The 115,343-nt window shown below is 66.7% G+C and carries 104 protein-coding genes, 3 pseudogenes and 1 other annotated feature (2 of these 108 cut by a window edge); of the genes and pseudogenes, 64 read left to right on the top strand and 43 right to left on the bottom strand.

Going from position 1 to position 115,343, the window contains the following annotated elements; all coding sequences use genetic code 11:
- The 4 genes from tig to clpX all read left to right on the top strand — a co-directional run.
- Positions 1-366, top strand: partial view of a trigger factor gene (gene tig, locus K0O64_RS19795; RefSeq protein WP_164520107.1) — the 3' end only. Its footprint begins 1,062 nt before the window's first position; the window shows 366 of its 1,428 coding nt (coding positions 1,063-1,428); its start codon lies beyond the left edge, outside the window; it ends in the stop codon at positions 364-366.
- 105 nt (positions 367-471) lie between these two features.
- Positions 472-1,059: an ATP-dependent Clp protease proteolytic subunit gene (locus K0O64_RS19790; protein ID WP_164520218.1), complete on the top strand. Its 588-nt coding sequence runs from the start codon at positions 472-474 to the stop codon at positions 1,057-1,059.
- Complete coding sequence (locus K0O64_RS19785) at positions 1,052-1,714, top strand: ATP-dependent Clp protease proteolytic subunit (protein ID WP_071943034.1); 663 nt, start codon at positions 1,052-1,054, stop codon at positions 1,712-1,714. Before K0O64_RS19790 ends, K0O64_RS19785 begins: the two co-directional genes overlap by 8 nt.
- 383 nt (positions 1,715-2,097) lie before the next feature.
- A complete protein-coding gene (clpX, locus tag K0O64_RS19780) occupies positions 2,098-3,378 on the top strand; it encodes an ATP-dependent Clp protease ATP-binding subunit ClpX (protein WP_071943036.1) in 1,281 nt (426 codons plus the stop codon).
- Between the two features lie 76 nt (positions 3,379-3,454).
- On the opposite strand, the gene fdhD is transcribed toward clpX, so the two are convergent.
- The 3 genes from fdhD to K0O64_RS19765 form a co-directional block, all read right to left on the bottom strand.
- The gene (gene fdhD / locus K0O64_RS19775; protein WP_220045687.1) at positions 3,455-4,282 is read right to left on the bottom strand and encodes a formate dehydrogenase accessory sulfurtransferase FdhD; all 828 of its coding nucleotides are present in this window, start codon (positions 4,280-4,282) and stop codon (positions 3,455-3,457) included.
- Positions 4,270-6,612 (bottom strand): FdhF/YdeP family oxidoreductase, encoded by a 2,343-nt coding sequence (locus K0O64_RS19770; RefSeq protein ID WP_220045686.1) that lies wholly within the window; start codon positions 6,610-6,612, stop codon positions 4,270-4,272. Before K0O64_RS19770 ends, fdhD begins: the two co-directional genes overlap by 13 nt.
- Before the next feature lie 437 nt (positions 6,613-7,049).
- Positions 7,050-8,474, bottom strand: a complete 1,425-nt coding sequence (locus K0O64_RS19765; RefSeq protein WP_096311839.1) for an HNH endonuclease signature motif containing protein — start codon at positions 8,472-8,474, stop codon at positions 7,050-7,052.
- 197 nt (positions 8,475-8,671) lie between these two features.
- On the opposite strand from K0O64_RS19765, the gene K0O64_RS19760 reads away from it, so the two are divergent.
- Positions 8,672-10,846, top strand: coding sequence for a glutamine synthetase III family protein (locus K0O64_RS19760; RefSeq protein ID WP_220045685.1), 2,175 nt, complete (start codon positions 8,672-8,674; stop codon positions 10,844-10,846).
- A 63-nt stretch (positions 10,847-10,909) separates the two neighbouring features.
- Here K0O64_RS19760 and K0O64_RS19755 read toward each other — a convergent pair whose 3' ends face one another.
- Positions 10,910-11,590 carry a S1 family peptidase gene (locus tag K0O64_RS19755; protein ID WP_096311837.1) on the bottom strand — a complete coding sequence of 227 codons (681 nt, stop codon included), beginning with the start codon at positions 11,588-11,590 and terminating at the stop codon, positions 10,910-10,912.
- 68 nt (positions 11,591-11,658) lie between these two features.
- Between K0O64_RS19755 and K0O64_RS19750 the strand changes: the two genes are divergently transcribed.
- Entirely contained in the window at positions 11,659-12,237 is a 579-nt protein-coding gene (locus K0O64_RS19750) for a dihydrofolate reductase family protein (protein WP_096311836.1), read from the top strand.
- Here the strand turns inward: K0O64_RS19750 and K0O64_RS19745 are convergent.
- The 9 genes from K0O64_RS19745 to iolC are packed head-to-tail and all read right to left on the bottom strand — an operon-like array spanning position 12,209 to position 21,994.
- Positions 12,209-12,928: a dienelactone hydrolase family protein gene (locus K0O64_RS19745; protein WP_220045684.1), complete on the bottom strand. Its 720-nt coding sequence runs from the start codon at positions 12,926-12,928 to the stop codon at positions 12,209-12,211. The two genes, K0O64_RS19750 and K0O64_RS19745, sit on opposite strands and share 29 nt — an antisense overlap.
- A 49-nt stretch (positions 12,929-12,977) precedes the next feature.
- The gene (locus tag K0O64_RS19740) at positions 12,978-14,468 is read right to left on the bottom strand and encodes a CoA-acylating methylmalonate-semialdehyde dehydrogenase (RefSeq protein ID WP_220045683.1); all 1,491 of its coding nucleotides are present in this window, start codon (positions 14,466-14,468) and stop codon (positions 12,978-12,980) included.
- An 8-nt stretch (positions 14,469-14,476) separates the two neighbouring features.
- Positions 14,477-15,352, bottom strand: coding sequence for a sugar phosphate isomerase/epimerase family protein (locus tag K0O64_RS19735; protein ID WP_220045682.1), 876 nt, complete (start codon positions 15,350-15,352; stop codon positions 14,477-14,479).
- A 1-nt stretch (position 15,353) separates the two neighbouring features.
- On the bottom strand, positions 15,354-16,373 hold the full coding sequence (locus tag K0O64_RS19730) for a Gfo/Idh/MocA family protein (RefSeq protein ID WP_220045681.1): 1,020 nt from the start codon (positions 16,371-16,373) through the stop codon (positions 15,354-15,356).
- A gap of 17 nt (positions 16,374-16,390) precedes the next feature.
- Positions 16,391-17,308: a sugar phosphate isomerase/epimerase family protein gene (locus tag K0O64_RS19725; RefSeq protein WP_220045680.1), complete on the bottom strand. Its 918-nt coding sequence runs from the start codon at positions 17,306-17,308 to the stop codon at positions 16,391-16,393.
- A gap of 12 nt (positions 17,309-17,320) precedes the next feature.
- Entirely contained in the window at positions 17,321-19,270 is a 1,950-nt protein-coding gene (iolD, locus tag K0O64_RS19720) for a 3D-(3,5/4)-trihydroxycyclohexane-1,2-dione acylhydrolase (decyclizing) (protein ID WP_220045679.1), read from the bottom strand.
- 2 nt (positions 19,271-19,272) lie between these two features.
- Positions 19,273-20,148, bottom strand: coding sequence for a 5-deoxy-glucuronate isomerase (gene iolB, locus K0O64_RS19715; protein WP_096311831.1), 876 nt, complete (start codon positions 20,146-20,148; stop codon positions 19,273-19,275).
- 3 nt (positions 20,149-20,151) lie between these two features.
- The gene (locus K0O64_RS19710) at positions 20,152-21,030 is read right to left on the bottom strand and encodes a Cgl0159 family (beta/alpha)8-fold protein (protein ID WP_071943058.1); all 879 of its coding nucleotides are present in this window, start codon (positions 21,028-21,030) and stop codon (positions 20,152-20,154) included.
- Entirely contained in the window at positions 21,023-21,994 is a 972-nt protein-coding gene (gene iolC / locus K0O64_RS19705; RefSeq protein ID WP_071943060.1) for a 5-dehydro-2-deoxygluconokinase, read from the bottom strand. Before iolC ends, K0O64_RS19710 begins: the two co-directional genes overlap by 8 nt.
- Positions 21,995-22,147: 153 nt before the next feature.
- On the opposite strand from iolC, the gene K0O64_RS19700 reads away from it, so the two are divergent.
- The 3 genes from K0O64_RS19700 to K0O64_RS19690 all read left to right on the top strand — a co-directional run bounded on the left by K0O64_RS19700 (position 22,148) and on the right by K0O64_RS19690 (position 25,245).
- On the top strand, positions 22,148-22,879 hold the full coding sequence (locus K0O64_RS19700; RefSeq protein WP_071949701.1) for a GntR family transcriptional regulator: 732 nt from the start codon (positions 22,148-22,150) through the stop codon (positions 22,877-22,879).
- Positions 22,880-23,086: 207 nt separating this feature from the next.
- Positions 23,087-24,493, top strand: a complete 1,407-nt coding sequence (locus K0O64_RS19695; RefSeq protein ID WP_225933489.1) for a DHA2 family efflux MFS transporter permease subunit — start codon at positions 23,087-23,089, stop codon at positions 24,491-24,493.
- Positions 24,490-25,245: a dihydrofolate reductase family protein gene (locus K0O64_RS19690; RefSeq protein WP_096311830.1), complete on the top strand. Its 756-nt coding sequence runs from the start codon at positions 24,490-24,492 to the stop codon at positions 25,243-25,245. Before K0O64_RS19695 ends, K0O64_RS19690 begins: the two co-directional genes overlap by 4 nt.
- 1 nt (position 25,246) lies before the next feature.
- On the opposite strand, the gene K0O64_RS19685 is transcribed toward K0O64_RS19690, so the two are convergent.
- A complete protein-coding gene (locus K0O64_RS19685) occupies positions 25,247-26,020 on the bottom strand; it encodes a TIM barrel protein (protein WP_096311829.1) in 774 nt (257 codons plus the stop codon).
- 119 nt (positions 26,021-26,139) lie between these two features.
- Between K0O64_RS19685 and K0O64_RS19680 the strand changes: the two genes are divergently transcribed.
- Genes K0O64_RS19680 through K0O64_RS19670 form a run of 3 tightly spaced genes read left to right on the top strand, consistent with a single transcriptional unit; the run spans position 26,140 to position 29,030 of the window.
- The gene (locus tag K0O64_RS19680) at positions 26,140-27,129 is read left to right on the top strand and encodes a substrate-binding domain-containing protein (protein ID WP_096311828.1); all 990 of its coding nucleotides are present in this window, start codon (positions 26,140-26,142) and stop codon (positions 27,127-27,129) included.
- Positions 27,130-27,148: 19 nt separating this feature from the next.
- A complete protein-coding gene (locus K0O64_RS19675) occupies positions 27,149-28,207 on the top strand; it encodes an ABC transporter permease (RefSeq protein ID WP_071943070.1) in 1,059 nt (352 codons plus the stop codon).
- A 19-nt stretch (positions 28,208-28,226) separates the two neighbouring features.
- Entirely contained in the window at positions 28,227-29,030 is an 804-nt protein-coding gene (locus K0O64_RS19670) for an ATP-binding cassette domain-containing protein (protein WP_396928466.1), read from the top strand.
- A 1-nt stretch (position 29,031) separates the two neighbouring features.
- Here the strand turns inward: K0O64_RS19670 and K0O64_RS30380 are convergent.
- The 5 genes and pseudogenes from K0O64_RS30380 to K0O64_RS19645 all read right to left on the bottom strand — a co-directional run bounded on the left by K0O64_RS30380 (position 29,032) and on the right by K0O64_RS19645 (position 33,581).
- Positions 29,032-29,537, bottom strand: a pseudogene (locus tag K0O64_RS30380) (nitroreductase family deazaflavin-dependent oxidoreductase).
- A 39-nt stretch (positions 29,538-29,576) separates the two neighbouring features.
- On the bottom strand, positions 29,577-30,554 hold the full coding sequence (locus K0O64_RS19660) for a Gfo/Idh/MocA family protein (RefSeq protein ID WP_096311827.1): 978 nt from the start codon (positions 30,552-30,554) through the stop codon (positions 29,577-29,579).
- Complete coding sequence (locus K0O64_RS19655) at positions 30,551-31,423, bottom strand: sugar phosphate isomerase/epimerase family protein (protein WP_096311826.1); 873 nt, start codon at positions 31,421-31,423, stop codon at positions 30,551-30,553. The genes K0O64_RS19660 and K0O64_RS19655 overlap by 4 nt, the downstream gene beginning before the upstream one ends.
- Positions 31,420-32,424, bottom strand: a complete 1,005-nt coding sequence (locus K0O64_RS19650) for a Gfo/Idh/MocA family protein (protein WP_096311825.1) — start codon at positions 32,422-32,424, stop codon at positions 31,420-31,422. Before K0O64_RS19650 ends, K0O64_RS19655 begins: the two co-directional genes overlap by 4 nt.
- Complete coding sequence (locus tag K0O64_RS19645; RefSeq protein ID WP_096311824.1) at positions 32,421-33,581, bottom strand: phytanoyl-CoA dioxygenase family protein; 1,161 nt, start codon at positions 33,579-33,581, stop codon at positions 32,421-32,423. The genes K0O64_RS19650 and K0O64_RS19645 overlap by 4 nt, the downstream gene beginning before the upstream one ends.
- 81 nt (positions 33,582-33,662) lie before the next feature.
- Between K0O64_RS19645 and K0O64_RS19640 the strand changes: the two genes are divergently transcribed.
- From K0O64_RS19640 to K0O64_RS19605, 8 genes are all read left to right on the top strand, one after another.
- Positions 33,663-34,667 carry a LacI family DNA-binding transcriptional regulator gene (locus K0O64_RS19640; protein ID WP_096311823.1) on the top strand — a complete coding sequence of 335 codons (1,005 nt, stop codon included), beginning with the start codon at positions 33,663-33,665 and terminating at the stop codon, positions 34,665-34,667.
- 101 nt (positions 34,668-34,768) lie between these two features.
- Entirely contained in the window at positions 34,769-35,617 is an 849-nt protein-coding gene (locus K0O64_RS19635; protein WP_096311822.1) for a PfkB family carbohydrate kinase, read from the top strand.
- 281 nt (positions 35,618-35,898) lie between these two features.
- Complete coding sequence (locus K0O64_RS19630) at positions 35,899-37,845, top strand: 2-oxoacid:acceptor oxidoreductase subunit alpha (RefSeq protein ID WP_071943085.1); 1,947 nt, start codon at positions 35,899-35,901, stop codon at positions 37,843-37,845.
- Positions 37,842-38,918 (top strand): 2-oxoacid:ferredoxin oxidoreductase subunit beta, encoded by a 1,077-nt coding sequence (locus K0O64_RS19625; protein WP_220045678.1) that lies wholly within the window; start codon positions 37,842-37,844, stop codon positions 38,916-38,918. Before K0O64_RS19630 ends, K0O64_RS19625 begins: the two co-directional genes overlap by 4 nt.
- Before the next feature lie 18 nt (positions 38,919-38,936).
- The gene (mobA, locus tag K0O64_RS19620) at positions 38,937-39,515 is read left to right on the top strand and encodes a molybdenum cofactor guanylyltransferase (protein ID WP_071943089.1); all 579 of its coding nucleotides are present in this window, start codon (positions 38,937-38,939) and stop codon (positions 39,513-39,515) included.
- Positions 39,516-39,838: 323 nt separating this feature from the next.
- Entirely contained in the window at positions 39,839-41,074 is a 1,236-nt protein-coding gene (locus tag K0O64_RS19615; protein WP_071942680.1) for an IS256 family transposase, read from the top strand.
- A 632-nt stretch (positions 41,075-41,706) separates the two neighbouring features.
- A complete protein-coding gene (locus tag K0O64_RS19610; protein WP_071949702.1) occupies positions 41,707-42,042 on the top strand; it encodes a transglycosylase family protein in 336 nt (111 codons plus the stop codon).
- Positions 42,043-42,222: 180 nt separating this feature from the next.
- Positions 42,223-42,714 carry a transglycosylase family protein gene (locus tag K0O64_RS19605; protein ID WP_071943091.1) on the top strand — a complete coding sequence of 164 codons (492 nt, stop codon included), beginning with the start codon at positions 42,223-42,225 and terminating at the stop codon, positions 42,712-42,714.
- A gap of 25 nt (positions 42,715-42,739) precedes the next feature.
- Here the strand turns inward: K0O64_RS19605 and K0O64_RS19600 are convergent, their stop codons facing one another.
- On the bottom strand, positions 42,740-43,906 hold the full coding sequence (locus K0O64_RS19600) for an FAD-dependent oxidoreductase (RefSeq protein WP_220045677.1): 1,167 nt from the start codon (positions 43,904-43,906) through the stop codon (positions 42,740-42,742).
- 36 nt (positions 43,907-43,942) lie between these two features.
- Here K0O64_RS19600 and K0O64_RS19595 point away from each other — a divergent pair, with 36 nt between their 5' ends.
- From K0O64_RS19595 to proB, 11 genes are all read left to right on the top strand, one after another.
- Positions 43,943-45,925 (top strand): S9 family peptidase, encoded by a 1,983-nt coding sequence (locus tag K0O64_RS19595; protein WP_220045676.1) that lies wholly within the window; start codon positions 43,943-43,945, stop codon positions 45,923-45,925.
- 23 nt (positions 45,926-45,948) lie between these two features.
- Positions 45,949-47,208, top strand: a complete 1,260-nt coding sequence (locus tag K0O64_RS19590) for a saccharopine dehydrogenase family protein (protein WP_220045675.1) — start codon at positions 45,949-45,951, stop codon at positions 47,206-47,208.
- A 26-nt stretch (positions 47,209-47,234) separates the two neighbouring features.
- Positions 47,235-49,886: a valine--tRNA ligase gene (locus K0O64_RS19585; RefSeq protein ID WP_220045674.1), complete on the top strand. Its 2,652-nt coding sequence runs from the start codon at positions 47,235-47,237 to the stop codon at positions 49,884-49,886.
- On the top strand, positions 49,883-51,289 hold the full coding sequence (gene folC, locus K0O64_RS19580) for a bifunctional tetrahydrofolate synthase/dihydrofolate synthase (protein WP_096311815.1): 1,407 nt from the start codon (positions 49,883-49,885) through the stop codon (positions 51,287-51,289). Before K0O64_RS19585 ends, folC begins: the two co-directional genes overlap by 4 nt.
- Positions 51,286-51,684 carry a DUF4233 domain-containing protein gene (locus K0O64_RS19575; RefSeq protein ID WP_096311814.1) on the top strand — a complete coding sequence of 133 codons (399 nt, stop codon included), beginning with the start codon at positions 51,286-51,288 and terminating at the stop codon, positions 51,682-51,684. Before folC ends, K0O64_RS19575 begins: the two co-directional genes overlap by 4 nt.
- Positions 51,685-51,701: 17 nt before the next feature.
- Positions 51,702-52,112, top strand: a complete 411-nt coding sequence (gene ndk, locus K0O64_RS19570; RefSeq protein WP_096311813.1) for a nucleoside-diphosphate kinase — start codon at positions 51,702-51,704, stop codon at positions 52,110-52,112.
- Between the two features lie 283 nt (positions 52,113-52,395).
- The gene (gene rne / locus K0O64_RS19565; protein ID WP_096311812.1) at positions 52,396-55,302 is read left to right on the top strand and encodes a ribonuclease E; all 2,907 of its coding nucleotides are present in this window, start codon (positions 52,396-52,398) and stop codon (positions 55,300-55,302) included.
- Between the two features lie 158 nt (positions 55,303-55,460).
- Positions 55,461-55,784, top strand: a complete 324-nt coding sequence (gene rplU / locus K0O64_RS19560) for a 50S ribosomal protein L21 (protein WP_071943105.1) — start codon at positions 55,461-55,463, stop codon at positions 55,782-55,784.
- 14 nt (positions 55,785-55,798) lie between these two features.
- The gene (gene rpmA / locus K0O64_RS19555) at positions 55,799-56,059 is read left to right on the top strand and encodes a 50S ribosomal protein L27 (protein ID WP_096311811.1); all 261 of its coding nucleotides are present in this window, start codon (positions 55,799-55,801) and stop codon (positions 56,057-56,059) included.
- Between the two features lie 81 nt (positions 56,060-56,140).
- A complete protein-coding gene (gene obgE, locus K0O64_RS19550) occupies positions 56,141-57,589 on the top strand; it encodes a GTPase ObgE (RefSeq protein WP_071943109.1) in 1,449 nt (482 codons plus the stop codon).
- Positions 57,586-58,686 carry a glutamate 5-kinase gene (gene proB / locus K0O64_RS19545; RefSeq protein ID WP_096311810.1) on the top strand — a complete coding sequence of 367 codons (1,101 nt, stop codon included), beginning with the start codon at positions 57,586-57,588 and terminating at the stop codon, positions 58,684-58,686. Before obgE ends, proB begins: the two co-directional genes overlap by 4 nt.
- A 78-nt stretch (positions 58,687-58,764) precedes the next feature.
- On the opposite strand, the gene K0O64_RS19540 is transcribed toward proB, so the two are convergent.
- Positions 58,765-59,370, bottom strand: coding sequence for a hypothetical protein (locus tag K0O64_RS19540; protein ID WP_125477458.1), 606 nt, complete (start codon positions 59,368-59,370; stop codon positions 58,765-58,767).
- Positions 59,371-59,523: 153 nt separating this feature from the next.
- On the opposite strand from K0O64_RS19540, the pseudogene K0O64_RS19535 reads away from it, so the two are divergent.
- Positions 59,524-60,782: pseudogene (locus K0O64_RS19535) on the top strand (IS3 family transposase); the annotation flags it as partial.
- Positions 59,826-59,957: a sequence feature (AL1L pseudoknot), on the top strand. (Overlaps the previous pseudogene by 132 nt.)
- A 41-nt stretch (positions 60,783-60,823) precedes the next feature.
- Here the strand turns inward: K0O64_RS19535 and K0O64_RS19530 are convergent.
- From K0O64_RS19530 to K0O64_RS19495, 8 genes are all read right to left on the bottom strand, one after another.
- Positions 60,824-61,756 (bottom strand): IS3 family transposase, encoded by a 933-nt coding sequence (locus K0O64_RS19530; RefSeq protein ID WP_096311457.1) that lies wholly within the window; start codon positions 61,754-61,756, stop codon positions 60,824-60,826.
- Positions 61,753-62,043, bottom strand: a complete 291-nt coding sequence (locus K0O64_RS19525) for a transposase (protein ID WP_096310540.1) — start codon at positions 62,041-62,043, stop codon at positions 61,753-61,755. Before K0O64_RS19525 ends, K0O64_RS19530 begins: the two co-directional genes overlap by 4 nt.
- Positions 62,044-62,151: 108 nt before the next feature.
- Complete coding sequence (locus K0O64_RS19520; protein ID WP_071950127.1) at positions 62,152-63,414, bottom strand: IS256 family transposase; 1,263 nt, start codon at positions 63,412-63,414, stop codon at positions 62,152-62,154.
- 87 nt (positions 63,415-63,501) lie between these two features.
- Positions 63,502-65,193 carry a cadherin-like domain-containing protein gene (locus tag K0O64_RS19515; protein ID WP_220045673.1) on the bottom strand — a complete coding sequence of 564 codons (1,692 nt, stop codon included), beginning with the start codon at positions 65,191-65,193 and terminating at the stop codon, positions 63,502-63,504.
- 843 nt (positions 65,194-66,036) lie between these two features.
- Positions 66,037-66,873 (bottom strand): NAD-dependent protein deacetylase, encoded by an 837-nt coding sequence (locus K0O64_RS19510; RefSeq protein ID WP_220045672.1) that lies wholly within the window; start codon positions 66,871-66,873, stop codon positions 66,037-66,039.
- 19 nt (positions 66,874-66,892) lie between these two features.
- The gene (locus K0O64_RS19505; RefSeq protein ID WP_071943116.1) at positions 66,893-67,468 is read right to left on the bottom strand and encodes a YdcF family protein; all 576 of its coding nucleotides are present in this window, start codon (positions 67,466-67,468) and stop codon (positions 66,893-66,895) included.
- Between the two features lie 76 nt (positions 67,469-67,544).
- On the bottom strand, positions 67,545-67,796 hold the full coding sequence (locus tag K0O64_RS19500) for a hypothetical protein (protein ID WP_071943118.1): 252 nt from the start codon (positions 67,794-67,796) through the stop codon (positions 67,545-67,547).
- A gap of 248 nt (positions 67,797-68,044) precedes the next feature.
- Positions 68,045-68,584, bottom strand: a complete 540-nt coding sequence (locus K0O64_RS19495) for a cysteine hydrolase family protein (RefSeq protein WP_220045671.1) — start codon at positions 68,582-68,584, stop codon at positions 68,045-68,047.
- A 97-nt stretch (positions 68,585-68,681) separates the two neighbouring features.
- Between K0O64_RS19495 and K0O64_RS19490 the strand changes: the two genes are divergently transcribed.
- Positions 68,682-70,724 (top strand): NAD(+) synthase, encoded by a 2,043-nt coding sequence (locus tag K0O64_RS19490; protein WP_220045670.1) that lies wholly within the window; start codon positions 68,682-68,684, stop codon positions 70,722-70,724.
- A gap of 7 nt (positions 70,725-70,731) precedes the next feature.
- On the opposite strand, the gene K0O64_RS19485 is transcribed toward K0O64_RS19490, so the two are convergent.
- Both K0O64_RS19485 and K0O64_RS19480 read right to left on the bottom strand, forming a co-directional pair.
- The gene (locus K0O64_RS19485; protein ID WP_096311803.1) at positions 70,732-71,553 is read right to left on the bottom strand and encodes an enoyl-CoA hydratase/isomerase family protein; all 822 of its coding nucleotides are present in this window, start codon (positions 71,551-71,553) and stop codon (positions 70,732-70,734) included.
- Positions 71,554-71,586: 33 nt separating this feature from the next.
- The gene (locus tag K0O64_RS19480) at positions 71,587-72,438 is read right to left on the bottom strand and encodes a ribokinase (protein ID WP_096311802.1); all 852 of its coding nucleotides are present in this window, start codon (positions 72,436-72,438) and stop codon (positions 71,587-71,589) included.
- Between the two features lie 56 nt (positions 72,439-72,494).
- Between K0O64_RS19480 and K0O64_RS19475 the strand changes: the two genes are divergently transcribed.
- The 3 genes from K0O64_RS19475 to K0O64_RS19465 are packed head-to-tail and all read left to right on the top strand — an operon-like array spanning position 72,495 to position 76,093.
- A complete protein-coding gene (locus tag K0O64_RS19475; RefSeq protein ID WP_096311801.1) occupies positions 72,495-73,745 on the top strand; it encodes a glutamate-5-semialdehyde dehydrogenase in 1,251 nt (416 codons plus the stop codon).
- A gap of 19 nt (positions 73,746-73,764) precedes the next feature.
- Positions 73,765-74,643 carry an AAA family ATPase gene (locus K0O64_RS19470; RefSeq protein WP_071943130.1) on the top strand — a complete coding sequence of 293 codons (879 nt, stop codon included), beginning with the start codon at positions 73,765-73,767 and terminating at the stop codon, positions 74,641-74,643.
- Positions 74,644-74,647: 4 nt separating this feature from the next.
- Positions 74,648-76,093 (top strand): vWA domain-containing protein, encoded by a 1,446-nt coding sequence (locus K0O64_RS19465; protein WP_071943132.1) that lies wholly within the window; start codon positions 74,648-74,650, stop codon positions 76,091-76,093.
- Between the two features lie 80 nt (positions 76,094-76,173).
- Here the strand turns inward: K0O64_RS19465 and K0O64_RS19460 are convergent, their stop codons facing one another.
- Positions 76,174-77,340 carry a PE-PPE domain-containing protein gene (locus K0O64_RS19460; protein WP_164520105.1) on the bottom strand — a complete coding sequence of 389 codons (1,167 nt, stop codon included), beginning with the start codon at positions 77,338-77,340 and terminating at the stop codon, positions 76,174-76,176.
- Between the two features lie 204 nt (positions 77,341-77,544).
- On the opposite strand from K0O64_RS19460, the gene nadD reads away from it, so the two are divergent.
- The 5 genes from nadD to K0O64_RS19435 are packed head-to-tail and all read left to right on the top strand — an operon-like array spanning position 77,545 to position 80,843.
- Positions 77,545-78,207 (top strand): nicotinate-nucleotide adenylyltransferase, encoded by a 663-nt coding sequence (gene nadD, locus K0O64_RS19455; RefSeq protein ID WP_225933488.1) that lies wholly within the window; start codon positions 77,545-77,547, stop codon positions 78,205-78,207.
- The gene (gene rsfS, locus K0O64_RS19450; protein ID WP_071943138.1) at positions 78,204-78,587 is read left to right on the top strand and encodes a ribosome silencing factor; all 384 of its coding nucleotides are present in this window, start codon (positions 78,204-78,206) and stop codon (positions 78,585-78,587) included. Before nadD ends, rsfS begins: the two co-directional genes overlap by 4 nt.
- Entirely contained in the window at positions 78,584-79,252 is a 669-nt protein-coding gene (gene gpgP, locus K0O64_RS19445) for a glucosyl-3-phosphoglycerate phosphatase (RefSeq protein ID WP_071943139.1), read from the top strand. Before rsfS ends, gpgP begins: the two co-directional genes overlap by 4 nt.
- Entirely contained in the window at positions 79,239-79,976 is a 738-nt protein-coding gene (octT, locus tag K0O64_RS19440) for a diglucosylglycerate octanoyltransferase (protein WP_071943141.1), read from the top strand. The genes gpgP and octT overlap by 14 nt, the downstream gene beginning before the upstream one ends.
- 3 nt (positions 79,977-79,979) lie before the next feature.
- Positions 79,980-80,843: a DegV family protein gene (locus K0O64_RS19435; protein WP_071943143.1), complete on the top strand. Its 864-nt coding sequence runs from the start codon at positions 79,980-79,982 to the stop codon at positions 80,841-80,843.
- Here K0O64_RS19435 and K0O64_RS19430 read toward each other — a convergent pair.
- Together K0O64_RS19430 and K0O64_RS19425 are read right to left on the bottom strand one after the other, a co-directional pair.
- Complete coding sequence (locus K0O64_RS19430; RefSeq protein ID WP_071943145.1) at positions 80,830-81,378, bottom strand: YceI family protein; 549 nt, start codon at positions 81,376-81,378, stop codon at positions 80,830-80,832. The two genes, K0O64_RS19435 and K0O64_RS19430, sit on opposite strands and share 14 nt — an antisense overlap.
- 92 nt (positions 81,379-81,470) lie before the next feature.
- Positions 81,471-82,529 (bottom strand): NAD(P)H-dependent amine dehydrogenase family protein, encoded by a 1,059-nt coding sequence (locus K0O64_RS19425; RefSeq protein ID WP_071943147.1) that lies wholly within the window; start codon positions 82,527-82,529, stop codon positions 81,471-81,473.
- A gap of 113 nt (positions 82,530-82,642) precedes the next feature.
- Between K0O64_RS19425 and K0O64_RS19420 the strand changes: the two genes are divergently transcribed.
- Genes K0O64_RS19420 through holA form a run of 3 tightly spaced genes read left to right on the top strand, consistent with a single transcriptional unit; the run spans position 82,643 to position 85,915 of the window.
- Positions 82,643-83,452: a ComEA family DNA-binding protein gene (locus tag K0O64_RS19420; RefSeq protein WP_071943149.1), complete on the top strand. Its 810-nt coding sequence runs from the start codon at positions 82,643-82,645 to the stop codon at positions 83,450-83,452.
- A gap of 23 nt (positions 83,453-83,475) precedes the next feature.
- Positions 83,476-84,981, top strand: a complete 1,506-nt coding sequence (locus K0O64_RS19415) for a ComEC/Rec2 family competence protein (protein ID WP_220046515.1) — start codon at positions 83,476-83,478, stop codon at positions 84,979-84,981.
- The gene (holA, locus tag K0O64_RS19410) at positions 84,938-85,915 is read left to right on the top strand and encodes a DNA polymerase III subunit delta (protein ID WP_220046514.1); all 978 of its coding nucleotides are present in this window, start codon (positions 84,938-84,940) and stop codon (positions 85,913-85,915) included. Before K0O64_RS19415 ends, holA begins: the two co-directional genes overlap by 44 nt.
- Before the next feature lies 1 nt (position 85,916).
- Here holA and rpsT read toward each other — a convergent pair whose 3' ends face one another.
- Positions 85,917-86,177 (bottom strand): 30S ribosomal protein S20, encoded by a 261-nt coding sequence (gene rpsT, locus K0O64_RS19405; protein WP_036344424.1) that lies wholly within the window; start codon positions 86,175-86,177, stop codon positions 85,917-85,919.
- A 157-nt stretch (positions 86,178-86,334) separates the two neighbouring features.
- Between rpsT and K0O64_RS19400 the strand changes: the two genes are divergently transcribed.
- From K0O64_RS19400 to K0O64_RS19390, 3 genes are read left to right on the top strand one after another with little or no spacing between them, the layout of a single operon-like run.
- On the top strand, positions 86,335-87,993 hold the full coding sequence (locus K0O64_RS19400; RefSeq protein WP_164520104.1) for a circularly permuted type 2 ATP-grasp protein: 1,659 nt from the start codon (positions 86,335-86,337) through the stop codon (positions 87,991-87,993).
- On the top strand, positions 87,993-88,970 hold the full coding sequence (locus K0O64_RS19395) for an alpha-E domain-containing protein (protein WP_071943153.1): 978 nt from the start codon (positions 87,993-87,995) through the stop codon (positions 88,968-88,970). The genes K0O64_RS19400 and K0O64_RS19395 overlap by 1 nt, the downstream gene beginning before the upstream one ends.
- Positions 88,970-89,809 (top strand): transglutaminase family protein, encoded by an 840-nt coding sequence (locus K0O64_RS19390; protein WP_071943155.1) that lies wholly within the window; start codon positions 88,970-88,972, stop codon positions 89,807-89,809. The genes K0O64_RS19395 and K0O64_RS19390 overlap by 1 nt, the downstream gene beginning before the upstream one ends.
- Here the strand turns inward: K0O64_RS19390 and K0O64_RS19385 are convergent.
- Together K0O64_RS19385 and K0O64_RS19380 are read right to left on the bottom strand one after the other, a co-directional pair.
- Entirely contained in the window at positions 89,749-91,302 is a 1,554-nt protein-coding gene (locus tag K0O64_RS19385) for a PepSY-associated TM helix domain-containing protein (protein WP_071943157.1), read from the bottom strand. The genes K0O64_RS19390 and K0O64_RS19385 overlap by 61 nt on opposite strands.
- A 27-nt stretch (positions 91,303-91,329) precedes the next feature.
- Positions 91,330-92,160, bottom strand: coding sequence for a ribonuclease Z (locus K0O64_RS19380; protein ID WP_220045669.1), 831 nt, complete (start codon positions 92,158-92,160; stop codon positions 91,330-91,332).
- A 207-nt stretch (positions 92,161-92,367) separates the two neighbouring features.
- On the opposite strand from K0O64_RS19380, the gene glnT reads away from it, so the two are divergent.
- Genes glnT through K0O64_RS19365 form a run of 3 tightly spaced genes read left to right on the top strand, consistent with a single transcriptional unit; the run spans position 92,368 to position 95,149 of the window.
- On the top strand, positions 92,368-93,738 hold the full coding sequence (gene glnT, locus K0O64_RS19375; RefSeq protein WP_071943161.1) for a type III glutamate--ammonia ligase: 1,371 nt from the start codon (positions 92,368-92,370) through the stop codon (positions 93,736-93,738).
- Positions 93,738-94,481, top strand: a complete 744-nt coding sequence (locus K0O64_RS19370) for a creatininase family protein (protein ID WP_220045668.1) — start codon at positions 93,738-93,740, stop codon at positions 94,479-94,481. The genes glnT and K0O64_RS19370 overlap by 1 nt, the downstream gene beginning before the upstream one ends.
- Entirely contained in the window at positions 94,478-95,149 is a 672-nt protein-coding gene (locus K0O64_RS19365) for a TetR/AcrR family transcriptional regulator (protein WP_225933487.1), read from the top strand. Before K0O64_RS19370 ends, K0O64_RS19365 begins: the two co-directional genes overlap by 4 nt.
- A gap of 3 nt (positions 95,150-95,152) precedes the next feature.
- Here the strand turns inward: K0O64_RS19365 and K0O64_RS19360 are convergent, their stop codons facing one another.
- Positions 95,153-96,157 (bottom strand): aldo/keto reductase, encoded by a 1,005-nt coding sequence (locus tag K0O64_RS19360; RefSeq protein WP_071943165.1) that lies wholly within the window; start codon positions 96,155-96,157, stop codon positions 95,153-95,155.
- 112 nt (positions 96,158-96,269) lie between these two features.
- On the opposite strand from K0O64_RS19360, the gene K0O64_RS19355 reads away from it, so the two are divergent.
- Positions 96,270-96,704, top strand: a complete 435-nt coding sequence (locus K0O64_RS19355) for a CBS domain-containing protein (protein WP_071949705.1) — start codon at positions 96,270-96,272, stop codon at positions 96,702-96,704.
- Between the two features lie 75 nt (positions 96,705-96,779).
- On the opposite strand, the gene K0O64_RS19350 is transcribed toward K0O64_RS19355, so the two are convergent.
- On the bottom strand, positions 96,780-97,376 hold the full coding sequence (locus tag K0O64_RS19350) for a type II toxin-antitoxin system PemK/MazF family toxin (RefSeq protein WP_071949706.1): 597 nt from the start codon (positions 97,374-97,376) through the stop codon (positions 96,780-96,782).
- A gap of 67 nt (positions 97,377-97,443) precedes the next feature.
- On the opposite strand from K0O64_RS19350, the gene lepA reads away from it, so the two are divergent.
- From lepA to K0O64_RS19310, 8 genes and pseudogenes are all read left to right on the top strand, one after another.
- Positions 97,444-99,354, top strand: coding sequence for a translation elongation factor 4 (gene lepA / locus K0O64_RS19345; protein WP_071943167.1), 1,911 nt, complete (start codon positions 97,444-97,446; stop codon positions 99,352-99,354).
- A gap of 59 nt (positions 99,355-99,413) precedes the next feature.
- Positions 99,414-100,121, top strand: a complete 708-nt coding sequence (locus K0O64_RS19340; protein ID WP_164520103.1) for a sensor domain-containing protein — start codon at positions 99,414-99,416, stop codon at positions 100,119-100,121.
- Positions 100,122-100,169: 48 nt separating this feature from the next.
- Complete coding sequence (locus K0O64_RS19335) at positions 100,170-100,871, top strand: sensor domain-containing protein (protein WP_225933486.1); 702 nt, start codon at positions 100,170-100,172, stop codon at positions 100,869-100,871.
- A gap of 87 nt (positions 100,872-100,958) precedes the next feature.
- A pseudogene (locus tag K0O64_RS19330) lies at positions 100,959-102,265 on the top strand (NtaA/DmoA family FMN-dependent monooxygenase).
- Between the two features lie 32 nt (positions 102,266-102,297).
- Positions 102,298-103,647, top strand: coding sequence for an LLM class flavin-dependent oxidoreductase (locus tag K0O64_RS19325; RefSeq protein ID WP_071949707.1), 1,350 nt, complete (start codon positions 102,298-102,300; stop codon positions 103,645-103,647).
- 117 nt (positions 103,648-103,764) lie between these two features.
- The gene (locus K0O64_RS19320) at positions 103,765-105,291 is read left to right on the top strand and encodes an APC family permease (RefSeq protein ID WP_071943173.1); all 1,527 of its coding nucleotides are present in this window, start codon (positions 103,765-103,767) and stop codon (positions 105,289-105,291) included.
- A 154-nt stretch (positions 105,292-105,445) separates the two neighbouring features.
- A complete protein-coding gene (locus tag K0O64_RS19315; RefSeq protein ID WP_071943175.1) occupies positions 105,446-106,435 on the top strand; it encodes a GNAT family N-acetyltransferase in 990 nt (329 codons plus the stop codon).
- A complete protein-coding gene (locus K0O64_RS19310; RefSeq protein WP_071943177.1) occupies positions 106,432-107,667 on the top strand; it encodes an acyl-CoA dehydrogenase family protein in 1,236 nt (411 codons plus the stop codon). The genes K0O64_RS19315 and K0O64_RS19310 overlap by 4 nt, the downstream gene beginning before the upstream one ends.
- On the opposite strand, the gene K0O64_RS19305 is transcribed toward K0O64_RS19310, so the two are convergent.
- The 3 genes from K0O64_RS19305 to K0O64_RS19295 form a co-directional block, all read right to left on the bottom strand.
- Positions 107,664-108,992, bottom strand: a complete 1,329-nt coding sequence (locus tag K0O64_RS19305; RefSeq protein WP_071943178.1) for an HNH endonuclease signature motif containing protein — start codon at positions 108,990-108,992, stop codon at positions 107,664-107,666. The two genes, K0O64_RS19310 and K0O64_RS19305, sit on opposite strands and share 4 nt — an antisense overlap.
- A gap of 97 nt (positions 108,993-109,089) precedes the next feature.
- Entirely contained in the window at positions 109,090-109,359 is a 270-nt protein-coding gene (locus K0O64_RS19300) for an ANTAR domain-containing protein (protein ID WP_071949708.1), read from the bottom strand.
- A gap of 107 nt (positions 109,360-109,466) precedes the next feature.
- Entirely contained in the window at positions 109,467-110,681 is a 1,215-nt protein-coding gene (locus K0O64_RS19295; protein ID WP_071949709.1) for a multidrug effflux MFS transporter, read from the bottom strand.
- Between the two features lie 69 nt (positions 110,682-110,750).
- Between K0O64_RS19295 and K0O64_RS19290 the strand changes: the two genes are divergently transcribed.
- On the top strand, positions 110,751-111,179 hold the full coding sequence (locus tag K0O64_RS19290) for a MarR family winged helix-turn-helix transcriptional regulator (RefSeq protein ID WP_071943180.1): 429 nt from the start codon (positions 110,751-110,753) through the stop codon (positions 111,177-111,179).
- On the opposite strand, the gene K0O64_RS19285 is transcribed toward K0O64_RS19290, so the two are convergent.
- A complete protein-coding gene (locus tag K0O64_RS19285) occupies positions 111,180-113,192 on the bottom strand; it encodes a glycoside hydrolase family 15 protein (protein WP_071943182.1) in 2,013 nt (670 codons plus the stop codon). It lies immediately after the preceding gene.
- Positions 113,193-113,302: 110 nt separating this feature from the next.
- Here K0O64_RS19285 and K0O64_RS19280 point away from each other — a divergent pair, with 110 nt between their 5' ends.
- The 4 genes from K0O64_RS19280 to cysT all read left to right on the top strand — a co-directional run.
- Positions 113,303-113,497 carry a hypothetical protein gene (locus K0O64_RS19280; protein WP_071943184.1) on the top strand — a complete coding sequence of 65 codons (195 nt, stop codon included), beginning with the start codon at positions 113,303-113,305 and terminating at the stop codon, positions 113,495-113,497.
- 127 nt (positions 113,498-113,624) lie between these two features.
- Positions 113,625-113,717: an Ms4533A family Cys-rich leader peptide gene (locus tag K0O64_RS30320; protein ID WP_350355559.1), complete on the top strand. Its 93-nt coding sequence runs from the start codon at positions 113,625-113,627 to the stop codon at positions 113,715-113,717.
- A 119-nt stretch (positions 113,718-113,836) separates the two neighbouring features.
- Positions 113,837-114,874, top strand: coding sequence for a sulfate ABC transporter substrate-binding protein (locus K0O64_RS19275; RefSeq protein ID WP_071943186.1), 1,038 nt, complete (start codon positions 113,837-113,839; stop codon positions 114,872-114,874).
- Positions 114,871-115,343, top strand: the 5' portion of a protein-coding gene (cysT, locus tag K0O64_RS19270) for a sulfate ABC transporter permease subunit CysT (protein WP_071943188.1). Its footprint extends 406 nt past the window's final position; only the first 473 of its 879 coding nucleotides appear in the window; it begins with the start codon at positions 114,871-114,873; its stop codon lies beyond the right edge, outside the window. The genes K0O64_RS19275 and cysT overlap by 4 nt, the downstream gene beginning before the upstream one ends.

The following is a 115,343-nucleotide window of genomic DNA, read 5'->3' as shown; positions in this document are numbered from 1 at the left end:
CTGCTGATGGACGCCATCGCCGACGACCTCGACATCCAGGTCGGCCAGAACGACCTGACCGAGCGGCTAGTGCTGATGTCGCGGCAGTACGGCATCGAGCCGGCCCAGCTGCTGCAGATCCTGCAGCAGAACAACCAGCTGCCGGCGATGTTCGCCGACGTCCGCCGCGGCCTGACCGTGGCCGCTGTCGTGGAGGCGGCCACCGTCACCGACAGCGAGGGCAACGTCGTCGACACCGCGGAGTTCTTCGGCCCGCCGGCCGGCTCCGAGGACGACGAAGTGATCGAAGACGTCGAGGACGTCAACGTCGAAGAGGTCGCCGAGGTGGCCGAGGCCGTTGAGCAGGAAGCCGAGAAGTCCGAATAACGCCGACAGCGAAAGCGCACTCTCCCGGGAGTGCGCTCCGCCGTGGGTTCGTTAGGGTCGGGTAGAACGAAGTCCGTAGAAAGCAGGTATCACGTCGTGACTCATATGCGTTCGAGCGCACCAGGGCTGAACCTCACTGACTCGGTGTATGAGCGGTTGCTCGCCGAGCGCATCATCTTCCTGGGCTCCCAGGTCGATGACGACATCGCCAATCGGCTGTGCGCGCAGATCCTTCTGCTGGCCGCCGAGGACCCCACCAAGGACATCAACCTCTATATCAACTCGCCCGGCGGCTCGATCAGCGCCGGCATGGCGATCTACGACACCATGGTGCTCGCGCCGTGCGACGTCGCCACCTACGCGATGGGCATGGCCGCCTCGATGGGTGAGTTCCTGCTGGCAGCCGGCACCAAGGGCAAGCGTTTCGCGTTGCCGCACGCCCGCATCCTGATGCACCAGCCGCTGGGCGGTATCACCGGCGGTGCGGCCGACATCGCCATCCAGGCCGAGCAGTTCGCGCTCATCAAGCGGGAGATGTTCCGGCTCAATGCCGAGTTCACCGGCCAGTCGATCGAGCGCATCGAGGCCGACTCCGACCGCGACCGCTGGTTCACCGCGCAGGAAGCGCTGGAGTACGGCTTCGTCGACCACATCATCACCCACGCGAACTTCAACGGAGCGACCAATGCCTGATACGACACCCTTTTCCCAGGCAGACCCGCGGCTCGCGCCGCAGGGCCGCTACATTCTGCCGTCGTTCGTCGAGCACTCCAGCTGGGGCGTCAAGGAGTCCAACCCCTACAACAAGCTGTTCGAGGAACGCATCATCTTCCTCGGTGTCCAGGTAGACGACGCCTCGGCCAACGACATCATGGCTCAGCTCCTGGTGCTGGAGTCGCTGGACCCTGACCGCGACATCACCATGTACATCAACTCGCCCGGTGGCTCGTTCACCTCGCTGATGGCGATCTACGACACCATGCAGTACGTCCGTGCCGACATCCAGACCGTGTGCCTGGGCCAGGCCGCGTCGGCCGCCGCGGTGCTGCTGGCCGCGGGCACCCCGGGCAAGCGTCTCGCGCTGCCCAACGCCCGCGTGCTCATCCACCAGCCGTCGCTGGGTGGCGTCATCCAGGGTCAGTTCTCCGACCTCGAGATCCAGGCGGCCGAGATCGAGCGCATGCGGACCCTGATGGAAGAGACGCTGGCCCGCCACACCGGCAAGGACCCGGCCGTGATCCGCAAGGACACCGACCGCGACAAGATCCTGACCGCGGCTGACGCCAAGGAGTACGGGATCATCGACACGGTCCTGGAGTACCGCAAGCTGTCGGCTCAGAACGCCTAACGGGGAGTGTCGCCCCGGCTTCGCGCCGGGCGAAACCGCCCTCGGCGAAACCGTCGGAGCGCCTCGTCGGGCTCGCTGCCGTCGGAAATGCGGACGGTATCGTGGGAAACGGCGAACACCACGACGCAAACTCCATAGTCGGCGCAGCTCAGCGCCTCTCGGTTCGGTAACGGCGGCGACACGCCAAAAACACAGCAGTGCGTTCCGAGGGGACGAGAACCGTGTCAGGGGATATGTTCACCACACGCACGAATACCACCGACGCGATTCGGCTTTATCTGTCGCACCACGGCAGAGCAAGCGGGTAGCGTCGGGACAGAGCCCAACGCGGACTTGATAGCAACGATCGAAGACCCGGCGAAGGAAAGTAGGACCCCACCACCATGGCGCGTATCGGAGACGGCGGTGACCTGCTGAAGTGCTCGTTCTGCGGTAAGAGCCAGAAGCAGGTGAAGAAGCTCATAGCGGGTCCGGGCGTCTACATCTGCGACGAGTGCATCGACCTCTGCAACGAGATCATCGAAGAGGAGTTGGCCGACGCCGACGACGTCAAACTCGACGAGCTGCCCAAGCCGGCCGAGATCCGCGAGTTCCTAGAGAGCTACGTCATCGGTCAGGACACCGCCAAGCGCACGCTGGCCGTTGCCGTCTACAACCACTACAAGCGCATCCAGGCCGGCGAGAAGCATCGTGACTCCCGCTCCGAGCCGGTGGAGCTGGCCAAGTCCAACATCCTGATGCTCGGTCCCACCGGCTGCGGCAAGACCTACCTGGCGCAGACGCTGGCCAAGATGCTCAACGTGCCGTTCGCGATCGCCGATGCCACCGCGCTGACCGAAGCCGGATATGTCGGTGAGGACGTCGAGAACATTCTGCTCAAGCTGATCCAGGCCGCCGACTATGACGTCAAGCGTGCCGAGACCGGCATCATCTACATCGACGAGGTCGACAAGATCGCCCGCAAGAGCGAGAACCCGTCGATCACCCGCGACGTCTCCGGTGAGGGTGTGCAGCAGGCGCTGCTGAAGATCCTCGAGGGCACGCAGGCGTCGGTTCCGCCGCAGGGCGGCCGCAAGCATCCGCATCAGGAATTCATCCAGATCGACACCACCAACGTGCTGTTCATCGTCGCGGGTGCGTTCGCCGGGCTGGAGAAGATCGTCTCCGACCGCGTCGGCAAGCGCGGCCTGGGCTTCGGCGCCGAGGTGAAGTCCAAGGCCGAGATCGACACCCAGGATCACTTCGCCGAGGTGATGCCCGAGGATCTGATCAAGTTCGGCTTGATCCCGGAGTTCATCGGTCGTCTGCCCGTGGTGGCGTCGGTGACCAACCTGGACAAGGAATCGCTGGTGCAGATCCTGTCCCAGCCGAAGAACGCTTTGGTGAAGCAGTACACCCGCTTGTTCGAGATGGACGGCGTGGAGCTGGAGTTCGCCGAGGACGCGCTCGAGGCGATCGCCGATCAGGCAATCCACCGCGGCACTGGTGCCCGTGGCCTGCGCGCGATCATGGAAGAAGTCCTGCTGCCGGTGATGTACGACATCCCCAGCCGCGACGACGTCGCGAAGGTCGTGGTGACCAAGGAGACCGTCCAGGACAACGTCCTGCCGACGATCGTGCCGCGCAAGCCGGCCCGCCCCGAGCGTCGCGACAAGTCCGCCTAGTTCTCACCAAGCCAACGCTGAAGCCCTCGACATCGTCGGGGGCTTTCGCGTGTGCCTGATCGCCGCGATGGTCGGCTCAGCGCGCGATGCGGTCAGCGCGGCTGTACACGTTCATCGAGTCGCCGCGCAGGAACGCCACCAGCGTGAGCCCTGACTGAGTGGCCAGGTCGACGGCCAGCGACGACGGCGCGGACACTGCGGCCAGCACCGGGATCCCGGCCATCACCGCCTTCTGGGTGAGTTCGAAAGACGCCCGGCCGCTGACCAACAGGACGGTGCCGGCCAGCGGGATGCGATTGGCTTCCAGCGCCCAGCCGATGACCTTGTCGACGGCGTTGTGCCGGCCCACGTCCTCCCGTACGACCAGCAGCGTGCCGTCGGTGCTGAATAGTGCTGCACCGTGCAGTCCACCGGTGCTGGCGAAAACCTTTTGCGCCGACCGCAATTGGTCCGGCATCGCGGTGAGTGCCGCGGTCTCGACGGTCGACGGGTCGTCGCCGGGGGAGTGCCGGCTGGTCAGCCGTACCGCATCGATCGAAGCTTTGCCGCACACACCGCATGACGAGGTGGTGTGGAAGTTTCGGGTGACGTCGACGTCCGGCAGCGGAACGCCGGGGCGCAACGTCACATCGAGGACGTTGTAGGTGTTGGTGCCGTCTTCTGTTTCCGAGCCACGGCAGTAGCGGACGGTGAGCACATCGTCGCGGTGGGCGATGACCCCCTCGGTCAGTAGAAACCCCTGTGCCAGTTCGACATCGGAGCCTGGTGTGCGCATGGTGACGGTCAGCGGTGTCCCGTTCACCCGGATCTCCAGTGGTTCCTCGACGACCAGCGTTTCGGGACGCTCGGTGGCGGTGCCGTCGAACAGGTGACTAGCCCGTCGCCGCGACGTCACCCGGCCCATGTCGCGCCGCCTTCCGGCTCTTGACTGCCGGGCTCGAGGCGAATCACGACAGCCTTCGACGCGGGGGTATTCGACCGGGCGGCAACGTGATCCAGTGGCACCAGGGGATTGGTCTCGGGGTAGTAGGCCGCCGCGTTGCCGACCGGCGTGGAGTAGGGGACGACCAGGAAGTCCTTGGCCCGGCGTTCCTGGAGCCGCCCCTGGCCATCGGTGAACTCCGAGACAAGATCGACGCGCGCACCGGCCGCCAGTCCGAGCGACTCGATATCGGCGGGGTTGACGAACACCACCCGACGCCCGCCCTTGACCCCGCGGTAGCGGTCGTCGAGGCCGTAGATCGTGGTGTTGTACTGGTCGTGGCTGCGCAAGGTTTGCAGCACCAGGCGACCCGGCGGCACTGGGACCCACTGCATCGGGTTCACCGCGAAGTTCGCCTTGCCCGTGACGGTGGGGAACTGTCGGGAATCTCTTGGCGGATGCGGCAATTGGAAGCCGTCGGGCTGGCGCACTCGGGTGTTGTAGTCGGCGCAGCCGGGCACCACGGCCGCGATTGCGTCGCGGATCGTGTCGTAGTCGGCCGAAAGGCTCTCCCACGGCACGGGATGGTCGGTGCCCAACACCGTGCGAGCCAGTTGACAGACGATCGCAACTTCGCTGCGGACCTGGTCGCTCGGCGGGGTCAGGCTGCCCCGGGAGAGGTGCACCATGGACATCGAATCCTCAACGGAGACAACCTGTTTGCGGCCGCCGACAAGGTCGCGGTCGGTGCGTCCCAGGGTGGGCAGGATCAATGCCGTGCGGCCGTGCACCACGTGGCTGCGGTTGAGCTTCGTCGAGACCTGCACCGTCAGGGCGCAGGTGCTGAGCGCGGCTTCGGTCACCGGAGTGTCCGGGGTAGCCGACGCGAAGTTGCCGCCCATCGCGAAGAACACCGAGGCCCGTCCGTCACGCATCGCCCGGATCGCGTCCACGGTGTCGAAACCATGCCGGCGTGGACTGACGATGCCGAATCGGGCGTCGAGAGCGGCCAGGAACGTCTCGGGAGCTTTCTCCCAGATCCCCATCGTGCGGTCGCCCTGAACATTGGAATGCCCACGCACCGGGCATACCCCCGCACCGGGCTTTCCGATCATGCCACGCAAGAACAGCAGGTTCGTCATCTCGGAGATGGTGGCCACCGCATGGGTGTGCTGGGTGATGCCCATGGCCCAGCACACGATCGTGCGTTGGGAAGCCGCCAGCATGCCGGCGACCCGGTCCAGTTGCGGGCGGGCGATCCCGGTGGCTTCGGTGACGGTGTCGAGATCGACGGTGCGGGCCTGCGCGAGGTACTCGTCGAAACCGTGGCAGTGCGCGGCGATGAAGTCGCGATCGATCACGCTGCCGGGGGACCGGTCGTCGGCTTCCACCAGCAGCCGGCCCAGGCCCTTGAACAGAGCCAGGTCGCCGCCGAGCCGGATCTGGACGAACTCGTCGGCGATCGGCACACCGTGCCCGACGACCCCGTGTACCTTCTGCGGATCCTTGAACCGGATCAGGCCGGCTTCCGGCAGTGGGTTGACCGCAATGATTTTGGCACCGTTGGCTTTTGCCTTCTCCAGCACGTACAGCATCCGTGGATGGTTGGTGCCCGGGTTCTGGCCAGCGATGACGATGACGTCGGCGTGTTCGATGTCGTCGACAGTCACCGAGCCCTTGCCGACGCCGATGGCATCGATCAGCGCGGTGCCCGACGACTCGTGGCACATGTTGGAGCAGTCCGGCAGGTTGTTGGTTCCGAAACTGCGTACCAGCAGTTGGTAGAGGAACGCGGCCTCGTTGCTGGTGCGCCCGGAAGTGTAGAACACCGCCTCGTCCGGGGATGCCAGGCCGTTCAGGTGCTCGGCGATCAACCGGTAGGCATCGTCCCACTCGATCGGTCGGTAGTGCTGATCACCGGGCCGAAGGATCATGGGGTGGGTGAGCCGGCCCTGCTGAGACAGCCAGTACTCGGGTTTGTCGGCCAATTCGGCCACCGAGTGCCGCGCGAAGAACTCCGGAGTCACCCGGCGCTTGGTGGCTTCCTCGGCGACGGCCTTGGCGCCGTTCTCGCAGAATTCGGCCAGCTTGCGGTTGTCGTGCTCCTCCGGCCAGGCGCACCCGGGGCAGTCGAAGCCGTGGCGCTGGTTGATCCGCGCCAGCGTCGCCACGGTGCGGACGGGGCCCATCTGTTCCAGCGCGCGCTGCATGGTGACGACGACAGCTTCAACCCCGGCGGCCTTGTTTTTAGGGGCGGTGACCTCGACGGCGCGCTCGTCGTAGTCCGTATCGACGTCCTTGGCACGGGTCATGGCTCCAATCTAAACCCCGTAATCGGCGCGTTTCCGACGGCGGTTCCGGCTAATCCGTACATCCCCGCCGAGTTCCTGCGCCGCAATACGGCGGCCTTCGGGGTGGGCACCGCGGTGGCGTGGCGGGAGATCTCCGGACTGATCTATCTAGACGCGAACATGGCGTCGGAGGCGTCCGTTATCGCCCTGTGGTGGAGAGGCAGATTCGGTCGACGCGTCGTATGCGGACCCGACGAAAAGGGCGCGCCACCAACGCGACCACCGCATGGTTGCCGCAACTGAGCGTCCCGTAAGGCTTTACCGCGCGGCCGATGGTCAAGCACGGGCCGAGTGCGGCGATCGGGCTGGTGATGTTGGACCGTTCTACATCGCTGATCACGCCGACCAGCTCTGGGCGCGGGCACAGGGGTTGGCCGTCCGTTAGCTTCCAGGTCGGCTCAAGCCACCTCGTGGCCCCCGACATCGTCGTCTCGCTGCGGGGCGGTGACCTTTCGGGCAACCTCGCCGTCCGCGTCGGATGTGGTCAGCATCCGCTCCGGGTGGTGGTACATGTTCGTCCGGGCCTGACCAACATCGTTCTCGGGAGCCGGGATCCATTCGACGGATCCATCCAGGCCGATCCGGACACGGTAGCCGTCGTCAGCGAGTCGGTTGTCGCCCGGGCAGGCCAACACCATCTTGTCGACGTCGGTCGGACCGCCGGCAGCCCAACTGGTGATGTGGTGTACCTGGCAGTCGTAGCCACAAACCGTGCATCCGGGACGTGTACAGCCACGGTCACGTGACAGCAGCACGATGCGCTGATCAGCGGTCGCGATCCGCTTGGATCGGCCCAGATAGAGCGGTCGTGCGGTGTGTTTGTCGAACACCACCAGGCTGTGATGCGCATGGGAAGCGAGGCGAATGACATCACTCATGGGCAGCAGCGAGCCGCCGGCGGTCACTCCAACACCGGCCGCATCGGTCAGGTTTTGCAGCGTCGTCGACACGATGATCATCGCGGGTAAGCCGTTGTGCTGGCCCAATTCGCCCGACGACAGCATGCTGCGCCCCATCGCGGTGAGCGCATCGTGGTTGCGCTGCGCTGCCGACCTATCGTCGCCGGCGATCTGATCATGGCTCGGAGTGCCTGAGATGCAAGGACTTTCGTCATTGGGATTGCACATCCCGGGAGCGGCCAGTTTGGCGGTCACTGCTTCGAGAGTCGCCAGTCCGAGAGGATCAAGCAACCCGTGTACCGGTGTCATGCCGTCCGACTGCTGCCTGCCGATATAGAGTCCCCGCTTGCGTGCCCGTGCGGTGTCGTCGGGCATCGGGCCGTCCTGGTCGATCAGGGCATTAAGGCGTTCGGCGATCTGCTTCAGCTCCTCTGGCGTGAGGCCCCGAGCGTTGACCACGAGATCCGCTTCGGCTTGGGAGCGAGTGTGCGGATCGACCCAGTCCGGCAACTCCTTGAAGAACCTACCGATGATGGCGACGTGTTCCGGCCCGATATCGCCGGCGGCCTGCGCGGTGGCCGTCAGTTCTAATACCGGCGCTAGCGGCTCGCCAGCGAGGGAGCGGCGCGGGCCCAAGTTCTTGGCATCGCGTACGCGGCCCTTGGCTTCGGCCAGCGAGACGCGCAGGCGAGTGGCGATCAGCTCGGGGAGAGTCTTCGCGCCGAGCCGCTGAGGGGAGGCCTCAGCGGCGAGCCTCGCGAGGATTCGGTGTGATTGCGCCGGCAGCTGCCGGGTCAGCACTTCCAGCTCGCCAAGGACGCCGAGAAGTTCGCGGTGCGACAACGACTCCACGGACAGAGCGGCAAGTTCGTCATGGGCGATGCGAAGCGCTTCGACCGCTCTGTGCACCGCATTTGAACTCACGCCTCGAACATTAGTTCGAGGCTCTGACAAGTTTCGCCGATCTGCGGCACCTTTGCGAAAATCGCACGACCGCGTACGAAACTAATGACTTGCCGCGGTGATCTTCACGTAACGAGCCTGGAACGTGGTGTTCCTAGTGTGGGCCGGTCACGTCCGCGAAGCAGACGCGGATGTCATGGGTGCAAAGGTGAAGACAGTTGAGCGGAAACGCGGCCCGTCTGCAGGCGATCGTCAATGTCGAGGCCTACGAGCCTCCGGCCGTCAGCTTCGTCCCCGGCGAGGCGCCGGGGGAGATCTTCGGATCGAACGTGTTCACCAAGGCCGAAATGCAGGCGCGTCTGCCCAAGTCGGTCTACAAGTCGGTGGTCGCCACGATCGAGAAGGGCGAGAAGCTGGACCCATCGGTCGCCGATTCGGTCGCCGCGGCGATGAAGGACTGGGCGCTGGAGAAGGGCGCCACGCACTACGCTCACGTCTTCTATCCGATGACCGGGCTGACCGCGGAGAAGCATGACAGCTTCCTCGAGCCGGTGTCCGATGGGCAGACGCTGGCGGAGTTCGCCGGAAAGACACTGATACAGGGCGAACCGGACGCGTCGAGCTTCCCGTCGGGCGGCTTGCGCAGCACCTTCGAGGCGCGTGGCTACACCGGCTGGGACGTCACCAGCCCGGCCTACATCTTGGAGAATCCGAACGGCAATACGTTGTGCATCCCAACGGTATTCGTGTCGATGACGGGCGAAGCCCTCGACTACAAGACGCCCCTGCTGCGCAGTCAGCAAGCAATGGGTACGCACGCCGAGCGGATCCTGAAGTTGTTCGGGCACAAGGACTTCGAGCACGTCGTCTCGTTCTGTGGTCCGGAACAGGAGTACTTCCTGGTGGACCGGCACTTCTTCCTGGCCCGTCCCGACCTCATCAATGCCGGGCGCACTCTGTTCGGCGCCAAGCCGCCCAAGGGTCAGGAGTTCGACGACCATTACTTCGGTGCGGTGCCGGAGCGGGTACTGGGCTTCATGATGGACACCGAACGTGAGCTGTTCAAGCTCGGTATCCCCGCCAAGACCCGGCACAACGAGGTGGCCCCGGCGCAGTTCGAGGTGGCGCCGATGTTCGAGCGCGCCAACATCGCCTCCGATCACCAGCAGCTGCTGATGACGGTGTTCAAGACGATCGCCCACAAGCACGGCATGGAGTGCCTGTTCCACGAGAAGCCGTTCGCCGGCGTCAACGGGTCGGGTAAGCACGTCAACTTCTCGGTGGGCAACGCCCAGTTCGGCAGCCTGCTGGTGCCCGGCGACACGCCCCATGAGAACGCGCAGTTCCTGGTGTTCTGCGCCGCGGTGATCCGCGCCGTGCACAAGTTCGGCGGACTGCTGCGGGTGTCGGTGGCCTCAGCCACCAACGATCATCGGCTCGGTGCCAACGAGGCGCCGCCGGCGATCATCTCGATCTTCCTGGGTGAGCAACTGGCCGACGTCTTCGAACAGATCGCCAAGGGGGCGGCGACATCGTCAAAGGGCAAGGGTGTCATGCATATCGGCGTCGACACGCTGCCGACGCTGCCCACCGACCCGGGCGACCGCAACCGCACCAGCCCGTTTGCGTTCACCGGCAACCGGTTCGAGTTCCGTGCACCGGGCTCGGGTCAGACCGTCGCGGTGCCGATGATCATCATCAACACGATCATGGCCGACTCGCTGGATTACATGGCCACCGTGCTGGAGAAGTCGGTCGGTGACGGGGAGGACTTCGACACCGCGGTGCAGAAGCTGCTGACCGACATCATCACCGAGCATGGCGCGGTGGTGTTCAACGGTGACGGCTACTCCGACAACTGGCAGATCGAGGCGGCCGAGCGTGGCCTGCCCAACCTCAAGACCACTCCCGACGCGATCCCGGAGCTGATCAAGCCGGACGCGATCGCGCTGTTCGAGAAGTACGGGGTGTTCAGCGAGCGCGAGTTGCACAGCCGCTACGAGGTCCGGCTGGAGCAGTACGTCCTGACGATCGCGGTCGAGGCCAAGCTGGCGCTGGAGATCGGGTCCACGGTGATCCTGCCCGCGGCGATCCGCTACCAGACCGAGCTCGCCCAGAACGTCGCCACCTTGAAGGCGGCCGGTGTCGAGCCCGATATGACGCTGCTGGAATTGGTATCGGCGCCGATCGCGTCGCTGACCAAGGCACTGGGTGAGTTGAAGTCGGCGCTTGCGACCCACGTCGAAGGTGCCGCCGAGGAGGCGCTGCACTACCGCGACGCGGTGCTGCCGGCGATGGCCGCGGTCCGGGAGGCCGCTGACGAGTTGGAGAACGTGGTCGCCGACGATCTCTGGCCGCTGCCGACCTACCAGGAAATGCTGTTCATCTTGTGAGTTGACGCTGACACTGCAGTTGTTTACGCCTCCACTCGCGATTCGCGTACAACAACTGCAGTGTCATCGCCGGCCGAGATTCCAAGGACGTCCCGGACGGCGGCTGAGTTCCCAGGCGCGCCCTCGATCGGGGCTCACTGCGTTCAGCCATTCCGCGACACCGTGAAGCATGACCGCGGTGCCGAATTGCGAGTCGATGCTGCCGGCGACCACCCCGAGAACCATCGTCGGAGACAGGAACAGCGGCGCCCCGCTGAGCCCGGACCACGCGGCGACGTTCATCTCGCCGGCGAGAAATTCATATCCGGCGGGGCTCGCATAGTTCATGAAGCGCTGCAGGTATCCGATGACCAGACGCGCAACCGGCGACTCGGTCGCGGCATCGTCGGGGCCGTCGATCGGGTAGCCGTAGGCAAAGAAATCGGCCCCGATGCGAGTTTCGACGACGCCATCCCAGAACGCGGTCGTCGGAAATCCGGATGAGGTTCGGGCGTCCTCGCCGTCGAAGAACAGTGCGGCGATATCGGCCTTGGGATGGCGCTCGACGCGCTGCGCCGTCATTGTTCGTCCGAGCCTGGGAAAGAACACTGAGATTGCCTCGGGCTCAATGGAATCAGGCAAACAGTGCGCTGCGGTCAGCGCCATGATGTCGCTGCGAAACAGAAAGCATGACCCGCGCGGTGTCAGCTCGTCCTGATCTCGCACCCGCAGTATCCCGACCGCGTCGAGCTTGTCGATCTCCACACGTGGAATGTTCTCAGGTCCAGACGCCGGGGCGATGAGTTTCGCGCCGGTCGGCAGTCCGTATATCCATGACCACGACCTACACCATTGATGTGTTCTCCAGCCTCGACGGCTTCGGCGGCGTCAACGGGGGCGACTGGGGCGGTTACTGGGGCAAGCAGGGTCCCGAGCTGCTCGACCGTCGCCTTGCCCTGTACGACGAGATGCAGCGCATGGTCTTCGGCGCCAACACCTATCGCGCATTCACTCGGCTGCTCGATCTGAGCGAGGAGGCGTCGGTGAACGACCTCTGGGTCACCCGGATGAGGCACCTGCCGGCGACGGTGGTGTCGACGACCTTGGCCGCGCCCCTCGACTGGCCGGATGCGACGGTGGTCAGCGGCGACGCGGTCGACGTTGTCGCCCGGCTCAAAGAGGAATCCGAGGTGCCATTGCGCTCACACGGCAGTCTGTCGATGAACCGGGCGCTCCTGGCCGCCGGCCTCGTCGACTACCTCCAGGTGACGATTTTCCCGGTCATCACCGGTCAGACCGGGGACGACCCGCTCTTCGCGGGTGCTGCCGATTTCGACCTGGAGCTGATCGACAGCCGCACGCTCGACGGCCGAATCCAGGAGCTCACCTATCGGCCGAGCCTGCACCACTGAGGTGTTCGCCGAAGAAGGTCAGGATGCGCTGCCAGGCGTCCTCGGCCTCGGGCTCTGAGTACGCCATCCCCGCCACGCCCACGATGGTCTGCATTGGCGCAGGGATGTCCCAGTCGTTCATGAAGGAATGCCCGACGTTCGGATATTCCTTGATGTCTCGTGGCACGTCGCGCTCGGCGAGCAAGCCGTCGAGTTTGGTGGCCGCCCCCTTGAGCATCCAGTCCTTGGCGCCGTAGCTGGCCACCGTCGGGCACGAATTCGGGATCGCGGAGATGTCGGAAGGCCATTCGCCGTAGTTGGGTGCCGAGGCGTCGAATAGTCCCGTTGGTGCGAGCACCAGGCAGAACCCGCCGCCCATGCAGAACCCGATGACGCCGATCTTCCCGGTGCACTGCGGATCGGCGACCAGGTGCTCGCGAGCGGCGATCAGGTCGTCGACGGCGGTGCCCTTGCCGTTCTTGAACGCTTGCAACGTCCGCACCACACACAGCAGCCGATTGCCACGGTGGTAGAGCGCCGGTGTGATCGCCAGGTAGCCGTTGTCGGCAAACCGGTCGGTGATGCGCTTGACGTCGCTCGTCATGCCCATCGCGTCATGCACGATGACGACACCGGGCCATGGTCCTTCACCGACCGGCCGTGCTTGATACGCCGGCAAGGGGCCTGCGGGCGCGGAAAAGGTCGTGTCCATGAAGGCATCTTGACACCCGCGGTCGAGTTTCGGCAGAGCGGGGATCCTCCTAGTTCGTCGGGAAGCCGAGGTTGATGCCGCCGTGGCTCGGGTCCAGCCAGCGACTGGTGATCGCCTTCTGTCGGGTGAAGAACTGCACACCGTCCATGCCGTGGGCGTGGCTGTCACCGAACAGCGAGGCCTTCCAGCCGCCGAAACTGAAGTAGGCCATCGGGACTGGGATCGGCACATTGATACCGACCATGCCGACCTGCACCTCGTTCTGGAAGCGCCGGGCGGCGCCGCCGTCGTTGGTGAAGATCGCGGTGCCGTTCCCGTACGGGTTGCTGTTGATCAGTGCAAGAGCGTCGTCGTAGGTTTCCACCCGCACCACCGCCAGGACCGGACCGAAGATCTCGTCGGTGTAGACGCTCATCTCCGGGGTGACGTTGTCCAGCAGGGTCGGACCGAGCCAGAAGCCGTCCCGGCCGCCATCGGCAGACACCTGCCGGCCGTCGACGACGACCTTGGCGCCCTCGGATTCGCCGGCGTCGATGTAGGACGCCACCTTGTCGCGGTGCGCCTTGGTGACCAGTGGACCCATATCTGAATCCTTGGTGCCGTCACCGGTTTTCAGGGTGGTGGCCCGCTCGCTGATCTTGGCCACCAGGTCGTCGGCGATCGGGCCGACGGCCACGGCCGCGCTGATCGCCATGCAGCGTTCACCCGCAGAGCCGAAGCCCGCGTTGATCATCGCGTCCGCGGCCAGGTCAAGGTCGGCGTCGGGCAGGATGACGGCATGGTTCTTCGCCCCGCCGAGAGCCTGTACCCGTTTGTCGTGTGCGGTCGCGGTGGCGTAGACGTACTTGGCGATCGGGGTCGATCCGACGAAGCTGACCGAGGCGATCTTCGGGTTGGTCAGGAGCTCGTCGACGGCGGTCTTGTCACCCTGCAGCACGTTGAAGACACCGTCGGGCAGGCCGGCTTCCTTCCACAGGTTCGCCAGCCACAGCGAGGCGGTCGGATCCTTCTCCGACGGCTTGAGCACCACGGTGTTGCCGCAGGCGATCGCGATGGGAAAGAACCACATGGGGACCATGGCCGGAAAGTTGAACGGGCTGATGATGCCGACCACGCCGAGCGGCTGGCGGATTGAGTAGACGTCGACCTTGGTCGACGCGTTCTCGGTGAAACCGCCCTTGAGTAGATGCGGTATACCACAAGCGAATTCGGCGACCTCCTGGCCGCGGCTGACCTCACCGAGGGCGTCGGACACGACCTTGCCGTGCTCGCTGGTGATGATCTCGGCCAGTTCGCTCTTGCGCTCGTTGAGCAACTCACGAAACTTGAACAGCACCGAGACGCGCTTGGCCAGCGAGGTGTCGCGCCACGCCGGGAAGGCTGCGGCGGCGGCGTCGATGACCTGCTGTGCGTCGGCAACATTGGCCAGCGCGACCTCACCGGTGACCACACCGGTGGCCGGGTTGGTGACGGGCGCGGTGTCACCGCTGGTGCCTGCGAAGGCTTGATTGTTGAGCCAGTGGGTGATGGTGTTGGTCATGCGTTCTCTCACTTTGTGTATTTCTTGACGTAGTCCGTCATCGTTGACAGCTGGTAGCGCGAAACCTCATGGGCGTTCTCGTCTTCGGCGAACACCGAGGACACCATCACGGTGTCGGGTCGGTCGTAGAAGCCGATCTCGGCCAGGCCGGAGAAGAACTCGTCCCAGTTGATGTCGCCGTCGCCGATCTTGAGGTGCTGGTGCACCCGGACCGGGTTGCCGGGTGGGTTGGTGATGTAACGCAGGCCGTGGCTGCGGTGGTGGTCCATGGTGTCGGCGACGTGCACCAGCCGCAGCTTGTCGCCGGCGGCGCGCATGATGTCAATCATGTTGCCGCCCATATGGTATGTGTGGCATGCGACGTAGACCATGCCGATGTTGGGGGAGTTGACCCCGCGGATGATGCGCAGCGCTTCCATCCCGTCCTCGACGAAATCGTCGGGGTGCGGGTCGATCCGGACGTCGAGGCCTTCGCGCTCGATGATCGGTAGCAGCTCCTCCATGGACCGGAAGAACGACCGCTCCGATTCTTCGGCTTTCTCCGGACGTCCGGAGAACTCGGTGTTGATGACATTGACGCCGAGGTCCACGGTGATCTCGATGACGCGTTTCCAATTGCGCACCGCAGCTTCCCGGGCGTCCTCGTCGGGAGCTGACCACCGCAGTACCGGCAGCACCGAGGCGATCCCGACGCCCGCGTCACCGCACGCCTTACGGAACTTGGCCACCAACTCGTCGTCGGCACGCGGGTGGTTGAAGAACGGGATGAAGTCCCGGTGCGGGGTCAGTTGCAGGTACTCGTAGCCGAGATCGGCTACCAGGCGGGGGAATTCGAGGAGCTCGTAATCATGGTGGAACGGAGTGGGGTCGAGGGCGATTTTCATCTCACGCGCCCGTGATCGAATCGCGCGACACCATCTGGACCTCGACCGGCTGGCCGCTGCCCAGCGACTGCACGCCGGCCTCGCACACCGCGGCGGCGGCATAGCCGTCCCATGCGCTCGGCCCATCGACGTTCACACCGCTACGCACGGCGTCGACCCATCGCTGGAACTCAGTGTCGTACGCGGCACCGAAGCGTTCCCGGAAACCGGGAGTGATCTGCCCGCCCCAGCTGCCCGGCGCGGTCTTGCGGACCAGGCCGACGTCCAAACCGATCATGGCGCTGCCCTTTTCGGCGACGACCTCGGTGCGCACCTCGTAGGCCACACCGGTGGTGACGAACAACTCGACGTCGACATGCTTGCCGGACGTCGTGCGCATCACGGCGATCTGCGGGTCGGCCAGACCATCTGGGGCGCCCGGGTTGGCCGACGGCGTGATGATCTGGATGGAGACGATCTCTTCGTCGAACAGGAAGCGTGTCACGTCGACCTCATGCACCAGCGAGTCGCGCACGATCATCGCGCTGTCGAACGACGGCGGTACCGCAGGGTTGCGGTGCGCGCAGTGCAGCACCAGCGCGCGGCCCAGCTCGCCGGAGTCCAGCATCGCCTTCAGCGCGGCGTATTCGTGGTCGAAGCGCCTCATGAAACCGACTTGGATGAGCCGTTTTCCGAGTTCGGCCTCGCGTTTCACCACCTCCAGCGACGTCTCCACGTCGGTGGTCAGCGGCTTCTCGCACAGCACCGGCTTGCCGTGTTCCAGGCACGCCAGCAGTTGCTTCTCGTGGGTGGGGCCCGGGGTGGCCAGCACGACGGCGTCGACATCGGGGTCGGCGATGGCGTCCAGCGGGTCGGCGATCACCCGGCACCCCGGGATGCCGGCGGCGATCTGCTCGGCCTTCTCGGTGAGGTAGTCGTTGACGACGGTCACCCGGGCACCGGAGATCTTCGACGTCAGGCGGGCGACGTGGTCGGCGCCCATGATGCCGACACCGAGGACGGCGACACGAAGGTCAGACATGGTGTGAATCTCCTGAACTAGAAACGGACGGACGGGACGCCACACGACCCGAGGTAATTGCGGGTGCGCTTGGCGATGGGCAGCGGGGCGTCGACCTCGCACGGGTACATGTCCTGCTCGACGATCGCGAACACGTCGATGCCGAGCTTCTCGATCTCGGCGAGAAGCGGTGGCATATCCGGGATTCCGCGCGGCGGTTCGGTCATCGCGCCGAGCTTGACGGCCTCACCAAACGGCAGGTCCTCGGCCTCGACCTTGGCCCGCACCTCGGGGTCGACCTGCTTGAGGTGCAGATACCCGATGCGCTCGGGCGCGCGTCGGATGATCGCGATGTTGTCGCCACCGCAGTAGGAGATGTGCCCGGTGTCCAGGCACAGGTTCACGAATTCGCCGTCGGTGCCGTCGAGGAATCGATAGACGTTCTCCTCGGTATCGACGTGGCTGTCGGCATGCGGGTGGTACTGCGCGCGCACCCCGTACTGTTCGAACATCGCTTTGCCCAGCTCGTTCATGCCCTGAGTCTTCTTGCGCCACTGCTCGGGGGTCAGGGTGCGGTCTTCCAGGACCGCACCTGAGGACGGGTCGCGCCACATCTCGGGGATGACCACGACATGCTTACCGCCAACGGCGGCAGTCAGTTTCGCGACATCCTCGATCTGCTTCCAGACTGATTTCCATGCGGCATCCCCAGGAGCGGTGGACTGGTGCAGGTGCTCGAACACGGTGCCTGCCGACAGTTTGAGGTTGCGGGCCGCCAGCTCGTAGGAGAGCTGCTTGGGGTCGGTCGGCAGGTAGCCGAACGGGCCCAACTCGATCCATTGATAGCCCGACGCGGCGACCTCGTCGAGAAAGCGGGTGTAGGGCGTCTGCTGCGGGTCGTTGGGGAACCAGACACCCCAGGAATCGGGGGCGGATCCGACGAGAATGGTGCTCACGGTGCTGTCCTCTTAGCGATCTGACGGGTTGATAAGGGGGCGTTGAACTTTCTTCCAGTCCGAATACCGTTGGTAGGCGGTCTGGGTGGACTCCAGGCTGGAGACCTCGCTGACGGGCACGTCCCACCAGGATTGGCTGTCGGGCGCGTAGATCATGGGGTCGGTTTCTACATGGATGACGGTGGTGCGCTCGCTGCCCTTGGCGACCTTGACCGCATCGGCGAACTCCGCGGCCGTGCCCACTTTGATGACGTCGGCGCCCAGGCTGGCAGCGTTGGCGGCCAGATCGACCGGCAGCTTGTCGCCGTCGAGTCGGCCGTCGTCGCTGCGGTACCGGTAGGCAGTACCGAACCGCTGTGAACCCAGCGACTCGGAAAGTCCACCGATGGAGGCGAATCCGTGGTTCTGCACCAGAACCGGGATGACCTTGACGCCTTCCTGGACGGCGGTCACGAGTTCGGTGGCCATCATCAGATACGAGCCATCGCCGACCATGATGAACACGTCGCGGTCGTCGTCGGCCATCCGCACGCCGATACCGCCGGCGATCTCGTAGCCCATGCACGAATACCCGTATTCGACGTGGTAGCCCTTGCGGTCGCGGGTGCGCCACAACTTGTGCAGATCCCCGGGCATCGACCCGGCCGCGCACACCACCACGTCACGCGGGTCGGACAGCGTGTTGACCAGTCCGATGACCTGATTCTGGTTGAGCTGCACACCGTCCTCGGTCGCGTACACCGATGACACGGTGTTGTCCCACTCGGCGGCGAGTTCGGCCACCCGGGAACGGTATTCGTCGTCGATGGTGTAGCCCTTCAGAGCGGGACTCAGTGCTTCGATGGCCTCGCGGGCGTCGGACACCACGCTGACGCCGCCCTGCTTGACCGAATCCAGCGACGCAACATTGATGTTGACGAACCGCACATCGGGGTTGTTGAACGCGGTGCGCGACGCCGAGGTGAAATCGCTGTAGCGGGTACCGATCCCGATGATCACATCAGCCTCGGCAGCCAGCGCGTTGGCGGCGGTCGTGCCGGTCGAGCCAACGGCACCGACGGACTGCGGATGGTCGAAGCGAAGCGAACCCTTGCCGGCCTGGCTTTCGGCGACTGGGATGCCGGTCTGCTCGCAGAACGCGGCCAGCGCCGCTTCGGCTTCGGAGTGGTGCACACCACCACCGGCGACGATCAGCGGCTTGCCCGCGGCGGCGATGATCTCGGCGGCCCGCGCGATCACCGAACGTTCCGGCAGTGGACGGGCGACGTGCCAAGTACGTTCGGCAAACAGCGATTCCGGCCAGTCGTGGGCCTGCGCCTGTACATCCTGCGGGATCGACACGGTGGCCGCGCCGGTTTCGACGGGATCGGTGAGCACCCGCATGGCGCCGAGCAGTGCGGCGGGCAGCTGCTCGGGTCGCCACACGCGGTCGAAGTAACGCGACAGCGGTTTGAACGCGTCGTTGACCGTGACGTCCCCGGAGGAGGGCAATTCCAACTCCTGCAGCACCGGGGAGCTGACCCGGGTGGCGAAGGTGTCGGCGGGCAGCAGCAGTACCGGCAGCCGGTTGATGGTCGCCAACGCGGCACCGGTCAACATGTTGGTGGAGCCCGGTCCGACGCTCGCGGTCACGGCCCACGCTTGCAACCGGTCCTTCTGCCGCGCATAGGCGACGGCGGTGTGCACCATGGCCTGTTCGTTGCGGCCCAACACGTATCGCAGACCCGGTTGGCGGCCTGCCTCGAAAGCTTCGACCTCGTCCTGGAGCAACGCCTGACCGAGCCCGGCCACGTTGCCGTGCCCGAAGATGCCGAAGCATCCGGCGAAGAACTTGGTGCGGAGGCCGTCACGTTCGACGTACTGATTGGCCAGGAAGCGAATCGTGGCCTGGGCCACGGTGAGTCGCACGGTGCCTTCGGTGTCGGCCAGCTTCCCGGTGGACTTCGGCGCGGTGGATACCACGATCAGACTCCTTGCCCGGACGGGCTGCCCATCGGCAGCCGGGGATCGATCTCCTGGTGTTCCCAGCTGCCGCGCAGCCAGGTGTGGTTGGGGTCGTCACAGATCAGCCAGGCCCGGTTCGGCCCGGAGCCGGCCATGACGTTGAGGTAGTACATGTGGTGGCCCGGCGCGGCGATCGACGGCCCGTGATAGCCGTGCGGCACCAGCACCACGTCGCCGGAGCGCACCTCTTCGAGCACCTCGATCGGGCGCTGGACAGTGCCGTAGACGCGGTGATAGCCGAAGCCGGGAGTGCCGGCCGGGCTGTCGGCGATCTCGAAGTAGTAGATCTCCTCGAGCTGCGTCTCGACGTCGGTGTTCTCCTCGTGCTTGTGCGCGGGGTAGCTCGACCAGTTGCCGCCGGGGGTGATGACCTCGCAGGCGATCAGCGAGTCCGCCTCGAATGTCGTTGCGGTGCCGAAGTTGTGCACCTGACGGCTGCAGTTGCCTGCGCCGCGCAGTTCGACGGGCACATCGGCCGCCGCGACCCGGCGGTTGGGGAACGAGCGGGCAGCGCGGGCACCGCAGATCGCGAAGCGGCCTTCACCGGACAGCGTGTAGGTCTGGTCGATACCGATGTAGACCATGTCGGCCGGTCCGTCGAAGACTGACTCGCGCCGTGACAGCTCGAATGTCTGCCCGTCACAGTCGATCCTGCCGCCCCCCGATAACGGCAGGATCATGACCTCGGTGCCGCCGGTGGTCAGCTCGATAGTCTGGCTGTCGTCGAGTTCGACCACCTGCAGGGAGGACTCGGCCCAGCCCGCGGACTCCGGAGTGACGTCGACAGTGAACGGCAATTCGGCGCTGCGCGCGGGAATGTAGTACTTGCTGTTCATCAGTCACCTCACCATCGACACCGCGGTCGCCACCGCGGAACTCACATCGTCATCGGCCGGATAGAGCAGGGTGCGGCCCACGATCAACCCCCGAACCGACGGCAGCGAGAGCGCCTTCTCCCAACTCGCGAACGCCTCGTCGGCATCGGTGGGGTCGCCGCCCAGCAGCAGTGTCGGGAGTGTGGTCGCCTCCATCACCCGGTCCATTTCAGGAACCACCGGCAGTTTCATCCAGGTGTAGGCCGAGGTGGATCCCAGCCCCTGGCTGATGTGGATGGATTTGATCACCGCATCCGGACTCAGGTCGTTGCGGACCTTACCGTCGATCCGGGTGGACAGGAACGGCTCGAGCATCGCGATCAGCCCGTGCGCGGCCAGCTCGTCGACGGCCCGCGCGCAGGCAGCCATCGTCGCTACCGTGCCCGGATCGCCGAGGTCGATGCGGCACAACATCTTTCCGCCGTTCATCCTCGCCGCGGCGGTCGACGCCGCGGTGGCGGCCGTCATCCGGTCATCGAGCTCGAAGCACGCTCCGGCCAGACCGCCGCGGTTCATCGAGGAGAACACCACCTTGTCCTCGAGTGCGCCGAGCAACAGCAGATCGTCGAGGATGTCGGAGGTGGCCAGCACTCCGTCGACCCCCGGATCGGCCAGCGCGGTGCGCAGCCGGTCGAGCAGGTCAGTGCGGCTGTTCATCGCGGTGGGCCGCGAGCCGACGGCCAGGGCACCGCGGGCCGGGTGGTCGGCGGCGACGATCATCAGCCGTCCGTTGCCGCGCACGACCGGGCGGGTGGTGCGCTGTTGCCATGCCTTCGCGATCGCGGCGGGGTCGGCGGCGCGCAGATCGGTGATATCGGCGTAGTCCTTGCAGGGGCTAGACATTGACGGCCTCCACGGCGATCTGCTCGGCCAGTTCGGCGACCTCACCTGCGGTCGGCATCGCGGTCGAGCACTCCAGCCGCGATGCGACGATCGCGCCGGCGGCGTTGGCGTAGCGCAGCGTCTTCTCCAGCGGCCAGCCGTGCAGCAACCCGTGGCACAAGCTGCCGCCGAAGCTGTCGCCGGCGCCGAGTCCGTTGATCACGTCCACCTCGATGGGCGGCACCGTCACGGAGGCGCTGCGGGTCTTGCCCAGCACTCCGCGCGGCCCCTGCTTGACGATGGCCAGTTCCACGCCGAGGTCGAGCAGTGCATCAGCTGCCTTGTGCGGGTTGGTCTCTCCGACCGCGATCTCGCACTCTTCGCGGTTACCCACCGCCACGGTGACGTGGGCCAGGGCGCGCTGAACCTGCGTGGAGGCGGCGGCGGGGGAGTCCCAGAACATCGGCCGGTAGTCGAGGTCCAGCACCGTCAACGGTGCCCGCTCGCGGGCTTCCCAGGCCGCGAAATGTGCACCGCGACTGGGCTCTTCGGAGAGACCGGTGACCGTCGACCAGTACAGCCGGGCAGTGCGCACGGCATCGAGATCGAGTTCGTCGGCGGTGATCTGTAGATCCGGGGCCGACGGCTTGCGGTAGAAGTACAGCGGGAAATCGTCGGGCGGGAAGATCTCGCAGAACGTCACCGGCGTCGGGTATTTCGGGTGGACGGTGACGTAGCGGTTGTCCACTCCGAGGCGGGCCAACTCTTCGCGGACGAACCGGCCGAACGGGTCTGCGCCGGCTCCGGAGATCAACGCTGTGCGGTTACCCAGGCGTGCGGCGGCGACCGAGACGTTGGCCGCGCTGCCGCCGAGGAACTTCCCGAAAGACTCCACGCGCTCCAGGCCGACCCCGACCTGTAGCGGATAGATGTCGACGCCACTGCGCCCGATGGCGAGTACGTCGAAAGGTGGGTTAGTAGTCACGTCAGCTCTCTTCAGGGCTCGTTGGGGACTTGTTAGAAGGGTGCCCCGCGCCACAGCGGTATGTCAATACTTTGTCCTGACATTCTATCTTTGTGTCAATCGGTGTTAGACTTCAGCTACTGTTGGGTTTTCGAGTTCGAGATCGGAGTCGATGTGCCGTTGGCGGTCGAATTGGACAGGTCAAGTCCCGTTCCCCTCTACTATCAGCTCGCCCAGGCCATCGAGGCTGCTATCCGCAGTGGCGAACTCGCGCCCGGCGACCGGTTCGAAAACGAACTCGCTTTGGCCAAACGCCTGACTCTGTCCCGACCCACCACGAGGCGTGCGATCCAGGAGCTCGTCGACAAGGGTCTGCTGGTGCGCAAGCGTGGTGTCGGCACGCAGGTCGTCCAGAATCCGGTGCACCGCAGGGTCGAACTGACCAGCTTGTTCGACGACCTGTCCCGCGCGGGTCAGGAACCGACCACCCAGCTGCTGGAGTACCGCGTCGGCCCACCCGACGAGGATGTCGCCCGCGAGCTCAGCCTGGCCGAAGGCCGCGAGGTCGCCTGCATCAAGCGACTGCGGTGCGCCAACGGCGAGCCGCTGGCCCTGATGACCAATTACCTTCCGGTCGAGATCGCCCCGGACGCCGAGGAACTCGAGCGAAGCGGGCTGTACCAGTCGCTGCGCGGCCGGGGCGTACACATCCGGTTGGCCAGTCAGCGTATCGGCGCCAAGGCGGCCAGCCGCAGCGAAGCGAAGTTGCTCGACGAGAAACCCGGTGCTCCGTTGTTGACCATGGATCGCACCGCGTTCGACGATTCCGGTCGGGCGGTCGAGTTCGGTACACATTGCTATCGCGCGGCCCGGTACTACTTCGACACCACGCTCGTCGACCGCTGACAGTTTCGGCGAACTGCTCCCGATCCTAAAATGAGCGGGCCACGGTGCACAATGACGACAGATTTGCGCACATGGCAAATACCGGCCGATTGGACATCGAAACCCGCTCGCGGCGTTGATGATTCGAGAATTTTGATTTGATCGGCTAACTCGCCCGACGCGTGTGACAATTCCACTTTCCGGCTGCGTCGAATCGGCGGGGGGACAGTGACAGAGAGCCGCTCGTTCCGCGCGCTGTGGGCACTGATGGTCGGGCTGTTTCTGATCGTTGTGGATTCGACCGTCGTCGCGGTGGCCAACCCGGTCCTCAAGGACGACTTCGACGTCGACTACGGCTCGGTCCTATGGGCGACGAGCGGCTATCTACTGGCATTCGCGGCGCTGCTGCTGATCGGTGGCCGGCTCGGTGACCGGTTCGGGCCCAAGCAGGTCTATCTGGTCGGGTTGGCGATCTTCAGCGTGTCGTCGGTGTGGTGTGGGCTGGCGTCGTCGATCGGAATGCTGACCACGGCGCGTGTCGTCCAGGGTGCGGGTGCGGCGCTGCTGGCCCCGCAGATCTTCACCGCGATCACCCGCATGTTCCCCGCCGAGCGGCGCGGCATGGCGATGAGCGTCTGGGGCGCCACCACGGGGCTGGGCCTGTTCACCGGGCCGATCCTCGGTGGTGTGCTCATGGACGAGTTGGGCTGGCGGTGGATCTTTTTCATCAACGCCCCGATCGGCGCACTCGGGTTCGGGCTTGCGGTGTGGCTCGTCCCGGCGCTGCCCGGCCGCCGTCTGCCTATGGACGTCCTCGGGGTGCTGCTGTCGAGCGCCGGTATCGGCCTCATCGTGTTCGGGCTGCAGGAGGGCCAGCGCGACAGCTGGTCGCCATTGATCGGGCTCGCACTCGTCGGTGGGGTGGCGTTGCTCGTGGCCTTCTTCGGTTGGCAGGCGATCAACCCGAACGAACCATTGATTCCGCTGGGGCTGGTCCGTCATCGGAACTTCATTCTGTCCAATGCCGGCATTGCTCTGGTCAGTTTCGCCTTCGTGGCGTTCGTGGTGCCGCTGATGATCTTTCTCGAAGAGGCGTATGGGCTTTCGCCGGTGCGCGCCGCGCTGCTCACCGCGCCGATGGCTGTTGCGACCGTTGGCCTGGCGCCCGTGGTCGGGATGGTCGTCGACCGCGTGGATCCCCGCCCGGTCGTGATCATCGGATTCGCACTGCTGGCGGTCGCGTTGTTCTGGCTGGCGCTGGAGATGGCGCCCAACACGCCGGTGTGGCAGCTGGTGCTACCGCTGGCGACGGTGGGTGCGGCTGGTGCCTTCACCTGGGAACCGTTGGCGGTCATCGCATCTCGTGCGTTGCCCGCGGAGCTCGCGGGCGCCGGATCGGCTTTGTGTAATACGGCGAGGCACCTTGGCGCGGCGCTGTCCAGTGCCAGTGTCGCCGCGTTGACCGCGGCCCTTCTCGCCGGCGGACCCTCGGTGGCCGGGGCCATGTCGCTGTCGATGGTGCTGCCGGCGGTCGCCGCCGCGTTGGGCGGAGTGACCGCACTGTTCCTGGTCGAACGACAACGCGCCACCCGTACGGCGCTTCCGGTTCGAGGTGATGTGAGCGTGCCGCTATGACCGCCCTTGCCGGAACACCGCATTCGACAGTGCACGAGGCCGAGTCGCTGACCGACGACGGGTTGCGCGACCTCCTCGCGTACCCGGACGGGTTGCAGCATCCGCTGTTCCGCGCCAACTTCATCGCCAGCATCGACGGCGCGGTGACGCTCGAGGGTTCTGGGCGCAAGCTCGGCACACCGACCGATCGGCGGGTGTTCGGCCAGCTGCGTGAGGTCGCCGATGTGGTGCTGGTTGGCGCGACGACGGCGAAGTCCAAGCCGTACGAGAACCTTGCATTGGGCCCGGATGCTCAGGCCTGGCGGCTGTCGCGCGGGTTGGCCGCCGGGTTGCCGGTGGCCGTGGTGTCCAGTCGCGGTGTCGTCCCGCCCGCGGTGCTGAGCAATGCGGTGGCACCGCCAGTGGTGTTCGTGTCCGCGAGCGCGGACGCGGACGCCCGGCGTGTCCTCACCCAATCCCGGGCACACGTCATCGAGATCGCGGACGGGCGGGTCGCGTCGGCCGCGATCCGGGAGGGGCTTGGTGCGCTGGGGTTGCATCGGGTGCTCGTCGAAGGTGGACCCACACTGTTCTCACAGCTGGTGTCGGACAACGAGATCGACGAGTTGTGTCTGACCACGAGCCCCAAACTGGTGGGCGGGCCGGCGCGGCGCATCGCCGCGGCCGATCACCACGTCGAGATCACCATGCAGCGCCGCGGCATCCTGGTCGGCGGCGACGGGACCGTCATCGTCCGGTGGGCGCGCTACTGAGTCAGGAAAAGGCGGCGCGGAATGCCCTCAGTGCCTCGTCGCTGTCCCCGGACGCCCATGCCTCGAGGCCGATCGTGCCGCGATAACCCATGTCGCGCAATGCCGTTGCGATCGCGGGGTAGTAAATCTCACCGGTGCCCGGTTCGCAGCGGCCGGGGACGTCGGCGACCTGGATCTCGCCGATCGCCGGGCCGCAGCGGCGGACCAGCTCGACGAGGTTCCCCTCGCCGATTTGCGCGTGATAGAGATCCAACATCATCTTGACGTTCGGGTGGTCGACGCCCTCGATGAGCGCCAGCGTGTCCTTGGCGCGGGCCAGCGGGACCCCGGGATGGTCGACGATCGTGTTCAGATTCTCCACGCAAAACGTGACGCCGGCCTTCGCGCCGAGTTCACCGATCCGTTCCAGTGTGCGCTGGGCGGTCAGCCACATCTGTCCGGTGGCCCGCTGCCGCGGGCGGGCGGCCTGACCGTCGACGAGTTCGGCGGTGTGCAGGTTGAGCCGCGGCACACCAAGTGTCTCAGCGGCTTTGATGCTGAGCTCGGCGGTCTGCACCACCTCGTCGGCGCTCGCCGGGTCGATCAGGTCGCCGTGCAGGTAGCCGGTCATCGAGGAGAACCGTGCACCGGTGGCGGCCAGCGCGGCCAGGTCCTTGCCGTGCCAGCTCCAGATCTCCACCGCGAAGCCGAGTGCGTCGATGCGCCGCACCCGCTCGAGAATCGGCAGGTCGCGGAACACCATCTCGGCGCAAACGGCGAGGTCGAAGTCGGTCATGGCAGCACCCTAACATTTGACCTGCAGTCCGAATGTCCTAACAAAGTCTTGACTTTCTGCTGTGAGCCGTATTACATCGAGGCAAGGCGTGTCGTGTGCGATGAGGACAAGGAGTCGGCATGAGATTCAATCGGCTAGCGGCCGTGGCAGGCGTGAGCGCGCTCGTGATCGGGTTGGCCGCCTGCTCTGCCACCGGCGGTAAACCGCGGGGCAATGGCAGCGGTTCGGGCGGCGGCACCGTCGATACCCCGCGTTTCACCGTCGCGATGATCACCCACGAGGTACCCGGTGACTCGTTCTGGGACCTGGTCCGCAAGGGCGCCGAGACCGCAGCCAAGAAGGACAACATCGAGCTGCGTTACTCCAACGACCCTGAGGCGCCGAACCAGGCCAACCTGGTTCAGAGCGCGATCGACAGCGGCGTCAAGGGCATCGCCGTCACGCTGGCCAAGCCGGACGCGATGGCGCCCGCGGTCAAGGCGGCCGAGGCGAAGGGCATTCCGGTGGTGGCGTTCAACTCCGGGTTCGACAACTGGAAGTCGATGGGCGTCCAGGAGTACTTCGGTCAGGACGAGAAGCTGGCCGGGGTCGCCGCGGGTGAGCGCCTGACCGCCGACGGCGCGAAGAAGGCGCTCTGCGTGATTCAAGAGCAGGGTCAGGTCTCTCTGGAAGCCCGGTGCGCGGGCGTCACCCAGGGCTTCAAGGGCCAGACCGAATTGTTGAACGTCAACAGCAAGGACATGCCGTCGGTCGAGTCGACGATCACCGCCAAGCTGCAGCAGGATCCGTCGATCGACACCGTCGTCGCGCTGGGTGCACCGATCGCGCTGACCGCCGTGGTCTCCAAGAACAACGCCAACAGCAAGGCCAATATCGTCACCTTCGACACCAACGCCGCACTCGTCGATGCCATCAAGAAGGGCGACGTCCAGTGGGCTGTCGATCAGCAGCCCTACCTTCAGGGCTACCTCGCGATCGACTCGCTGTGGTTGTTCCTGAACAACAAGAACCTGATCGGTGGCGGTCAGGCGACCCTGACCGGGCCGTCCTTCATCGACAAGTCCAACATCGACGCCGTGGCCGAATTGGCCAAGGGCGGAACCCGGTAGCGATCGGCGGAGAAGAGCAATGACTACGCAAGCAGATCTCGAGGTCGGCGATCACAAGGTCGTTCGTGACGAACGGGTCAAGGAGCGGAATCGCCTGCAGCGCCTGCTGATTCGGCCGGAGATGGGGGCGGGTATCGGTGCCGTCGGGATCTTCGTCTTCTTCCTGATCGTTGCCGATCCCTTCCGGCAGGCCTCGTCACTGGCCACCGTGCTGTACGCCAGCTCGACCATCGGGATCATGGCCTGTGGCGTCGCCGTCCTGATGATCGGCGGTGAGTTCGACCTGTCGACCGGAGTCGCGGTGACCTTCAGCTCGCTGGCGGCGTCGATGCTGTCCTACAATCTGCACCTCAATCTGTGGGCGGGCGCCGGCCTGGCGCTGATCCTGGCGCTGGGAGTCGGCTTCTTGAACGGCTTCCTGGTGATGAAGACCAAGATTCCGTCGTTCCTCATCACGCTGAGCACCTTCTTCATGCTGGCCGGCATCAACCTCGCCGTCACCAAACTCCTTGCCGGGCAGGTGGCCACGCAGAGCGTGAACGACATGGAAGGCTGGGATTCCGCGCAGAAGGTGTTCGCCTCATCGTTCACCCTGTTCGGTGTGAGCATTCGCATCACGGTCGTGTGGTGGCTGGTCTTCACCGCGGTGGCCACCTGGGTGCTGTTCAAGACCAAGATCGGCAACTGGATCTTCGCGGTCGGCGGTGACGCGGAAAGCGCTCGCGCGGTGGGTGTTCCGGTGACCAAGGTCAAGATCGGGATGTTCATGTTCGTCGGCTTCTGCGCCTGGTTCGTCGGCATGCATCTGCTGTTCGCGTTCAACACGGTGCAGTCCGGCCAGGGCATCGGTAACGAGTTCTTCTACATCATCGCCGCGGTCATCGGTGGCTGCCTGCTGACCGGTGGGTATGGCACCGCCGTCGGGGCCGCCATCGGTGCGTTCATCTTCGGTATGACCAACCAGGGCATCGTCTACGCGGGCTGGAACCCCGACTGGTTCAAGTTCTTCCTCGGCGCGATGCTGCTGTTCGCGGTGATCGCCAACAACGCCTTCCGTAACTACGCCGCCAAGAGGTGAGAGAAGAGTGACCGCGACCATGGACCGTCCCACCGAAGAAGCGCCGTCCGGCGGCAAGGTGCCGCTCGTCGAGCTGAAAGACGTCTGCAAGACCTACGGCAACATCACCGCGCTCAAGGACATCTCGCTGCGTGTGCACGCCGGTGAGGTGACCGGCATCCTCGGTGACAACGGCGCGGGCAAGTCCACGCTGATCAAGATCATCGCGGGGTTGCACCAGCAGACCGAAGGCGAGCTGCTGGTCGACGGCGAACCCACGAGGTTCACCTCACCCGCCGACGCCTTGGACAAGGGCATCGCCACGGTGTACCAGAACCTCGCCGTCGTCCCCCTGATGCCGGTGTGGCGAAACTTCTTCTTGGGACAGGAGATTCGCAAAAAGAGCTTCCCGTGGGCGCTGGACTCCAACGCGATGAGGGCCACCACGCTGACCGAGCTGTCGAAGATGGGCATCGACCTGCCCGACGTCGACGTGCCGATCGGCTCACTGTCCGGCGGTCAGCGCCAGTGCGTGGCGATCGCCCGTGCGGTGTTCTTTGGCGCGCGAGTACTGATCCTCGACGAGCCGACCGCCGCGCTCGGCGTCAAGCAGTCCGGCGTGGTGCTCAAATACATCACCGCCGCCAAAGAGGCCGGCTTCGGCGTCGTGTTCATCACCCACAATCCGCACCACGCGCACATGGTCGGTGACCACTTCGTGTTGCTCAACCGTGGCCGCCAGAAGCTGGACTGCGCCTACGACGAGATCACGCTGGAGCACCTGACCCAGCAGATGGCCGGCGGTGACGAGCTCGAGGCACTGTCGCACGAGCTCGGCCGCTGAGTCAGCGGGGCGTCAGCGCGAACAGCCGCAGCTCCCGGTCGGTCCGGGTGCGATAGGCCTGATACATCGGGTAGGCCAGGAAGCGCGCAAGTGCGGCATCGCGCTCCGCACCCGTCAACAAGGCTGCGGTCACCGGGATCTCGGTGCCGTTGATGGCCACGGTGGCCTTCGGGTTGGCGAGCAGATTCAGAGTCCACGCCGGGTGATGCTGCTGGCCGAAGTGCTGCCCAGCACCAACAGGCTGTCGCCGTCGCGCAGATAGCTCAGCGCCGACAGCCGCGGCTGGCCGGACTTGCGGCCCGTCGTGGTCAGCAACAGTTCAGGCATCGAGGTCGGGCCGAACAAGGTGTACTTGCCCTTGGTGGCCCGCAGCACGCGACGATCCATCGGCACGAGAGCCCTGATGAACCGCGACCCCGCCGCGGTCGAGGCGAGGGCGAACACCGGCTTGAACAGCGGGGAGATGTCTTCTCGTCCCCAGTGGCCGTCGGGAAAGGATTGCGGCATGTCTGCCATCGTGCCCGATGGCGGCCCGCCGCAGAAGTGTCAGCGCGGCGACATACCCGCCGCGCGATAGGCGGCGTCCACGTAGTGCATGTTCTGCACGGCGTCCTCGATACCGATGGGCAGCGCTTCGCCGTGGAGGACGTGGGCGGCGAACACCTCGAGTTGGTAGGTGTATGACGGGCGAGTGCCCAGGTGTTCGACGCTGGTTCCGCCCGGCGTGCGGATGGTGACGCGGTCATCGGTGTGGGGCTTGATGAAGTCGTGGGCCAGGGCGTCACCTTTGGTGCCGACGAGCTTGATGGTGAACGAATACGCCTCTGCCGTCATGGTATTGGCGCTGCAGCCGGTGGCGCCGGATGGGAAGCGCAGCTCGACATCGCACCACTCGTCGACGCCGGGACTGTGCTGCGAGGCGTGGGCGGCAGTGATCGACGGACGGCCAAGGCCGCGGGCGCCGAGCTGACGCATGATGTGCAGGCCATAGCAGCCGAGGTCCATCAGCGCCCCGCCGGCCAGCTCCAGCGACCAGCGCGGGTCACCGGCTTCGGGTGCCGGCATCGCCATCCGCACCTCGACGTGGCGGATCTCGCCGAGCTCGCCGCCGACCGCCAGCTCGAACATCCGCTGCGTCACAGGATGGAACAGGTAGTGGAAACCCTCCAGCACGCTGACACCCGCAGCCCCCGCCGCCTCGGCGACGTCGTATGCCTCGGTGTGGTTGCGCGCGAACGGCTTTTCGGTGAGCACCGGCTTGCCGGCCTTGATCGCGGCCAGGTTCCACGGCGCGTGTAGGGCGTTGGCCAGAGGGTTGTAGACGACGTCGACGTGCGGGTCCTCGATCACGTCGGCATAGCCGGCCGCGACCCGCTCCACGCCGTACGCGTCGGCGAACCGGCGGGCGCGCTGCGGATCGCGGGCGGCCACCACCGTGAGCCGGTGCCCCAACTCGCGGGCCGGCCCGACGATCGCCTGCTCGGCGATGCGGGAGGCGCCGAGCACGCCGATGCGCAGACTCATGCAGGCACGCCGCCGGCGACCTTCTGCAGGTAGGCGACGCTGGCCAGCACATCGCGCAGCGGGCCTTGGCCGCTGGGCTCACCGTCCAGGATGGTGTCCTGCTCGAGCACAAACCACCCGTCGAAGCCGTTGTCCCGCAATGTCGCAACGATGCCGGCGATATCGACATCACCGGTGCCCAGCGGGGTGTACATGCCCTGGGCCACCGCCTCGGTGTAGGTCAGCTCGCCGGATTGCACCCGTGCGGCCAGCGCCGCGTCGACGTCTTTGAGATGGGTGTGCGCGATCCGGCCGGGCACCGCGCGGGCCAGCTGCAGTGGGTCGGTGCCGCCGATCAGCAGGTGCCCGGTGTCCAGGCACAGCGAGATCGTCGACCCGGCCAGCACCCGGGCCACCTCCTCGCCGGTCTCGGCAAGCGTGCCCACATGGGGGTGCAGCACCGCGGTGATGCCGCGCTCGGCGGCAGCGGCCGCCAGCCGGTCGAGATTGGTCAGCAGCGTCGACCATTGGTCGTCATCCAGGTCGGGCCGCGAGTCATAGCCGTCGGTGCCGGTGGCCGCGGCGAGCACGAGCATCGAACCACCCGCGGCCACAAGGGAATCCAGCACACCGGTAACGTCGGGAACCGGGTCGTGGCCGGCGTCGTGCAGCACCACCGGCGCGAAGCTGCCGACACAGCTCAGGCCGTGTCGATTCAGCACGGCAGTCAGCTCGCCCGGCTCGGCGGGCAGGAAACCCTCCGGGCCGAGCTCGGTGGCCGATAGGCCGGCCTGACCCATTTCGGACAGCACCCGCTCCGGGTCGAGCTGATAGCCCCACCCCGGCACTTCGCACACACCCCACGAAATCGGGGCTCCGGCGATCTTCACTGGCGTACCTCCTTGATACGAACGGGCCGGCCGCGACGCAGCGACTCGGTGGCGGCTTCGGCGATCCAGGCGACCTCGACGGCGTCGGCCACGGTGGCCCCGCGCACCGGGCCGCCCTTGACAACGTCGACGAATCCGCTGAGTTCGGTGCGGAACGCCTCGGTGAAGCGGTCCATGAAGAAGTGGTGCGGCTGCCCGGTGGGAAAGTCGTTGCGGGCGTCGGCGTTTCGCACCGGAACGCCCTGGTCCCAGCCGGCGACGATGGTGTCGTTGAACCCGTGTACCTCCAGCCGGCAGTCGTAGCCGCGGCCGTTGTAGCGCGCGTTGGAGATGACCCCGAGCGCGCCGCCCTCGAACCGGACCACCACCGCCGCGGTGTCGACGTCCTCGTAGTCGGCGAACAGCGGATCGCCCTGCACGGTTCCGGTGGCGTAGACCTCGACGGCTTCCTGCCCGGTGATCCAGCGGACGGTGTCGAAATCGTGGACCGCACAGTCGCGGAAGATGCCGCCGGAGCCGGCGATGTAGTCCATCGGCGGGGGAGCGGGATCCATCGTGGTGCTGCGGACGGTGTGCAGCGGGCCCAGGGAACCGGTGTCGACGGCGGCCTTGGCCGCGGCGAACGCGGCGTCGAACCGGCGTTGATAGCCGATCTGCACCGGCACGCCGGCTCGCGCGATCGCGGTGGCGACTCTGGCGCTCTCGGCGGCGGTGGAGGCCACCGGCTTCTCGCAGAACGTGGGCAACCCGCGTTCGACGGCGGCGAGCGTCAGTTCGGCGTGCGCCGGGGTCGCCGCCGAGACGACGACGCCGTCGATACCGGCCGCCAGCAAGGCCTCGACCGAATCGACGGATCGCACACCGTATTTCGTCGCAACCTGGGCGACGACATCGGGACGCTCGTCGGTGACGACGAGTCCGTCGACGCCGTCGAGTTGACTCAGTGTGTCGGTGTGAAAGGCACCGATCCGGCCGAGGCCGATGACACCGAGTGTCGTCATGGAATTCTCCGTTCGTTCTGGTCGCGCAGCGCGACGTCGAGTGCTTCGGGGGTCAGGTCGTCGGCCAGTGCGGCCAGCACGACGTCGACTTGGCTTGGCGGCGCCAAACTTCCGATCGGCTGATCGCGGTCCAGGTTGGTGGGGAAGGGATAGCCCTCGGCAGTGGCCACCACGGCGTTGAGCACCTCCGCCGGCGATCGGCCCGCAAGCTTCATGGCCCGCAGCGCGGGGTACACCGCACGCACCATCGCGGTCCGGTCCAGTGCTTCCATCGCCCGGCCGAACGGCGAGGAGATCTGCAACAGATTGGCCATCCGGCGCACATCAGCGGACGTGTTGGCGCCCGCGCCGTGATAGAGCGCGGGATTGAAGAACACCGCGTCGCCCTTGCTCAACGGTATCTGAACATGGTGTGCGGCAAAGTAATCGATGAACTCCGGACGGTTGAACGCGACGTAGCCGCCCTCGAACAGCTGCGAATACGGCAGCAGCATGGTCGGCCCGCTCTCCAGTGGCATGTCGGTGTGCGCGACCGCGCCCTGCAGAGTCAGCGTCGGCGACAGCCGGTGCACGTGCGCGGGGTAGTCGGTGAGCTGGCCGGGTGCGACGAACCCGAGATGGTAGTCACGGTGCGGAACCTGCGCGGCGCCACTGGGATTCACGACATTGACTTGAGAGGTCACCTGGTACCGCGGGCCGAGCCAGGCCTGGCAGACCAGGGCCAGCGGGTCGTTGGCGTAGTAGTCGGCGTAGACCTCGGGGGAGTGCAGCGCGAGTTTCTGGGCGGCGTTCCACACCCGGTCATTGGCGCCCGCCGCGCCGAAATGGTCACCGGCCGCGCCGCCGGTCCGCCGCTGATCGGCGATCAGCGCCGAAAATGCCGCGCTCGCGGCATCGACGACCGGGGCCGGGAACGCACCCGCGAAGACGACCACGCCGGGTCCCTCGGCCAGCGCCGTGATGAGTTCGGCCTGCAACGCCCGCCGGTCGGCGCGCGCCATCTCGGCGGCGGAGTACACCAGCACGTTCTGTCGCACTTCGGCGGCGTGCGGGTAGGCACTCAGATCAGTGTCTCGCTCGGTGAGCGTCCGCAGCTCGTCGAGCTGAAATGCCGCCTCGCTCAACCACGGCTGCGCCCGTTCACTCACCTCGACCATGCGGCAAGTCTTGCTGTGATCCAAACCGCAATCAACACCAGAAACCCATCAAAAAGCCATCAGAGCCGTAGAGTGCGAAACATGGCGCACCGCTTCAAGGTCCGCGAGATCGCCCAGCAGTCCGGGTTGTCCGAGGCGACCGTCGACCGGGTGCTCAACGACCGGCCCGGGGTCCGAGCGGCCACCCGCGCCGAGGTGCTGCAGGCGATCGACGATCTCGAGAAGCAGCAATCGCAGTTGCGGCTCAACGGGCGCCGTTTCCTGCTCGACGTGGTGATGCAGACGCCCCAGCGGTTCTCCGATGCCTTCCGTGCCGCGGTCGAGGCCGAGCTGCCCGCGTTCGCACCGGCCATGCTGCGCGCCCGTTTTCACCTGTGGGAGTCCGGGTCGACGGACCAGATGGTGGAAACCCTCGCCCGGATCAAGGGCAGTCACGGGGTCGTCCTCAAGGCGCAGGACGAACCCGAGGTGGCCGAGGCCGTCGACCGGCTGGTGGCCAGTGGCGTTCCGGTGGTGACCTACGCGACCGACGTCCCGGCAAGTGCGCGCTGCGCCTACGTCGGCATCGACAACCACGGGGCCGGAGTCACCGCGGCCTACCTGATGGACCAGTGGCTCGGCGAGAGGTCCGGCGACGTGCTGATCACGTTGAGCCGCACGGTGTTTCGGGGTGAGGCCGAACGCGAGGTCGGATTCCGCACGGGGCTGCGCAAATCCGGGCGCGGCATTGTCGAGGTCAGTGACAGCGACGGGATCGACGCCACCATCGAACGTCTGGTGGTCGACGCGCTCGAGCGTCACCCCGACGTGGCGGCCGTGTATTCCGTCGGCGGCGGCAACACCGCGACGCTGGCGGCGTTCGAACAATTGGGACGAGTCTGCAGAGTCTTCATCGCCCACGACCTCGACGCCGACAACCGCAGGCTGTTGCGCGACGGTCGGATTTCGGCGGTGCTGCACAACGATCTGCGCGCCGACGCCCGGCAGGCGATGCGGCTGATTCTGCAGCAGCACCGCGCGCTACCGAGCGAGGCCGCCCGACCCGTCCCGATCCAGGTGATCACCCCGTACAACCTGCCGGGCTGAGCTCGCCGAGTCGTCGATTCGAAGAAACCGCGACTAGCATTCCGCGCCGACGGCGACGATAGAAATCGCCTGAACCCGCAAAAGATAGAGGAGAACGATCCGTGGCACGACACCGCGCCGAGCTCGTTGCCGGTGTCACCGTGCTGGGCAATCTGGCCGTCGACGTGATCAACGGCGGGCCGAAGACCCCGGGCGGGTGTGCGTCGTTCTCCGGGGTGGCCGTGGCGGCCACCGGGGGACCGGGCGGGATCGTCGCCTTGGCCGCCGACGAGGACCACGCGCTGTTCGAGCCGCTGCTCGACCGGTTCGGCTCGCTGATCCGGATCCTGCCCGCGGAGTGCACGAGCGCGTTCCGGCTGGATTATGAGGACGTCGATCATCGCCGGATGTCGGTGGAGGCTATCGGCCCGGTGTGGAGCGCGGCGGAGGTGGAAGCGGCGGATCCGGAGACGACGTGGATTCACCTGGCGCCTCTGCTGCGTACCGACTTCCCCGCCGAGACGCTGGCGCTGCTGGCGGAGCGCGGTCACCGGGTGGCCTATGACGGCCAGGGCCTGGTTCGCGCCGATCGGCTCGGACCGCTGGTGGTCGACCGCCATTACCCGCCAGAGCTGCTGGCGCACCTGTCCATCCTCAAGCTCGCCGAGGACGAGGCCGTCATCGTCGCCGACGGACCCTTCGACGAATCGACCGCGGCGCGCCTGGGCGTGCCCGAAATCCTGGTCACCTACGGCTCCGAGGGCTGTGACATCTATACGGGTGACACCCGCGTGCGGGTGCCAGCCGCGTGGCGAGTCGACGGCGTGCAGACGACCGGCGCCGGTGACATGTTCACCACCTGTTACGTGGCAAACCGGGCCGCCGGTGCCGACCCGAGTGTCGCGGCCGAAAAAGCCAGCGAACTGGTCGCCGGTGAACTCGAAAAACGCCTGGGGGCGCGCCGCAACTGAGAGCTACTCGCCAGTAGCCACTTCTCTTAGAGAATGCCGTTCTCGAAGAGTGACGAACGACACACTTTTGTCTCGTGCGGCGGTCGATCATGTCTGTGAGCTGTGACTTCGGCGCAGGCCGCGCGGCGTGTCACTCGCGAGGCGCGGTAGGGCTTGCCTAAGAAAGTGCAATAATCGGTACTGCGAGTGACAGCAACTCCTGGGCTGTCGATTCCGTCGGCGCGTCCAGCTGACAGCGACGCTGAATCTACGCCCGGCGGGACAGGACGAAAGGCGGGCACGTGGGTCCGAACGGCAACGGAGCTACGGGTAACCGGCAGAAGCTCGAAAAGGTCGTCATCCGGTTCGCCGGTGACTCCGGCGACGGCATGCAGCTGACCGGTGACCGCTTCACCTCTGAGGCCGCGCTGTTCGGCAATGACCTTGCGACCCAACCGAATTACCCCGCCGAGATCCGCGCGCCACAGGGCACGCTCCCCGGCGTCTCGTCCTTCCAGATCCAGATCGCCGACTACGACATCCTCACCGCCGGTGACCGCCCCGACGTGCTGGTCGCGATGAACCCCGCGGCGCTGAAGGCCAACATCGGCGACCTGCCGCGCGGTGGTCTGGTGATCGCGAACTCCGACGAGTTCACCAAGCGCAACCTCGCGAAGGTCGGCTACGAGAACAACCCGCTCGAAACCGGTGAGCTCGACGACTACGTCGTGCAGGCCGTTGCGATGACCACGCTGACCCTCGGTGCCGTCGAGGCGATCGGCGCCACCAAGAAGGACGGCCAGCGCGCCAAGAACATGTTCGCGCTCGGGCTGCTGTCGTGGATGTACGGCCGGCCGATCGAGACCAGCGAGACGTTCATCCGGGAGAAGTTCGCCCGCAAGCCCGATGTCGCCGAGGCCAATGTCCTCGCGCTGAAGGCGGGCTGGAACTACGGCGAGACCACCGAGGCGTTCGGCACCACCTACGAGATCTCCCCGGCCAAGCTGGCCCCGGGCGAGTACCGGCAGATCTCCGGCAACACGGCCCTGGCCTACGGCGTGATCGCCGCCGGTCAGCTCGCCGACACCCAGGTGGTGCTCGGCACCTACCCGATCACCCCGGCGTCGGACATCCTGCACGAGCTGTCCAAGCACAAGAACTTCAACGTCCTGACCTTCCAGGCCGAGGACGAGATCGCCGGCGTCGGCGCCGCGATCGGCGCGTCCTACGGCGGCGCGCTGGGCGTGACGAGCACGTCGGGCCCGGGCATCTCGCTGAAGTCCGAGGCCATCGGCCTGGCCATGATGGCAGAGCTGCCGCTGCTGGTGATCGATGTGCAGCGTGGCGGGCCGTCCACCGGCCTGCCGACCAAGACCGAGCAGGCCGATCTGCTGCAGGTGATGTTCGGCCGCAACGGCGAATCGCCGGTGGCTGTGCTGGCCGCCAGCACCCCGTCGGACTGCTTCGAGGTGGCCATCGAGGCCGCCCGCATCGCGCTGACCTACCGCACGCCGGTGATCCTGCTGTCCGATGGCGCGATCGCCAACGGCTCAGAGCCGTGGCGCATCCCGGACATCGGCGAATTCGAGCCGATCGAGTCCAACCACGCCAAGGCCGGCGAGCCATTCCAGCCTTACGCCCGCGACCCGGAGACGCTGGCTCGCCAGTTCGCGGTTCCGGGCACGCCCGGGCTGGAGCACCGCATCGGCGGTCTGGAGTCGGCCAACGGGTCCGGCAACATCTCCTACGAGCCCGCCAACCACGACCTCATGGTCCGGTTGCGGCAGGCCAAGATCGCCGGCATCACGGTGCCCGACATCACCGTCGACGACCCGACCGGTGATGCCGAGTTGCTGATCCTCGGATGGGGAAGCTCGTTCGGGCCGATCGGTGAAGCATGCCGACGGGCGCGTCGACGCGGCATCAAGGTCGCCCAGGCGCACCTGCGGCACCTCAACCCGCTGCCGGCCAACCTCGGCGAGGTACTGCGCAAGTACCCGAACGTGGTGGTCCCGGAGATGAACCTCGGCCAGCTGGCGCTGCTGCTGCGCGGCACGTATCTGGTCGACGTCCAGTCGGTCACCAAGGTGGAGGGCATGGCGTTCCTGGCCGACGAGCTGGAAGGCATCATCGATGCCGCGCTCGACGGGACGCTGGCTGAAAAGGAAAGCGACAAAGCGAAATTCGCCAGGCTTGCGGCAGCTACCGTGAGTACCGGCACAGATGTTGGCGCGGGAGTGAACGCATGACTGACCTGATCGGCTCGGACCTGCTGGCACCGAGTGTGTCCAAGACGGCGTGGGTGCCGACCACCGACGAGCCGCAGAAGGCCAAGGACTTCACCAGTGACCAGGAGGTCCGCTGGTGCCCCGGTTGCGGGGACTACGTCATCCTGAACACGATCCGCAACTTCCTGCCGGATCTGGGTCTGCGCCGGGAGAACATCGCGTTCATCAGCGGCATCGGCTGCTCGAGCCGCTTCCCGTACTACCTGGAGACCTACGGCTTCCACTCGATCCATGGTCGCGCCCCGACCATCGCCACCGGCTTGGCGCTGGCCCGGCCGGATCTGTCGGTGTGGGTGGTGACCGGTGACGGTGACGCCCTCTCGATCGGTGGCAACCACCTGATCCATGCGCTGCGCCGCAACGTCAACATCACGATCCTGCTGTTCAACAACCGGATCTACGGGTTGACCAAGGGCCAGTACTCACCGACCTCCGAGGTCGGCAAGGTCACCAAGTCCACCCCGATGGGCTCGCTGGATCATCCGTTCAACCCGGTCTCGCTGGCGCTGGGCGCCGAGGCGACGTTCGTCGGCCGGGCGCTGGACTCCGACCGCAAGGGCCTGTCCGAGGTGCTGAAGGCGGCTGCCGAGCACCGCGGCGCCGCGCTGGTCGAGATCATGCAGGACTGCCCGATCTTCAACGACGGTTCCTTCGACTTGCTTCGCAAGGAAGGCGCCGAGGAGCGGATCATCAACGTCCGCCAGGGCGAGCCGGTCACGTTCGGCGCAAACGGCGAGTACTGCGTGGTCAGGACCGGATTCGGGCTGGACGTCGCGAAGACCGCCGACGTGGCGGCCTCCGACATCGTGGTGCACGACGCGACGATCGCGGACTCCGCGTACGCGTTCGCGCTGTCGCGGCTGAGCGACCAGAACCTCGAGCACACCGTGATGGGTGTCTTCCGTCAGGTCAACCGGCCGACGTACGACGACGCCGCCCGCGACCAGGTTCGCCTGGCGCGCGAGGCCACCCAGCACGGCCGGCATGCGCTGCAATCGCTGCTGCGTGGCCGCGACACCTGGACCGTCGACTAACCGGGCCCAGACGCACCCGTGAGCACGCCCGCCCCGCTGGCCGCCGTAGTACTGGCTGGTGGGGCGTCGCGGCGCATGGGCCGGGACAAAGCCACGCTGCCGCATCCCGACGGCGGCACCACGATGGTCGAGTACACCGTCGCCGTGCTGAGCTCCCGCTGTACGCCGGTGTTCGTGATCGCCGCACCCGGTCAGGCGCTGCCCGCGCTGAACGCGCAGGTGTTGCGTGATGAGGTGCGGGGCGTGGGACCGCTGTTGGCCACCGGACGCGGGCTTCGGGCCGCCGCCGCGGCCGGGGTGGAGCGTGCCTTCGTCTGCGCCGTCGACATGCCTTTTCTGTCCACTGACGTCATCGACGAACTCGCGCCTCATCGGGGTGTCGACATCGTGTTGCCCTGGGATGGCCGCGATCATTACTTGGCCGGTATCTACCGCACCGACCTGGCGGACCACATCGATGCCTTGGTTTCGGCCGGGCAGAGAAGCATGCGCGCGCTGGCGGACACGGTCGTCACTCAGCGGATCGTGATCCCGGAAAGTCGGTCGCTGGCCAACGTCAATTCGCCGACCGATCTGGCGCAGCAAATCGCCGGATAATCGGCATTCGCGTCGATAGCAGTCTCGATCGAGAATTCGATCGAGACCGGAATTCGGCTGCCGGTCCGGGCGCCCGATTCGGATATCAGGACCGCTTGAGCGGCAACGTAATTCGCACAGCATTTGATGGATCTCGCCGAGGTGTCCAGCGCTTCCGGCACGGCGCTGCGTCGGCGCGGAGAAATCAGCCGCGGCTGCATGTGGTGTTCACGTCTCTGGGGGTGGTGTAAGTAGTGGCGGCGTGTCGGTGCTGACGTAAGAGGGCCATCGCGTGAGTCTCTGTGGTGAAACGACCAAGGATCACTACCGAGAGGAACATCGCGATGGCCCTGGACCAGTCTGCCTTGTTGGAGGTGCTTGATGCACTGCGCACCGCCGATGCCGGGGAGCGGATCAAGCAAGCTGCGGAGACGATCTATCAGGCGCTGATCGAGGCGGAGTTGAGCGCGTACATCGGCGCCGAGCCTCACGAGCGCACCGAGACCCGCACCAACCAGCGCAACGGCTCACGGCTGCGCACGCTGTCCACGACGGCCGGGGATCTGGAGTTACGCATCCCCAAGCTGCGCTCGGGATCGTTCTTCCCCGCTTTGTTGGAGCGCCGCCGCCGGGTCGATCAGTGCCTGTTCGCGGTGGTGATGGAGGCCTACCTGCACGGCACCTCCACCCGCAAGGTCGACGATCTGATCAAGGCGCTGGGCGCCGATACCGGGATCTCCAAAAGCGAGGTATCCCGAATCTGCAAAGACCTTGACACCGAGGTCGGCGCCTTCCGAGACCGGCCACTGGGCGAGCAGCGCTTCCCGTATGTGTTCCTCGATGCCACTTACTGCAAGGCCCGGGTCAATCACCGGGTGGTCTCCCAGGCGGTGGTCATCGCCACCGGGGTGGCCGCCGACGGACGGCGCGAAGTGCTGGGCTTTGAGGTCGGCGACAGCGAGGACGGCGCGTTCTGGACGGCGTTCTTGCGGTCGCTGAAGTCCCGCGGCCTGGCCGGGGTGCAGTTGGTAATCTCCGATGCCCACGCCGGCCTGCGCTCGGCGATCGAGGCGGTCCTGATCGGATCGGCCTGGCAGAGATGTCGGGTGCATTTCCTGCGCAACCTGCTGGCCCAGGTGCCCAAGGGATCGGCGGAGATGGTGGCCGCAGCGATCCGCACGATCTTCGCCCAGCCCGACGCCGAGCATGTCCGTGACCAGCTCGACACCATCGCCGGCATGCTCGGCCGCCAGTTCCCCAAGGTCGAGACGATGCTGCGCCAGGCCGCCGAGGACATCACCGCGTTCGCCGATTTCCCTGTGCCGCACTGGAAGAAGATCTGGTCGACCAACCCCCTGGAACGGCTCAACAAGGAGATCAAACGCCGCACCGACGTCGTCGGTGTCTTCCCCAACCCCGCCGCACTGCTACGTCTGGCCGGCTCGGTCCTGGTCGAGGCCCACGATGAATGGCAGGTCGCCGACAAGCGCTACCTCTCCGAAACCACCCTGGCCCTGCTCAACACCAGCAGCGAGGACAACGCCGAAACAGTTGCCGCCACAGCAGCACTCACGGCATAGTGACTACCGCAGAGCCTCACGCGAACACGCGACCGCTCTTACACCACCCCACGGGACGTGACCCATGTGGTCGACGGGGCTGCTAGCTAACCACTTTCGCGATGACGGGACCATTGGGGCAGGTGGGACGGGGTTGCCTGCTGGGATCTGCGAATTTCGCAAAATCTGAAGCCTTGCGTTATCAATAATCTGTGTCGCAGGCCACAAATTGTGCGTGATTAACGTCACTGAATTTACGGGCGTGTCAACAAAATGCCTGCTCGCGAAATGCCGATCTGACCTGCACAGACAACTCATAGCTTCCGGTCGTAACCATCCCGTGATCTGACCGAGATAAGCGCGTCGCTGATGTGACTTCGCTTGTGAGGCTTTGTACGGTCCTACCCGATCCCTTTAGGGAGCAAACAACTGCAGATATGACTCCACACATTGAACCCTGCGTGTGAGCGGGGCCGGGGAGGACCTAGGGGTCCTTCTGTGGGTCACCGGGTGAAGTGATTCCGCGGTGATGCCGGCCGCCGCTGTCGTGCCCGACCGAGACGGCGCGACCCGAATTCCGGATGTCCGTGAAGGACTGCACCGTCGGAAACGACGGACCGGTTGTTGGCGCGTGCGCGGCGAAAGGAAAACCGTTGAACAACGTCCGCAAGACACTCGCTCGCTCTCTCGGCATGGCCGCCATCGGTGGCGCAGCCGTCATCGCTCCCCTGACCATCGGCACCGGCACCGCTTCGGCCGACGGAATGAACTGGGACGCGGTCGCAGCGTGCGAGTCCGGCGGCAACTGGGCGATCAACACGGGTAACGGCTACTACGGCGGCCTGCAGTTCACCTTGGGCACCTGGCGCGCCAACGGTGGTTCGGGCTCGCCGCACCAGGCTTCGCGCGAGGAGCAGATCCGCGTGGCGGAGAACGTCCTGCGTAGCCAGGGCCGTGGCGCCTGGCCGGTGTGCGGCCGACGCGGCTGATTCAGCTCTCTTAAGGGTGGCGCCGGATCGAGGATCCGGCGCCACCCTTATTTCTTGGGCCACTTCCTTATCAAATTTCTCAGAGAAATCAATCGACGCGCCCGTAACAAATGCATCACGAGCTGCGATTCACATCACAGCGGCACACCAGTGCCCCCTTTGTCGGGAAGGGACACACCAATGAGCACTTTGCGCAGGATCGTCACCCTCGCAGTCATCTCCGGAGCGCTTGCCCTCGCCGGATTCGTTCTGAGCATGGGAAATGCCAGTGCAGACAGCGGTGTGAACTGGGACGCGGTCGCACAGTGCGAGTCCGGTGGCAACTGGGCCGCCAACACCGGCAACGGGTTCTCCGGTGGCCTGCAGTTCAGCGACGCCACCTGGAAGGCCAACGGCGGTATCGGCAGCGCCGCCCACGCATCGCGTGAGGAGCAGATCCGGGTCGCCGAGAACGTCGCCCGCAAGCAGGGCATGGGCGCATGGCCCAAGTGCGGTCAGGCCGCCGGCACCCCGGCGTTCGCCACCCCGGTCTCCGCTGGTGCCGCCCCGGCTCAGGGCGGTGCGTGCGCCAATGTCATGAGCGGCCCGTTCAAGTCGATCGACTTCAACAAGATGTGCCAGGCCTTCCACGATCCGGGCCGCGCGATCGCCAACGCCCTCGGACTCCACTAAAATCTCGCGGACGACGCCCAGCGGCTCAGGCCAGCTGGGCGTCGTTGCGTGTGGGCAGCCGGAATGCCGACCGCGCGGCGATCGACGCCAAGTGGCGGGTCACCACGAACTCCGGCAAGACGACGGATGCCCGGCTGGCCAGCGCGCTCAACGCCGCCGGCCGCAGATTGACCACCCGGCCGATGAACCGGGATTCCCTGGCGATCGCTCGCACTCGGCTGCGGCGAAACGATGCGAACGCGGCGAAGGCCGCCGGCAGATCGGGGGACAGCTCGACGAACGCGCCCAGGACGGCGGCATCCTCCAGCGCCTGACAGCCGCCCTGGCCCAGATGCGGCCGCATGGGGTGGGCGGCGTCGCCGACCAGCACCACCGGTCCCGCCGCCCAGCGTGCGGCGGGGCTGCGGTCGTAGAGGTCGTTGCGCAGCACGCCGGCGGGCTCGGTGGCGGCCAGCATCGCGGGGATCGGCGCGGCCCACGACCCGAACTTGGCCCGCAGATACGCGAGCTCGCCCTGTGGCGCCGACGCGCCCTCCGCAGCGCGTTCAGTCGCGAACCAGTACGTCCGGTCGGCTCCCATCGGGACGTGGCCGACCTCCGCCCCGGCGCCCATGGTCTCGCCCGCCAAGTCGGGGTCGATGGAGAACGCCGCGACCCCGCGCCAGGCCGTGTACCCGGCGTAGCGGTGCGGCAGCGGGCCGTTGAGGTGGCGGGCCACCACCGAACCGGTGCCGTCGGCACCGACCACCGCGTCGACGTCGCGGGTGGAGGAGTCCGTGAGGTGCAGCCGCATCCCGGTGGGTATGGAGCTCAGCTCGCGGACCGCCAGCCCGTCGACGACGGTTCCCGCCGCGCGCGCTCCGGTGAGGATGTCGCGTAGTGCGGCGCGCTGCAGGACCACCAGCGGTTCGCCCAACGCCGTGACGATCCGCTCACCGGCGGGGCGCCGCAGCCACCGGCCGTCCTTCCAGCGCATGGCACCCGCGGTGATCCGCCCGCCTGCGGCCCGCACCTGATCACCGAGGCCGAGGTGGTCGAGGGCGGCGAGCGCGTTGGGCCAGATACTGATGCCGGCACCCGAGCTGGTGTCGGTGCGTTCTTCGATCACTGTGACGGAATGACCGCGCTGGGTCAGCGCCGCAGCCGTGGCGAGTCCGGCAATGCCCGCTCCGACGACTGCGATCTCGGCCATGGGATGAACCTACGGGGCGTGTGCTACCAACGGGGCATGACCTCGGGCCCATTCCACGATCTCGACGACTACATCGCCCTGCCGCGCGTTTCCGGGCTGGCGGTATCGGCGGACGGATCGCGCGTCGTCACGACCATCGCCGAACTCAACGCCGCCAAGACCGAATACGTCACCGCGCTCTGGGAGCTCGACCCCGCGGGGGTGGCCCCGGCGCGTCGTCTGACGCGCGGTGCGAAAGGCGAAGCCGCACCGGCGTTCACCGCCGACGGTGATCTCTTGTTCACCGCGGTCCGCCCGACCGAGGACGACGACAAGCCGCCGTCCGCGCTGTGGCTGCTGCCGGCCGCGGGTGGAGAGTCCGTCCAGCTGGCCGAACTGCCGGCCGGCATCACCGCCGTGCGCACGGCGCGCAGCGCACCCGCGGTCGTGATCGGTGCCCCGCTGCTGCCGTCGTCGGACACCGTCGACGAAGAGCGTCGACTGCGAAAACTGCGGAGAGACAACAAGATTAGCGCGATCCTGCACACCGGTTATCCGGTGCGGCACTGGGACAAGGACCTGGGGCCGGAGCAGACCCACCTGTTCCGGGTCGGCGCCGACGGCGAGCTCACCGACGTGACCCGAAACCCCGGGCCGGCCCTCGGCGAGGCGGATTTCGCCGTCAGCCCGGACGGCACCTTCGCGGTGGCGACCTGGCGGGTGCCCGCACCGGGCGTGGCACTGCGGTCGGTGTTGATGCGCATAGACCTGCAGACCGGCGAACGCTCCGTGATCGCCGACGATCGCTTCGCCGACCTGGAGCACCCCGCCATATCGCCGGACGGAACACAGGTGGCCTTCACGCGGGAAACCGCCTCCACACCCGAGCAAGCTCCCCGAATCACGTTGTGCCAACTCGGTTTAGGGTCGGGGCGCTGGTTGGAGCTCGCCGCCGGGTGGGACCGGTGGCCGGCATCGGTGACCTGGGCGCACGACGGCGCGGCGATCCTGGTGACCGCCGACGACAACGGCCGGTGCCCGGTCTTCGCGGTCAGCCTCGACGGCGACGTCCGTCAGGCCACCGCCGACGACTTCAGCTACAGCAACGTCATCGCCGCGCCGGACGGCACCATCTACGCGCTGCGGACCTCCTACGCGGCGCCACCGCATCCCGTGCGCATCGACCCCGGCGGAACGATCACCGAGCTGCCGTGTGTGGACACCCCGGAGCTGCCGGGTGACTTGACCGAGCTCGTCGCCACCGCCGCTGACGGCACATCGGTGCGGTCGTGGCTGGTGCTGCCCTCCTCACAGCAGCCTGCGCCGCTGCTGCTGTGGATCCACGGCGGGCCGTTGGGTAGCTGGAACGTGTGGTCCTGGCGGTGGAATCCGTGGCTGATGGCCGCGCGCGGGTATGCGGTGCTGCTGCCCGATCCCGCACTGTCGACCGGATACGGGCAGGACTTCATCCAGCGCGGCTGGAGTGCGTGGGGCGGGCCGCCCTACGAGGATCTGATGGCCGCCGTCGACGCCGCGGTGGCCGACCCACGCATCGACGAAAGCCGCACCGCGGCCATGGGCGGGTCGTTCGGCGGCTACATGGCGAACTGGGTGGCCGGCCACACCGACCGCTTCGCGGCGATCGTCACGCACGCGAGCCTGTGGGCGCTCGACCAGTTCGGCCCGACCACCGACGGCGCCTACTACTGGGCTCGGGAGATGACACCGGCTATGGCACAAGCGAATTCGCCGCACCGTTTCGTCGAGCAGATCACCACCCCGATGCTGGTGATCCACGGCGACAAGGACTATCGAGTGCCGATCGGCGAGGCGCTGCGGCTGTGGTACGAGCTGCTGACCGCCTCCGGCCTGCCGGCCGCCGACGACGGCACCTCGGCGCACCGGTTCCTGTACTTCCCGTCGGAGAATCACTGGGTGCTCTCTCCGCAGCACGCCAAGATCTGGTACCAGGTCGTCACCGCGTTCCTGGCCGAGCACGTGCTGGGGGAGCCCGCGCAGTTCCCGGAAACGCTGGGCTGACGCGCCCCGGTAAGTTGGCCTTCATGACGGCAGCGCAGCGAGAATTCGACATCGTCGTGTACGGGGCCACCGGGTTCGTCGGCAAGCTCACCGCCGACTATCTGGCTCGCCATGGTGGCGATATCAAAGTCGCGCTGGCCGGCCGGTCCCCCGAGAAGCTGCTCGCGGTGCGGGGGACGCTCGGCGAATCGGCACAGGACTGGCCGATCCTCACCGCCGACGCCGCCTCGCCGTCGTCGCTGGCGGACATGGCTGCGCGCACCCGCGTCGTCATCACCACCGTCGGCCCCTACAGCCGCTACGGCCTGCCGTTGGTGGCGGCGTGCGCGGCCGCAGGCACCGATTACGCCGACCTCACCGGTGAGGCGATGTTCGTGCGGCAGAGCATCGACGACTACCACAAGCAGGCCGTCGACACCGGCGCGCGGATCGTGCACGCCTGCGGATTCGATTCCATCCCTTCGGATATGAGCGTGTTCGCGCTTTACCGGCGCGCCCATAAAGACGGCACGGGTGAACTCGGCGACACCGACTTCGTGCTGCGCGGGTTCTCCGGCGGCGTGTCCGGCGGGACGGCCGCCTCGATGGTCGAGGTTTTCCGCGCCTCGTCCAGCGACCCGAACACCCGGCGCATGCTCGAGGATCCGTACACGCTGAGCCAGGACCGGGCCGTCGAGCCGGAGCTGGGGCCGCAGCCGGACCTGCCGTGGCGGCGTGGCCGGGAGATCGCGCCCGAGCTGGCCGGAGTGTGGACCACCGGCTTCGTGATGGCGATGTACAACACCCGGATCGTGCGGCGCAGCAACGCGCTTCTCGACTACGCCTACGGACGCCGGTTGCGCTACGCGGAGTACATGAGCGTGGGCTCCTCGATCGCCGCGCCGGTGGTGTCGGCCGTGGCGAGCGCGGCGAACAACGGCGTCGTCGCGCTGGGCAGCCGGTTCTTCGGGGTGCTGCCGCGCCGGCTGGTGGAGCGCGTTCTGCCCAAGCCCGGCACCGGGCCCAGCGAGCAGGCCCGTGAGCGCGGCTACTACCGCGCAGAGACGTACACGACCACGACGACCGGCGCGCGCTACCGCGCCACCATCCACCAGGAGGGTGATCCTGGTTACAAAGCAACGTCGGTGATGCTCGGGGAATGCGGCCTGGCGCTGGCACTCGACCGCGACAAGTTGTCCGATCTGCGTGGGGTGTTGACGCCCGCCGCCGCCATGGGCGATGCCCTGCTCGACCGGTTCCCGGCGGCCGGGATCTCGCTGGAGACGGTCCGCCTCGACGGCTAGTGCGCGCGCATTCCTAGAATTGTCGGGTGACCACCACTGACGACTCTCGCGCTGACGCCCTCCCGAAGTCGTGGGATCCGGGCGCCGTAGAGACCGGGATGTATCAGGGCTGGGTCGACTCCGGCTATTTCACGGCCGACGCCACGAGCGGTAAGCCCGCGTATTCGATCGTGCTGCCGCCGCCCAACGTCACCGGCAGCCTGCACATGGGTCACGCGCTCGACCACACGTTGATGGATGCGCTGACCCGCCGCAAGCGCATGCAGGGCTACGAGGTGCTGTGGCTGCCGGGGATGGATCACGCCGGTATCGCCACCCAGAGCGTGGTGGAAAAGCAGCTCGCCGTGGACGGCAAGACCAAGGAAGACTTCGGCCGCGAGCTGTTCGTCGACAAGGTGTGGGACTGGAAGCGGGAGTCCGGCGGCACCATCGGCGCCCAAATGCGCCGCCTCGGCGACGGCGTCGACTGGAGCCGCGACCGGTTCACCATGGACGAGGGTCTGTCCCGGGCGGTGCGCACAATCTTCAAGCGGCTGTACGACGCCGGGCTGATCTATCAGGCCGAGCGGCTGGTCAACTGGTCGCCGGTGCTGGAGACGGCGATCTCGGATCTCGAGGTCAAGTACGAGGACGTCGAGGGCGAGCTGGTGTCGTTCCGCTACGGCTCGATGAACGACGACGAACCCCACATTGTGGTCGCCACCACCCGGATGGAGACCATGCTCGGCGACACCGCCGTCGCTGTGCACCCCGACGACGAGCGCTACCGGCATCTGGTCGGCCAGAGCTTGCCGCACCCGTTCCTGGACCGGCAGATCATCATCGTCGCCGACGCGCACGCCGACCCCGAATTCGGCACCGGCGCAGTCAAAGTCACCCCGGCGCACGATCCGAACGACTTCGAGATCGGGGTGCGGCACAACCTGCCGATGCCGTCGATCATGGACACCAAGGGCCGGATCGCCGGTACCGGAACGCGATTCGACGGACTCGACCGGTTCGAGGCCCGGGTCGCGGTGCGCGAAGCGCTGGCCGAAGAGGGCCGCATTGTCGCCGAGAAGCGGCCATACCTCCACAGCGTTGGACACTCCGAACGCAGCGGTGAGCCGATCGAGCCGCGGCTGAGCTTGCAGTGGTGGGTGAAGGTGGAGTCGATGGCCAAGGCGGCCGGCGATGCGGTGCGCGGCGGCGACATCGTGATCCACCCGAAGAGCCTGGAGCCGCGCTGGTTCGGCTGGGTCGACGACATGCACGACTGGTGCATCTCGCGGCAGCTGTGGTGGGGGCACCGCATCCCGATCTGGCACGGCCCGGACGGTCAGAAAGTGTGCGTCGGACCCGACGAGACCCCGCCCGAGGGTTGGGAACAGGACCCCGACGTCCTGGACACCTGGTTCTCGTCGGCGCTGTGGCCGTTCTCCACGATGGGCTGGCCGGAGCGCACCCCGGAGATCGAAAAGTTCTATCCGACAAGCGTTTTGGTCACCGGCTACGACATCCTGTTCTTCTGGGTCGCGCGCATGGTGATGTTCGGCACGTTCGTCTCGGGCGATGAGATCATCACGCTCGACGGTGCGCGGGGTCCACAGGTGCCGTTCGAGAACGTCTTCCTGCACGGGCTGATCCGCGACGAGCACGGCCGCAAGATGAGCAAGTCCCGTGGCAACGGTATCGACCCGCTGGACTGGGTGGAGCAGTTCGGTGCGGACGCGCTGCGGTTCACCCTGGCCCGCGGCGCCAGCCCCGGCGGCGACCTGTCGATCGGTGAGGACCACGCCAGGGCGTCGCGCAACTTCGCCACCAAGCTGTTCAACGCCACCCGGTTCGCACTGATGAACGGCGCCGCACCGGCGCCGCTGCCGGATATCGCCGAGCTCACCGACGCCGACCGGTGGATCCTTGGCCGCTTGGAAGAGGTTCGCGCCGAGGTGGATTCGGCATTCGACGGCTACGAGTTCAGCCGAGCCTGCGAATCGCTCTACCACTTCGCCTGGGACGAATTCTGTGACTGGTATCTCGAGTTGGCGAAAGTGCAGCTGGCCGAGGGGCTTTCAGATACCACCGCCGTGCTGGCCGCCGTGCTGGACACCCTGCTCAAGCTGCTGCACCCGGTGATGCCGTTCGTCACCGAGGCGCTGTGGAAGGCGCTCACCGGCGGCGAGTCTTTGGTGATCGCCGAGTGGCCGGCGGCATCCGGCGTCGCATTGGATCAGGTTGCCGCGCAACGGATCGCCGATGTGCAGAAACTGGTGACCGAGATCCGCCGGTTCCGCAGCGACCAGGGTCTGGCCGACCGGCAGAAGGTCCCCGCCCGGCTCTCCGGTGTCGATGCGGCCGGCCTGGGCGGTCAGGTCGCTCCGGTCACTGCGCTGGCCTGGCTGACCGATGCGGGTGCCGACTTCAACGCCAGCGCGCATATCGAGGTGCGGCTGTCGGCGGGCACCGTCAACGTCGAGGTCGATACCTCGGGCACCGTCGACGTGGCCGCCGAACGTCGTCGCCTCGAAAAGGATCTGGCCGCCGCGAACAAGGAATTGGCAGGCACCACGGCCAAACTCGACAACGAGGCATTCCTGGCCAAGGCGCCCGACGACGTCGTCGCCAAGATCCGCGGCCGACAGCAGTTGGCCCGCGAGGAAGTCGAGCGGATCACCGCCCGACTGGCTGCGCTGGCATGACCCAGCCGCCGCCCACACCCGACGAGATCGCCGCACTCCTGCAGGTGGAGCACCTGCTCGACCAGCGTTGGCCGGAAACCAAACTCGAGCCCAGCACCGCGCGGATCGAGGCGCTGATGGAGATGCTCGGCTCACCGCAGCTGAGCTACCCGACGATCCACATCGCCGGGACCAACGGCAAGACGTCGGTGGCCCGCATCATCGATGCGCTGCTGACCGCGTTCAGCCGCCGCACCGGGCGCACCACCAGCCCACACCTGCAGTCCGCGGTCGAACGCATCGCGATCGACAACGAACCGATCAGCCCGGCCCGCTACGTCGAGGTCTACCGCGAGATCGAGCCGTTCGTGCAGCTCGTCGACGCGCAGTCCCAGGCCGACGGTGGTCCGGCGATGAGCAAGTTCGAGGTGCTGACCGCGATGGCGTTCGCCGCATTCGCCGACGCGCCCGTCGACATCGCCGTCGTCGAGGTCGGGATGGGCGGCCGCTGGGACGCCACCAACGTCGTCGACGCGCCGGTCGCCGTGATCACCCCGATCGGCATCGACCACGCCGAGTACCTCGGTGACACCATCGGCGAGATCGCCCGCGAGAAGGCCGGCATCATCGGCGCGCCGCGCGGCGAGCTGGTGCCGACCGACACCGTCGCAGTCATCGGCCGCCAAGCTCCCGAGGCGATGGAAGTGCTTCTGGCCCAAGCGGTCTCCTCTGACGCCGCGGTGGCTCGTGAGGATTCCGAGTTCGCCGTCCTCGGCCGCCAGGTCGCCATCGGGGGACAGGTGCTGCAGCTGCAGGGCCTCGGCGGGGTGTACTCCGACATCTTCCTGCCACTGCACGGTGAGCATCAGGCCCACAACGCCGTCGTCGCGCTGGCCGCGGTCGAGGCGTTCTTCGGCGCCGGCGCCGACCGCCAGCTCGACGTCGACACGGTCCGGGCCGGATTCGCCGCCGCGGCCAGTCCCGGGCGGCTCGAGCGGATGCGTAGCGCGCCGACGGTGTTTCTCGACGCCGCACACAATCCGGCCGGCGCCACCGCATTGGCCGAGGCGCTCGCTGAAGAGTTCGACTTCCGGTTCCTCGTCGGCGTGCTGTCGCTGATGGGGGATAAGGACGTCACCGGCATCCTCACCGCGCTGGAGCCGGCGTTCGACCAGATCGTGGTCACCCACAACGGCTCGCCCCGCGCGCTGGAGGTCGACGCCCTGGCGCTGCGGGCCGAAGAGATCTTCGGACCGGACCGGGTGGCCCGGGCCGACACGCTGCCCGACGCGATCGAGGTCGCGACCGCGATCGTGGAGGATTCCGCGGCCGAAGACGGCTTCTCCGGCGCGGGCATCGTCATCACCGGATCCGTGGTGACGGCGGGGGCGGCACGCACCCTGTTCGGGAAGGACCCGCAATGAGCGACACGCCAGAGACACCGGCACCTCCGGACCCCTGGAAGAGCTTTCGCGGGGTCATGGCCGGCACCCTCATCCTCGAGGCGATCGTCGTGCTGCTGGCGCTGCCGGTGGTCAGCATGGTCGGCGGCGGACTGAGCGCCTGGTCGACGGCCTATCTCGTGGGATTCGCGGTCTTCCTGGTGCTACTGGCGGGCGTGCAAGGCCGGCCGTATGCCATCTGGCTGAACCTGGCCGTGCAGCTCATCCTGGTCGCCGGATTCTTCGTCTATCCGGCCGTGGGGATGGTTGGACTGCTGTTCGTGGTGGTGTGGGCGATCCTCGCCTACCTGCGCGCCGAGGTCCTGCGCAGGCAGCGCCGCGGCCTGCTGCCCGGCCAGCAGCAATCAAGTGACTGACGGGTACGCTGTCCGCCGTGAGCGAGCGAACCCTGGTCCTGATCAAGCCCGACGGCGTCCAGCGGCAGGTGGTCGGGGAGATCATCAGCCGAATCGAACGCAAAGGCCTGACCCTCGCTGCCCTGGAGCTCAAGCAGGTCGGTGACGAGCTGGCTCGCGCGCACTACGCCGAACACGAGGGCAAGCCGTTCTTCGACTCGCTGCTGGAGTTCATCACCTCCGGAAAGGTCGTCGCGGCGGTCCTCGAGGGCCCCCGCGCCATCGCGGCGTTCCGGCAGCTCGCCGGGGGCACCGACCCCGTAGAAAAGGCCACTCCCGGCACCATCCGGGGCGACTTCGGCCTGGAGACACAGTTCAACCTCGTGCACGGCTCGGACTCGCCGGAGTCGGCCGAGCGCGAGATCAGCCTCTGGTTTCCCGACTTCTGACCGCACTTCCCGCGCCACTGTCGTCCGAACAGCCCCCGCGGTGTGGGATACTGGCTGCGGATGAGCCCCAAAAGCCCATCCGGATGAAGACTTACGACGTGCGCGACCACCACCTGGTGAGGCGCCGACCGTCACAGCCGTCATTCAGCCAGGCACCGAACGCGTTCATCACGAACGCCTCGGAGCGAGACCATAAAAAGCCCGGGGGAAGCTACCGGGCACATAGCGGAAGCCCTCGCGTGGCCGCGTCGAAAGGACGCGCCCGGGGGCTTGAGGAGAATACGTGGCCAACGATGACCTCTATCAGGATCTACCCGAAAACCCCACCCCGTCGCAGTGGGAACCCCCGGCGCCGACCGCCGGTGACGACCTGCCCGAACGCTTGAGGGTGCATTCGCTGGCACGGGTGCTCGGCACCACCAGCCGGCGCGTGCTGGACGCCCTCAGCGAGCTCGACGGCCGCACCCGAAGCCCGCACTCGAGCGTAGACCGCACCGACGCGGTGCGGGTGCGCGACGTCTTGGCGGCCAGCCCCGAGGTCAGCGCCGAAGAGCCCGTCGAGGCCGCTGCCGTCGTGGCCGGGGACACCACGGCTGCCGAGCCCGAGTCGACCGATGTCGCCGAGACGCCCGAGACGCCCGAGACGGCCGAGGAGCCGGAGTCGCGGCTGATCCTGGAAACCACCACCTCTGTCGAGACCGTCGAGCAGTCGGCCTTCATGCCGCTGTTCGTCGCGCCTCAGCCCGTCGAAGCCGAGCCCAAGCATCGCAAGGTCGAGGACGACGACGAGGCCGAAGACGACGACGAGGACGACGAGGCCACCGCCGAATCCGACGACGATCAGTCCGAACGTCCCGCCAACCGGCGGCGGCGCCGTGGCCGCCGTGGCCGTGGCCGCGGCCGTGGCGAGCAGGGCGGTCCGGAGGGTGAGGGCGGAGACGACGCCGAGCGGGCCGAGGGCGACGAAACCGCCGAGTCCGGTGACGAGTCCGACAGCGATGACGAGGACAGCGACGACGAGTCGAGCACCGGTGAGGGTGCGACCCGCCGGCGCCGCAGGCGGCGGCGCCGCAAGACCGGTGGCGGTGACGACTCCGAGAGCGGCTCGGCCGACGATCCGCCGAACACCGTCGTCCACGAGCGCGCCCCGCGCAATAAGGACAAAGACCCGGACGCGATCCAGGGCATCAGCGGCTCCACCCGCCTGGAGGCCAAGCGGCAGCGCCGCCGCGACGGCCGCGACGCCGGCCGCCGGCGCCCGCCGATCCTGTCCGAGGCCGAATTCCTGGCTCGCCGCGAGGCCGTCGAACGCGTGATGGTGGTGCGCGACAAGATCCGCACCGAACCACCGCATGAAGGGGCTCGCTACACCCAGATCGCCGTCATGGAAGACGGTGTCGTCGTCGAGCACTTTGTGACGTCGGCGGCGTCGGCTTCGCTGGTCGGCAACATCTATCTCGGCATCGTGCAGAACGTGCTGCCCTCGATGGAGGCGGCGTTCGTCGACATCGGCCGCGGCCGCAACGGTGTGCTCTACGCCGGCGAGGTCAACTGGGAAGCCGCCGGGCTCGGCGGCGCGCAGCGCAAGATCGAACAGGCCCTCAAGCCCGGCGACTACGTCGTCGTCCAGGTCAGCAAGGACCCGGTCGGCCACAAGGGTGCGCGGCTGACCACCCAGGTGTCGCTGGCCGGGCGCTACCTGGTCTACGTGCCGGGTGCGTCGTCGACCGGGATCAGCCGCAAGCTGCCCGACACCGAACGCCAGCGGCTCAAGGAAATCCTGCGCGACGTGGTGCCCGACGATGCCGGCGTGATCATCCGGACCGCCTCGGAGGGCGTCAAGGAAGAAGACATCCGCGGCGACGTCGAACGCCTCCAGGAGCGCTGGACCAAGATCGCCGAGGAAGCCGAGCGGGTCAAGGGCAACAAGGCCGGCGCCGCCGTCGCGCTGTACGAAGAGCCCGACGTGCTGGTCAAGGTGATCCGCGATCTGTTCAACGAAGACTTCTCCGGGCTGATCGTCTCCGGCGACGACGCCTGGCAGACCATCAATGACTACGTCAATTCCGTTGCTCCCGACCTTGTTTCGAAGCTGACGAAGTACGAGCCGGCGGGTGGGCCCGACGGCCCGGACGTGTTCGCCGTGCACCGCATCGACGAGCAGCTGGCCAAGGCGTTGGACCGCAAGGTGTGGCTGCCCTCGGGCGGCACGCTGGTGATCGACCGCACCGAGGCGATGACGGTCGTCGACGTCAACACCGGCAAGTTCACCGGTGCGGGCGGCAACCTCGAGCAGACGGTCACCAAGAACAACCTCGAGGCGGCCGAGGAGATCGTGCGCCAGCTGCGGCTGCGCGATATCGGCGGCATCGTGGTCATCGACTTCATCGACATGGTGCTGGAGTCCAACCGCGACCTGGTGCTGCGGCGGCTGACCGAGGCGCTGGGCCGTGACCGTACCCGCCATCAGGTGTCGGAGGTGACCTCGCTCGGCCTGGTCCAGCTGACCCGCAAGCGGCTGGGCACCGGGCTTGTCGAGGCGTTCTCCACCACCTGTACGCACTGCGCCGGGCGGGGCATCGTGCTGCACGCCGATCCGGTCGACACGGCCCAGGCAGCCGGGCGCAAGTCCGAGTCGGGCAGCGGCGGCGGTGGTGGCCGACGCGGCAAGCGCGGCAAGCGCGGCCGTACCGAGACCGACGAAGCGCCGGTGGCGAAGGTTCCGCAGCACACCAGTGAGCACCCGATGTTCAAGGCGATGGCGGCGGCCAACGGCAAGCACGAGGACGACGAGGCCGAAGAGGAGCTCGCCGACGAGCTCGAGCGGGAGACCGAGGGCGAGGAGTCCGAAGAGGCTCTCGAGACCGTCGAGGAGGCCGCCGAGGATGTTGCCGAGGAAGACCTGGACGACGACTCCGACGACGAGGATTCCGACGACGACGAGGACGACGAAATCGACGTCGACCTCGACGAAGACGACGAGGACCTCGACGAGGACAACCTCGACGTCGATGACGACGACGAAGACGACGACTCCGACGACGATGACGACGACCTCGACGACGAGGACGACGCCGACTCCGACGAATACGACGATGACCAGCCGGTCGTGGCGCCGGAGCCGGTGGTGCCGGAACGGCGTCCGCGGCGCCGGGCAGCGGCTCGACCAGCGGGGCCGCCGACGTCCTAGGGTCGCGGTTTGACCCTCCCGGTGCTGGTCACGTACCCTTGACCAGTTGTCGCCAGGCGTCCGTCGCCGGTGGCAGCGGGCTCAAGATCCCGCACCCCCAGACCCGCGCACGCAGCCTCGGTTAGCGTGCGCCCGCAGAACGAAGTAGAAGGACCACGATGGCAGGCGACAAGGTCACGTACGCAATCGTCAAGACCGGCGGCAAGCAGTACAAGGTCGCCGTTGGAGACATAGTCAAGGTCGAGAAGCTCGAGGCCGAGGCCGGCGCTTCCGTTTCCCTGCCCGTCGCCCTGGTCGTCGACGGCGCCAAGGTCACCAGCGACGCCAAGGACCTGGAGAAGGTCGCGGTCACCGGTGAGGTGCTCGAGCACACCAAGGGCCCCAAGATCCGCATCCACAAGTTCAAGAACAAGACCGGCTACCACAAGCGTCAGGGTCACCGTCAGCCGTTGACGGTCCTGAAGGTCACCGGAATCAAGTAAGGGAGCGAACTGACATGGCACACAAGAAGGGCGCTTCCAGCTCACGTAACGGTCGCGACTCCGCCGCCCAGCGGCTCGGCGTCAAGCGCTTCGGCGGCCAGCTCGTCAAGGCCGGCGAGATCCTCGTCCGCCAGCGCGGCACCCACTTCCACCCCGGCGTGAACGTCGGCCGCGGCGGTGACGACACCCTGTTCGCCACGGCCCCCGGCCTGGTGGAGTTCGGTGTCAAGCGCGGTCGCAAGACCGTCAACATCGTTCGCGCCGAGCGCGACTAGTCCTACGCCGAGGTCGACGTTTTGTAGCGATCTACTCGCACTTCCTCTGCGAAACGTCGGTTTCGCCGGAAAGTAGATCCGATGCCCCGTTTCGTCGACCGCGTCGTCATCCACACCCGCGCGGGAAATGGTGGGAACGGGTGCGCCTCGGTACACCGGGAGAAATTCAAGCCACTCGGCGGCCCCGACGGCGGTAACGGCGGACGGGGCGGCAGTGTCGTGCTCGTCGTCGACCCGCAGGTGCACACCCTGCTGGATTTCCATTTCCACCCGCATGTCGCGGCGCCGTCCGGCACGCAGGGGATGGGCAGTAACCGCGAGGGGGCCAACGGGGCCGATCTCGAGGTGAAGGTGCCCGACGGCACCGTCGTACTCGACGCCAACGGCCGCCTGCTGGCCGACATGGTCGGCGCCGGAACCCGGTTCGTGGCCGCCGAGGGCGGCCGCGGCGGCCTGGGCAACGCAGCGCTGGCGTCGCGGGCGCGTAAGGCTCCCGGGTTCGCTCTGCTCGGTGAAAAGGGTGAGGAACGCGAACTCACCCTGGAACTCAAGACCGTCGCCGACGTCGGGCTGATCGGTTTTCCGTCGGCCGGGAAATCCTCGCTGGTGTCGGTGATCTCGGCGGCCAAGCCCAAGATCGCCGACTACCCGTTCACCACGCTGGTACCCAACCTCGGTGTGGTTTCCGCAGGCGATCACACCTTCACCGTTGCCGACGTCCCAGGACTGATCCCCGGCGCGTCGGAGGGCCGTGGGCTCGGGCTGGATTTCCTGCGCCACATCGAGCGCTGCGCTGTGCTGGTGCACGTGGTCGACTGCGCGACACTGGAACCGGGCCGTGACCCGATCTCCGATATCGACGCACTCGAAGCCGAACTGGCCGCATATCAGCCGACGCTGCAAGGTGATTCGACGCTGGGTGATCTGGCCGACCGGCCGCGGGCCGTGGTGCTCAACAAGATCGACGTCCCCGAAGCTCGGGAGCTGGCCGACTTCGTGCGCCCCGATATCGAGGCACGGGGGTGGCCGGTGTTCGAGGTGTCGACCGCGAGCCGGGAAGGCTTGCGGGAGTTGACGTTCGCGCTGTGGAACATGGTCGACGCCTACCAGGCCGCGCAGCCTGAGGTGGTACCGCGCCGCCCGGTGATTCGGCCGATCCCGGTCGATCAGACCGGATTCACCGTCGAGCCCGACCCCGAGAATCGCGGCGGTTTCGTGGTGCGCGGTGTCCGGCCCGAACGGTGGATCGCGCAAACGAATTTCGACAACGACGAAGCTGTCGGCTACCTCGGTGACCGGCTGGCCCGCCTCGGGGTGGAGGACCAACTCCTTAAGCTCGGTGCCAAGCCCGGCTGCGCGGTGACCATCGGCGACATGACGTTCGATTGGGAGCCGCAGACCCCGGCAGGTGTGGATGTCACCCCGACAGGGCGTGGCACCGACGCTCGGCTGGAACAGAACGACCGGATCGGGGCGGCCGAGCGCAAGGAGGCCCGCCGCCACCGTCGCGAGCACGAGGACGAGCAGTGAGCCAGTACCGCGATGCCCTGCGCTCCGCGCGCAGCGTCGTCGTCAAGATCGGCACCACTGCACTGACCACGAAATCGGGGTTGTTCGACGCCGGCCGGCTGGCCAGGCTGGTCGACGCCATCGAGGCGCGGATGAAGGCCGGCTCCGACGTGGTGATCGTGTCCTCGGGTGCGATCGCGGCGGGCATCGAGCCGCTCGGATTGAACCGGCGTCCAACGGATTTGGCGACCAAACAGGCCGCCGCCAGTGTCGGGCAGGTGGCGTTGGTCAACGCGTGGAGTGCGGCGTTCGCCCGCTATGACCGCACGGTCGGCCAGGTGCTGCTGACCGCGCACGATATCTCCATGCGGGTGCAGCACACCAACGCGCAGCGCACGCTGGACCGGCTGCGGTCGCTGCATGCGGTGGCGATCGTCAACGAGAACGACACCGTGGCCACCAACGAGATTCGCTTCGGTGACAACGACCGGCTCTCGGCGCTGGTGGCGCACCTCGTCGGCGCCGACGCGCTGATCCTGCTGTCCGACATCGACGGGTTGTACGACGCCGATCCGCGCAAGGCCGACGCCCGGTTCATCCCCGAGGTGGCCGGACCCGACGATCTCGACGGGGTGGTGGCCGGTGAAGGCAGCCGCCTGGGCACCGGCGGCATGCGTTCGAAGCTGTCCTCGGCGCTGTTGGCCGCCGACGCCGGGGTTCCGGTGCTGTTGGCGGCGGCGGCCGATGCCGCTGCCGCACTGTCCGACGCGTCGGTGGGCACGGTGTTCACCCCGCGCCCCGACCGGATGTCGGCGCGACGGTTCTGGGTTCGGTATGCCGCCGAGGTTTCCGGGGCCCTGACGCTGGACGCCGGCGCGGTGCGTGCGGTGGTGAAGCAGCGCCGCTCACTGCTGGCGGCGGGCATCACCGGGGTGTCGGGCCGATTCTTCGGCGGCGATGTGGTCGAGCTGCGTGACACCGACGGCGAGATGGTCGCCCGCGGGGTGGTGGCCTACGACGCGGCCGAGCTGACCACCATGATCGGCCGGTCGACCTCGGATCTGCCTGCCGAAATGCGCCGTCCCGCAGTGCATGCCGACGACCTGGTGGCCGTCTAGCTCGCGGGTGTGTTCGGTCGCCAAAGAATCGCAGCCGCTCGATCCCACGGTGGGCATAGGTGCGCCGATTCTTCGGAACTATGAGTTCCATTCCAGGGCCAGCAGCGCCAGACGGCCCTCCAACGGAACCGACCATCCGGTCTGGAACCCACTATTGGTGATGTCGACGGCGACGCTGACGGCCTGGTGGGTAGGTGTGCTCACCTTGGCGATCCCCGAGTAGTTGCCGAGTAGCGCAGGTGTCACATCAACCGAATCGAAGTGGAAATGGTACATCGCGTAGTTCGAATCCGTGTCGAAGTAGCTCTGCAGACTCTGCTGTACTAGGGCGCCCAGTTGTGCATCACCGCCCAGAGCGATGTCGTAGATCAACGAGGCGACAGGTGCACCGACAATCGGAATCAATCCGATTGTGTCGGCGACGATCTGCCCAATTTCGTTGCCCACGCGCCCGGCGTTGAGCGATAGCGCTGCGGTGACCAACTCAAGAGTGTCGATAGCTATCTTGACGGCGTTAATGGCAGTGCCGATGAGCGGGACCCAGCCGATAGAACTGTTGAACCCGTTGAAGACAAGATCGAGCGACATATCTGTCGTATCGGCCGCGTTCGGTCTCGTCGAGGGTCGTCTGGTCGCGGTGAGTTCGGTCTCGGTCTTGGATGGGGTGAGGGCAACAGCGGTCACCGCGGCTGCGGTGGGTGTGTCGTCGTTTTGGATGGTGAGCCAGGCCCAGTTGAGGGAGTTGACGATGGCGTTGGTGGCGCTGGTGAGTTGGATGTCGACTGAATCGCACTGGAAATCCCGGAGGCTCCTGACCTTGGAAACGAGGATGCAGGTATGCCCACGGAACCGTCATCGGGAAAGAAGCCGACCAGCCGTCGTTACAGCTCTGAGGAGAAGGCCGCGGCGGTGCGCATGGTGCGTACCTTGCGGTCCGAGCTGGGGGCCGAGCAGGGCACGGTGTCGCGTGTTGCTCGCCAGCTGGGGTATGGGGTGGAGTCGGTGCGCTCTTGGGTGCGCCAGGCCGACATCGACGACGGTTATGCTCCGGGGGTGTCCACCGAGGAGTCGGCAAGGGTCAAGCAGCTCGAGCAGGAGAACCGAGAACTCAAGCGCGCCAATGAGATTCTGAAGCGGGCAGCGAGTTTCTTCGGCGCGGAGCTCGACCGCCAACACAAGAAATAGTCGACTTCGTCGATGCTCACCGCGAGGAGTTCGGGGTCGAGCCCATCATCACCGTCCTGCGTAGCGCAGGGGTGACGATGGCTCCGAGCACCTACTACGACACCAAGACGCGGCGGCCGTCGGCGCGGGAGCGTCGCGACACCGAGATGAGGCCAGCCCTGGTGACGCTCTGGGAGGACAACTACCGGGTCTACGGCGTGCGCAAGCTGTGGAAGGCGGCTCGGCGGGCCGGTCACGACGTCGGTCGTGATCAGGTCGGACGGCTGATGCGGGCCTCAGGCATCGAGGGGGTGCGTCGCGGCAAGCGGGTCCGCACCACCAAGCCCGACCCGGCTACACCGCGGCATCCCGATCTGGTGAAGCGTAAGTTCACCGCCTCCGCGCCGAATCAACTCTGGGTGACGGATCTGACATTCGTACCGACGTGGGCCGGGGTGGGGTATGTCTGCTTCATCACCGACGTGTTCAGTCGGATGATCGTGGGGTGGCGGGTCGCGTCGCACATGCGGACCACCATGGTCCTCGATGCGATCGAGATGGCCCGCTGGTCGCGTGGAAACACGTTGTCGGGCTTGCGATGTCACTCCGATGCCGGGTCTCAGTTCACCTCGATTCGGTACGGCGAACGCTTGGCAGAGATCGGCGCAGCACCCTCCATCGGGACCGTCGGTGACAGCTTCGACAACGCTTTGGCCGAGACGGTCAACGGCTACTACAAGTCCGAGCTGATCTACGGGCCGGCCCGCACCGGTCCGTGGAAGACCGTCGAGGACGTCGAGCTGGCCACCCTGGGTTGGGTGCACTGGCACAACAACCGCCGACTCCACGGCTACCTCGGCGACCTACCCCCCGCCGAGTTCGAAGCCGCGTTCTATGCTCCGAAACGGACCGCCCAACCCCTGGTCGGAATCCATAGTTCAGCTGTGCTTCCCCCGAAATCGTGGAGGGTTTCCTATGCCGCTTCCGGCTCGGTCTTGGATTCCCTGATCTCGTAGTTGACGGGCGATAACCCGTCTGCCGAACTGTGCCGGCGTTGGTGGTTGTAGAAGGTGTAGCACCAGTCGATGACCACAGCCTGCGCCTGGATAGTATCACGGAAGGTATTGCGGGACAGCACTTCCCACTCCAGCGAGGAGAAGAACGCCTCCGCGGCGGCATTGTCGAAACACGACCCAACCCGGCCCATCGACTGCCGGATACCCAACCGCCGACACACCCTCGTGAAGCTCTTGGCGGTATAGGTGCTCCCACGGTCGGTGTGGAATATGACCCGCTGCGACTCGTCGTCGCGCCAAATCGCCTGACGGCCACCGCGGGCTGTCACGGCCATCTGGATGGCCGCGCACGCCAGCTCGGCGTCGGGGTGCAGGCCCATCGCCGCACCGAGTAGCCGGCGGCTGTAGAGGTCGATCACGGTGGCCAGATACAGCTTCCCGGATTCGGTCGGGATCTCGGTCATATCACCCACCCATTTGCAGTTCGCCGCGGCGGCGGCGAAGTCCCGTTTGAGCAGGTCGGGGAATTTCGGTGCGGTCTTGTCCTGGCGGGTCAGCCCGCCACAGCGCTTGATACGGCGCGCGACCAGGCCCTGGCGGCGCATCGAGTCGGCCACCGTCTTCTCCGACACCGTCCATCCGAGATCGCGCAGGTCAGCCACCAGTCGCGGCGAACCGTGCAGTCCCCTGGCCTTCCCGAACGCTGCCTTGACCGCATCGTCGATCTCGACACGGCGCCGATCAGTATCGGTATGCACCCCATCAACCGACTCCGCACGGCCGATCCACTTGTAGAACCAGGACACGCCGACACCCAACAATGTGCAGGTAAATGTATGAGGCACACGGTATTTGGTCCTCTGGTCGGCGATGAAGCGGGCCACACTCACTTCGTCGCCTCCTTCACCCACAGGACCACGGATCGCTTGAGGACATCACGCTCCATCCGCAACTCCGCGACCTCGCTGCGCAGGCGCTTGAGCTCGTCGAGGTCGTCGCGGGTCAGCTCACCGCGGCCTTCACGGGCTTCCCGCGCCCGCGCGACCCAGTTGCCCAGCGTGCCCTCGTGTACCCCCAGATCACGCGCGACCGCCGCGATCGGCTTGCCCGTCTCCTCGACGATCCGGACAGCACCCTCACGGAACTCCCGGTCGTACTTCTTCCGTTTCTCTGGCATCTCGATCCCTATTGTTGATGCCTCCACGGTCTCGGGGGAAGTTCAGTTCGAGCCTCCGGCAGAACCAGTGGGACTGTCAGATAAACGGTGGATCTGACTTGGCATTGGTTAGTTGCCAGTCGGAGTGATCCGGCCGTTGAAGGTGATCGCGAACGCATTGAGCGCGGGCTTCCACCTCATTGCCCATCGTGCCTTACCGCGGCCGGTGGGGTCCAGGGATCGGGTCACCAGGTAAAGGCACTTCATCGCGGCCTGTTCGGTCGGGAAGTGCCCGCGGGCCCTAATCGCCCGCCGATAGCGGGCATTCAGCGATTCCACCGCGTTCGTGCTGCAGATGACGCGGCGGATCTCGACGTCGTAGTCCAGGAACGGCACAAACTCGCTCCACGCGTTCTCCCACAGCTGGGCGATCGCCGGGTACTGGGCACCCCATTTCTCGGTGAACTCGGTGAAACGTTCTTTGGCCGCAGCTTCGGTAGCCGCGGTGTAGACCGGGCGTATGTCCTTGGCGATCTGATCCCAGTACTTGCGCGATGCGTAGCGAAAAGTGTTGCGCAACAGATGGATCACACACGTCTGGACGACTGCGCGAGACCACACGGTGTTGATCGCATCGGGTAGTCCTTTGAGGCCATCGCAGACCACGATGCACACGTCGGTGGTGCCGCGATTCTTGATCTCGGTGAGCACCGACAGCCAGAACTTCGCCCCTTCACCGCCGTCGCCGGCCCACAGTCCGAGGATGTCGCGCTCCCCGGCACAGGTGACGCCGATGGCGACGTAGATGGGCCGGTTAGTGACCTGACCGTCGCGGACCTTGACGTTGATCGCGTCGATGAACACCACCGGATACACCGACTCCAGCGGCCGGTTACACCACTCGGTCATCTCCTCGATGACCTTGTCGGTAATCCGGCTGATGGTGTCCTTGGAGACCGTGGCGCCGTAGACGTCATCGAAATGCGCCGCGATCTCCCCGGTCGTGAGTCCTTTAGCGGTCAGCGACAACACGATCTCATCGATGCCGGTCAACCGGCGCTGACGCTTCTTGACGATCACCGGGTCGAACGTGCTGTTGGTGTCTCGCGGCACCTCGATCTCGACCGGGCCGATCTCGGTGAACACGGTCTTGGCTCGGCTGCCGTTGCGGGAATTGCCGCTGCCACGGCCGACCGGGTCATGCTTGTCATAGCCCAGGTGCTCGGACATCTCCGCGTCCAGCGCGGCTTCCAGCACGTTCTTGGTCAACTGATTGAGCAGGCCGTTTGGGCCCACCAACTCCACGCCTTGTTCCTTGGCCTGGGCGAGCAACTGCTCGGCCAGCTGCTTTTGATCCACATCGATCGCCACGGATTCGAGTGTTTCGGACATCATCAGTCCTTCCCGCCAAGCTCACGCTCGGCGTGTCAGACCAAGACCAGATCCACCGTTATTCTGACAGTCCCGAACCAGTGCGATTCAGTTGGTGTCGTCGTTTTGGATGGTGAGCCAGGCCCAGTTGAGGGAGTTGACGATGGCGTTGGTGGCGCTGGTGAGTTGGATGTCGACGGTTTCGTCGTTTTCGTATGTTGTGTCGCCGTAGGTCGTGACGTTGATGGTTTGTTCGGTTTGTCCGGGTGTGAACGTGAGGGTGCCTGTGGTGGCGAGGAAGTCTTGTCCTGGTGTTGCGTCGCCGGCAAGGGTGTTTCCAAAGCCGGTGACTTGGTAGTTGACGGTGACGGTCTGGGTGGATGCGCCGGAGAGTTTGACGGTGATGGGTGTGATGACCGTTCCGGTATTGCCTTCGATCACAGAGGCGTAATGGCTGACAAAGCTAGCTGTAACGCCGTTGGTGTCGTCGTTTTGGATGGTGAGCCAGGCCCAGTTGAGGGAGTTGACGATGGCGTTGGTGGCGCTGGTGAGTTGGATGTCGACGGTTTCGTCGTTTTCGTATGTTGTGTCGCCGTAGGTCGTGACGTTGATGGTTTGTTCGGTTTGTCCGGGTGTGAACGTGAGGGTGCCTGTGGTGGCGAGGAAGTCTTGTCCTGGTGTTGCGTCGCCGGCAAGGGTGTTTCCAAAGCCGGTGACTTGGTAGTTGACGGTGACGGTCTGGGTGGATGCGCCGGAGAGTTTGACGGTGATGGGTGTGATGACCGTTCCGGTATTGCCTTCGATCACAGAGGCGTAATGGCTGACAAAGCTAGCTGTGACGTTGCCGGTGTTGTCTTCTTTAACCGTGATGCTGACGGTAGCCGGCACCGAGGAGGCGACGCCGTCTGTGGCGGTATAGGTGAAGCTATCGCTACCAACGTAGTTGGTAGTCGGCGCATAGGTGAATGACCCGTTCGAATTCACGCTGACCGAGCCGTGGGAAGGGCCTGTCGCCAGAGCAGCGCTGAGCGGATCTCCATCAGGATCCGAGTCGTTGGTCAGCACATTGCCCGTGATGGCAGTGCCTTTGACTCCGGTGAACGTGTCATTACCGGCGATGGGCGCTTCATTGACCGATGTGCCCAGGATCGTGACGGTCACAGTCTCGGTAGCAATGCGCGCGCCGTTTGATGCGGTCACCGCGATAATGTCGGAGTTTGCGCCGGAGAGACGTTGTGCGTGAGTCGGGGTGTAGGTGAATTGGCCGGTCGCGGCGTCGATGCTGACGGCTCCGCCGCCGGTGCTGGTCGTCACAACGCTGTAGGTGAGGGAGCGCCCTGCAGTGTCGGTGAACTTCGCACTGCCAGTCACGACGCCCGTCGTCGGGTCCGGACTTTCGACCGATACCGTGCCTGCCACCGGGGTTCCCGGGTCGACGGGAACCACCACCGTCACTGACCTCGTCGAGAGACCGCTATGCACGGTGGCGACGAAGGCGTCGGTGGTGGAGCCAGTGGCAGCTTGCCGGGCGACTTCCGTCGGCGTGTAAGTGTAAGTGCCGTCGTCGGTCACGGTCACCGTGCCCTGGCTAGGGTCCGTCGCAGTGAACGTCAGGCCATTGCCGGTGGCAAAACCCAGCGATCCGGCGACGACGCCGGTTTTCGCGTCAGGCGTTCCGACTGTCGGGGTGCCGGGCCCCGGAGCTGGGTCGAATGTATTGCTGAGACCTTTGGCCAGCGAATACAGCGCTCGCTGAATGGGATTCGTCGGCGCAGGGCCGGTGGTCGTCGCGCCACTCAACGACAGAAGGAGACCTACTACCACTCGCGCCAGTGGAGCGAATGGAGATATCGCCCGTCTGGCCGTCGCCGTCGCGATGGGCGTGCTGGTAGCGACTGCTACGGCCCCGGTCGTAGGCGCTGACGCTGAGAGCGTCACCTGTCCGGTGCCGATTGCCGCTGATGACGCTGTCTCTGACGGCGCGGGCGGGGTTTCATCAGCGGTCGACGTAGACGCGGTAGTCGCCGATTCGGCTGGAGTTCGGTTTGTATTGCCCCCGGCGGTAGCGGAGCGAGTCGTGCGCCGCGAGGTTCGATCGGAGTGTCCACTCCGTTTGGCAGTGGTGGTGTCTTTGCCTGGGGTGCTGGCCAGTCCGGATTTCTGAGGCCGGGCGGATTGGCCGGTGCTCTTGGAGTGGCCGTTGGCGTCCGCACCCGCAGAGGTGGATCCGTGCCCGCTGGGATCGGCGTTGGCTGCGGCGAGGCTTGATGAGATTCCCATCCCGACGCCCAACGCGACGGCTAGTGCTCCCACGCGACCCACATTCCGACCAGCGCCCATTATCGGCTCCTCCCGAGACCTTTGCTGTGCCGAAATATCGGCGACGTAAATATTGCACAAAAAGCCAGCCACTTCCAGGCAATTCACAGCAACTGGGATGATTAGTTGTGAAGGCGCCGTTGCGCCCAACTGGTCAGGGACGCGAATATTGAACGTGACCCAGTGGCGGCGCTAAGCGTTGGCGACTGGGATCATGGGAGAGATAATGGCACGCGACGTGGTGACCTGGGTCGGCGAGCTGACGTCAGATACGCCTGCCGAAATGCGCCGTCCCGCAGTGCATGCCGACGACCTGGTGGCCGTCTAGCTCGCCGACGTCAGCCCCGACAGTTCGTCGGCCAGCAGCGCCAGCATCGGCGAACATCCGCTGTCCACTTTCACCGTGGCGAGGTCGTCGCCACGGGTCGGCCCGCGGTTGATGATTGCGACGGGCATACCCATCGCGGCGGCGTGCCGCACGAACCGGTACCCGGAGAAGACCGTCAGTGACGACCCGGCCACCAGCAGCGCATCCGCGGAGTCGACCAGCGAATATGCCTGAGCGACAATCTCTTTGCGCACACTTTCGCCGAAGTACACGATGTCTGGTTTGAGCATCCCTGCGCACGACGGGCAGTCGACGAAGCGGAACGACTCGGTGTCGGTGACCATGGCATCCGCGTCGGGCGCCACGGCAATACCGCCGAGCCGCTCGGCCCGCTCGGCGAATGCCGGGTTGGCCGCCTCGAGTTCGTCGGCCAGCGCCGCGCGCGACATCGTGTGCCCGCAGTCCAGGCACACCACCTGCGCGTAGGTGCCGTGCAGGTTGATGACAGTGCGGCTGCCGGCCTTGGTGTGCAACAGGTCCACGTTCTGGGTGATGATGCCGTTGACGACACCCGCGCGCTCCAGGTGGGCCAGCGCCCGGTGCCCGGCGTTGGGCAGGGTCTGCGCCATGTGCCGCCAGCCCAGGTGGTTGCGCGCCCAGTACCGCTGCCGGAACTCACGGCTGGAGGTGAACTGCCGGATGGTCATCGGATTGGCCGGCGGCGAGTCCGGGCCCCGGTAGTCCGGAATGCCCGAGTCGGTGGAGATCCCGGCTCCGGTGAGCACGGCGACGCGCCGGCCCGCCAACAACGCGACGAGTTCGGGGCTTTCCACGCCTTCCAGAGTAGGTGGGCTAGCCGAAGTTGGTGACCGGGCTCAGTACGTCGTGAGCGAACTGCGTGATGTTGAGCGTCGGATTGCCGTCCGGGTAGCTGACGGTGGCCAGCAGATTGGCGCCGGCGTCGACAAAATCGCCGTCGGCGCGGCCCTGGTGCGTCGACGAGGTCACCAGGATGATCCCCGAGGTGTTGGCTTTCTTGGCCAGCGGCACCGAGAACTGGGCGTTCTGTACGGTGCTGTTGGCTTTGTCCTCGACGATGATCCGGCTGTCGGGGAAGTTCAGCATCAGCAGCATGCGGCGCATCTGTGCGGCCTCGGTCACCCCGTTCTGCGGATTACCGCCGGTGACGATGATCGGCGAGTGCGGGTACATCTGAGCGACGGCGAGTCCGGTCAGCACCCGGCGTCGCAGGATCATCCGCATCGAGCCGTCCGGCAGCAGGCCGTAACCCAGAATGACGATCGCCGGGTTGGAGAAGTCCTTGGCCGCGGCCACCGGCTCGGCGTGGGCCGCCGGCACGAGCTCGCCGATCAGCGTGGCGACGACCAGGAGCACGGCACCGCAGGCGGCCTTCCATCGACGACGCACGCTTCCTCCGACCCGTTTGACAGTGCTGATTGGCTCATCGCCCGGGTCTTCACAGCTGTTACTTGCGTCTCAGCTCTCACAGGTGCTCCATGGCCCGCGCCATCGCGGAATGTTCCAGGAACTCGTAGTGCGCAACGAGTCGCCGATGATCGACCCGAGCCTCGTGAGCCGCCCGGTGGGCCGCGATCCACCGCGAGACCATGCCCGCCTTGGTGTGCGGCAAGACGGTGGTGGCCGCCAGCATCGTCGCGTCGTGTTCGGTGATCAGCACGGTCGGCCGGGTGTCGATGACTCGAGGCGCCGGTCGCGCAGGCGTGTGTGTGTACATCTTCGATCCCCCGATCTGGCTGGCCGGTGGAATCCGGCCGATGCTTTCGAACCTACGACCGAGGCCGCCGATCGCAGCGGGTAGTGCGCTACTCGAAAACGGTTGCGCTACAACGTGAGTAGCGCTGTGACTCAGGTCACCGGCAATGGGCTAGCTAGTTAGCGCTTGGGCCGACAGTTCTTTGAGCATGGCGTTGGCCCAACGCATCTGGCGCAGAGACTGCGGATGACAGCGTTGCGAGAGCCGAGTCAGGGCAGACACTTCTCCGCCGTGACGATCTCGGCGCTCATGTTCCGCTCCATCATTGCCAGGGCGGCCGCCCCGAGCTCGGCGTCGATGTGGGCGACCGCGTCTTTGGGCACCATCACGTCGTAGTGGCGCACGTAGGCATCCAGGGCGCTGTAGAGGATGCATTGTTCGGTGACCTGTCCGGTCAGGATCACCTTCGTCACCTCGAGTCGATTCAGCAGATAGTCCAGCGGAGTGGCATAGAAGGCGCTGTGCCGCACCTTCGTCATCACCCGCGCACCCTCGTCGGGGGCGATCGGTCGAACCAGCTCCGGACGCGCGCCTTCGAGCGCCGCTCTGATCAGGTCGCTGGGTTCGGCCGTGAAGTCGCCGTAGTTGTCGTTGACGTAGATCAGCTCGACGTCGTCGCGGCCGCGGGCCGTGGTGATCAGTCCGGCGAGGGGTTCGACGATGTCGGCGACGTTGCCGGCCAGCACGTCGGCGTCGGGGTGCTGGTAGGCGTTGAGCATGTCGACCACAAGAAGCGCGGTATCGGCCATGGCAGGCGGTTACCCGCTGCGGGCCGAAAGACACGCCTGACAAGCCTCAGGGGTGGTTCTCGTTTCCGCGGTGGGGGTGACGGGCAACAATGGGGCCATGGATTTCTACTCCGCCTACCGTCACGGGTTCGTGCGGGTGGCCGCCTGCACCCACCGCACGGTGCTGGCGGATCCTGCCGCCAATGCCGAGTCGGTGCTGCGGATCGCGCGCGAGAGTCACGACGACAGCGTCGCCGTGACCGTGTTCCCCGAGCTCACGCTGTCGGGTTACTCGATCGAGGACATCCTTCTGCAGGACTCGCTGCTCGATGCCGTCGAGGACGCCCTGCTCGACATCGTCGCCGCGTCGGCCGACCTGTTCGGTGTTCTGGTGGTGGGTGCGCCGCTGCGGTATCTGCATCGCATCTACAACACCGCAGTGGTCATCCACCGCGGTGTGGTGCTGGGAGTGGTGCCGAAGTCCTATCTGCCGAATTACCGCGAGTTCTACGAACGTCGTCAGGTTGCGGCCGGTGACGACGTCAACGGCACGATCCGCATCGGGGCCTCGGAGGTCCCCTTCGGTTCTGATCTGCTGTTCGCCGCGGAGGACGTGTCCGGGCTGGTGTTGCACGTCGAGATCTGCGAGGACATGTTCGTGCCGATCCCGCCGAGCGCCGAGGCCGCACTGGCGGGTGCGACGGTACTGGCCAACCTCTCCGGAAGTCCGATCACCATCGGACGCGCCGAAGACCGCAAGCTGCTGGCGCGGTCGTCGTCGGGGCGCTGCCTGGCGGCATACATCTACGCCGCCGCCGGCGAAGGGGAGTCCAGCACCGACCTGGCGTGGGACGGCCAGACGATGATCTACGAAAATGGCCGCCTGCTGGCCGAATCCGAACGATTCCCGAAGGGCGAGCGGCGATCGGTCGCCGACGTCGATTTGGACCTGTTGCGCTCCGAGCGGCTCCGGATGGGCACCTTCGACGACAATCGCCGGCACCATCAGGATCGGCTGAAGTCGTTCCGCCGCGTCGGTTTCCAACTCGACCCACCGAGTGGGGACATCGGCTTGAAGCGCGAGGTGGAACGGTTCCCGTTCGTGCCGAGCGATCCTCTTCGCCTGGAACGGGATTGCTACGAGGGCTACAACATCCAGGTTTCCGGGCTCGAGCAGCGGCTGCGCGCGCTGAACTATCCCAAGGTCGTGATCGGTGTTTCCGGCGGCCTGGACTCGACGCATGCGCTGATCGTGGCCGCGCGTGCGATGGACCGGGAAGGCAGGCCGCGCAGCGACATCCTCGCGTTCACTCTGCCCGGATTCGCAACCGGCGACCGCACCAAGAGCAATGCGATCAAGCTCTCGGAAGCCCTGGGGGTCACGTTCGCCGAACTCGACATCCGCGACACCGCCAAGCTGATGCTGACCGAGATCGGCCACCCATTCTCCCGCGGGGAGAAGTTGTACGACGTCACCTTCGAAAATGTGCAGGCGGGTCTGCGCACCGACTACCTGTTCCGGATCGCCAACCAGCGCGGCGGCATCGTCCTGGGAACCGGTGACCTCTCCGAACTCGGGCTGGGCTGGTCGACCTACGGGGTCGGCGATCAGATGTCCCATTACAACGTCAATGGCGGCGTGCCGAAAACCCTTATCCAGCACCTGATCCGGTGGGTGATCTCGTCGGGTCAGTTCGAGGACGAGGTCGGCGAAATCCTGCAGTCGGTGCTCGACACCGAGATCACGCCCGAACTCGTGCCCACCGGTGAGGACGAGGAGATCCAGAGCAGCGAAGCCAAAGTGGGTCCGTATTCGCTGCAGGACTTCTCACTGTTCCAGGTGTTGCGGTACGGCTTTCGGCCGTCGAGGATCGCGTTCCTGGCCTGGCACGCCTGGAATGATCCCACCAGTGGCTCCTGGCCGCCCGGCTTCCCCGAAGGCAAGCGTCCGGCCTACTCGCTCAAGGAGATTCGGCACTGGCTGGGGGTGTTCGCGCAGCGCTACTACTCGTTCAGCCAATTCAAGCGATCGGCATTGCCCAACGGGCCCAAGGTGTCCCACGGCGGATCGCTGTCGCCGCGCGGCGACTGGCGGGCTCCGTCGGACATGTCGGCCCGCATCTGGCTTGCCGAGATCGAGCGCGAGATCCCCGAGGAGTGATCCCCGGCTACAGTCTGCCGTCGATACGCAGATCCGGGTGCACCCACTCCGGCGAGCGACGTTCCTTGAACGCCATGAATCCCTCGATGGACTCCGGTGACCCGAGGCTGCGCTGCATCCCGATCCGGTCGTAGAGCCCGAGGTAGTTGTCGATGCTGGACTTCACCACCGACCGCGCCACCGGCGCGGTGCGGCAGCACTGGGCCAGAACCTCGCGTGCCGCCTCGGCGAGCTCGTCGTGGGGAACGACCCGGGCGATCATGCCCCAATCGAGTGCCTCCGCCGCGGTCAACGTGCGCCCGGTGAACATCAGGTCGCGCGTCCGGACCGGGCCGATGAGCCGGGCCAGCATCTGGCTGTAGTACGTGTCGGCGATTCCGCGGTAGAGCTCGGGGACGCGGAAGGTCGCGCGGTCACTGACCACCGCCATATCGGCGCACAACGCGATCTGCAGCCCGCCGCCCTGACACAGTCCGTTGACGGCCGCCACCACCGGTTTGGCGGACTGCCGCAGTGTGTCGAACGGCAGGGCGTCCATCCCGAGCGCCGCGCCGAAGGTCAGCCAGTTGTCCACCCCGCCGCCGCCCATGTCTCCGCCGGGCGCGAACACGTCCCCGGTGCCGGTGATCAGCAGGCCGGCCAGGTCGGGGTCCGACCCGACGTGGTTGACCGCGTACTTGATGCCGAAGTACATCGCCGGCGTCATCGCGTTGCGCGCCTCGGGGCGGTCCAGGGTGCACACCCCGAACGCGCCTTCCCGGACGAACTTCAGGAACGGAGTGCCGAGCCAGTCACCGTCGGGCGGTCTCGGAGTGTCGGTGTGTGTCATCGGGTGCACACTATCGCCCCAACCGTAACGAATTCAGTACTGGGTCAGGGCGTCCTCGATGGCCTCGCTGCGCGGCGCGCAATCGCCGGCGCCGGGGATCAGCGTTGCCAACGCGCCCGCGGCGCACGCCCACCGAAGCGCCCGGTCGTGACCCGCAAGCCAGGCGGACGCGAGCACACCCGCGAACACGTCGCCCGCGCCGGTCGTGTCGACCGCCTCCACCTCGGGGCTAGGAATGTCGACGGCGCCGTCCGGGCTGCGGTGGGTCGCACCCCGCGATCCGCGTGTGACAACGAAATGTTCTGTCGGCCAATGCCAATGCCGTTCCTCGGCCTCGTTGACGACCACGACGTCGGTGACATCGGCCAGCTCGGCCAGCCCCGGGTCCGCGTTCACGGGGGAAGCGTTGACGATCACCGTCGCCCCTACCGAGCGTGCTTCGCGCGCGGCGGCCACCGCCGTCGCCACCGGCACCTCCAGTTGGACCAGCAGCACCTCGCAGTCGGCGATGACCCCGCGAGCGGCCGAACCCAGAGTCAGATGCCCATTGGCGCCGGGTGCCACCACGATCATGTTCTCGCCGTCATCGTCGACCAGGATGACCGCGCTGCCACTGGCGGCCGGCAGCTCCTCGACACCGTCCAGGCCGACGCCGTTGGCTTCGAGGTGAGCCCGCAATTCTGCGCCCGCCGGGTCGGCGCCGACCGCGCCGACGAACTGCACACTGGCACCGGCGCGCGCGGCCGCCACCGCCTGATTTCCGCCCTTCCCGCCCGGTGCAGTCGTCACCGACGAACTCAGTACGGTCTCCCCGGCACGCGGCAGAGAGGTCACTCGGAAGAACTGGTCGACGTTCACGCTGCCCACCACACACACCCGGGTCATCCAATGGACGTTAGCCCCCACCTGCCGGTTGGTAGGGAGACCGATACCCTGAGGGGATGAGTGTCGAAGCGCCGTCCGTGGACCAGGGCCTGCGCGGTCAGGTTCACGACGCCGCCCGCCGGGCGCGGGTCGCCTCGCGCACCCTCGGAACGCTGACCACCACGATCAAAGATCGCGCCCTGCACGCCGCCGCCGACGCCGTTCTGGCGCACGCCCACCAGATCCTGGCCGCCAACACCGCGGACCTCGACGCCGCCCGTGCCGCCGGCACCGCCGAGGCGATGCTGGACCGTCTCGCCCTCAATCCGCAGCGCATCGACGGCATCGCCGCCGGCCTGCGACAGGTCGCCGGGCTGCCCGACCCGATCGGCGAGGTGCTGCGCGGCCGCACCCTGCCCAACGGGCTGCAACTGCGCCAGCAGCGCGTTCCCCTCGGCGTGGTCGGAATCGTCTACGAGGGCCGGCCCAACGTGACCGTCGACGCGTTCGGCCTCACCCTCAAGTCCGGGAACGCGGTTCTGCTGCGCGGCAGCTCGTCGGCGGCCAACTCCAATGCCGCACTGGTCACCGCGCTGCGCGGTGCGCTGGCCGGCGAAGGTCTGCCGGAAGACGCGGTGCAACTGCTGCCCAGCGCCGACCGCGCCAGCGTCACCCACCTCATCCAGGCCCGCGGCCTGGTCGACGTCGTGATCCCGCGCGGTGGCGCCGGCCTGATCGACGCCGTCGTGCGCGATGCCACGGTCCCCACCATCGAGACCGGCGTCGGCAACTGTCACGTCTACGTCCACTCCGCCGCCGACCTCGACGTGGCCGAGCGAATCATCCTCAACGCCAAGACCCGTCGGCCCAGCGTCTGCAACGCCGCCGAGACGCTGCTGGTGGATTCCGCGCTCGTCGACACCGCGCTGCCGCGGTTGGTGGCGGCCCTGCAGCAGGCCGGTGTCACGGTGCACGACAACCCGAGCGAGGACGACCTGCGGGCGGAGTACCTGTCGCTGGACATCGCGGTCACCACTGTGGACGGCCTCGACGCCGCCATCGAGCACATCAACACCTACGGCACCGGGCACACCGAGGCCATCGTCACCACCAATCTTGAAGCGGCACAACGCTTCACCGAACGCGTCGACGCCGCCGCGGTGATGGTCAACGCCTCGACGGCGTTCACCGACGGCGAGCAGTTCGGCTTCGGAGCCGAGATCGGCATCTCCACCCAGAAGCTGCATGCCCGCGGCCCGATGGGTTTGCCCGAATTGACGTCAACCAAGTGGATCGTCTGGGGAGACGGCCACACCCGACCGGCCTGACGTACCAACAGGAGAATCCGTGACTGAAACCCCGGCCCGCCCGGCGCCGCTGTTCGCCGACATCGACGATGTCGCCAAGCGGCTGGCCGAGACCGGCTACCTGCCCGACACCGCCACCGCCACCGCGGTGTTCCTCGCCGACCGACTGGGCAAGCCGCTGCTGGTCGAGGGACCGGCCGGCGTCGGCAAGACCGAGCTGGCCCGCGCGGTCGCCCAGACCACCGGGTCGGGGCTGGTGCGCCTGCAGTGCTACGAGGGCGTCGACGAGGCCCGGGCGCTCTACGAGTGGAACCATGCCAAGCAGATCCTGCGGATGCAGTCCGGCTCGAACGACTGGGACCAGGCGAAGTCCGACATCTTCAGCGAGGAATTTCTGCTGTCGCGCCCGCTGCTGACCGCGATCCGGCGCACCGAGCCCACCGTGCTGCTGATCGACGAAACCGACAAGGCCGATATCGAGATCGAAGGCCTGCTGCTGGAGGTGCTCAGCGACTTCGCGGTCACCGTGCCCGAATTGGGCACCATCACCGCCGCCCGAACCCCGTTCGTGGTGCTGACCTCCAACGCCACCCGGGAGCTGTCCGAGGCGCTCAAGCGACGCTGCCTGTTCCTGCACATCGACTTTCCCGATCCCGACCTCGAGCGGCGCATCCTGCTGTCGCGGGTGCCCGAGCTGCCCGAATCGCTTGCCGCCGAACTGGTTCGCATCATCGGGGTGCTGCGCGGCATGCAGCTCAAGAAGGTGCCGTCGGTCGCCGAGACGATCGACTGGGGCCGCACGATCCTCGCCCTTGGCATGGACACCATCGATGACGCCACCATCGCCGCGACGCTCGGAGTGGTGCTCAAGCACCAGTCCGATCAGCAGCGTGCCACCGGCGAACTACGGCTGAACTAAGCCGATGGCCGTCCGCAGGGTGCGCCCCCCACAGCCGCTGGCCCCGCACGGGCTGCCCGGCCATCTGGTCGGCTTCGTCGAAGCGCTACGCGCCCAAGGTATCTCGGTGGGCCCCTCGGAGACCGTCGACGCGGGCCGGGTGCTGACCGTGTTGGGGCTGGGGGAGCGCGAGGCACTGCGCGAGGGACTGGCGTGTGCGGTGTTGCGCCGCGCCGACCATCGGCAGACCTACGACGCGCTGTTCGACCTGTGGTGGCCTGCCGCGCTGGGTGGTCGCACCGTGCTGGTCGACGAGGACGTCGACGAGGACACCCCGGAAGGCTTGCCGCCCGAGGACATCGAGGCGATGCGGGAAATGCTGCTGGACCTGCTGGCCGAGAATCCCGACATCGGCGACATGGACGAGCGATTGGTCGCGATGATCGCCCAGATCGTCGAGGCGTACGGCCGTTACACCTCCAGCCGCGGCCCGTCGTACTCGTCCTACCAAGCGCTCAAGGCGATGGGCTTGGACGAACTGGAGGGCCGGCTGCTGGCCGGCCTGCTCGCCCCGCACGACGACGACCCGACTCCCACGCAGGAGCAGATCGCCAAAGCGCTCGCCGCGCAGAAGATCGCGCAGCTGCGCCGGATGGTGGAAAGCGAGACCAAACGCCGCACCGCCGAACAGCTCGGCCGCGATCACGTCCAGATGTACGGCATTCCTCAGCTGTCGGAGAACGTTGAGTTCCTCCGGGCATCCGGTGACCAGCTGCGCGAGATGCGCAAGACCGTCCAACCGCTAGCCCGGATGCTGGCCACCCGGCTCGCGGCCAAACGCCGCCGGCATCGGGCCGGGGCGATCGACCTGCGCAAGACGCTGCGTAAGTCGATGTCCACCGGCGGTGTGCCGATCGACGTGGTGCTGCGCAAGCCGCGCCCGGCGCGGCCGGAACTCGTTGTGCTGTGCGATGTTTCGGGCTCAGTAGCCGGCTTCAGCCACTTCACGCTGCTGCTGGTGAACGCGCTGCGCCAGCAGTTTTCCCGTGTTCGCGTCTTTGCTTTCATCGATACCACCGACGAGGTGACCCACCTGTTCGGCCCGGAGGCCGACCTCGCGGTGGCGATTCAGCGCATCACGCGTGAGGCGGGGGTGTACACCCGCGACGGGCACTCCGACTACGGCAACGCGTTCGTCTCGTTCACCGAGAACTTCCACAACGTATTGTCGCCGCGCAGTTCGCTTTTGGTGCTCGGCGACGGGCGCACCAACTACCGCAACCCGGCCGTCGACATCCTGGCGCACATGGTCACCTCGAGCCGGCACGCGCACTGGCTCAACCCGGAGCCGCGGCACCTGTGGGGCAGCGGCGATTCCGCGGTGCCGCGCTACGAGGACGTCATCACCATGCACGAATGCCGTTCGGCCAAGCAGCTCGCCGCGGTGATCGACCAGCTGCTACCGGTGTAAGTCCTCTCGCTCAAACCGCCGTTTCGCAGAGTTTGTGCGAGTAGAGCCCTGCAGAACGTCGATCTCGGCGTACGACAGGACTAGCTGGCCTTCTTGGCCGACGGCCGGCCGCTGCCTCCGGTGGACTTCTTCGGCGCATCGCTGCCCGACGAGTCGCTCGACGCGGAGCTCTTCTTGGCGGTGGTCGTGGGCTTCTTCTTCGGCGTGCTCGCCTTCGGCGTCGGCGCAGCCGCCAGCGTGCTGACCTCGGGCTTGTTGACCTCGGGTGTGCTCGTCGTTGCCGGTTCGGCGGCCGCCGCCGTCACGGTGTTCTGCGGGACGCTGGCAGCTCCGGGCAGGCTCGGCAAGCTCGGCAAGCTGGGGAAGCTGGGCAGGGGCACCCCCGGGAACAGCTGCGCCCGCGTCGGCTTGCTGTAATCGGTTCGGTCGTAACCCATTTCAATGAACTTCCGCAGCACCGGATCGATGGCACCCAGAATCGGGTCGGGCACGATTCCCTTGAGCGGCATCAGCAGCGGAACCAACGGCGTGCGGATCAGGTAGTAGGTCGTGCTGCCGTGCTCCTGGTAGTAGGCGCTGCCGCCGGCCTTCGCGGCCTCGATATCGGCGGCGGTCAGTTCGGTCTGGGTCTGCCCGTGCACCAGGATCATCCCCGCGATGGCGTTGGCCGTCGCCAGGAAGTTCAGCGGGTAGGTCGGGAAGTCCGCCCAGCCGTCGTACTGGCGGGCGACGTCGATCGTGGTGTCGCCGTTGTCGGGCGTGGCGCCGCTGACGCTGATGTCCAGGACCGGGATGTACAGCCCGGCGAACCGCTCCAGGATGCCGCCGTTGGGCCGGCTCGGATTCTCGACGAGGACCCAGGTATTGCCCGTCCCCTCCGGATGCGCGGCCTTGTACCGCGAGATCACCACCGCACCCTGCGACAGCCCGAAGACGACGTCGCCCTGGGGGTTGCGCTCCTCGAGGTTCTTCACTCCCTGGGCGACGGACTTGTTCCACGTCAGATCGAAGATGTATCTGTTCGAGAACGGCCAGAAACCGGCGTTGTAGGGGATGTTTCCGGAGGACGTCGGCGTCGCGGCCGGCGTATCGGTGCCGTCGAGCACGCGGGAGATGAAGTCGCGGTACTGCTGATCGGTGGGGGTCCAGCCGATGTTCGTGCCACGCAGGTAATCCACCGTGGCGGCGGTCAGCACCGGTGCCGAGGACACCGTCGGGGTCAGCCCCACCGTCACGGCAGCGGCCACAGCCGCCACAGCAGTCACAGGTACAGACATTCGTCGGCTACCGAACTTCTTCATTGAACGCCCCCTGATCGGCATAACTCGACTCGCACGAAATGGTACCTGAACCGGAGCGATATCCGGACCGGTACTTTGCCAGAGCACAGACTCCGCGACGGATCGCGCGCGTCGGGAAACGGCTGAGCGCCTCCCGTAAGCTGGTCAATCGTGGTTTCCTCGGCTCGGCGCAGGCTCGGCGTGATGGGTGGGACGTTCGATCCCATCCACAACGGCCACCTGGTCGCGGCCAGCGAGGTGGCCGATCTCTTCGATCTCGACGAGGTGGTGTTCGTTCCCACCGGCCAGCCGTGGCAGAAGTCCCGCGAAGTGACCGCGCCCGAGGATCGGTACCTGATGACGGTCATCGCGACCGCCTCCAACCCCCGGTTCTCGGTGAGCCGCGTCGACATCGATCGCGGTGGACCCACCTACACCAGTGACACCCTGCGCGATCTGCGGGCGCTCAACCCGGACGCCGATCTGTACTTCATCACCGGCGCCGACGCGCTGGCCTCCATCCTGTCCTGGCAGAACTGGGAGGAGCTGTTCGCACTGGCGAAGTTCGTCGGTGTCAGCCGGCCCGGGTACGAGCTCAACGGCCAGCACATCGTCGCCGCGTTCGACCAGCTGCCCGAAGAGGCGCTGAGCCTGGTCTCGGTGCCCGCTCTGGCCATCTCGTCCACCGACTGCCGGCTGCGCGCCGCCAAGAACCGCCCAATCTGGTACCTGGTGCCCGACGGCGTCGTGCAGTACGTGTCCAAACGCGGGCTCTACCGCGACCTGGGCCAGACCCGGCCTACCGTCACCACAATCGAGGAGACCCGCACGTGACCGCGTCCGACGAAGCCGTCCAGATGGCAGAAGTGGCCGCCCGGGCCGCCGCCGCCAAGCTCGCGCAGGACGTCGTCGTGATCGACGTGTCCGGCCAGCTGGTGATCACCGACTGCTTCGTGATCGCCTCGGCGTCCAACGAGCGGCAGGTCAACGCCATCGTCGACGAGGTCGAAGAGAAGATGCGGCTGGCCGGGTACAAGCCCGCACGCCGGGAGGGGACGCGCGAAGGCCGTTGGGTGCTGCTCGACTACGTCGACATCGTGGTGCACATCCAGCATCAGGAGGAGCGCAACTTCTATGCCCTCGACCGGCTGTGGCGGGACTGCCCGTTCGTGAGCGTGAACCTCGATGACGTTGAGACAGAGGACGCTCCATGAGGGTGCGCCGGCTGGTCATGCTGCGCCACGGGCAGACGGAGTACAACGCAGGCAGCCGGATGCAGGGCCAACTCGACAGCGAGCTCACGGATCTCGGACGCGCGCAGGCCGTTGCCGCCGCCGAGGTGCTGGCCAAGCGGCAGCCGCTGCGCATCGTGTCCTCGGATCTGCACCGCGCCTACGACACCGCGGTGGCGCTGGGGGAGCGCACCGGCCTGCGGGTCGAGGTCGACACCCGGCTCCGGGAAACCCATCTCGGTGACTGGCAGGGCCTGACCCACCACCAGGTCGATGCCGCCTCACCCGGAGCACGGCTGGCCTGGCGCGACGACGCGACGTGGGCCCCGCACGGTGGTGAGAGTCGCGTCGACGTGGCCGATCGCAGTGTCCCGCTGGTCGCTGAACTGGTTGCCGGAGAACGTGATTGGGGTATCGAGGCGCCCGACCGGCCGATGGTTCTGGTGGCGCACGGTGGGCTGATCGCTGCCCTGTGCGCGGGGCTGCTCGGGCTGCCGGTCGAGAGTTGGCCGGTGCTGGGCGGTATGGGCAATGCCAGTTGGGCGCAGTTGTCCGGGCACAGCGCCGACGATGCCGTGTTCGAGGACATCCGCTGGCGTCTCGATGTGTGGAACGCTTCGGCTCAGGTGGCCAATGATGTCCTCTGATCGTCGAACGCTGCTGATCTTCGCCGACTCGCTGTCCTACTACGGACCCCAGGGTGGCCTGCCGTCCGACGATCCCCGGATCTGGCCCAATATCGTTGGCCGGCAACTGGGTTGGGACGTCGAGCTCATCGGCCGGATCGGGTGGACCAGCCGTGACGTGTGGTGGGCGGCCACCCAGGATCCGCGCGCCTGGGCGGCGCTGCCGCGCGCCGGTGCGGTGATCTTCGCGACCAGCGGCATGGACTCGCTGCCGTCGCCGTTGCCCACCGCGCTGCGTGAGCTCATCCGCTACGTTCGGCCGTCCTGGCTGCGCCGCTGGGTGCGCGACGGGTACGGCTGGGCTCAGCCCAAATTCTCGCCGATCGCGCGTCCGGCGCTACCGCCGCACCTGACCGTGGAGTATCTCGAAATGACGCGCGGTGCACTGGATTTCAACCGTCCCGGTATCCCGATCGTCGCCTCGGTGCCGTCGGTGCACATCGCGCCCACCTACGGCATGTCCCATCGCGGACGGCCCGGTACGGTCGCGGCGATCCACGAATGGGCGGCGCAGCACGATATTCCGGTGGTCGACCTGAAAGCCGCGGTGGCCGACGAGGTGTTGGCCGGTCGCGGCAATCCGGACGGTATCCACTGGAATTTCGAAGCTCACCAGGGCGTCGCCGACCTGATGCTCAAGGCGCTCGCCGAGGCCGGCGTTCCGTTCGACACTCCGCGAGACTGATTCATGGCTGTCGTCGTGGTCACCGATTCGTCGGCCCGGCTGCGGACCGATGATGTCCGCGCCTGCCATATCCGCGTTGTCCCACTGCACATTTTGGTCGACGGACGTGACCTGCGCGATGGAGTCGACGCGATCCCGCCCGACCTGTATCAGCGCGGGCATGTGACGACGGCCGGCGCGACACCGAATGAACTGGCCGAGACCTACCGCGACGCGTTGCGCGACAGCGGGGGTGATGGCGTCGTGGCCGTGCACATCTCCGGGGAGCTGTCCAGCACGCTGGGCGCCGCCGAATATGCGGCGCGCGAGTTCGGTGGCGCTGTGCGGGTGGTCGATTCGAAATCGACGGCGATGGGCACCGGGTTCGTCGCGCTGGCGGCCGCCCGCGCCGCATACGCCGGCGCCGACCTGGAATCTGTTGTGGCCGAGGCGCAGTCGACGGTTTCCCGGGTGCGCGCCTATATCGTCGTGCAGCGACTGGACAATCTGCGCCGCAGCGGCCGGATCGGTACCGCCGCGTCCTGGCTGGGCACCGCGCTCGCGCTGAAACCGTTACTACGCATCGACGAGCAGGGCCGGCTGGTGCTTGCCCAGCGGGTGCGCACCGCATCCAAAGCGCAGGCGGCGATGGTCGAACAGGTCCTCGATGTGGTGGGTGAGCAGCGGGCTGCGCTGGCGGTCCACCACATCGACAACCCGGCCGCCGCAGGCGAATTGGCTGCCACCCTGGCCGCAGCCCTGCCGGGATGCGGGGCGCCGGTCGTCACCGACCTGGGCCCGGTGCTCGGCGTGCACGTCGGCGCCGGCGCGGTGGGAATCGTCGTCGCCGTCGATCCCACCCCGCCGGATCCGCTCACGCCTGCTTGAGGGCTTCGATCTCCAGGGTGATGGTGACCTTGTCGCCGACGACCGCCCCACCGGTCTCCAGCGGCATGTCGATATCGATGCCGAAGTCCTTGCGATTCAACACCACTGACGCCTCGAACCCGGCGACCGCGCCGTGTCCCATGCCGGGGTTCACGCCGTTGAATTCGACGGGTAGGGTGATGCGGCGGGTCACGCCCTTGAGCGTGAAATCGCCTTCCACCCGGTAGCCGTCACCGTCGGCGGTCACCGACGTCGACGAGAACGTGGCGGTGGGGTACTTCTCGACGTCGAAGAAATCCGGCGCCCGCAAGTGAGCGTCGCGCTGCTCGTTGCCGCTGTGCACCGAGGCGACGTCGATTTCCGCGGAGACCGACGGGGTGCCGTCGGCCGCCACCGTCACCGCACCGCTGAACGCGCCGAACGTGCCGCGAACCTTGCTGACAACGAGGTGGCGTACCGAGAAGCTGATCGACGAATGGACGGGGTCGATCGTCCAGGTTCCGGTGAGGTCGGTGGTCTGCGCCGGTGCGGTCATGGTTCGTTCTCCTTGATCGGTGGCGGCGAGCCGTGTGCCCGGCGCCTCAATCAGGAGTAACCGGACCGTGGTCCGGATTCATTCCCGCTCGGTCAGGAAGCGAAGAAACGCCCGGTCACCGGGGGCAGATCGGCCAGCGTCACGATGCCCGGCCGCGCGGCGACGACGGCCGGCACCGCGTTGGTCACCGGCAGCGCGGTGTAGATCATGCCCAGTCCCATGAAACCCGGTTCCGGCCAGTTCTTCGGCGGCAGGCAGTGCAGCACGGTGCGCATGTTGGGCACACCGAACACCTGGATGACATGGCCGTGCTCGAGCGGCTTGGGTGGCACTACGTGGTTGCCCATGATCCAGTTGAAGCCGACGCTGACCACGTTGCGGTCGCCGACCCAGCCCCGGTGGTAGCCGTACACCCCGCCGACGGTGCCTTCCGGGATCGTCATGAACCCGAGGTCGCTGTCACCGGTCGCGGTGGTGAAGGTGACGTCGAACGTCATTCGGTCCAATTTCGCACCGATCGCGTCGGCCATCATCGCCGCGGACTCGGCGAACACCTCGCTCTCCACCCGTACGCTCTCGGCCAATCCCTCGGTGTCCGGGTCGCAGCCGAAACCCATCGCGGACTGGGTGCCCGCGGACTCGTAGGTCGAACAGTCCACCGACTCGGTGATACGGATCTCGTCGACACGCTCACAGGCGCCGGAGAGCACCATGCCGACCATGTTCGTCATGCCGGGATGGGCGCCGCTGCCGAAGATCGTGGAATGGCCTTGTTCGCAAGCCTTTTCGATACGGGCGCGATCCTCGGGCGTCTGCTTGCCGCCGGTGATCCACGCCGCCGACGAACACACGTTGACGCCGGCCTCTAGGAGCCGCACCAACTCGTCGATGTTCGGCCACAACGGGTTGTAGCAGCAGGCGTCCGGTTTGGCCGCCAGCAGCGCGTCGATGTCGTTGGTCGCGGTGACGCCGGTGGGTTCGGGCCAGCCGGACAGCTCGGCGGCGTCGACACCGACCTTGTCGGCGCCGTGTGCATACACGCCGACCAACTCCATGTCCGGCCGGCTGATGATCGCGTGCAGCGACCGTCGGCCGATGTTTCCGGTGGTCCACTGGATTACCCGAATGGGGCGGTCGGTGATGGCGGTCATGGGCGGTCCTCCCTGGCTGGCGACTTGTACACAGTTGCGGATTCATCCACAGGTTCGCCACCGGACGTCCCGCACAGCGGATTCGGGTCGCCGCCGGGTCATACGGTCGCCGCATGCGAACCGAGCAGCCGCTGGCCAGCCTGCACCGCCGCCTTCGCCCGCATGACGCCAAGGACGACGACCCCGCCGACGAGCACAGTGACGACGAGATCCCGGTGCCCAGCTGGATCCCCGACGGGCGCGCCGACTCCGGCAGGAGTTGGCTGGCCGCCATCCGCGCCGACCCCGGCCGCTCCGGCGGCATCGCACTGGCGGTGATTGCCGTTGTCGCCGTCCTCATCACGGTGTTCGCGCTGATGCGCGACGACCCACCGCCCGTCGTGTCGGCCAAGCTGCCGCCGGTGGAGATGGTGTCCTCGGCTGCGCCGCGCCCCGGTCCGGATCCCAGCCAGCCGGTGGTCGTCAGTGTCGTCGGGCTGGTCACCAAGCCGGGGCTGGTGACACTGGCTCCCGACGCCCGCATCGCCGACGCGGTATCGGCCGCGGGCGGCGCCCTGAATGGCGCCGACACCTTGGGGCTCAACCTGGCCCGCCATCTCACCGACGGCGAGCAGATCGTCGTCGGCATCGGCACCCCGGCCGGTCAGCCGACGGCTCTAGGGAGTTCGGTCAGCGGCGGCGCGCCCACCGCGGCCACGCCACCCGCGGCGCCCGGCAAGGGACCGCCCGCCGAACCGGTGAATCTCAACACCGCCACCGTCGAGCAGCTCGACGCGCTACCCGGCGTCGGCCCGGTGACGGCGGCCGCGATCGTCGCCTGGCGTGACGCCAACGGAAAGTTCACCAGCGTCGACCAACTCGGTGACGTCGACGGCATCGGGCCGGCGCGGCTGGACAAGTTGCGGGCGTTGGTGCGGGTTTGACCGATGCCGGTACGCGCCTGGATCTGCGGCTGGTGCCCGCAGCGCTCACCGCCTGGGCCGTGACGGCGGCGGGCATCACGTGGGCGGTCGGGCCGCTGCTGGCCGCTGTGTGCGCGGTGGTCGGGGTGGGCTGGGCGGCGCTGGTCCGCTGGCGCGCAGACAGCCGGCCTGCGTTGCGTGCGACGAGTGTCGCCGTGATCGGCGCGGCAGTCGTCGGTGCGGGTTTCGCGTTGGCGGCTGGCATGCGCAACGACGCCGTGCGTGAACATCCGATCGCACAGCGGTTCGGTGCGGTGGCACGCGTGACGGTGACACCGGGGGAGGACCCCCGGCCGCTCGGCGGTGGGCGGTTGATGTTCCGCGCCTCGCTCTCACACCTGGACAACGCCGAGATGCGCGGCAGTGTCACAGTTTTCGCCCCGGCGCAGGGCTTCGGTGAGCTGATGGCCGGCCAACCCGTGCGCTTCAAGGCTCGCATCGGTAGGCCGACCCGGCACGACCTGACGGTGGCCGTTCTCAACGCGTCCGGCGAGCCCACAGTGGGGCGCGCATCACTTCTGCAGCGCGCGGCCAGGGCGGTGCGCGCCCGCTTCGCGCGAGTGGCCCGCGACGTGCTGCCGTCCGATCAAGCCGCCATCCTGCCGGGGCTGGTGCTGGGCGACACGTCGACCGTACCGGCCACCACCACAAGGGAGTTCAAGACGGCCGGGCTCACCCACCTCACCGCGGTGTCGGGCGCCAACGTCACGATCGTCTGCGGCGCGGTGCTGTTGTCGGCGCGGATTGTCGGACCGCGCGCCGCGGTCGGGCTTGCGGCCGTCGCGCTGGTGGCGTTCGTCATCGTCGTACAGCCGACGGCCAGTGTGCTGCGTGCCGCGGTGATGGGCGGCATCGCGCTGGTGGCCATCCTCAGTGCCCGCCGACGTCAGGCGGTTCCGGTGTTGGCGGCCACGGTGCTCGGATTGCTGATCGTGGCACCACAAATGGCGGTCGACGCCGGCTTCGCACTGTCGGTGTCCGCGACCGCGGCGCTGATCGTGCTGGCACCGGGCTGGTCGGCTCGGCTGATCGCTCGCGGCTGGCCCACGCCCCTGGCCGAGGCGCTGTGCATCGCACTCGCCGCCCAACTGGTCACCGCGCCGCTGGTCGCCGCGATATCGGGCAAGCTGAGCGTGATCGGAGTGCTCGCCAATCTGGCTGTCGCCGTGGTCATTCCACCGATCACCGTGCTGGGAACCGCGGCGGCCGCGCTGTGTTGGTTCCTGCCATCGGCCGCGGGGCTGCTGATCCGGTTCACCGGTCCGGAACTGTGGTGGCTGCTGCGCGTCGCGTCCACCGCCGCCGAGGTTCCTGGCGCCGCGCTGACCGTGCCGTCCGGAATCGGCGGTGTCGCGACAGTGGCGGGAGCGACGCTGGCCACGGTGATGCTGTACCGCGGGTTCAAGGTCGGTGTCGGGCGGTGTCGGCCGTTCGTGAAACGATCCTCTGGTGAGTGCGACAGTCGACGGCCTGCATCTGATCCTTGGTGACGAGGAGCTGCTGGTCGACCGGGCCATCTCCGAGGTGCTGCGGCTGGCCCGCGACGCGGCGGGCACCGCCGATGTGCCGGTCGACCGGCTGCGTGCCGGCGACGTGTCGGTCAACGAGCTGGCCGAACTGCTCAGCCCGTCGCTGTTCGCCGACGAGCGGGTGGTCGTGCTCGAGTCCGCCGCCGAAGCAGGCAAGGAAGCCGTCGAGCTGATCGCCACCGCGGCCGCCGACCTACCGCCCGGCACCGTGCTGGCCGTCGCGCACTCCGGCGGCGGACGCGCGAAGGCGCTGGCCGATCAGTTGAAGAAGCTCGGCGCCCAGGTTCATCCGTGCGCCAAGATCACCAAAGCCGCTGAGCGGGCCGACTTCGTGCGCGCGGAGTTCCGTCGGCAGAAGGTCAAGGTCGACGACGACACCGTCAATGTGCTGCTCGATGCCGTCGGCTCCGACATTCGGGAACTCGCCTCTGCGTGCTCGCAGCTGGTGGCCGACACCGGCGGTCACGTCGACGCGGTCGCGGTCCGGCGCTATCACAGCGGCAAGGCCGAGGTCTCCGGCTTCGATATCGCCGACAAGGCCGTGGTGGGGGATGTCGCCGGCTCGGCGGAGGCGCTGCGGTGGGCGATGCTGCGCGGTGTCCCGCATGTCGTGCTGGCCGATGCGCTCGCCGAGGCGGTGCACACGATCGCGCGGGTAGGCCCGGTATCCGGTGACCCGTACCGGTTGGCCTCCGAGCTCGGGATGCCGCCGTGGAAGATCCAGAAGGCGCAGAAGCAGTCGCGGCGCTGGTCGCGCGACAAAGTGGCGACGGCCATGCGACTGGTCGCGGCGTTGAACGCCGACGTCAAGGGCGCAGCGGCCGACGCCGACTACGTGCTGGAAGATGCGGTGCGCAAGGTGGCGCAGCTGGCCGCCGGAAGCGGCCGGGACTGAATCAGATCTTGTTGAAGGCCTGAGCCAGCGCGGACTTCTTGTTGGCCGCCTGGTTCTTGTGGATCACGCCCTTGCTGGCGGCCTTGTCCAGCTTGCGGCTGGTCGACACGAGCAGCTCGGCGGCCTTGTCCTTATCGCCCTCAGCAGCGGCGGTCCGGAACCCACGGATCGCGGTGTGCAGCGCGCTCTTCACCGACTTGTTGCGCACCCGGCGCCGCTCGTTGGTGCGGATGCGCTTTTCCTGCGACTTGATGTTGGCCACGCGTTAGTTCCTCGTCTTCAAGCTTGGGGGTCTCGTTCTTGCCGGGGCCGTCGGGCCCTCGGGCAGCGACTGTTCAGGGTACCAGCGGCGGCCCTGAACTCCCAAAACGAAGGTCACTGGCCTGCCGAAATGCCGAAGGTCAGGCAGAGTAGGTCCCGTGAGCCTTCGCACCCTGCCTTCGGAAGCCAGCCGGTCGTCGCGCAACGGGTCGCGACAACCGCGGCATCACGACCATATCTTCGGTGGTTACAACAAGCTGGGCTCGTATGCCAAGGCCTTCGACGAGATGTTCGACAACCAGGGCAACGTGCGCGGGCCGTACAAGGGAATCTTCGCTGAACTCTCGCCATCGGACGCCGAGGAACTCGAGGCCAGGGCGGAGGCGCTGGGCCGGGCGTTCATCGACCAGGGCATCACGTTCTCGCTGTCCGGCCAGGAGCGGCCGTTCCCGCTCGACCTGGTTCCCCGGGTCATCTCGGCGGCCGAATGGTCCCGGCTCGAACGCGGCATCACCCAGCGGGTCAAGGCGCTGGAGATGTACCTCGACGACATCTACGGCGACCAGGAGATCCTGCGCGACGGCGTCATCCCACGCCGGCTGGTCACGTCCTGCGAGCACTTCCACCGACAGGCCGCCGGAATCAACCCGCCGAACGGGGTGCGCATCCACGTCGCCGGCATCGACCTGATCCGTGACGCCCAGGGCACCTTCCGCGTGCTGGAGGACAACCTGCGGTCCCCGTCGGGCGTCTCCTACGTCATGGAGAACCGGCGCACGATGGCGCGGGTCTTCCCGAACCTGTTCGCCACCCACCGGGTGCGGGCTGTCGGCGACTACTCGTCGCACCTGCTGCGAGCGCTGCGCAACGCCGCGGCCACCAACGAGGCCGACCCGACGGTCGTCGTGCTCACCCCGGGCCCGTTCAACTCCGCCTATTTCGAGCACTCCCTGCTGGCCCGCCAGATGGGTGTCGAACTCGTCGAGGGCCGCGACCTGTTCTGCCGCGACAACGTGGTCTACATGCGCACCACCGAGGGGGAGCGTCAGGTCGACGTCATCTACCGCCGGATCGACGACGACTTCCTCGACCCCATGCAGTTCCGCCCCGACTCGGTGTTGGGGGTGGCGGGACTGCTGAACGCGGCCCGGGCCGGCAACGTGGTGATCTCCAGCGCGGTCGGCAACGGCGTCGGCGACGACAAGCTGGTCTACACCTACGTGCCGACGATCATCGAGTACTACCTCGGCGAGAAGCCGCTTTTGGCGAACGTCGACACCATGCGCTGCTGGCTCGACGACGAGCGCGAGGAGGTGCTCGACCGGATCGACGAGCTGGTGATCAAACCGGTCGAGGGCTCGGGCGGTTACGGCATCGTGTTCGGCCCCGACGCCTCCGAGAAAGAGCTGGCCGCCATTCGCAAGAAAGTCATCGCCGACCCGCGCGGCTGGATCGCGCAGCCGGTGGTGCAGTTGTCGACGGTGCCGACGAAAGTCGGTGACGCCCTGGCCCCGCGGCACGTCGACCTGCGACCGTTCGCCGTGAACGACGGCGAAGACGTCTGGGTGCTGCCCGGTGGGCTGACCCGCGTCGCGCTCACCGAGGGCTCGCTGGTGGTCAACTCCAGTCAGGGCGGCGGATCCAAGGACACCTGGGTGCTGGCCTCCCGTACGTCGGGTGCCGCTCGCGAACTCGGCGACGCCGAGGTGGTGCGCAAACTTCCCAAACCGGCCAAGGCCGCGCCCGCCGAGAAGGGCGCTGACTCAACCTCCAGCCAGCAGCAAGGCCAGCAACAGCAGCAGGCGGTGATGCGCTGATGTTGGCCCGTAACGCCGAGGCGCTCTACTGGATCGGACGCTACGTCGAGCGTGCCGACGACACCGCCCGCATTCTCGACGTGACGGTCCATCAGCTGCTCGAGGACTCCAGCGTCGACCCGGACCAGACGTCGCGGGTTCTATTGCAGGTCTTGGGAATCGAGCCGCCCAAACACCAGCTCGACCTGTGGTCGCTGACCGACCTGGTGGCGTTCGACCGGGGACTGACCGGCGGTTGCTCGATCGTCGACGCGATCTCGGCCGCACGCGAAAATGCCCGCTCTGCACGGGAAGTCACGTCGAGCGACATGTGGGAATGCCTCAACACCACCTACAACGCGCTGGCCGAACGTGAGCGTGCGGCACGCCGGCTGGGCCCGCACGAATTCTTCAGCTTCATCGAGGGCCGGGCGGCGATGTTCGCCGGGCTGACCGACTCGACGCTGTCCCGCGACGACGGATACCGGTTCCTGGTGTTGGGCCGCGCGATCGAGCGCGTCGACATGACGGTGCGGCTGCTGCTGTCCCGCGTCGGCGACAGCGCCTCGTCGCCGGCCTGGGTGACAGTGTTGCGCTCGGCCGGTGCCCACGACACCTACCTGCGCACCTATCGCGGTGTGCTCGACGCCAGCCGCGTCGTCGAATTCATGTTGCTGGACCGGCTGTTTCCGCGGTCGATCTACTACTCGCTGAAGCTGGCCGAGCACAGTCTCGACGAACTCATGCACCGGCCGCACAACCGGCTCGGGTCCACCGCCGAGGCCCAGCGCCTGCTCGGGCGCGCCCGAAGCGAACTGGAATTCATCCGGCCCGGCGTGCTGCTCGAGTCGCTGGAGGAACGGTTGGCCGGACTGCAGGAAACCTGTCGCGACGTCGGAGAAGCGGTGGCGCTGCAGTACTTCCACTCCGCGCCGTGGGTCGCGTGGTCGGACGCCGGACAGCCGGGTTCGCTGGTGATCGAGGAAGGGGAGATCTGATGTGGCGGATGCGGGTCGTGCACGCGACGGGGTACGCGTACAAGTCCCCGGTCACCGCCTCCTACAACGAGGCCCGGCTGACGCCGCGCTCGGACTCGCGGCAGAACGTCATCCTCAATCGCGTCGAGACCATTCCGGCCACCCGCAACTACCGGTACGTCGACTACTGGGGCACGGCGGTAACGGCTTTCGACCTGCACGCGCCGCACACCGAGTTGGAGGTGACGGCGTCCTCAGTGGTCGAGACCGACAAACCGGAATACCCGGAGGAGCAGGCGTCGTGGGAGGAACTGGAGTCGGAGGCGGTGCGGGACCGCTTCGACGAAGTGCTCAGCCCCACCCACTACACGCCGGCGAGCCGGCGGATGGAGCGCGTCGGCAAACGCATTGCCAAGGAGCACGATCCGCAGGAGGCCGTGATCGCCGCCGCCCGATGGGCACACAGTGAACTGACCTACGTGCCCGGCACCACTGGCGTGCATTCGTCGGGCCTCGACGCGCTGCGCGAAGGCAAGGGGGTGTGCCAGGACTACGCTCACCTGACGCTGATCCTGTTGCGCAGCATGGGAATTCCAGCCCGGTACGTGTCGGGATATCTGCACCCCAAGCGCAACGCCGTGATCGGTGAGACCATCGACGGCCAGAGCCACGCCTGGATCCAGGCGTGGACGGGCGGGTGGTGGAACTACGACCCGACCAACGACGCGGAGATCAACGAGCAGTACATCAGCGTCGGTGTCGGCCGGGACTACGCCGACGTCACCCCGCTGAAGGGGATTTACTCCGGGGAGGGCTCCACCGACCTCGACGTGGTGGTGGAGGTCACCCGACTGGCCTGACCGGGCGGCGGTCGCCGGGCGGCGACGATCGCTTCGGCCAGCAGCACCACCAGAAGCGATATGCCGAAGGCGGGGAACAGGATTCCGAGGATGACCGCGACGACGGTCACCACGATCATCGCCTTCTTCGGGGTGTTCGCCCGAGTGGTCTCGCTGGCCGGCCCGGGCAGTCCGCTGCGCCCGCTCGGACGTCGTGTCCACCACATGAGCAATCCGGTCGCCACGCTGAGTAGAACCCCGAGGCAGGCGACCGTGGCGGAAATCCGCGTGAGCCAGCCCATTTGATTGCCCATGTGCATTGCGATCCCGAAGCTTGTCAGCTTCGACAACGCCCCGTCCTGGGCGGCGGTGGCGTTGGTGATCGTGGCGCCGGTGAACTGGTTCAGATACAGCGTGCGCTGCTCGGACACCCGTTGCGGCCAGCGATTGACCACCGTGTAGCTGCCGTACGTCGTCGCACCGTCCCGGGTCGAATCCGCGGGCGGGAAGATCGCGTAGCCGGGAACCATGTGCTCGTCCTTGGCGATGCGGTCGATGTCGGCGTAGGACAGTCGCGCCGCACCCGGGCTCGGGTCGGAGGCGTAGATCGGGTCGTCGGTGGCGGCCCAGGCGATGCGGCGGCCCAACCGGTCGAGGTCGCCGAGTTTGGCCGGTGTTGAGGGAGCATCGATTTCGGCCGAGGGCGTGACGGTGGCGGTCACTGCTCGCCAGTTCTCGCCCCAGTACCGCGTCCAGGTCATGCCCGAGAGGATGTAGCAGATCAGGATCACCGCGACCACGACGCCGGTCAGGGCGTGCACGTCGCGCCACCGGGGCCGGCCTCCCTGACGCCACCGCACGGTCAGCAGCGGCTTGGCGGCTTCGATGGCGCGCGGCCACCACAGATAGATTCCGCTGGCGAGCAGCACCAGGATCCAGGTCGCGGTCAGCTCCATCCACAGGTTGCCGATCCCCACCGGGATCGTCGATTGCGGATACGCGGACGGATTGATCACGTGGCCCAGCGACGGCAACTGCATATGCGGTCCATCGTTGCCGAACATCCGGTGCAGCTGATTCGCCCAGCCGACCAACCCCGACAATTGTTCTCGCTGCCCCAGATAGGCGCCCGTATAGGGATCGACGAACACCTGGATGACGTCGGCTTCGGCCTGCGGGTAACCCTTGGCGTCGACGGGGGAGAAGTCCACCCGGGTCGAGGCGTGCGCACCGTCCGGCGGGGTGACAGCCTCCAGGGTGTCACCCGCAGCGACGTGTTGTTTGGCGGTCGCCACCTGCGTGTCGAGCGGCACCGTCTGCGGTCCCGGTTCGACGACGAGCAGATGCCGGTTGAGCAGCGCATCCAGCGGTTGGCCGTAGAGGATCACCAGGCCGCTGCAGGCGAGCATCACCAGCACGGGCGCGGCGAACAGCCCAACCCAGAAATGCAGCCGCCAGATCCGGCGCAGAACAGCCGCGTCAGCGCGGCGCGTCGAACTCTCCGTCGTCGTCATCGCCCATAAGTCGGGCGACGGGGTGGTTTAGTTCCCGACGGACACCCGAAGCAGATCGTCGCCGATCTCCACCGGGCCGCTGAACTCGGTCGCCGCCTGGGCGCGCCACTGATCCTCCTGGCCCGGCACCAGCGGCGGCACGTAGTGTGTGAGCACCAGCGTGCCGACCCCGGCCCGGGCCGCGGTGGCTGCGGCCTGCTCGACCGACGAGTGGTAGTCGAGAATGTCCCGGATCCGCTGGAGCGGCATCTGCTGCACGAGGTCTGCGCGGATCACGGTGTGCACCAGAGCGTTTGCGCCCTTGGCGAGTTCGTCCAGGCCGGCGCAGGGCACGGTGTCACCGGCCAGCACCACCGAGGCGCCGTCGTGCTCGACGCGGAATCCGAGCGTCGGCTCGACCGGACGATGGTCGGTGGGCGCCGCGGTGATCCGGACGCCGGCGTCATCCCAGACCTGGCCGTCGGTGTACTCGTACACCTGAATCGAGGGTGGCTCGGTGATGTCGGCGTGGTGGTGAATGCGGTAGGAGATGTCGGGTGCCAGCGCCGCCAGCGTCGCGTCGACGACCGCCTTGGTGCCGGGCGGCCTGATGATCGGTAGCGGCGTCGGCACAAACGTGGTGACCCAGCGCGTGGTGATGACATCGGACAGGTCGGTGATGTGATCGCTGTGCAGGTGGGTGAGCAGCAGCGCGGTGATGTTGGCCGCGCCGACGCCCGCCGCGGCCGCCCGCATGAGCACGCCACGGCCGCAGTCCACCAGGAACACCGAGTCGCCGGCTTTGACGAGAGTCGACGGTCCGGCCCGATTCGGGTCGATCATCGGGCTTCCGGTGCCGAGCAGCGTGATGTCGATCATGGCGTTAATTACTACCCTGCCGCGCGGTTGCCGGGAGGGATTTAGCCCTTCAATGAGCTATTGACACATGAAGGTTCGAATCCGTCGTTGTCTCACGTGTTCATCGGCACCCCTACCGGATTTCTTCAATAGGTCATTTACTGACCGGAAACAGCGTGGTTACAGACCGTGGATAGCGTGGCGTCGACCGGTGCGGAAAGGAAACACATGACCACCACGCTCAACGGAGCGTCGGCGCCCGCCGATGTTCGCGAGGTTGCCGAGAAGCTGACCGCGGCGGGAGTCCGCTACGCGGCCATCAGTTTCGTCGACATGCACGGTAAGCCGAAGGCCAAGATGGTGCCGTTGGCGCACTTGGCGCAGGCAGCGAACGGGTCCGAGATGTTCACCGGAGCCGCCCTCGACGGGGTACCCCAAGACGTCAACGACGACGAGGTGGCACCGCACCCCGACCTCGACGGGGTGATCGTCATGCCCTTCAACCGCGAGATCGCCTGGTTTCCCGGCGATCTCTGGATCGGCGACTCCCCATTCGAGTCGTGCAGCCGGCAGATCCTCAAGCGGGTGACCGCCGATGCGGCGACGCTGGGCTACACCTTCAAACTCGGGATCGAGACGGAGTTCTTCCTGCTGTCCGATCAGTCCGGAGCCCCGCAGCCGGCCAGCCCGGACGACAACCTCGACAAACCGTGTTACGACCTGCGGGGCATGCTGCACAACTTCGGCGTGGTCGACGACATCGTCTCGGCGATGAACGAACTCGGTTGGGACGTCTACTCTTTCGACCACGAGGACGGAAACGGTCAGTTCGAGACGGACTTCACCTACACCAACGCGGTGTCGATGGCCGACCGGTTCGTCTTCTTCCGGATGATGGTCGGTGAGATCGCCCGTAAGCACGGGTTGTTCGCGTCCTGGATGCCCAAACCGTTCGCCGATCGCACGGGCAGTGGAGCGCACTACAACATGTCGCTGGCCGACGCAGACGGTGTCAACCTCTTCGCATCCACCGACGATCCACGGGGATGCGGACTGTCCCGGCTCGGCTACCAGTTCATCGCCGGTGTACTGCGGCATGCGCCCGCGATCTGCGCGGTGATCGCGCCCACGGTCAACAGCTACAAGCGACTGGTCAAGCAGGGCAGCATGTCCGGACTGACGTGGGCGCCCATCTTCGCCTGCTACGGGGACAACAATCGCACCAACATGTTGCGGATTCCCCGGGGCGGTGGCCGCGTCGAATGTCGCGCAGCCGACAGCGCCAACAACCCGTATCTGGGCGCTGCCCTGATGTTGGCCGCCGGATTGGAAGGCATTCGGGAAGGTCTCGACCCCGGTGAGCCCAACCGCGACAACCTCTACCGGCTCTCGGAGCTGGACCTGATCGAGCGCGGTATCACCTGGTTGCCCCGCTCACTCGGCGAGGCCATCGATGCTCTGGAGGCAGACCCGTTGGTGCGCAATGTCTTCGGTCCAGTAATGAGCGAGGCGTTCATCGCCGAGAAGAAACTCGAGTGGGATTCCTACAACGCCCACGTGTCGTCATGGGAGTCCGAGCGCTACTTGCGGTTTTTCTGATGAGCAACCGCTGGGACGATCTCAACTCGGTGCAGATCGCGGGGCGGCTGGCCGCCGATCCGGACACCGTCGCCCTGATTCCGGTGGGCGCCACCGAACAGCATGGGCCGCACCTGCCGGTGGGCACCGACACGATCGTGGCCACCGCCGTGGCCGAGGCGGCAGCGGCCGATCTCGGACTCGTACTGCCTGCGATCGCGTTCGGCGCCAGCTTCTTTCACGGGACCACGCTGCCGGGCACGGTCGCGTTCACCGGGGAAGACACCGCGGCGACGGCAGTACGCGTCGCCGAAGCCTGCGTCGACTCCGGCGTGCGTCGCATCGTGTTCGTCAACGGTCACGTCGGTAACAACGCGCCGTTGTGGTTGGCCTGTGACCGCTTCCGCAGACAGCATCCCGACCGGCGCATCGGCGTCATGCAGTGGTGGGATCTGACACCTGATATCGCAGGACGAGCCACCGAGGATGCCGTCGACTGGCACGCGAATGCCGCGGAAACATCACTGATGCTGGCGATTCGGCCGGAGCTGGTGGACATTGACGCCATGCGCGGGGCCGACGACCCCGACCGCACCGCGGGCACGGTTTTCCGTTATCCGGTACACCAGGTGTCCACCAACGGAGTCACCGGCCACCCGTCGCGTGCCTCAAAGACGTACGGTCTCGAACTGTGGGCCGATGTGGTCGCCGCCGCGCGCGACCTGGTTGAGCGTGCACACCGCGAGACCCCACCGTTGGGATGACGAAAGCCTCGCCGCGCGCCGGGATCGTCAACGCCGCGACCCGGCTGTTCTCCGAAAAGGGTTACGCGCAAACCACGATGAGCGATATCGCGCGTGCCGCCGGGCTGAATCAGTCGTCGCTCTACTACTGGTTTCGCAACAAGGAGCAGCTGCTGGGGGAGACGCTGCTGGTGAACCGCGCACCCCTGAGTTTCATCGCCGAGGTCGGTGCCGGTTCGGGTCCGCCGGCGGTCAAGCTCTACCGGCTGTTGCGGTTCGACACCATCCAACTGGCCCTGTCGCCGATCGACTTCAACGAAATCCAGCGCATCGCCCACGAACAGCGCACCGACTTCCACCAGTTCTGGACCGACTACGAACGGCTCCGAGGCTGGGTGTCCGACCTCATCGGCGCGGCGATCGCGGAGGGAAAGTTCATCGACTGCGATCGCGACGAGACGGCTGGGCTGCTGCTGAACTTCGATGAGGGCGCACAGAAGCGCACCCGTCTGCACACCGATGAGGGTGAGCGGGTCACCGAAGCCGTCCGCGTTGCCGAACAGGTGGCGACCATCGCGGTGCGCGGACTGCTCAAACGCCCAAGCGAGATCGGCCGGATCAGTGCTCAGGCCGCGCAGTTCGACGACGCCGCGGTGGCGCTGAAAGTCAGCCAGTCCCAAGCTGAGTGACCGTCACTCGCGTGCCGAGGACACCCAGTTCGGGTCGATCGCCCGGTGGCCGGACACGCTCGCGCCTGCGGCGTCGAGCGCGACCATCTGATCGGGGTTGAGGTTGACCGACAACGACGCGGCGTTCTCGTCGACCCGCGCCGCGCGGCGGGTGCCGGGGATCGGCACCGACGCCACGCCGAGGGCTTCGGCGCGCTGCCGCAACCACGCCAGCGCCACCTGTGCCGGCGTCGCTCCCACCTCCTCGGCGATGGTCTTGACCACTTGCACGACAGCCAGATTGGCGTCCAAGGCCTCCTCGGCGAAGCGCGGGATCCGGCTGCGGAAGTCCCCGGCCGACTTCAAGTCGTCGGCCGAACTGATTGTCCCGGTGAGGAACCCGCGCCCCAGCGGCGAGTACGGCACGAAGCCGACGCCGAGTTCGGCGGCCGCCGGCACCACGTTGCGTTCGACGTCGCGGCTCCAGATCGACCATTCGCTCTGCACCGCGGCGATCGGGTGCACGGCCACCGCGGCACGCAGCTCGTCGGCGGTCACCTCCGAGAGCCCCAGATGACGGACCTTGCCCGCGGCGACCAACTCGGCCATCGCGCCGACCGTCTCCTCGATCGGCAGCGACACGTCGCGGCGGTGCATGTAGTACAGGTCGATCACCTCGGTGCCCAGCCGGCCCAGGCTCTCGTCGACGCAGCGCCGCACATACTCGGCATCGCCGCGGGCCTTGAGCTTGCCGGTCGTCGGATCGCCGTCGATCCCGAACTTCGTCGCCAGCGTCACCTCATCGCGGCGCTCGGCGAGCACCTGGCCGATCAGCTTCTCGTTGGCGCCGCCGCCGTAGACGTTGGCGGTGTCGATGAACGTCATCCCGACGTCCAGGCAGTGGTTCAGCGTCGCCAACGATTCGGTGTCGTCGACCGCGCCGTAGACCGGGGTCAGCGCCATCCCGCCGAATCCGATCGCGCTGACCGTCAATCCGTCACCCAACTCCGTCTTCGGCAGCGTGCCCATTCCACACCCTTTCGTCTCGGCCTGTTCTGTCCTAACGCAACCAACGCGGTTTGCTTCCCCGCGGGTGAAATAAGCCTTAACCTGGTGTGACATCCATCACAAGGGGGTGGCGATGCGTATCGCCGACATCCTTCGCAGTAAGGGCGCGACGGTGGCCACGGTCACCGAGACCACTACGGTCACCGGCCTGCTGGCCGAACTGGTCATCCACAACATCGGCGCGATGGTCGTGGTCGGCCCCGACGGCGGTGTGGTGGGCATCGTCTCGGAGCGCGACGTCGTACGCAAACTGCACGACCACGGCCCTGACCTGCTGCGCTGCCCGGTCGCCGACATCATGAGCAAGGTGCTGGTGACCTGCTCACCGGACGACCCGATCGACGACCTGAGCGCGCTGATGACCAACAACCGGGTCCGGCACGTGCCGGTGATGCAGGGCGGCCGACTGGCCGGCATCGTCAGCATCGGCGACGTGGTGAAGAACCGGATGGACCAGTTGCAGGCCGAGCAGGAGCACCTGCAGGCCTACATCACCCAGGGCGGCTAGCTCCGGCGCCGAGATCGACAGCAGGGTCGTGAATCGCGCGGATTGACAGCCCTCACGTCGATCTGGACGAGGCCATCAGCTCCAGGAGTATTCGGCGCGCAGCCGCGCGGCGACGATCTCGAAGGTCGGCCGGTCCAGGATGGCTCCCTCCCGACGGATGCCTTCCTCGGGAACGTCGAGCACCCGGTCCAGCCGCACCCAGCTGGGCCGACCGTCGTCATCCCAGACGCCCGAGCCGATCCCGACCCAGTTCCGGTCCTCGGCGTGGTGCGTCTGGCTGGACAGCATCAGGCCCAGCAGCGTGCGGCGATCCCGGCCGACCACCAGCACCGGCCGGTCCTTGCCCTTGGTCGGGTCGTCCTCGTAGACCACCCACGTCCACACGACCTCGCCGGGGTCGGCGCGACCGTCGAGGTCGGGTGAGTACACCAGCCGGCGGGCGCGATGCGCGGTCGGGACGCTGTTGTCGGTCACCGGCCGGCCTGCGGTGATCGCGGCGGGCTGATCGGGCGCAACGGTGCTGGCTGCCAGCACTTCGATGCCCAGCCTGAGGCCCTGCTGGATGGTCCGCGGCACGGCCTGCGGTATCGGCAGCTGCCGAATGAGCTTGGGCGCCTCGTTGAACACGAGGTGCTCTGCGATCTTCTGAAACGTCCTCCACTGCGACGCCATTCTCGACAGCTTAGGCGGAAGGCGAGAGGTGTGTGGCGCGCGATTGTGTCCCGAAGCGCCCCAGTAGATACCCTGGACAGACCCGAGGGCCCCCTCGAATCGCCACCCGACCAGGAGATTTCCCATCAGCAGTTTCGCCGACCAGACGTTCACCGCGCCGGCGCAGATTCGGAACTTCTGCATCATCGCCCACATCGATCATGGGAAGTCCACGCTGGCGGACCGGATGCTGCAGCTCACCGGCGTCGTCGATGAGCGGTCGATGCGCGCGCAGTACCTGGACCGGATGGATATCGAGCGGGAACGCGGCATCACGATCAAGGCTCAGAACGTGCGACTGCCCTGGGAAAGCAACGGCGAGAAGTTCGTCCTGCACCTGATCGACACCCCTGGCCACGTCGACTTCACCTACGAGGTGTCGCGCGCTCTCGAGGCCTGCGAAGGCGCGGTGCTGCTGGTCGACGCCGCCCAAGGCATCGAGGCCCAGACGCTGGCCAACCTCTACCTCGCACTGGACCGCGATCTGACGATCATCCCGGTGCTCAACAAGATCGACCTGCCGGCCGCCGACCCGGAGCGCTACGCCGGCGAGATCGCGCACATCATCGGCTGCGAGCCCAGCGACGTGCTGCGGGTGTCGGGCAAGACCGGCGAGGGTGTGGCGGCGCTGCTCGACGAGGTGGTGCGTCAGGTGCCCGCGCCCACCGGCGACGCCGACGCCCCGACGCGGGCGATGATCTTCGACTCGGTGTACGACATCTACCGCGGCGTGGTGACCTACGTCCGGGTGGTCGACGGCAAGATCGTCCCGCGCGAGCGAATCAAGATGATGTCCACCGGCGCGACCCACGAACTGCTCGAGGTCGGCATCGTCTCGCCGGAACCCAAGGCCAGTGACGGCCTGGGAGTCGGCGAGGTCGGCTACTTGATCACCGGCGTGAAGGACGTGCGCCAGTCCAAGGTCGGTGACACCGTCACGACGGCCCGCCACGGCGCCACCGAGGCGCTGACGGGCTACCGCGAACCCAAGCCGATGGTGTACTCGGGGCTGTATCCGGTCGACGGCTCGGACTACCCGAATCTCCGTGAGGCACTGGACAAGCTGCAACTCAACGACGCCGCGCTCACCTACGAACCGGAAACGTCGGTGGCACTGGGCTTCGGCTTCCGCTGCGGCTTCCTGGGTCTGCTGCACATGGAGATCACCCGCGAGCGGCTCGAGCGCGAGTTCGATCTCGACCTGATCTCCACGTCGCCCAACGTCGTCTACCGGGTGATCAAGGACGACGGCACCGAGCTGATCGTGACCAACCCGTCGGACTGGCCGGAGGGCAAGGTCCGTGAGGTTTACGAGCCGGTGGTCAAGACGACGATCATCGCGCCCAGTGAATTCATCGGCACAATCATGGAGCTGTGCCAGTCTCGCCGTGGCGAACTCGGCGGTATGGACTACCTTTCGCCCGAACGTGTCGAACTGCGCTACACGATGCCGTTGGGCGAGATCATTTTCGACTTCTTCGATTCGCTGAAGTCCCGCACTCGCGGCTATGCCAGCCTGGATTACGAAGAGGCCGGCGAGCAGGAGGCGGCACTGGTCAAGGTGGACATCCTGCTGCAGGGCGAGGCCGTCGACGCCTTCTCTGCGATCGTGCACAAGGATTCGGCGCAGGCCTACGGCAATAAGATGACCACCAAGCTCAAGGAGCTGATTCCGCGCCAGCAGTTCGAAGTGCCGGTGCAGGCCGCCATCGGCTCGAAAATCATTGCCCGCGAGAACATCCGAGCGATTCGCAAGGATGTGCTGGCGAAGTGCTACGGCGGTGACATCACCCGTAAGCGCAAGCTGCTGGAGAAGCAGAAAGAGGGCAAGAAGCGGATGAAGACGATCGGACGGGTCGACGTGCCCCAAGAGGCCTTCGTCGCCGCGCTGTCCACCGACGCCGCCGGCGATAAGGCCGGCGACAAAGCCAAGAAGTAGGGGGCTTCATCACACGCGACCAGGTTGTCGTTCGGGGGCGATCGATCATCGGTGCCGCGGTGGGCATCGCCGTGCTGGCGGGTTGTACAAGCACGGTCGACGGCTCAGCGGCGCGCCGCGAACCGGTCACTACGGTGCGGGATCTCGCGACGGTTCTGCCCAGCAGTGCCGAGGTCACCCGGGCGGTGGGAAACCCATTGCCCGAGAGCGGTTCTGCGGCGATCGGCGGGATCGACATGTTGCCCAACGGTATTCAGGACAACTCCGGCGCCACTCCCATCGAATGTCTCGGCCCGGCTACGCCGTTCATGCGTGTGGTGTACCAGGGCGGCGATGTGCGACGTGTTGGCTGGCAGGAGTTCTCGAACGTGGGTAGCGGCCAGGCGGTCTCCAGTGTGGACGCAGGCGTCGTCGAATTCGCCTCCGACACCGAGGCGCAACGGCTGTTCGCGGACTTCGCCGCCCGGTGGAAGTCCTGCGAGGGCACAACCGTTCGCAGCACGCTGCCCGGCCCGGCGAACACCGAGCTCTACCAGAAGATCACCGACGTGAGGGTCGACGGTCCGCTGGTGTCGGCGACGGTGATCAACTCGGACAACCAGGGCGACGCGGCATTTCCCATCGAGCGGGCCATCGGGCTGGCGGCCGATTGCGTCATCGACGTGGACGCAGCGGTCACCGGCGGCACACCGGCTCAGCAGCGAGCCTCGGGCCGTGCGGTCAGCATCGTCAGAACGATGCAGGACAAGGTCAACCTCGGGCGCTGATCCGCCGTTGAGCCGCGGTGACGGGCCGGCCGGGGGACAATGTCGTCCGTGAACCGCGCGCCCGTGTTCTGCGTTGCCGTCCTGGTCACCGCGTCGCTGTCCGGATGCGTGTCCACCGTCAGTGGCACGGCACTACGCGGCCAGAGCGCGGGGCCCGTCTCGCCCGACGTCCCCACGCTCACGGAGACCGACCTCGAGCGGGTACTCCTCACCGCAGGGGAGGTCAACGGCGTTATGGGCGCCACCGGCATCCGGGTGACCGCGTCCTCGCAGAACATGAGCGACAACTCCGACGGGGTGTCGGACGTCGACTGCCTCGGTGCGATCTACGGCGCCGAACAACTGGTCTACCAAGGCAGTGACTGGTCGGCCGTTCGTGACCAGGTGCTGCAGGAGCCGACGGCCGACAACGCGCACTGGGTCGAACAGATTGCGGTGCTCTTCCCGACGACCGAGAAGGCGCAGGCGTTCGTCGACAAGTCCCGCGCCACGTGGCAGAAGTGCGGCGGCACCTCGATCGACATCGATAACTCGGACGTGCACTCCACCTGGAAGATCGACCAGCCCGATGTGAGCGGTGACATCCTCACCCAGGTCTCCGTGCAACGCAACGCCGGCGGGTGGGGCTGCCAGCATGCGCTCACCTCGGCGTCCAACGTGGTGGTCGAGGCGTGGGCGTGTAGCAATTCCATCGCCGACGAAGCCCGGGCGATCGCCGCGGACATGATCAAGAAGGCGGCCAAGAATTAGCGACTTTGCTTGCGGCTTGCGCGGCAATTGAATTCGGCGCGGGTTTAACCGGTGTGATCGGGCAGGGGGCGGTTTTACGCTGCCCAAGTGTCCCGCGAAGTGCATCTCCTGACTTTCGGCAGTACCCGCTCGGCGGGCCCGTGGCGACACCCGGACATCGACAACAGCACCGCGGCCGTGCGTCGGCGGCTCGTCGAGCGTGCCCAGATCGCGGAGAAGGGCACCTTCGACGCGCTGTTCTTCCCGACGGTCTCAACTTCGGCCCACCGGAAACATGGCCGTACAAGACAACTGAGGACTTCGAGCCGTTGACGGCGACGGCGGCGCTGTCCTCGGTGACCGACTACATCGGCCTTGTCGTCACCGGGTCGGCGACGCTCGCGCATCCGTATCACCTTGCCCGACAACTGTTGTCGCTGGACCACCTGAGCGGCGGTCGAGCGGGGTGGAATCTGGTCACCAGTTTCGCGGCTGCGGCGGCTGCCAATTTCAGTAACCGGGGAGTGATCGAGCACGACACCCGTTACGAGATCGCCGACGAGGCGATCGAGGTCGTCAAGAATTTGTGGGACGGTTGGGGGCCGGAGACCATCGTCGAAGACCGTGCCCGGGGAATCTTCAATGACATCACCAGTATTCAGGTGGCCAACCACCACGGCGAGCACTTCGATGTCGCTGGCCCGATCGGTGCGGCCCGGTCGGCGCAGGGCCAACCGGTAATCTTCCAGGCCGGATCGTCGCCGCGCGGAAGGCAGTTCGCTGCCCGGCATGCCGAAGTCATCTTCACCGGGCAGGGCACGATCGCCCGCGCACAGGAGTTCTACCGGCAGATCCACACCGAGGCCAACCGCGCACGCCGGGCGGCGCCGTTGATCACCCCGTCGTTGCGATTCCTTGTCGGCTCCACCGAGGACGAGGTCCGCCGGATCGAGCGGTCGGCATTCGAGTACTTCAGCCCCGAGTACCAGGCCGGCTGGCTGCTGGAGGTGGATGTCGACGTCGTCGGCGCCGATCTCGATGGCCCGGTTCCGGATTCGGCGTTTCCCGAATCCACCGAAACGCACCAGACCGCGCTCGCGGGTTACCGCGCGTTGGCCCGCGATGGCAACCCGACGGTGCGCGAGTTCCTGTATCGGACGATCAACGGGTGGGGCGCCCAGGTCGTCGGCACACCCGAGCAGATCGCCGACGAGATCGAGACGTGGTTTCACGCGAACGCGGCCGACGGTTTCGTGCTCACCGATTCCGGCTTGCCCGGACAGCTCGCCGACTTCGTCGACCAGGTGGTTCCCGTTCTCCGCAAGCGCGGGCTGTTCCGGCACGAATACACCGGGACGACCCTGCGCGCGCATCTCGGTCTGCCCGTGCCGGAACGTCGGGAGCTGTCGGCGTGACCCGTACACCGTTCATCCTGTCGGCGTTCTCCATGTCGACGGTGTCGCACGGCAACTTCGGCATGTGGCGCCATCCCGAGGACCGCACCGCGCAATACACCAGCCTCAGCTATTGGGTGGACTTGGCGCGACTACTCGACGACGGCGGTTTCGACCTACTGTTCATCGCCGATGCGGTCGGCCAGCTCGACGTGTTCGGCGGCAGTGCGGAAGCGGCGCTCACCCACGCGGTGCAGACGCCGGTCACCGATCCGCTGCTCGCCGTGTCGGCGATGGCGGCCGCCACCCGCCGGCTCGGCTTCGGTATCACGGTGTCGACCACCTACGAGAGTCCCTACCTGCTGGCCCGGAAGTTCAGCACGCTGGACCATCTCACCGGCGGCCGGATCGGCTGGAACATCGTCACCTCGTTGCTCGACAGCGCCGCTCGCAACATCATCGGCCGGCAGCGCCAGATCCCACACGACGAGCGCTACGCCATCGCCCAAGAATTCCTCGACGTTACCTACAAGCTGTGGGAAGGCTCGTGGGAGGACGGCGCCATGGTGCGCGACCGTGCGACCGGGGTATTCACCGATGCGACCAAGGTGCACCCGATCGGTCATGAGGGCCGGTACTTCAGCGTGCCCGGTGCGCATCTGGTCGAGCCGTCGCCGCAGCGGACTCCCGTGCTCTTCCAAGCCGGATCATCCTCAGCAGGACGGGAATTCGCGGCTCGCAATGCCGAAGTCGTGTTCGTGTCCGACCCGCGTCCCGCGGTGGTGCGGTCGCGGGTGGAGGATGTGCGGCGCCGTGCGGTCGAGCACGGCCGCAGCCCCGACTCAGTCCGGTTCCTGAGTTCGGTCGAGATCGTCGTCGACAGCACGCCGCGGGCCGCCCAGGCCAAGGCTGATGAACTCTCCCGCTACACCGATTTGGAAGGCGGCCTGGTGCTGCTGTCAGCGCTCAGTGGCGTGGACTGGTCAACCTACGGCGTGGACCGGCCGATCGAGCAGTTCGACACCGACGCCTCACAATCCATCCTGGCCACCGTGGATGACTCTGATGGGCTTCGGCAGCGAATCACCCTGCGTGATTACGTCGGAAGGCTCGGGGGGTTCGGCGGTCCGCTGTTCGTCGGTGACGCCACGACGGTCGCCGACGGGCTAGTGGATTTCGCCGCGCGCACCGGGGTCGACGGCTTCAACATCGCTTATCACATCACGCCGGGCAGCTTCGTCGATGTCGCCGAGTACCTCATTCCGGAACTGCGCCGCCGTGGACTCGCGGGCGGGGACCAGGCGGACACCCTGCGGCAGCGGCTGTTTCCCTCCGGTTCGGCGCTGCTGCCCGACGAGCACCCGGGCGCCGCTCCACGGAAAAGAATCTCAGCGATCCGATAACTGACGCTCGCCGAAACTTTCGGGCAACGTGTCAGTAACGTCAACAATACGGTAAATCTCTTGCGCGCCAAGCGAAGCATGGTGGCGGGATGCACGCCGGGCAGGAAGGTCGGTCACATGTCCACACCACAACTCGGCCTCGGTGGCCGCTCACTGACATCGGCGGAGTCGACCGGCCTCGAGCGAGAAGCATTGGGGCCCTGGGGCGTTTTCGCACAAGGCCTTGCGGCAGCGGCGCCGAGCGTGGCGGTGGCCGTGGTGCCCTACTCATTGTTCGTGGCGGCCGGTAAGGGCGCCTCCTGGGCGGTCCTCGTCGGGCTGGCGCTGACCATCCTCATCGCAACGACGATCAGCTTCCAGGCTAAGCGCACCGTGTCGTCGGGCTCGCTGGGCACCTACACCGGCAACGGACTGGGGCCCGGCTTCGCATATGCGGCCGGCTTCAGCCTACTGCTCGGCTATATCGGATTCGCGATCACCGGAACCCTGGGTGGCGTCCTGTATCTCGACTCATTCCTGGAGTCTCTCGGATTAGGTTCGCAGGCAACGTGGTTCCGCCTCCTGCTGGTGATCGTTGTGGTGGCCGCCGCGACCTACCTTCCGTTCCGAGGTGTCGCGATCGCCGCCAAATACGAACTCGCCTTCGAAGTGCTGGCCATTGCCTCCATCCTGGTGATCATCGTGGCCTCCTACATCAGTTACGGATTCCACATCGACACCGAGCAGTTCAACCCCGCGCACCTCGGGTCGAGCGCGACGTTCATCGCCGCGGTCACGGCGGTGGGGTCCTACGCAGGGTTCGAAAGTGTTGCCTCACTGGGTGCGGAAGCCAAGAACGCACACCAGAACATAGCCCGGTCCCTGCTGCGGGTTGTGCTGCTGATCGGTGTGCTCTACATCGTCGCGACCTACCCGCAGATCCTGCACTTCGGTGACATCAACGGTGACAAGGCAGTGCTGCCGCAGTTGGCCGACGTGACCGGGGTGTCCTGGGTCAACTATCTGGTCAGCGCGGCGGTGGCCATCGCGTTCATCGTGTTCGTCACCGCGGTCACGACTGCGGCCGCCCGCTCACTGTTCACCCTCGCGCACGAGGGCGCACTGCCGAAGGCGCTGACGAAGGTGCACGCCACGCATAAGACTCCCTGGGTCGGCATCGTGCTGGTCGGCGGTCTGGCTTTCGTGTTCTCGGTGACGGCCACCTTCAGTTCCGTGGGCCGGTTGGTGTTCGACGTCTACGGTGGCTACGTCGCGAACTGGGGCTTCCTGGTGAGCTACCTACTCGTCGTCATCGCCACTCCGATCTGGCTGCGAAAGATCAAGGCGCTGAACACGACTCGACTGGTCGTGTCGGTGGCCGCCACGCTGGGCATCGGCTACGTAATCTTCTCCAACTTCTATCCGGTGCCCGAATTCCCCTTCAACATCCTGCCGTTCGTGTTCTTCGGCCTGCTGTTCCTCGGGTTGGTCTGGTACTGGTATCTGCGTGCGACCCGGCCGGAGGTGGCCGCGCGGCTCGGCAGCATCCAGACGCTGTCTGAGACCGAGCAGCAGCGCCTCATCGACGAGGGAATCCTCGACGTCCTCAGCCATGACGCCCCGCAGCTGGACCGCGATAAGGGCAAGGAGGCGGTGGCACCATGAGCATATTGCGGCAACTCGCCTCGGTGCTGCGGGCCGGCCTCGCCCGGGCAAACACCCCGTTCGTACCCACGAACGCAGATTCCCATTTCACCCAGACATGGCTGAATGAGGCAACGCTGGTTGGCGTCTCGGTGCCGCTCCCGAGGAGTAACCGATGACCCTGCTCGATGTCCCCGACACCGGACACTGGTCGGTCGCGCAGGTCGACACCGTCGACCATCCGCCCATCGCTGATTTCCTGGCCACCACTCATGGACTGAGTGGACGCAAGTTCGGCGCCGATTCCCGTGACGTCGCCGAGCAACTGGCATCGGCATTCGAGGCGACCGTGCTGAGGGACGGTCTTGGACGAGTGCGCGGTTACGCCGCCGTGCACCATCCGCATGGTGACGAGCCAGAGATCATCGGCGACATCGTGATCGACCCAAGCGTCCCGTCCGACATCGTCGATGACGTCGTCCGTGCGGTGGTGAACCGGTTCGAGCGTGCGGCGGGGGACCTTCCTGGCGCGTATCTGCGGGTGATCATCGGAGCCAACCAACCGGCCGCGATCGACGCGCTCGTCCGTCGCGGCGCTTATCGTGAAGCGGAATTCATCCGTACCCGTAAGCCGCTGCACAGCGAGAACCGCGGCGAACTGGAACGTGCCGGGGCCCCGGGTATCACGGTGATCAGCTGGGCAGAGGTCATCAAAAGAGGCCTGGGCGAACAGGTTCGGCGGCTGCAGCACAGCACCTTCCTGGAGCACTTCGGCAACATGTCCAAGAGCCCGGAGGACTGGGAGCACCACATCACCAGCCGGGCGTTCACCCCGGACTTCAGCATCGCCGCGCTCGACGAGTCGGGCGACGTCGTCGGGTATGTGCTCGGCTCGACGTTCACCTCGGGAGTGGCCGGCGCACAGGAGTTCAGTGCGCACACCGACTACATCGGGGTGCGGCCAGACCTGCGCAGGCACGGCCTGGGGGAGTTGCTGCTGAAAAACATCTGGCTGGCCGCACTGCGACGCGGACTGACCGTCGCCTCGCTGGGCACCGACATCAACAACCGCAGCAAGGCCCATCTGCTGTACCGCCGCCTCGGATATGTCGCGGTCGAACAGCAGTATTCGTATCGGATCGACGCCGCAGGATCGGGACAATGAGCACACCATCGACGTATCTAGCGGAGCCGACGGCCTCCGACGACGGACTGTTCGCCGTCTTTCGGCCGGTGTTCGACAAGATCGCTCAGGGCAACCTCAAGCGTGAGCGCGGCCGGGTCTTTCCGCACGAGCAGGTGCGTTGGCTGGCTGACGTCGACTTCGGCACGGTTCGAATCCCCACCGCGCACGGCGGATTCGGAGCATCGTTGCAGCAGACGTTCGCCCTGCTGGCCGAGCTGGCCCAAGCCGACCCCAATGTGGCGCACATCTGGCGCAACCACCTGGCGTTCGTCGAGGATCGGCTCAACGCGCCGCGCTCGGACACGAACGACACCTGGATCAAGCGCTTCCTCAATGGTGAATTCGTCGGCGGCGGGTGGACCGAGGCGAACAATGTGACCTTGGCCAATCTGACCACCACGATCAACACCGAGGACGACCACTGGGTGGTCAGCGGCGCGAAATATTATGCCACCGGCAGCCTTTACGCCGACTGGCTGGATGTGCTCGGACGTGGCGACGACGGCGAGTTGGTGACGGCACTGGTCCGCCGCGACGACGCCGGGGTGACCCTGGTCGACGATTGGGACGGTTTCGGCCAGCGCACCACCGCCAGCGGCACCGCCCGCTACGAGCGGGCCCGCGCCGAGCGTGGCGACGTGTTCCCGGCGAGTGAGCGCTTCAGCTATCAGGCGCACTTCTATCAGACCGCCATGCATGCGGTGCTGACCGGGATCACCAAAGCCGCTCTGCGCGACGGCTCTACCGCGCTCACCGAGCGGATCCGCAATTACCCGCAGGGGCTGACGACGGTGTCCGCGGTGGATCCGCAGCTGCTGCAGGTCATCGGCGAGGTCTCGGCCGACGCGTTCGCCGCGGAGTCGGCGCTGGCGCGCAGCACCGCCACACTGGATCGGATCGTCGAGGGCCGGCTCGCCGGTGACATACCCGGTGCGCGACGCAGATTGATCGATGCGGCGGTCGCCGTCGACCAGGCTCAACTGGTGATCATCGCGGCGGCCCTATCGGTTACGACGCGGATCTTCGATGCGCTCGGCGCGTCCGGGGTGTCCGAACGGCGCGGCCTCGACCGGCACTGGAAGAACGCCCGGACACTGGCGTCGCACAACCCGCGGGTCTACAAGGCCCGCATCATCGGCGACTGGCTGATCAACAGCACCGACCCGGTAGCCGATCTGGCGTCACTCGGCCGCGGGGGACAGGGCAACTAGCCCTTCTTGTCGCGTCCCAGTAGTCGTTCTGGGTGGTGGTAGGTGTTGGTGCCTGCCGCCAGTGGGAGTTGCGGTGGTGGTATCCATTCGGTGTCGCCGTTGGCGAGTTTTCGGGTTTTCCAGCCGTGGTCCAGGAGCCGGTGATCCGCTCGGCAGGCCAGTGTGAGTTTGTCGATGTTGGTGAGGCCGCCGTCGGCCCATTCGTCGACGTGGTGGACCTCGGTGAGGTAGCCGGGCGCGTCACAGCCGGGCCGGGTGCAGCCGCGTTCCTTGTTGTGCAGCATGATTCGCTGATCTGCTGAGGCGATGCGTTTGGTGCGGCCCAACCACAACGCCTGCCCGTTGATTCCGTCGAACAGGGCGAGGTAATGATAGGCGTGGCTGGCCATGCGGATGAGGTCCGGAATGGGCAGAAGGGTGCCGGTGGCGGTGACAGCGTGACCGGTCTTGGCCTGCAGGTCCTGGATTGTGGCTGAGGCGATCACGGTGACGGGAAGCCCGTTGTGCTGCCCCAGTTTCGGGTCGTCGAGTTGACCGCGTACCAAGGCCGTCAACGCATCATGTTGGCGCTGCCCGTGGCTGCGCCGGTCGCGCTCGGCCACCTCGTCAGTCGGTGTGAGGGTGGGGGTTTGGTCGGCAGGGTTGTAGACCCCGGGTGCGGCGAACTTAGTGAACCACGCATCGAGCATGGAGCGCAGTTCGGGATCAGCGATCAGCCGGCCGACACTCATGCCGTCCACCTGTTGGCCGCCGCACCAGACGAATCCGCGCTTGCGGGCGCGGTCCTCGTCGGAGAACTTCCCGTCGGGGTTGAGGTGCAACGCCAGGCGCAGCGCGACTTTCTCCAACTGGTCCGGGCGCAGTACCGCCGCCTTCTGCGCCAGCATGCGTTCGGCGTTCTCAATATCCACCGACGGGACGTGCTCGGGTAGGTCGCGGAAGAACTTTTGGATCACCCGCAGATGCTCGCCATCCAACAGTCCGGCCTGCCAGGCCTTGGAGGTTTCCGGCAGCAGCGGAGGCAACGGTTCCCCGGTCAACGCCCGCCGTTGCGCGAGCTGTTCGGCATCCCGGATCCGCCGCTTGGCCTCCCGTGGACTGACCCGCAACACATCCGCCAACGTGATCGGCACCGGCGGGCAACCCTCGAACTGCTCCAACCGTGCGGTCACCGCGTGCGACACAGCCACATGCCGGCGTCGCGCGGACTCCAACCGCTCCAACACCACAAACCGCTCCGGCGGAGCCAAGACATCGAGATCGACCGCGGCAAGGGACGCGACGACATCGTCGAGCGCATCCAACAGACCGTCAATCGAACTCATGTTCGAAACATTACACCGCACCGCCGACAGGATCCGGCGCCCAGATCTAATCTGTGGACGAAGTCGGATCTGTGGAAAACATTGTGTCACTGAGGGTTCAAGGAGACGTCCGCATCTCGAGCGCCCGCGCGGCAAGCAGATCGGCCCAAACGTTGAACGCCTCGGCCTGAAAGGGGACCGAGTCGTCGGAAGGCCCGGTGATTGTGACCAGCGCCCGTGCAATGCTGCCCAAGCCGATACCGGTCTGCTGCACCACGGTCACCAGTTCGGCGAACGCATCACGTTCCGAGCATCCCCGCAGACCCACCAAAATGCCCGTGGCGAGGTCGATCTCCCGACGTGAGGTACTCACGGTGCGATAGCTCATAACCGCCATCGTCGGCGTTGCGGTCACCTCGGGCAAGACATCGAAGCACCGTGATCCTGGCGGGCAGGCTCAGTCAGCGTGGCAGCGCAATGGTTTTGGTGTCGCGCTCAGCTGACCCGCCGACCGGCGAGGAAGGCTGCCAACGCCAACACCGCCAGCGTCACCATCACCACGGCCAGCGGCAGGGCGGTGTGCTCGCCGCCGAGGCTGACCAGTGGTGAGACCGCGGCACCGAGCCCGAATTGCAGCGCACCGAGCCCCGCCGACCCAGAGCCGGCCGCGCGGGGGACAGCGGCCAGCGCCAGCGCGGTGGCGTTGCCGAGGATCAAGCCCTGGCTGGCGACCGCCACGAAGATCGGGATCGGGAGCAGCCAATTCGGTGCCCCGGTGAGGACCAAGGCGAGCAGGCTCAGCGTCGCAATCATCGTCAGTACCAAGCCGATACCGAGCAGTCTCGTGGTGGAGATGCTTCGGTTCAGCCGCGCGGACAGCGAGCTGACGGTGACGATGCCGAGTGCGTTGACGCCGAAGGCGATGCCGTACTGGGTCGGGGTGAGGCCCACCATCACCTGATAGACGAACGGCGAGGCCGAGATGTAGGCCATCATCACCGCGAAACCGAACGCGAACGCCAGGGTGTTCGCGATATAGGCGCGCGACCACAGTGCTGACCACGGCGAGTTTCCCTGAGCGGCATCGGCTTTCAGTTCGGCGCGGCGGTGTGCCGGGTGTGATTCCCGCACCACCGCCACCGATGCGACCAGCATGGCGACCGTGATGCCGAAGATCACCCACAGGATTCCGCGCCAGCCGACCGGGCCGACCAGCAGTCCGCCGGCGAACGGTGCGACCACCGGTGCGACGCCGCCGACAATCATCATCAGGCTGAACGCCCGCCCCGCCGTCTTCCCGGCGGCCAGGTCGGAGATCACCGCGCGGCCGATCACCATGCCGGCGGCGCCGGTGAACCCCTGCGCGAACCGGGCCGCGATGAGGATGCCGATGTTCGGGGCGGTGGCGGCGACGACGCTGGCGACGACGCACAGCACTGCGCCGACGATCAGCGGGTTGCGCCGCCCGAGCCGGTCGGACAGCGGGCCGAACAACAACTGTCCGAAGGTCAGTCCGAGCAGGAATGCCGTCAGGGTGAGTTGCACGGCAGTGGCACTGGCCTGCAACTCCGCGGTCATCTCCGGAAAGGCGGGGAGGTAGAGGTCGGTGGCCACCGGCGCGACCGCATTCAGCAGAGCGAGCACCACCAGAAGCCACGGCGAGATGGCATCGCGCTGGGGTGCCTGGGCGGCCTGGGTGGCGGTCGTCATCACACGTCCTCGATAAGTAGTTATGGAGAAATAACTATTGAAGCATAACTAGTGCGCTAGGATTTGTCCATGGAAGCTGACCTGGCCGATCTCGCCGAGGCGATCATCGGGGTGGGGCGGGAGCTTCGGCTCCGTCCGTACCCCGACGTTGTGGAGCTGACGGCGTCGGAGGCCCACGTGATGCGGCACATTGACCACCACCCCGGCGTCACGCCGAGCGAGCTCGCGCGGGCGACCGGCCTGCAGCGCAGCAACATGTCCACGGCGCTCCGCACGCTGGAGAACCGCGGCTTCGTCGAGCGCCGCACCGATCCACATGACGCTCGTGGCGTCAACCTGTTCCCGACCCGTCGGGCGGGGGAGAACCTCAAGCGGTTGCGCCGCCAATGGGCACAACAGCTGTCCGGCGCGCTCGGCGGCGACACCAAGGACGCGGCGGCCGCGACGGCCCTGCTCGCGCGGGTCGAGGCGGCCCTGATGGCGGATCGCCTGGGCTGATTACATCGGCGCGTTCGCCGGCTGGAACACGCCGGTGCTGTCGGCCTCTTCTTCGGCGCGGATCACGTGGACTACGGCGTTGATCAACGCCAGGTGGGTGAACGCCTGCGGGAAGTTGCCCAGGTGCCTGCCGGTGCGCGGCTCGATCTCCTCGGCGTAGAGATGCAGCGGGCTGGCGAAGGACAGCAGCCGCTCGCACAGATGCCGGGCCCGGCTCACCTCGCCGATCTCGACCAGCGCGGACACCAGCCAGAACGAACAGATCGTGAACGACCCTTCCTCACCGGACAGCCCGTCGTCGGTCTCCTCGACGCGGTAGCGCAGCACCAGCCCGTCCTCGGTGAGCTCGTCGGCGATCGCCAGCACCGTGGCCCGCACCCGCGGGTCGTCCGAGGGTAGGAAACGGACCAGCGGAACCAGCAGCAGGGATGCGTCCAGGGCGTCGTCGCCGTAGCGCTGGGTGAGGACCCCGCGGTCGTCGACCCCGTGCGTCAGGATGTCGGCCTTGATCTCCTCGGCGATCGCGCGCCACTGCTGTGCATAGCTCTTCTCGCCGACCAGCTCGGCCAGCTTCGAGCCGCGATCGAGCGCCACCCAGCACATCACCTTCGACGAGGTGAAGTGCTGCGGTTCTCCGCGCACCTCCCAGATCCCGCGGTCGGGTTCTTTCCAGTGCTTGATCGCCTCTTCGACCTGTTCCTTCAGCACCGGCCACAGCTGATCGGAGATCTGCTCGCGCGACTTGGCATGCAGATACACCGAGTCGAGCATGGTGCCCCAGATGTCGTGCTGCATCTGGTTGTACGCGCCGTTGCCGATCCGCACCGGCCGCGCGTTGTCGTAGCCGGACAGGTGGTGCAGTTCCTCTTCGACCAGCTCCCGTTCGCCGCCGACGGCGTACATCACCTGCAGCGGATGCCGTTCACCGTTGTTGGCGCCCGACACGTCGGCGATGAACGCGAAGAAGTCGTCCGCCTCGCGGTCCAGACCGAGGGTGTAGAGGCCCCACAACGCGAACGTGGAGTCACGCACCCAGGCGTAGCGGTAGTCCCAGTTGCGTTCGCCCTGCGGCGTCTCGGGCAACGATGTGGTCGAGGCGGCCAGCAGTGCGCCGGTCGGCGAATACGTCAGCCCCTTCAGCGTCAGCGCACTGCGCTGCAGATAGGACCGCCACGGGTGGTCGGGGAAGTCACCGATATTGATCCACTGCCGCCACGCCTCGCTGGTCTGCCACATCTTGTCGGCCGCTTCTTCGTAGGTCTGCGGCGACGGATGCTTCGACCAGGACAGGGCGACGAAGACGTTGTCCCCTTCCTTGAGGCGAGTGCGGGCACGTGCTTCCCGGCCTTCGAGGCCGATGCGCAGATTGGTGGTCAGCCGCAGCGTGGGATGGACGTCGGGGTCCTTCCTCGCCCGCGCGATCGCCTCGCCGTAGGCATTGGCCGAATACTCCCAGGAGGCGTTGACCCGGCCGTAGTCGAACGACGGTTCGCAGTTCATCACCACCTCGACCGTGCCGCTCACACAGCGCACGGTGCGCAGCAAGATGTGCTCGGCGTCCCAGTCCATCGGGGTGCGCCGGTGCGTCCTCGATCGAGTTTCGATGTCATGCCACGGCCCCATCACGAGGGCCTCACGCACGATCAGCCAACCGGTGTGGGTCTGCCAGGTCGTCTCCAGGATGAGGCTGCCGGGCAGATAGCGCCGGGCGGCCGGCACCGACACCCCATAGGGCCCGAGCCGGAAGTGCCCGGCGCCGCGGTCGAGGATCGCGCCGAAGACGCTGGGGGAGTCCGGCCGCGGGACGCACAGCCATTCCACTGCGCCCGCCGACGAAATCAAGCAGGTGTTCTCGCAGTCCGAGAGGAAGCCGTAATCCGCGATCGGCGGAAACGGGTTGCGCAGCGCAGCGCTCGAGGCGTAAGGCACCGGGGCGGTGACGGACAACGGCGTAGGCGTCTGGACGCGCACGGTGTCGGTGTTCTCGCCTGCTGGCTGGGCTTGCAAGACCATGGGGACATCATCGACCGCCGAGCCGGTTGGCGTCCACTTATGCCCCGATCCGTGGCTTTGCTGTTACCGCCGGCAAGGACTCGCTGGAGGGCGCGGCATACGCTGGTGCAATGCAGGGACTGCTGAGTTGGTGGGACGGCGTCGAACTGTGGTTGTCCGGCCTCGGTTTCGTCGTCCAGACGATCATCGTGATGCCCGTGGTTCTGGCGCTCGCCTATGTCATCGCGTTGGTGATCGACGCCATCCTCGGCAACGGGATGCGGTTGTTGCGCCGGGTGCGTCACGCTGACCGGCCGCAGGAGTGACCGGGATGCCGCGATCGCGTGTCACGCTCGCCCTGGTGGCGCTGCTGGTGTTGGTCATCGTGCTGTGGCTGGTCAACCGCTGATACCTCGACTGGTCGCGTGCAGGATCTCTGTTAAGCTTCGCGCCATGCATTCGGCGACCGGTTACGGCGAGGGCCACATTCTGGCCCTCATTGCCGTTGGCGCGTTGGCCGTTGCTGATGTTGCTTGTTGTCGCTGACACCCTCTGCCCGTCCGCGGTCTGGTGTCGGTGATGGTCGTTGGCATTCGCTTGTCAAGCATCGCCATTCCGTTGCGACGGGGTCCATTCGCCCGTAACCGCACTGAGAAAGGCCAGCAATGCCCAAGATTCACATTCCTGTTCGCCGGTGGAGCACCGCCGTCGCACTAGCGACAACCGCGACCGTGCTCGCCGCGTGCGGTGGTGGTTCGAGCGACGTCGCAGGCGGCGGCAATCAGCCGAAGGCCGACACCACCCTGACCCTGGTCGCCTACGCCGTGCCCGAGCCCGGTTGGAGCAAGATCATCCCGGCGTTCGCCGCCACCCCGGAGGGCAAGGGCGTCGCGGTGACGACGTCGTACGGTGCCTCCGGTGACCAGTCGCGCGGTGTCGTCGACGGCAAGCCCGCCGACATCGTGAACTTCTCCGTCGAGCCGGACGTCACCCGCCTGGTCAAGGCGAACAAGGTGGCCGCGGACTGGAACAAGTCCGCCACCAAGGGCATCCCGTTCGGTTCGGTGGTCTCCCTGGTGGTTCGCAAGGGCAACCCGAAGAACATCAAGGACTGGGACGATCTGCTGCAGCCCGGCGTCGAGGTGGTCACCCCGAGCCCGCTGAGCTCCGGGTCGGCGAAGTGGAACCTCTTGGCGCCGTACGCCGCCAAGAGCAACGGTGGTCAGGACGCGCAAGCGGGCCTGGACTTCATCACCAAGCTGGTGACCGAACACGTCAAGACCCGCCCGGGTTCGGGCAGGGAGGCCACCGACGTGTTCCTGCAGGGCACCGGCGATGTGCTGATCAGCTACGAGAACGAGGCCATCAACACCGAGCGGCAGGGCAAGCCGGTCGAGCACATCAACCCGCCGCAGACGTTCAAGATCGAGAACCCGGTTGCGGTGGTGACCACCGGTGCCCACGTCGATAAGGCGACCGCACTGAACAACTACCTGTTCACCCCGGAAGGCCAGAAGATCTGGGCGCAGGCCGGCTTCCGTCCGGTCGACCCGGCGGTGGCCGCTGATTTCGCCACCGACTTCCCGACGCCACAGAAATTGTGGACGATCGCCGATCTCGGGGGCTGGAGCTCAGTGGATCCGGCGTTGTTCGATAAGGACAATGGTTCAATCACAAAGATCTACAAGCAGGCCACTGGATGACAGCAGCGATCGAACCCAATCCGCAGGCGGTCCGGCCCGAGCTCACCAGAGGTGACTCGGGCGGACCGTCCGGTTTCCGGGCCCGTAGGCACGGCACCACCAGTCTGCGGGTCGGGGCGGCCTCGATCTGGCTGAGCGTCATCGTCCTGTTGCCGTTGGCCGCGATCGTCTGGCAGTCCGCGAAGGGTGGCTGGCAGGCGTTCTGGTTGGCGATCAGTTCCAACGCCGCGCTGGAGTCGTTCAAGGTGACCTTGACGATCTCCGTCGGTGTCACGCTGGTGAACGCGGTGTTCGGGCTGCTGGTCGCCTGGGTGCTCACTCGCGACGACTTCCCCGGCAAGCGGCTGGTCGACGCCGTCATCGATCTCCCGTTCGCGCTGCCAACGATCGTGGCCAGCCTGGTCATGTTGGCGCTCTACGGGCCTAACAGCCCGGTCGATCTGCACCTGCAGCACACCAAATGGGGCGT

It is taken from the genome of Mycolicibacterium pallens, from assembly GCF_019456675.1.
GTDB classification, from domain to species: domain Bacteria; phylum Actinomycetota; class Actinomycetes; order Mycobacteriales; family Mycobacteriaceae; genus Mycobacterium; species Mycobacterium crocinum.
This window is presented reverse-complemented; position numbering and strand designations above follow the sequence as displayed.

Coding starts and splice junctions, on each gene's coding strand:
- K0O64_RS19790 (WP_164520218.1), top strand. CDS start 472: ATGCGTTCGAGCGCACCAGGGCTGAACCTCACTGACTCGGTGTATGAG.
- K0O64_RS19785 (WP_071943034.1), top strand. CDS start 1,052: ATGCCTGATACGACACCCTTTTCCCAGGCAGACCCGCGGCTCGCGCCG.
- clpX (WP_071943036.1), top strand. CDS start 2,098: ATGGCGCGTATCGGAGACGGCGGTGACCTGCTGAAGTGCTCGTTCTGC.
- fdhD (WP_220045687.1), bottom strand. CDS start 4,282: ATGGGCCGGGTGACGTCGCGGCGACGGGCTAGTCACCTGTTCGACGGC.
- K0O64_RS19770 (WP_220045686.1), bottom strand. CDS start 6,612: ATGACCCGTGCCAAGGACGTCGATACGGACTACGACGAGCGCGCCGTC.
- K0O64_RS19750 (WP_096311836.1), top strand. CDS start 11,659: ATGACCACGACCTACACCATTGATGTGTTCTCCAGCCTCGACGGCTTC.
- K0O64_RS19745 (WP_220045684.1), bottom strand. CDS start 12,928: ATGGACACGACCTTTTCCGCGCCCGCAGGCCCCTTGCCGGCGTATCAA.
- K0O64_RS19740 (WP_220045683.1), bottom strand. CDS start 14,468: ATGACCAACACCATCACCCACTGGCTCAACAATCAAGCCTTCGCAGGC.
- K0O64_RS19735 (WP_220045682.1), bottom strand. CDS start 15,352: ATGAAAATCGCCCTCGACCCCACTCCGTTCCACCATGATTACGAGCTC.
- K0O64_RS19730 (WP_220045681.1), bottom strand. CDS start 16,373: ATGTCTGACCTTCGTGTCGCCGTCCTCGGTGTCGGCATCATGGGCGCC.
- iolB (WP_096311831.1), bottom strand. CDS start 20,148: ATGAACAGCAAGTACTACATTCCCGCGCGCAGCGCCGAATTGCCGTTC.
- K0O64_RS19710 (WP_071943058.1), bottom strand. CDS start 21,030: ATGTCTAGCCCCTGCAAGGACTACGCCGATATCACCGATCTGCGCGCC.
- K0O64_RS19690 (WP_096311830.1), top strand. CDS start 24,490: ATGACCGCCCTTGCCGGAACACCGCATTCGACAGTGCACGAGGCCGAG.
- K0O64_RS19685 (WP_096311829.1), bottom strand. CDS start 26,020: ATGACCGACTTCGACCTCGCCGTTTGCGCCGAGATGGTGTTCCGCGAC.
- K0O64_RS19680 (WP_096311828.1), top strand. CDS start 26,140: ATGAGATTCAATCGGCTAGCGGCCGTGGCAGGCGTGAGCGCGCTCGTG.
- K0O64_RS19675 (WP_071943070.1), top strand. CDS start 27,149: ATGACTACGCAAGCAGATCTCGAGGTCGGCGATCACAAGGTCGTTCGT.
- K0O64_RS19670 (WP_396928466.1), top strand. CDS start 28,227: ATGGACCGTCCCACCGAAGAAGCGCCGTCCGGCGGCAAGGTGCCGCTC.
- K0O64_RS19660 (WP_096311827.1), bottom strand. CDS start 30,554: ATGAGTCTGCGCATCGGCGTGCTCGGCGCCTCCCGCATCGCCGAGCAG.
- K0O64_RS19650 (WP_096311825.1), bottom strand. CDS start 32,424: ATGACGACACTCGGTGTCATCGGCCTCGGCCGGATCGGTGCCTTTCAC.
- K0O64_RS19645 (WP_096311824.1), bottom strand. CDS start 33,581: ATGGTCGAGGTGAGTGAACGGGCGCAGCCGTGGTTGAGCGAGGCGGCA.
- K0O64_RS19640 (WP_096311823.1), top strand. CDS start 33,663: ATGGCGCACCGCTTCAAGGTCCGCGAGATCGCCCAGCAGTCCGGGTTG.
- K0O64_RS19625 (WP_220045678.1), top strand. CDS start 37,842: ATGACTGACCTGATCGGCTCGGACCTGCTGGCACCGAGTGTGTCCAAG.
- K0O64_RS19615 (WP_071942680.1), top strand. CDS start 39,839: ATGGCCCTGGACCAGTCTGCCTTGTTGGAGGTGCTTGATGCACTGCGC.
- K0O64_RS19605 (WP_071943091.1), top strand. CDS start 42,223: ATGAGCACTTTGCGCAGGATCGTCACCCTCGCAGTCATCTCCGGAGCG.
- K0O64_RS19600 (WP_220045677.1), bottom strand. CDS start 43,906: ATGGCCGAGATCGCAGTCGTCGGAGCGGGCATTGCCGGACTCGCCACG.
- K0O64_RS19595 (WP_220045676.1), top strand. CDS start 43,943: ATGACCTCGGGCCCATTCCACGATCTCGACGACTACATCGCCCTGCCG.
- K0O64_RS19590 (WP_220045675.1), top strand. CDS start 45,949: ATGACGGCAGCGCAGCGAGAATTCGACATCGTCGTGTACGGGGCCACC.
- folC (WP_096311815.1), top strand. CDS start 49,883: ATGACCCAGCCGCCGCCCACACCCGACGAGATCGCCGCACTCCTGCAG.
- K0O64_RS19575 (WP_096311814.1), top strand. CDS start 51,286: ATGAGCGACACGCCAGAGACACCGGCACCTCCGGACCCCTGGAAGAGC.
- rplU (WP_071943105.1), top strand. CDS start 55,461: ATGGCAGGCGACAAGGTCACGTACGCAATCGTCAAGACCGGCGGCAAG.
- rpmA (WP_096311811.1), top strand. CDS start 55,799: ATGGCACACAAGAAGGGCGCTTCCAGCTCACGTAACGGTCGCGACTCC.
- obgE (WP_071943109.1), top strand. CDS start 56,141: ATGCCCCGTTTCGTCGACCGCGTCGTCATCCACACCCGCGCGGGAAAT.
- K0O64_RS19525 (WP_096310540.1), bottom strand. CDS start 62,043: ATGCCAGAGAAACGGAAGAAGTACGACCGGGAGTTCCGTGAGGGTGCT.
- K0O64_RS19520 (WP_071950127.1), bottom strand. CDS start 63,414: ATGTCCGAAACACTCGAATCCGTGGCGATCGATGTGGATCAAAAGCAG.
- K0O64_RS19500 (WP_071943118.1), bottom strand. CDS start 67,796: ATGTACACACACACGCCTGCGCGACCGGCGCCTCGAGTCATCGACACC.
- K0O64_RS19495 (WP_220045671.1), bottom strand. CDS start 68,584: ATGGCCGATACCGCGCTTCTTGTGGTCGACATGCTCAACGCCTACCAG.
- K0O64_RS19490 (WP_220045670.1), top strand. CDS start 68,682: ATGGATTTCTACTCCGCCTACCGTCACGGGTTCGTGCGGGTGGCCGCC.
- K0O64_RS19485 (WP_096311803.1), bottom strand. CDS start 71,553: ATGACACACACCGACACTCCGAGACCGCCCGACGGTGACTGGCTCGGC.
- K0O64_RS19480 (WP_096311802.1), bottom strand. CDS start 72,438: ATGACCCGGGTGTGTGTGGTGGGCAGCGTGAACGTCGACCAGTTCTTC.
- K0O64_RS19475 (WP_096311801.1), top strand. CDS start 72,495: ATGAGTGTCGAAGCGCCGTCCGTGGACCAGGGCCTGCGCGGTCAGGTT.
- K0O64_RS19465 (WP_071943132.1), top strand. CDS start 74,648: ATGGCCGTCCGCAGGGTGCGCCCCCCACAGCCGCTGGCCCCGCACGGG.
- gpgP (WP_071943139.1), top strand. CDS start 78,584: ATGAGGGTGCGCCGGCTGGTCATGCTGCGCCACGGGCAGACGGAGTAC.
- octT (WP_071943141.1), top strand. CDS start 79,239: ATGATGTCCTCTGATCGTCGAACGCTGCTGATCTTCGCCGACTCGCTG.
- K0O64_RS19435 (WP_071943143.1), top strand. CDS start 79,980: ATGGCTGTCGTCGTGGTCACCGATTCGTCGGCCCGGCTGCGGACCGAT.
- K0O64_RS19430 (WP_071943145.1), bottom strand. CDS start 81,378: ATGACCGCACCGGCGCAGACCACCGACCTCACCGGAACCTGGACGATC.
- K0O64_RS19425 (WP_071943147.1), bottom strand. CDS start 82,529: ATGACCGCCATCACCGACCGCCCCATTCGGGTAATCCAGTGGACCACC.
- K0O64_RS19420 (WP_071943149.1), top strand. CDS start 82,643: ATGCGAACCGAGCAGCCGCTGGCCAGCCTGCACCGCCGCCTTCGCCCG.
- K0O64_RS19395 (WP_071943153.1), top strand. CDS start 87,993: ATGTTGGCCCGTAACGCCGAGGCGCTCTACTGGATCGGACGCTACGTC.
- K0O64_RS19390 (WP_071943155.1), top strand. CDS start 88,970: ATGTGGCGGATGCGGGTCGTGCACGCGACGGGGTACGCGTACAAGTCC.
- K0O64_RS19385 (WP_071943157.1), bottom strand. CDS start 91,302: ATGACGACGACGGAGAGTTCGACGCGCCGCGCTGACGCGGCTGTTCTG.
- K0O64_RS19380 (WP_220045669.1), bottom strand. CDS start 92,160: ATGATCGACATCACGCTGCTCGGCACCGGAAGCCCGATGATCGACCCG.
- glnT (WP_071943161.1), top strand. CDS start 92,368: ATGACCACCACGCTCAACGGAGCGTCGGCGCCCGCCGATGTTCGCGAG.
- K0O64_RS19370 (WP_220045668.1), top strand. CDS start 93,738: ATGAGCAACCGCTGGGACGATCTCAACTCGGTGCAGATCGCGGGGCGG.
- K0O64_RS19365 (WP_225933487.1), top strand. CDS start 94,478: ATGACGAAAGCCTCGCCGCGCGCCGGGATCGTCAACGCCGCGACCCGG.
- K0O64_RS19360 (WP_071943165.1), bottom strand. CDS start 96,157: ATGGGCACGCTGCCGAAGACGGAGTTGGGTGACGGATTGACGGTCAGC.
- K0O64_RS19355 (WP_071949705.1), top strand. CDS start 96,270: ATGCGTATCGCCGACATCCTTCGCAGTAAGGGCGCGACGGTGGCCACG.
- K0O64_RS19350 (WP_071949706.1), bottom strand. CDS start 97,376: ATGGCGTCGCAGTGGAGGACGTTTCAGAAGATCGCAGAGCACCTCGTG.
- K0O64_RS19325 (WP_071949707.1), top strand. CDS start 102,298: ATGTCGACGGTGTCGCACGGCAACTTCGGCATGTGGCGCCATCCCGAG.
- K0O64_RS19320 (WP_071943173.1), top strand. CDS start 103,765: ATGTCCACACCACAACTCGGCCTCGGTGGCCGCTCACTGACATCGGCG.
- K0O64_RS19315 (WP_071943175.1), top strand. CDS start 105,446: ATGACCCTGCTCGATGTCCCCGACACCGGACACTGGTCGGTCGCGCAG.
- K0O64_RS19310 (WP_071943177.1), top strand. CDS start 106,432: ATGAGCACACCATCGACGTATCTAGCGGAGCCGACGGCCTCCGACGAC.
- K0O64_RS19305 (WP_071943178.1), bottom strand. CDS start 108,992: ATGAGTTCGATTGACGGTCTGTTGGATGCGCTCGACGATGTCGTCGCG.
- K0O64_RS19300 (WP_071949708.1), bottom strand. CDS start 109,359: ATGAGCTATCGCACCGTGAGTACCTCACGTCGGGAGATCGACCTCGCC.
- K0O64_RS19295 (WP_071949709.1), bottom strand. CDS start 110,681: ATGACGACCGCCACCCAGGCCGCCCAGGCACCCCAGCGCGATGCCATC.
- K0O64_RS19290 (WP_071943180.1), top strand. CDS start 110,751: ATGGAAGCTGACCTGGCCGATCTCGCCGAGGCGATCATCGGGGTGGGG.
- K0O64_RS19285 (WP_071943182.1), bottom strand. CDS start 113,192: ATGGTCTTGCAAGCCCAGCCAGCAGGCGAGAACACCGACACCGTGCGC.
- K0O64_RS19280 (WP_071943184.1), top strand. CDS start 113,303: ATGCAGGGACTGCTGAGTTGGTGGGACGGCGTCGAACTGTGGTTGTCC.
- K0O64_RS30320 (WP_350355559.1), top strand. CDS start 113,625: ATGCATTCGGCGACCGGTTACGGCGAGGGCCACATTCTGGCCCTCATT.
- K0O64_RS19275 (WP_071943186.1), top strand. CDS start 113,837: ATGCCCAAGATTCACATTCCTGTTCGCCGGTGGAGCACCGCCGTCGCA.